Annotated in this window: 124 protein-coding genes, 1 tRNA gene, 1 pseudogene and 1 riboswitch (1 of these 127 only partly in view); of the genes and pseudogenes, 77 read left to right on the top strand and 49 right to left on the bottom strand. The window is 62.0% G+C overall.

Translation table 11 applies throughout. The features are described from left to right. From ASD64_RS16135 to ASD64_RS16095, 9 genes are all read left to right on the top strand, one after another. Window positions 1–968: the 3' portion of a sarcosine oxidase subunit beta gene (locus ASD64_RS16135; RefSeq protein WP_056106861.1), read on the top strand. The gene continues 292 nt to the left of window position 1, outside the view; only the last 968 of its 1260 coding nucleotides appear in the window; its start codon lies beyond the left edge, outside the window; its stop codon occupies window positions 966–968. A gap of 68 nt (window positions 969–1036) precedes the next feature. After that, entirely contained in the window at window positions 1037–1333 is a 297-nt protein-coding gene (locus tag ASD64_RS16130; RefSeq protein ID WP_056106859.1) for a sarcosine oxidase subunit delta, read from the top strand. Further along, complete coding sequence (locus tag ASD64_RS16125) at window positions 1330–4326, top strand: sarcosine oxidase subunit alpha family protein (protein ID WP_056106857.1); 2997 nt, start codon at window positions 1330–1332, stop codon at window positions 4324–4326. The genes ASD64_RS16130 and ASD64_RS16125 overlap by 4 nt, the downstream gene beginning before the upstream one ends. After that, the gene (gene soxG, locus ASD64_RS16120) at window positions 4319–4906 is read left to right on the top strand and encodes a sarcosine oxidase subunit gamma family protein (protein ID WP_056106855.1); all 588 of its coding nucleotides are present in this window, start codon (window positions 4319–4321) and stop codon (window positions 4904–4906) included. The genes ASD64_RS16125 and soxG overlap by 8 nt, the downstream gene beginning before the upstream one ends. Window positions 4907–5098: 192 nt before the next feature. After that, entirely contained in the window at window positions 5099–5641 is a 543-nt protein-coding gene (locus ASD64_RS16115) for a helix-turn-helix domain-containing protein (protein ID WP_056107154.1), read from the top strand. A 20-nt stretch (window positions 5642–5661) separates the two neighbouring features. Continuing rightward, window positions 5662–8115: a GcvT family protein gene (locus tag ASD64_RS16110; RefSeq protein WP_056106853.1), complete on the top strand. Its 2454-nt coding sequence runs from the start codon at window positions 5662–5664 to the stop codon at window positions 8113–8115. 3 nt (window positions 8116–8118) lie between these two features. Then, window positions 8119–9300: a pyridoxal phosphate-dependent aminotransferase gene (locus ASD64_RS16105; RefSeq protein ID WP_056106851.1), complete on the top strand. Its 1182-nt coding sequence runs from the start codon at window positions 8119–8121 to the stop codon at window positions 9298–9300. Continuing rightward, a complete protein-coding gene (locus tag ASD64_RS16100) occupies window positions 9297–11756 on the top strand; it encodes a GcvT family protein (protein WP_056106849.1) in 2460 nt (819 codons plus the stop codon). Before ASD64_RS16105 ends, ASD64_RS16100 begins: the two co-directional genes overlap by 4 nt. Before the next feature lie 73 nt (window positions 11757–11829). Next, window positions 11830–12633, top strand: a complete 804-nt coding sequence (locus ASD64_RS16095) for a creatininase family protein (RefSeq protein ID WP_056106847.1) — start codon at window positions 11830–11832, stop codon at window positions 12631–12633. Window positions 12634–12660: 27 nt separating this feature from the next. Here ASD64_RS16095 and ASD64_RS16090 read toward each other — a convergent pair whose 3' ends face one another. Together ASD64_RS16090 and cobD are read right to left on the bottom strand one after the other, a co-directional pair. Then, complete coding sequence (locus ASD64_RS16090) at window positions 12661–13170, bottom strand: tyrosine phosphatase family protein (protein WP_056106845.1); 510 nt, start codon at window positions 13168–13170, stop codon at window positions 12661–12663. Then, on the bottom strand, window positions 13167–14234 hold the full coding sequence (gene cobD / locus ASD64_RS16085; protein ID WP_244480817.1) for a threonine-phosphate decarboxylase CobD: 1068 nt from the start codon (window positions 14232–14234) through the stop codon (window positions 13167–13169). Before cobD ends, ASD64_RS16090 begins: the two co-directional genes overlap by 4 nt. Between cobD and cbiB the strand changes: the two genes are divergently transcribed. Beyond that, the gene (gene cbiB / locus ASD64_RS16080; protein ID WP_056106840.1) at window positions 14212–15177 is read left to right on the top strand and encodes an adenosylcobinamide-phosphate synthase CbiB; all 966 of its coding nucleotides are present in this window, start codon (window positions 14212–14214) and stop codon (window positions 15175–15177) included. The genes cobD and cbiB overlap by 23 nt on opposite strands. Before the next feature lie 21 nt (window positions 15178–15198). On the opposite strand, the gene cobO is transcribed toward cbiB, so the two are convergent. From cobO to ASD64_RS16065, 3 genes are all read right to left on the bottom strand, one after another. Continuing rightward, the gene (gene cobO, locus ASD64_RS16075) at window positions 15199–15828 is read right to left on the bottom strand and encodes a cob(I)yrinic acid a,c-diamide adenosyltransferase (protein ID WP_056106836.1); all 630 of its coding nucleotides are present in this window, start codon (window positions 15826–15828) and stop codon (window positions 15199–15201) included. A gap of 1 nt (window position 15829) precedes the next feature. Continuing rightward, the gene (gene cobU / locus ASD64_RS16070) at window positions 15830–16336 is read right to left on the bottom strand and encodes a bifunctional adenosylcobinamide kinase/adenosylcobinamide-phosphate guanylyltransferase (RefSeq protein WP_056106834.1); all 507 of its coding nucleotides are present in this window, start codon (window positions 16334–16336) and stop codon (window positions 15830–15832) included. Window positions 16337–16430: 94 nt separating this feature from the next. After that, window positions 16431–17630, bottom strand: coding sequence for an MFS transporter (locus ASD64_RS16065; RefSeq protein WP_056107150.1), 1200 nt, complete (start codon window positions 17628–17630; stop codon window positions 16431–16433). Between the two features lie 236 nt (window positions 17631–17866). Here ASD64_RS16065 and ASD64_RS16060 point away from each other — a divergent pair, with 236 nt between their 5' ends. Further along, window positions 17867–18865 (top strand): heparan-alpha-glucosaminide N-acetyltransferase, encoded by a 999-nt coding sequence (locus ASD64_RS16060; RefSeq protein WP_056107148.1) that lies wholly within the window; start codon window positions 17867–17869, stop codon window positions 18863–18865. Further along, window positions 18862–19335, top strand: a complete 474-nt coding sequence (locus ASD64_RS16055) for a methyltransferase family protein (RefSeq protein WP_056106832.1) — start codon at window positions 18862–18864, stop codon at window positions 19333–19335. Before ASD64_RS16060 ends, ASD64_RS16055 begins: the two co-directional genes overlap by 4 nt. Before the next feature lie 27 nt (window positions 19336–19362). Here the strand turns inward: ASD64_RS16055 and ASD64_RS16050 are convergent, their stop codons facing one another. Further along, on the bottom strand, window positions 19363–19749 hold the full coding sequence (locus ASD64_RS16050) for a MerR family transcriptional regulator (protein ID WP_056107145.1): 387 nt from the start codon (window positions 19747–19749) through the stop codon (window positions 19363–19365). Window positions 19750–19927: 178 nt separating this feature from the next. Next, window positions 19928–21346 carry a magnesium transporter gene (gene mgtE, locus ASD64_RS16045; protein ID WP_056106830.1) on the bottom strand — a complete coding sequence of 473 codons (1419 nt, stop codon included), beginning with the start codon at window positions 21344–21346 and terminating at the stop codon, window positions 19928–19930. 360 nt (window positions 21347–21706) lie between these two features. Here mgtE and ASD64_RS16040 point away from each other — a divergent pair. Both ASD64_RS16040 and ASD64_RS16035 read left to right on the top strand, forming a co-directional pair. Then, a tRNA-Leu gene (locus ASD64_RS16040) sits at window positions 21707–21791 on the top strand. A 147-nt stretch (window positions 21792–21938) separates the two neighbouring features. After that, window positions 21939–23300 (top strand): DUF6538 domain-containing protein, encoded by a 1362-nt coding sequence (locus ASD64_RS16035; protein ID WP_082550026.1) that lies wholly within the window; start codon window positions 21939–21941, stop codon window positions 23298–23300. Here ASD64_RS16035 and ASD64_RS16030 read toward each other — a convergent pair. From ASD64_RS16030 to ASD64_RS16000, 7 genes are all read right to left on the bottom strand, one after another. After that, on the bottom strand, window positions 23260–23508 hold the full coding sequence (locus ASD64_RS16030) for a hypothetical protein (protein ID WP_056106828.1): 249 nt from the start codon (window positions 23506–23508) through the stop codon (window positions 23260–23262). The two genes, ASD64_RS16035 and ASD64_RS16030, sit on opposite strands and share 41 nt — an antisense overlap. Next, on the bottom strand, window positions 23505–24203 hold the full coding sequence (locus ASD64_RS16025; RefSeq protein WP_056106825.1) for a hypothetical protein: 699 nt from the start codon (window positions 24201–24203) through the stop codon (window positions 23505–23507). The genes ASD64_RS16030 and ASD64_RS16025 overlap by 4 nt, the downstream gene beginning before the upstream one ends. Before the next feature lie 11 nt (window positions 24204–24214). Then, window positions 24215–24487 carry a hypothetical protein gene (locus ASD64_RS16020; protein WP_056106823.1) on the bottom strand — a complete coding sequence of 91 codons (273 nt, stop codon included), beginning with the start codon at window positions 24485–24487 and terminating at the stop codon, window positions 24215–24217. Next, on the bottom strand, window positions 24484–25710 hold the full coding sequence (locus ASD64_RS16015) for a DUF5131 family protein (RefSeq protein WP_056106821.1): 1227 nt from the start codon (window positions 25708–25710) through the stop codon (window positions 24484–24486). The genes ASD64_RS16020 and ASD64_RS16015 overlap by 4 nt, the downstream gene beginning before the upstream one ends. Continuing rightward, a complete protein-coding gene (locus tag ASD64_RS16010) occupies window positions 25703–26095 on the bottom strand; it encodes a hypothetical protein (protein WP_056106819.1) in 393 nt (130 codons plus the stop codon). Before ASD64_RS16010 ends, ASD64_RS16015 begins: the two co-directional genes overlap by 8 nt. Window positions 26096–26272: 177 nt before the next feature. After that, window positions 26273–26494, bottom strand: a complete 222-nt coding sequence (locus ASD64_RS21110) for a hypothetical protein (RefSeq protein WP_156460186.1) — start codon at window positions 26492–26494, stop codon at window positions 26273–26275. Window positions 26495–26572: 78 nt separating this feature from the next. After that, complete coding sequence (locus ASD64_RS16000) at window positions 26573–26833, bottom strand: hypothetical protein (RefSeq protein WP_056106815.1); 261 nt, start codon at window positions 26831–26833, stop codon at window positions 26573–26575. A 200-nt stretch (window positions 26834–27033) separates the two neighbouring features. Here ASD64_RS16000 and ASD64_RS15995 point away from each other — a divergent pair, with 200 nt between their 5' ends. Next, window positions 27034–27285, top strand: a complete 252-nt coding sequence (locus ASD64_RS15995) for a hypothetical protein (RefSeq protein ID WP_056107139.1) — start codon at window positions 27034–27036, stop codon at window positions 27283–27285. On the opposite strand, the gene ASD64_RS15990 is transcribed toward ASD64_RS15995, so the two are convergent. Beyond that, window positions 27282–28064 carry an XRE family transcriptional regulator gene (locus ASD64_RS15990; RefSeq protein ID WP_244480816.1) on the bottom strand — a complete coding sequence of 261 codons (783 nt, stop codon included), beginning with the start codon at window positions 28062–28064 and terminating at the stop codon, window positions 27282–27284. The genes ASD64_RS15995 and ASD64_RS15990 overlap by 4 nt on opposite strands. On the opposite strand from ASD64_RS15990, the gene ASD64_RS15985 reads away from it, so the two are divergent. From ASD64_RS15985 to ASD64_RS20725, 34 genes and pseudogenes are all read left to right on the top strand, one after another. After that, window positions 28054–28263, top strand: a complete 210-nt coding sequence (locus ASD64_RS15985; RefSeq protein WP_320410200.1) for a transcriptional regulator — start codon at window positions 28054–28056, stop codon at window positions 28261–28263. The two genes, ASD64_RS15990 and ASD64_RS15985, sit on opposite strands and share 11 nt — an antisense overlap. Next, a complete protein-coding gene (locus ASD64_RS15980; protein WP_056106808.1) occupies window positions 28260–28781 on the top strand; it encodes a hypothetical protein in 522 nt (173 codons plus the stop codon). Before ASD64_RS15985 ends, ASD64_RS15980 begins: the two co-directional genes overlap by 4 nt. A 130-nt stretch (window positions 28782–28911) precedes the next feature. Beyond that, on the top strand, window positions 28912–29403 hold the full coding sequence (locus ASD64_RS15975; RefSeq protein WP_056107137.1) for a phage regulatory CII family protein: 492 nt from the start codon (window positions 28912–28914) through the stop codon (window positions 29401–29403). Continuing rightward, window positions 29400–29846, top strand: a complete 447-nt coding sequence (locus ASD64_RS15970) for a hypothetical protein (RefSeq protein WP_056106807.1) — start codon at window positions 29400–29402, stop codon at window positions 29844–29846. The genes ASD64_RS15975 and ASD64_RS15970 overlap by 4 nt, the downstream gene beginning before the upstream one ends. Next, entirely contained in the window at window positions 29843–30055 is a 213-nt protein-coding gene (locus ASD64_RS15965) for a hypothetical protein (RefSeq protein WP_056106805.1), read from the top strand. The genes ASD64_RS15970 and ASD64_RS15965 overlap by 4 nt, the downstream gene beginning before the upstream one ends. After that, on the top strand, window positions 30052–30405 hold the full coding sequence (locus ASD64_RS15960) for a hypothetical protein (protein WP_056106803.1): 354 nt from the start codon (window positions 30052–30054) through the stop codon (window positions 30403–30405). Before ASD64_RS15965 ends, ASD64_RS15960 begins: the two co-directional genes overlap by 4 nt. Window positions 30406–30436: 31 nt before the next feature. Then, entirely contained in the window at window positions 30437–31360 is a 924-nt protein-coding gene (locus tag ASD64_RS15955; RefSeq protein ID WP_056106801.1) for a DUF2303 family protein, read from the top strand. Further along, window positions 31360–32550, top strand: a complete 1191-nt coding sequence (locus tag ASD64_RS15950; protein ID WP_056106800.1) for an MT-A70 family methyltransferase — start codon at window positions 31360–31362, stop codon at window positions 32548–32550. Before ASD64_RS15955 ends, ASD64_RS15950 begins: the two co-directional genes overlap by 1 nt. Window positions 32551–32591: 41 nt before the next feature. Next, window positions 32592–33371: a hypothetical protein gene (locus ASD64_RS15945; protein WP_200957841.1), complete on the top strand. Its 780-nt coding sequence runs from the start codon at window positions 32592–32594 to the stop codon at window positions 33369–33371. Then, the gene (locus tag ASD64_RS15940) at window positions 33368–33658 is read left to right on the top strand and encodes a hypothetical protein (protein WP_056106795.1); all 291 of its coding nucleotides are present in this window, start codon (window positions 33368–33370) and stop codon (window positions 33656–33658) included. Before ASD64_RS15945 ends, ASD64_RS15940 begins: the two co-directional genes overlap by 4 nt. Continuing rightward, window positions 33651–33944: a hypothetical protein gene (locus tag ASD64_RS15935; protein WP_156460185.1), complete on the top strand. Its 294-nt coding sequence runs from the start codon at window positions 33651–33653 to the stop codon at window positions 33942–33944. Before ASD64_RS15940 ends, ASD64_RS15935 begins: the two co-directional genes overlap by 8 nt. Next, on the top strand, window positions 33944–34366 hold the full coding sequence (locus ASD64_RS15930) for a hypothetical protein (RefSeq protein WP_056106792.1): 423 nt from the start codon (window positions 33944–33946) through the stop codon (window positions 34364–34366). The genes ASD64_RS15935 and ASD64_RS15930 overlap by 1 nt, the downstream gene beginning before the upstream one ends. Beyond that, window positions 34363–34659, top strand: a complete 297-nt coding sequence (locus ASD64_RS21295; protein WP_056106789.1) for a hypothetical protein — start codon at window positions 34363–34365, stop codon at window positions 34657–34659. The genes ASD64_RS15930 and ASD64_RS21295 overlap by 4 nt, the downstream gene beginning before the upstream one ends. Further along, a complete protein-coding gene (locus ASD64_RS15920; protein WP_056106788.1) occupies window positions 34652–35260 on the top strand; it encodes a helix-turn-helix domain-containing protein in 609 nt (202 codons plus the stop codon). The genes ASD64_RS21295 and ASD64_RS15920 overlap by 8 nt, the downstream gene beginning before the upstream one ends. A gap of 47 nt (window positions 35261–35307) precedes the next feature. Beyond that, window positions 35308–37509, top strand: a complete 2202-nt coding sequence (locus ASD64_RS15915; RefSeq protein WP_056107134.1) for a DNA cytosine methyltransferase — start codon at window positions 35308–35310, stop codon at window positions 37507–37509. Further along, window positions 37506–38033: a hypothetical protein gene (locus tag ASD64_RS15910; RefSeq protein WP_056106786.1), complete on the top strand. Its 528-nt coding sequence runs from the start codon at window positions 37506–37508 to the stop codon at window positions 38031–38033. Before ASD64_RS15915 ends, ASD64_RS15910 begins: the two co-directional genes overlap by 4 nt. After that, window positions 38030–38470 (top strand): GNAT family N-acetyltransferase, encoded by a 441-nt coding sequence (locus ASD64_RS20735; protein ID WP_162249083.1) that lies wholly within the window; start codon window positions 38030–38032, stop codon window positions 38468–38470. The genes ASD64_RS15910 and ASD64_RS20735 overlap by 4 nt, the downstream gene beginning before the upstream one ends. After that, window positions 38467–39564 (top strand): helix-turn-helix domain-containing protein, encoded by a 1098-nt coding sequence (locus ASD64_RS15900; RefSeq protein WP_244480815.1) that lies wholly within the window; start codon window positions 38467–38469, stop codon window positions 39562–39564. Before ASD64_RS20735 ends, ASD64_RS15900 begins: the two co-directional genes overlap by 4 nt. Window positions 39565–39677: 113 nt before the next feature. Then, the gene (nusG, locus tag ASD64_RS15895; protein ID WP_162249082.1) at window positions 39678–40184 is read left to right on the top strand and encodes a transcription termination/antitermination protein NusG; all 507 of its coding nucleotides are present in this window, start codon (window positions 39678–39680) and stop codon (window positions 40182–40184) included. Between the two features lie 118 nt (window positions 40185–40302). Continuing rightward, window positions 40303–40614: an HNH endonuclease gene (locus ASD64_RS15890; RefSeq protein WP_056106781.1), complete on the top strand. Its 312-nt coding sequence runs from the start codon at window positions 40303–40305 to the stop codon at window positions 40612–40614. A gap of 86 nt (window positions 40615–40700) precedes the next feature. Next, a complete protein-coding gene (locus ASD64_RS15885; RefSeq protein ID WP_056106779.1) occupies window positions 40701–41183 on the top strand; it encodes a hypothetical protein in 483 nt (160 codons plus the stop codon). Then, window positions 41170–42870, top strand: coding sequence for a terminase TerL endonuclease subunit (locus tag ASD64_RS15880; RefSeq protein WP_056106778.1), 1701 nt, complete (start codon window positions 41170–41172; stop codon window positions 42868–42870). Before ASD64_RS15885 ends, ASD64_RS15880 begins: the two co-directional genes overlap by 14 nt. 10 nt (window positions 42871–42880) lie before the next feature. Further along, complete coding sequence (locus ASD64_RS15875) at window positions 42881–44158, top strand: phage portal protein (RefSeq protein ID WP_056106776.1); 1278 nt, start codon at window positions 42881–42883, stop codon at window positions 44156–44158. Continuing rightward, the gene (locus ASD64_RS15870) at window positions 44136–44987 is read left to right on the top strand and encodes a head maturation protease, ClpP-related (RefSeq protein WP_056107125.1); all 852 of its coding nucleotides are present in this window, start codon (window positions 44136–44138) and stop codon (window positions 44985–44987) included. Before ASD64_RS15875 ends, ASD64_RS15870 begins: the two co-directional genes overlap by 23 nt. 14 nt (window positions 44988–45001) lie before the next feature. Further along, the gene (locus tag ASD64_RS15865; protein ID WP_200957840.1) at window positions 45002–46279 is read left to right on the top strand and encodes a phage major capsid protein; all 1278 of its coding nucleotides are present in this window, start codon (window positions 45002–45004) and stop codon (window positions 46277–46279) included. Between the two features lie 66 nt (window positions 46280–46345). Then, complete coding sequence (locus ASD64_RS15860; RefSeq protein ID WP_056106773.1) at window positions 46346–46735, top strand: hypothetical protein; 390 nt, start codon at window positions 46346–46348, stop codon at window positions 46733–46735. 51 nt (window positions 46736–46786) lie between these two features. Then, window positions 46787–47416: a head-tail connector protein gene (locus ASD64_RS15855; protein WP_056106771.1), complete on the top strand. Its 630-nt coding sequence runs from the start codon at window positions 46787–46789 to the stop codon at window positions 47414–47416. Continuing rightward, a complete protein-coding gene (locus ASD64_RS15850) occupies window positions 47416–47772 on the top strand; it encodes a phage head closure protein (protein ID WP_056106769.1) in 357 nt (118 codons plus the stop codon). Before ASD64_RS15855 ends, ASD64_RS15850 begins: the two co-directional genes overlap by 1 nt. Further along, window positions 47772–47987 carry a hypothetical protein gene (locus ASD64_RS15845; protein ID WP_056106767.1) on the top strand — a complete coding sequence of 72 codons (216 nt, stop codon included), beginning with the start codon at window positions 47772–47774 and terminating at the stop codon, window positions 47985–47987. The genes ASD64_RS15850 and ASD64_RS15845 overlap by 1 nt, the downstream gene beginning before the upstream one ends. Further along, complete coding sequence (locus tag ASD64_RS15840; protein ID WP_056106765.1) at window positions 47987–48478, top strand: HK97-gp10 family putative phage morphogenesis protein; 492 nt, start codon at window positions 47987–47989, stop codon at window positions 48476–48478. The genes ASD64_RS15845 and ASD64_RS15840 overlap by 1 nt, the downstream gene beginning before the upstream one ends. After that, complete coding sequence (locus tag ASD64_RS15835; RefSeq protein WP_056106763.1) at window positions 48479–48889, top strand: DUF3168 domain-containing protein; 411 nt, start codon at window positions 48479–48481, stop codon at window positions 48887–48889. Between the two features lie 24 nt (window positions 48890–48913). Further along, window positions 48914–49609, top strand: coding sequence for a phage tail tube protein (locus ASD64_RS21750; protein ID WP_082550014.1), 696 nt, complete (start codon window positions 48914–48916; stop codon window positions 49607–49609). Next, the gene (locus tag ASD64_RS15825; protein WP_056106762.1) at window positions 49609–49953 is read left to right on the top strand and encodes a hypothetical protein; all 345 of its coding nucleotides are present in this window, start codon (window positions 49609–49611) and stop codon (window positions 49951–49953) included. The genes ASD64_RS21750 and ASD64_RS15825 overlap by 1 nt, the downstream gene beginning before the upstream one ends. A 20-nt stretch (window positions 49954–49973) precedes the next feature. Next, a pseudogene (locus tag ASD64_RS20725) lies at window positions 49974–50150 on the top strand (phage tail assembly chaperone); the annotation flags it as partial. An 8-nt stretch (window positions 50151–50158) separates the two neighbouring features. Here ASD64_RS20725 and ASD64_RS15820 read toward each other — a convergent pair. Continuing rightward, window positions 50159–50419, bottom strand: coding sequence for a hypothetical protein (locus ASD64_RS15820; RefSeq protein ID WP_056106760.1), 261 nt, complete (start codon window positions 50417–50419; stop codon window positions 50159–50161). Window positions 50420–50439: 20 nt separating this feature from the next. Between ASD64_RS15820 and ASD64_RS15815 the strand changes: the two genes are divergently transcribed. The 7 genes from ASD64_RS15815 (at window position 50440) to ASD64_RS15785 (ending at window position 60272) form a co-directional block, all read left to right on the top strand. Next, complete coding sequence (locus ASD64_RS15815) at window positions 50440–52602, top strand: phage tail length tape measure family protein (RefSeq protein WP_056106758.1); 2163 nt, start codon at window positions 50440–50442, stop codon at window positions 52600–52602. Window positions 52603–52671: 69 nt separating this feature from the next. Further along, window positions 52672–53232 carry a hypothetical protein gene (locus ASD64_RS15810; RefSeq protein WP_244480813.1) on the top strand — a complete coding sequence of 187 codons (561 nt, stop codon included), beginning with the start codon at window positions 52672–52674 and terminating at the stop codon, window positions 53230–53232. Continuing rightward, the gene (locus ASD64_RS15805) at window positions 53229–53810 is read left to right on the top strand and encodes a DUF2163 domain-containing protein (RefSeq protein WP_056106754.1); all 582 of its coding nucleotides are present in this window, start codon (window positions 53229–53231) and stop codon (window positions 53808–53810) included. Before ASD64_RS15810 ends, ASD64_RS15805 begins: the two co-directional genes overlap by 4 nt. A 13-nt stretch (window positions 53811–53823) precedes the next feature. Next, a complete protein-coding gene (locus tag ASD64_RS15800) occupies window positions 53824–54231 on the top strand; it encodes a DUF6950 family protein (RefSeq protein ID WP_056106752.1) in 408 nt (135 codons plus the stop codon). 45 nt (window positions 54232–54276) lie between these two features. Further along, window positions 54277–57180, top strand: coding sequence for a phage tail protein (locus tag ASD64_RS15795; protein ID WP_056106750.1), 2904 nt, complete (start codon window positions 54277–54279; stop codon window positions 57178–57180). A gap of 31 nt (window positions 57181–57211) precedes the next feature. After that, window positions 57212–59050 (top strand): pyocin knob domain-containing protein, encoded by a 1839-nt coding sequence (locus tag ASD64_RS15790; protein ID WP_056106749.1) that lies wholly within the window; start codon window positions 57212–57214, stop codon window positions 59048–59050. Between the two features lie 712 nt (window positions 59051–59762). Beyond that, window positions 59763–60272 carry a hypothetical protein gene (locus ASD64_RS15785; protein ID WP_056106748.1) on the top strand — a complete coding sequence of 170 codons (510 nt, stop codon included), beginning with the start codon at window positions 59763–59765 and terminating at the stop codon, window positions 60270–60272. On the opposite strand, the gene ASD64_RS15780 is transcribed toward ASD64_RS15785, so the two are convergent. Continuing rightward, a complete protein-coding gene (locus ASD64_RS15780) occupies window positions 60269–61144 on the bottom strand; it encodes a methyltransferase domain-containing protein (protein ID WP_156460183.1) in 876 nt (291 codons plus the stop codon). The genes ASD64_RS15785 and ASD64_RS15780 overlap by 4 nt on opposite strands. Window positions 61145–61161: 17 nt before the next feature. Between ASD64_RS15780 and ASD64_RS15775 the strand changes: the two genes are divergently transcribed. The 4 genes from ASD64_RS15775 (at window position 61162) to ASD64_RS15760 (ending at window position 62809) form a co-directional block, all read left to right on the top strand. Then, window positions 61162–61890, top strand: a complete 729-nt coding sequence (locus ASD64_RS15775; RefSeq protein WP_082550011.1) for a hypothetical protein — start codon at window positions 61162–61164, stop codon at window positions 61888–61890. 1 nt (window position 61891) lies between these two features. Then, complete coding sequence (locus ASD64_RS15770) at window positions 61892–62083, top strand: hypothetical protein (protein WP_056106744.1); 192 nt, start codon at window positions 61892–61894, stop codon at window positions 62081–62083. After that, window positions 62080–62331, top strand: coding sequence for a hypothetical protein (locus ASD64_RS15765; protein ID WP_156460182.1), 252 nt, complete (start codon window positions 62080–62082; stop codon window positions 62329–62331). The genes ASD64_RS15770 and ASD64_RS15765 overlap by 4 nt, the downstream gene beginning before the upstream one ends. Window positions 62332–62464: 133 nt before the next feature. Further along, window positions 62465–62809: a DUF1515 family protein gene (locus ASD64_RS15760; RefSeq protein ID WP_056106740.1), complete on the top strand. Its 345-nt coding sequence runs from the start codon at window positions 62465–62467 to the stop codon at window positions 62807–62809. 144 nt (window positions 62810–62953) lie between these two features. On the opposite strand, the gene ASD64_RS15755 is transcribed toward ASD64_RS15760, so the two are convergent. The 7 genes from ASD64_RS15755 to ASD64_RS15730 form a co-directional block, all read right to left on the bottom strand. Beyond that, complete coding sequence (locus tag ASD64_RS15755; protein ID WP_056106739.1) at window positions 62954–63208, bottom strand: hypothetical protein; 255 nt, start codon at window positions 63206–63208, stop codon at window positions 62954–62956. Beyond that, entirely contained in the window at window positions 63201–63680 is a 480-nt protein-coding gene (locus ASD64_RS15750) for a hypothetical protein (protein ID WP_056106738.1), read from the bottom strand. The genes ASD64_RS15755 and ASD64_RS15750 overlap by 8 nt, the downstream gene beginning before the upstream one ends. Continuing rightward, on the bottom strand, window positions 63677–64579 hold the full coding sequence (locus ASD64_RS15745) for a DUF3072 domain-containing protein (RefSeq protein WP_056106736.1): 903 nt from the start codon (window positions 64577–64579) through the stop codon (window positions 63677–63679). Before ASD64_RS15745 ends, ASD64_RS15750 begins: the two co-directional genes overlap by 4 nt. 25 nt (window positions 64580–64604) lie before the next feature. Then, window positions 64605–64874, bottom strand: coding sequence for a hypothetical protein (locus tag ASD64_RS15740; RefSeq protein WP_056106734.1), 270 nt, complete (start codon window positions 64872–64874; stop codon window positions 64605–64607). 162 nt (window positions 64875–65036) lie between these two features. Further along, a complete protein-coding gene (locus ASD64_RS15735; RefSeq protein ID WP_056106732.1) occupies window positions 65037–65696 on the bottom strand; it encodes an SOS response-associated peptidase in 660 nt (219 codons plus the stop codon). A 21-nt stretch (window positions 65697–65717) separates the two neighbouring features. Then, the gene (locus ASD64_RS21100; RefSeq protein ID WP_156460181.1) at window positions 65718–65894 is read right to left on the bottom strand and encodes a hypothetical protein; all 177 of its coding nucleotides are present in this window, start codon (window positions 65892–65894) and stop codon (window positions 65718–65720) included. A gap of 3 nt (window positions 65895–65897) precedes the next feature. Further along, a complete protein-coding gene (locus tag ASD64_RS15730; RefSeq protein WP_056106730.1) occupies window positions 65898–66092 on the bottom strand; it encodes a hypothetical protein in 195 nt (64 codons plus the stop codon). A gap of 123 nt (window positions 66093–66215) precedes the next feature. On the opposite strand from ASD64_RS15730, the gene ASD64_RS15725 reads away from it, so the two are divergent. After that, complete coding sequence (locus ASD64_RS15725) at window positions 66216–66467, top strand: hypothetical protein (protein ID WP_056106729.1); 252 nt, start codon at window positions 66216–66218, stop codon at window positions 66465–66467. A gap of 498 nt (window positions 66468–66965) precedes the next feature. After that, window positions 66966–67700, top strand: coding sequence for a lipoyl(octanoyl) transferase LipB (gene lipB, locus ASD64_RS15720; protein ID WP_056106727.1), 735 nt, complete (start codon window positions 66966–66968; stop codon window positions 67698–67700). A gap of 378 nt (window positions 67701–68078) precedes the next feature. Here the strand turns inward: lipB and ASD64_RS15715 are convergent, their stop codons facing one another. The 23 genes from ASD64_RS15715 to ASD64_RS15605 form a co-directional block, all read right to left on the bottom strand. Continuing rightward, a complete protein-coding gene (locus tag ASD64_RS15715) occupies window positions 68079–68762 on the bottom strand; it encodes an ABC transporter ATP-binding protein (protein ID WP_200957839.1) in 684 nt (227 codons plus the stop codon). Next, window positions 68759–70042 carry a lipoprotein-releasing ABC transporter permease subunit gene (locus ASD64_RS15710; RefSeq protein WP_056106723.1) on the bottom strand — a complete coding sequence of 428 codons (1284 nt, stop codon included), beginning with the start codon at window positions 70040–70042 and terminating at the stop codon, window positions 68759–68761. The genes ASD64_RS15715 and ASD64_RS15710 overlap by 4 nt, the downstream gene beginning before the upstream one ends. Continuing rightward, window positions 70039–71367, bottom strand: a complete 1329-nt coding sequence (proS, locus tag ASD64_RS15705) for a proline--tRNA ligase (RefSeq protein WP_056106721.1) — start codon at window positions 71365–71367, stop codon at window positions 70039–70041. The genes ASD64_RS15710 and proS overlap by 4 nt, the downstream gene beginning before the upstream one ends. Before the next feature lie 464 nt (window positions 71368–71831). Beyond that, window positions 71832–72101: a DUF1467 family protein gene (locus ASD64_RS15700; RefSeq protein ID WP_056106719.1), complete on the bottom strand. Its 270-nt coding sequence runs from the start codon at window positions 72099–72101 to the stop codon at window positions 71832–71834. Next, complete coding sequence (gene mce, locus ASD64_RS15695) at window positions 72098–72502, bottom strand: methylmalonyl-CoA epimerase (protein ID WP_056106717.1); 405 nt, start codon at window positions 72500–72502, stop codon at window positions 72098–72100. The genes ASD64_RS15700 and mce overlap by 4 nt, the downstream gene beginning before the upstream one ends. 73 nt (window positions 72503–72575) lie before the next feature. Beyond that, window positions 72576–74246, bottom strand: a complete 1671-nt coding sequence (locus ASD64_RS15690) for a ribonuclease J (RefSeq protein ID WP_056106714.1) — start codon at window positions 74244–74246, stop codon at window positions 72576–72578. An 80-nt stretch (window positions 74247–74326) separates the two neighbouring features. Next, window positions 74327–75154 (bottom strand): biotin--[acetyl-CoA-carboxylase] ligase, encoded by an 828-nt coding sequence (locus ASD64_RS15685; RefSeq protein ID WP_056106712.1) that lies wholly within the window; start codon window positions 75152–75154, stop codon window positions 74327–74329. Then, window positions 75154–76590 (bottom strand): NADH-quinone oxidoreductase subunit NuoN, encoded by a 1437-nt coding sequence (gene nuoN, locus ASD64_RS15680; RefSeq protein ID WP_056106710.1) that lies wholly within the window; start codon window positions 76588–76590, stop codon window positions 75154–75156. Before nuoN ends, ASD64_RS15685 begins: the two co-directional genes overlap by 1 nt. 18 nt (window positions 76591–76608) lie before the next feature. Next, complete coding sequence (locus ASD64_RS15675; RefSeq protein ID WP_056106708.1) at window positions 76609–78114, bottom strand: NADH-quinone oxidoreductase subunit M; 1506 nt, start codon at window positions 78112–78114, stop codon at window positions 76609–76611. Next, window positions 78114–80099 carry an NADH-quinone oxidoreductase subunit L gene (gene nuoL / locus ASD64_RS15670; protein ID WP_056106706.1) on the bottom strand — a complete coding sequence of 662 codons (1986 nt, stop codon included), beginning with the start codon at window positions 80097–80099 and terminating at the stop codon, window positions 78114–78116. The genes ASD64_RS15675 and nuoL overlap by 1 nt, the downstream gene beginning before the upstream one ends. Before the next feature lie 11 nt (window positions 80100–80110). Then, on the bottom strand, window positions 80111–80419 hold the full coding sequence (gene nuoK / locus ASD64_RS15665; protein ID WP_056106704.1) for an NADH-quinone oxidoreductase subunit NuoK: 309 nt from the start codon (window positions 80417–80419) through the stop codon (window positions 80111–80113). Between the two features lies 1 nt (window position 80420). Then, the gene (locus tag ASD64_RS15660; RefSeq protein WP_056106700.1) at window positions 80421–81041 is read right to left on the bottom strand and encodes an NADH-quinone oxidoreductase subunit J; all 621 of its coding nucleotides are present in this window, start codon (window positions 81039–81041) and stop codon (window positions 80421–80423) included. A gap of 168 nt (window positions 81042–81209) precedes the next feature. Then, complete coding sequence (gene nuoI / locus ASD64_RS15655; protein ID WP_056106699.1) at window positions 81210–81701, bottom strand: NADH-quinone oxidoreductase subunit NuoI; 492 nt, start codon at window positions 81699–81701, stop codon at window positions 81210–81212. Further along, window positions 81701–82744, bottom strand: coding sequence for an NADH-quinone oxidoreductase subunit NuoH (gene nuoH / locus ASD64_RS15650; protein ID WP_056106698.1), 1044 nt, complete (start codon window positions 82742–82744; stop codon window positions 81701–81703). Before nuoH ends, nuoI begins: the two co-directional genes overlap by 1 nt. A 3-nt stretch (window positions 82745–82747) precedes the next feature. Next, window positions 82748–84829, bottom strand: a complete 2082-nt coding sequence (nuoG, locus tag ASD64_RS15645) for an NADH-quinone oxidoreductase subunit NuoG (protein WP_056106696.1) — start codon at window positions 84827–84829, stop codon at window positions 82748–82750. 70 nt (window positions 84830–84899) lie between these two features. Next, complete coding sequence (locus ASD64_RS15640; protein WP_056106695.1) at window positions 84900–85610, bottom strand: hypothetical protein; 711 nt, start codon at window positions 85608–85610, stop codon at window positions 84900–84902. Between the two features lie 81 nt (window positions 85611–85691). Continuing rightward, on the bottom strand, window positions 85692–86996 hold the full coding sequence (nuoF, locus tag ASD64_RS15635) for an NADH-quinone oxidoreductase subunit NuoF (protein WP_056106693.1): 1305 nt from the start codon (window positions 86994–86996) through the stop codon (window positions 85692–85694). A gap of 10 nt (window positions 86997–87006) precedes the next feature. After that, window positions 87007–88230, bottom strand: a complete 1224-nt coding sequence (locus ASD64_RS15630) for an NADH-quinone oxidoreductase subunit E (protein WP_056106691.1) — start codon at window positions 88228–88230, stop codon at window positions 87007–87009. A 20-nt stretch (window positions 88231–88250) separates the two neighbouring features. Further along, window positions 88251–89213, bottom strand: a complete 963-nt coding sequence (locus ASD64_RS15625; protein ID WP_082550009.1) for an FkbM family methyltransferase — start codon at window positions 89211–89213, stop codon at window positions 88251–88253. Beyond that, window positions 89210–90400 carry an NADH-quinone oxidoreductase subunit D gene (locus ASD64_RS15620; RefSeq protein ID WP_056106689.1) on the bottom strand — a complete coding sequence of 397 codons (1191 nt, stop codon included), beginning with the start codon at window positions 90398–90400 and terminating at the stop codon, window positions 89210–89212. Before ASD64_RS15620 ends, ASD64_RS15625 begins: the two co-directional genes overlap by 4 nt. 9 nt (window positions 90401–90409) lie before the next feature. After that, window positions 90410–91015 carry an NADH-quinone oxidoreductase subunit C gene (locus ASD64_RS15615; RefSeq protein WP_056107117.1) on the bottom strand — a complete coding sequence of 202 codons (606 nt, stop codon included), beginning with the start codon at window positions 91013–91015 and terminating at the stop codon, window positions 90410–90412. A 6-nt stretch (window positions 91016–91021) separates the two neighbouring features. Next, window positions 91022–91603 (bottom strand): NuoB/complex I 20 kDa subunit family protein, encoded by a 582-nt coding sequence (locus ASD64_RS15610; RefSeq protein WP_056106686.1) that lies wholly within the window; start codon window positions 91601–91603, stop codon window positions 91022–91024. After that, entirely contained in the window at window positions 91594–91959 is a 366-nt protein-coding gene (locus ASD64_RS15605; RefSeq protein WP_056106684.1) for an NADH-quinone oxidoreductase subunit A, read from the bottom strand. Before ASD64_RS15605 ends, ASD64_RS15610 begins: the two co-directional genes overlap by 10 nt. 327 nt (window positions 91960–92286) lie before the next feature. Here ASD64_RS15605 and ASD64_RS15600 point away from each other — a divergent pair, with 327 nt between their 5' ends. The 8 genes from ASD64_RS15600 to ASD64_RS15565 all read left to right on the top strand — a co-directional run bounded on the left by ASD64_RS15600 (window position 92287) and on the right by ASD64_RS15565 (window position 102128). Continuing rightward, window positions 92287–93486 carry a winged helix-turn-helix domain-containing protein gene (locus ASD64_RS15600; RefSeq protein WP_056107114.1) on the top strand — a complete coding sequence of 400 codons (1200 nt, stop codon included), beginning with the start codon at window positions 92287–92289 and terminating at the stop codon, window positions 93484–93486. Window positions 93487–93515: 29 nt separating this feature from the next. Next, window positions 93516–93720: riboswitch (cobalamin riboswitch) on the top strand. Window positions 93721–93756: 36 nt separating this feature from the next. After that, window positions 93757–94179 carry a DUF1636 family protein gene (locus tag ASD64_RS15595; RefSeq protein ID WP_056106683.1) on the top strand — a complete coding sequence of 141 codons (423 nt, stop codon included), beginning with the start codon at window positions 93757–93759 and terminating at the stop codon, window positions 94177–94179. After that, window positions 94176–95213: a cobalamin biosynthesis protein CobW gene (cobW, locus tag ASD64_RS15590; RefSeq protein ID WP_056106681.1), complete on the top strand. Its 1038-nt coding sequence runs from the start codon at window positions 94176–94178 to the stop codon at window positions 95211–95213. Before ASD64_RS15595 ends, cobW begins: the two co-directional genes overlap by 4 nt. Window positions 95214–95244: 31 nt before the next feature. Continuing rightward, window positions 95245–98637: a cobaltochelatase subunit CobN gene (gene cobN / locus ASD64_RS15585; RefSeq protein ID WP_056106679.1), complete on the top strand. Its 3393-nt coding sequence runs from the start codon at window positions 95245–95247 to the stop codon at window positions 98635–98637. Then, complete coding sequence (cobG, locus tag ASD64_RS15580; RefSeq protein WP_056106677.1) at window positions 98634–99974, top strand: precorrin-3B synthase; 1341 nt, start codon at window positions 98634–98636, stop codon at window positions 99972–99974. Before cobN ends, cobG begins: the two co-directional genes overlap by 4 nt. A 2-nt stretch (window positions 99975–99976) precedes the next feature. Next, window positions 99977–100609, top strand: a complete 633-nt coding sequence (locus tag ASD64_RS15575; protein ID WP_056106675.1) for a precorrin-8X methylmutase — start codon at window positions 99977–99979, stop codon at window positions 100607–100609. Continuing rightward, window positions 100606–101370: a precorrin-2 C(20)-methyltransferase gene (locus tag ASD64_RS15570; protein ID WP_156460180.1), complete on the top strand. Its 765-nt coding sequence runs from the start codon at window positions 100606–100608 to the stop codon at window positions 101368–101370. The genes ASD64_RS15575 and ASD64_RS15570 overlap by 4 nt, the downstream gene beginning before the upstream one ends. Further along, a complete protein-coding gene (locus ASD64_RS15565) occupies window positions 101367–102128 on the top strand; it encodes a precorrin-3B C(17)-methyltransferase (protein ID WP_056106671.1) in 762 nt (253 codons plus the stop codon). Before ASD64_RS15570 ends, ASD64_RS15565 begins: the two co-directional genes overlap by 4 nt. On the opposite strand, the gene ASD64_RS15560 is transcribed toward ASD64_RS15565, so the two are convergent. After that, window positions 102095–102862, bottom strand: a complete 768-nt coding sequence (locus tag ASD64_RS15560; protein WP_056106669.1) for a cobalt-precorrin-6A reductase — start codon at window positions 102860–102862, stop codon at window positions 102095–102097. The two genes, ASD64_RS15565 and ASD64_RS15560, sit on opposite strands and share 34 nt — an antisense overlap. A gap of 1 nt (window position 102863) precedes the next feature. On the opposite strand from ASD64_RS15560, the gene ASD64_RS15555 reads away from it, so the two are divergent. The 7 genes from ASD64_RS15555 to cobT are packed head-to-tail and all read left to right on the top strand — an operon-like array spanning window position 102864 to window position 109169. Beyond that, complete coding sequence (locus tag ASD64_RS15555; protein WP_056106667.1) at window positions 102864–104102, top strand: bifunctional cobalt-precorrin-7 (C(5))-methyltransferase/cobalt-precorrin-6B (C(15))-methyltransferase; 1239 nt, start codon at window positions 102864–102866, stop codon at window positions 104100–104102. Then, window positions 104099–104485 (top strand): cobalamin biosynthesis protein, encoded by a 387-nt coding sequence (locus tag ASD64_RS15550; RefSeq protein ID WP_056106665.1) that lies wholly within the window; start codon window positions 104099–104101, stop codon window positions 104483–104485. Before ASD64_RS15555 ends, ASD64_RS15550 begins: the two co-directional genes overlap by 4 nt. Then, window positions 104482–105246, top strand: coding sequence for a precorrin-4 C(11)-methyltransferase (gene cobM / locus ASD64_RS15545; protein WP_056106663.1), 765 nt, complete (start codon window positions 104482–104484; stop codon window positions 105244–105246). The genes ASD64_RS15550 and cobM overlap by 4 nt, the downstream gene beginning before the upstream one ends. Further along, entirely contained in the window at window positions 105243–106058 is an 816-nt protein-coding gene (gene cobA / locus ASD64_RS15540; RefSeq protein ID WP_056106661.1) for a uroporphyrinogen-III C-methyltransferase, read from the top strand. Before cobM ends, cobA begins: the two co-directional genes overlap by 4 nt. Continuing rightward, window positions 106055–107371 carry a cobyrinate a,c-diamide synthase gene (locus ASD64_RS15535; RefSeq protein ID WP_056106660.1) on the top strand — a complete coding sequence of 439 codons (1317 nt, stop codon included), beginning with the start codon at window positions 106055–106057 and terminating at the stop codon, window positions 107369–107371. The genes cobA and ASD64_RS15535 overlap by 4 nt, the downstream gene beginning before the upstream one ends. 4 nt (window positions 107372–107375) lie before the next feature. Beyond that, window positions 107376–108134 carry an adenosylcobinamide-GDP ribazoletransferase gene (gene cobS, locus ASD64_RS15530; RefSeq protein ID WP_056106658.1) on the top strand — a complete coding sequence of 253 codons (759 nt, stop codon included), beginning with the start codon at window positions 107376–107378 and terminating at the stop codon, window positions 108132–108134. Between the two features lie 24 nt (window positions 108135–108158). Continuing rightward, window positions 108159–109169, top strand: coding sequence for a nicotinate-nucleotide--dimethylbenzimidazole phosphoribosyltransferase (gene cobT / locus ASD64_RS15525; RefSeq protein ID WP_056106656.1), 1011 nt, complete (start codon window positions 108159–108161; stop codon window positions 109167–109169). A 19-nt stretch (window positions 109170–109188) separates the two neighbouring features. On the opposite strand, the gene ASD64_RS15520 is transcribed toward cobT, so the two are convergent. Continuing rightward, on the bottom strand, window positions 109189–109737 hold the full coding sequence (locus ASD64_RS15520) for a DUF2478 domain-containing protein (RefSeq protein WP_056106654.1): 549 nt from the start codon (window positions 109735–109737) through the stop codon (window positions 109189–109191). Between the last annotated feature and the right edge of the window lie 921 nt (window positions 109738–110658).

Here is a 110658-nt window from a genome sequence, read left to right as displayed (position 1 = left end):
AGCTGTGGGAAGGCCTGTCCCACGACCTCAACTACAACGTGATGTTTTCGCAGCGTGGCTGCCTCAACCTGGCCCACACGCCGGCCCAACTCGACGACTATGCCCGTCGCGGCAACGCCATGCGCCATCAGGGCGTTGATGCCGAACTGATGACACCGGCCGAAATCTCGCGTCTCATACCGGCTATGGACGTGTCGCGCGACGCGCGCTTTCCGGTGTATGGCGGGCTGATGCAGCCGCGCGCCGGCACCGCCCGCCACGATGCCGTTGCCTGGGGCTATGCCCGCGCCGCCGACCGCCGCGGCGTCGATATCGTCGAAAACTGCGAGGTAACGGGCTTCCTGCACGAGGGCAAACGCATCGTGGGCGTCACCACAACACGTGGCGACATCCGTGCCAAGAAAGTGGCAGTGACTGTCGCCGGCAGCACAGGGCGCGTCATGCAGATGGCCGGCATCGAGCGGTTGCCTATCGAAAGCCACGTGCTGCAGGCCTTCGTCACCGAATCGCTGAAGCCGTTCATCAATACGGTCGTGACGTTCGGCATGGGGCACTTCTATATGTCGCAGTCCGACAAGGGAGGCCTGATCTATGGCGGCGACCTCGACGGCTACAACAGCTATGCCCAGCGCGGCAATCTGCCAGTCGTGGAAGAAGTGATGGCCGAAATGCTGGCGCTGTTCCCGAGCCTCGCCCCGGCGCGCGTTCTGCGGTCCTGGGGTGGTGTCTGCGACATGACCATGGACGGCTCTCCGATCATCACCACCGGACCTTTACCCGGCATGTATCTCAACTGCGGCTGGTGTTACGGCGGCTTCAAGGCGACCCCCGCATCCGGCTGGTGCTTTGCCCACACCATCGCCAAGGACGAACCGCACGAACTCAACGCCGCCTTCACGCTCGACCGCTTCCACCGCGGCGCCCTCATTGACGAGAAGGGCCAGGGCGCTACGCCCCGGCTGCACTAGGCCATGATCCCGAAAAGTGGAACCCGGTTTTCGGATAAGATCATGGCCGAACAAAAAGACACAAGGCCATGCTGATCACCTGTCCCTATTGCGGGCCGCGCGACGTGTCCGAATTCACCTACCAGGGTGATGGCAACCGTCAACGTCCCGCGCCCGCGTCGCAGAACCTTGATGCATGGAATGAATATGTCTACGAACGGCTGAATCCCGCCGGTGACCATAATGAGGTGTGGCAGCACTCTGGCGGATGCCGGTCGCATCTCAGGGTCGTGCGCAACACGCTGACTCACGAGATCTCCAGCGTGGCATTCGCACGTGGACATGTCGCGCACCGATCGCCGGCCAAGCGGGGAACCAAGACATGAGCCCGCGTCGTGCAACTTCAGGTGGCCGCATCGACCGGCTGCGCACCATCCATTTCACCTTCGATGGCGCACCTTGCACCGGCCATGCCGGCGACACATTGGCCTCTGCCCTGCTCGCCAGCGGCGTCACCCTGTTCGGCCGCTCCTTCAAGTACCACCGGCCGCGTGGCGTGCTGACTGCAGGCATTGATGAACCAAATGCGTTGGTGACCGTATTGCGAGGCGACGTGCGCGAGCCGAACATTCCGGCAACCACGGTCGAGATTTACGACGGCCTCGTCGCCGAAAGCCAGAACCGTTTCCCTTCGCTTGCCTGGGATATCAGCGCGATCAACCAGCTTGCCGGCAAGCTGATCTCGGCTGGCTTCTACTACAAGACCTTCATGGGTCCCGCCATCGGCCCATTGAAGGGCACGCGCTTCTGGATGCTGTGCGAACGCTTCATCCGCCGCGCCGCCGGACTTGGCCGTGCCGGACGTGCCGCCGATCCCTCGCGCTACGAGCGCATGAATGCTTTTTGCGATGTGCTGATCGTCGGCTCCGGGCCAGCCGGACTGATGGCAGCCGCTTCAGCCGCCGACAACGGCGCGCGCGTGATCCTCGCAGAACTCGATGCACGGCTTGGCGGCTCCGCCAACTGGTCGGGGGAAATCATTGACGGCATGCCGGCCGCGGAGTGGGCGGCGGGTCTCGCCGAGGGGTTGAAGGCACACAACAACATCCGCGTCCTGCCCAGAACGACGGTGTGGGGGTTCTATGACGGCAACACCCTTGCCGCGCTCGAACGCGTAACCGACCACAAGGAACGGCTAGGCAAAGGAGAGCCGCGCCATCGTCATTGGGTCATCCGGGCAAAGAAAGTGGTGCTGGCAACCGGCGCGCTGGAACGCCCAATGGTGTTTCCCGGCAACGACCGCCCCGGCGTCATGCTGGCTGGTGCAGCAAGACGCTATGCCAACGAATTCGGCGTGCTGGCCGGCGGCAAGGTGGCGCTGTTCACCAACAACGATACCGCCTATCACGCCGCCACGGCTCTGCAGAAGGCAGGCGCCAGCGTCGCCGCGATCTTCGATGTGCGGGCAAATGTTTCCGACGCCATGCGCAATCTGGCCAGCGATGCGGGGGCGGAGGTCCATGCGGGCCACGCCGTCGTGGGAACTGAAGGCAGCAGGGCGCTTGCCGGCGTCAAGGTGCAGCGGTTTGACAGTACAAACGGCGCCCTGAGCGGCGAATCGCGCACCGTCGAGGCCGACTGCCTGTTGATGTCGGGTGGCTGGTCGCCGGCCATCCATCTGGCCAGCCAGGCGGGCGGGAAGGCCCAATGGGATGCCGAGTTGCAAGCCTTCCTGGCACCCCAAGCTGCAGGGAACTGGATCGGTGCCGGTGCCTTCAACGGCAGCTTTTCCACGGCAGAGGCCATCGCCGAGGGCCACGCAGCGGGACTTGCAGCGACGGGAAGCAAGGCGGCGGCGAACGACGACCTGCCTGTGGCGGACGCCGTTGCCGGCGATCCAGCACCCGCATCTGTTTTCGAGATCAGAGCCAACGGCAAAAGCTTTGTCGACTTCCAGCACGACGTCACGGCCGAAGACGTGCGTCTGGCCCATCGCGAAGGCTTTGTCTCGGTCGAGCACCTGAAGCGCTACACCACGCTTGGCATGGCGACCGACCAGGGCAAGACCTCGAACATACCCGGCCTTGCCATCATGGCAGAGGCGCTCGGCAAGCCTATACCCGAAGTCGGCACCACGCGTTTCCGCCCGCCCTTTGCACCTGTCTCCGTCGGCTCGCTTGCAGCCGAGCGCTATGGCGACATCCGGGCTGAACGGCTGACGCCGATGCATGACTGGCATCTCGAACATGGCGCGACCATGTATGCGGCAGGTCTCTGGCACCGTCCGATGGTCTACGGCGATCCCGGCGAAACGATCGAACAATCCTATGTGCGCGAAGCCAAGACCACCCGTGAAACCGCCGGCATCGTCGATGTCTCGACGCTGGGCAAGATCGCCGTGCAGGGACCGGATGCCGCCGAATTGCTCGACCGCGTATACACCAACATGTTCTCCACACTGGCCATCGGCAAGGCGCGCTATGGGCTGATGCTGCGCGAGGATGGTATCGCGCTTGACGACGGTACCACCTGGCGTCTGGGACAGAATGATTTCCTGATGACAACCACCACGGCCAATGCCGGTAAGGTGATGCAGCATCTGGAATATTTCCTCGACCTGATCTGGCCGGAACTCAAGGTCACCCTCACCTCGGTCACCGACCAGTGGGCGGGCGCTGCGATCGGCGGACCCCAAGCACGTGCCATTCTGGCAAACTGCGTCAAGGAAACGCCGGTCGATAACACTGCCCTGCCTTTCATGGGCATCGTCCACGGCAGGATCGCCGGCGTTCCGGTGATGATCTGCCGCTTGTCCTTCTCCGGCGAAATGGCGTTCGAAGTCTATTGCGGCGCGGATTACGGCACTCGCGTCTGGCAAGCGCTCATGGATGCGGGCAAACCGTTCGGGCTGGTTCCCTACGGGCTGGAAGCGCTCGGCACCATGCGCATCGAGAAGGGCCATGTGACAGGCGCGGAGCTCGATGGGCGGACGACGGCGCGCGACCTGCATCTCGACTGGATGCTGTCGAAAAAGAAGCCGTTCATCGGTTCAGCCATGATGGATCGCAACGGGCTTGCGACGCCCGATCGCCTTCAGCTCGTCGGCCTGGTTTCCCTCGATAGCCGCGCCTTGAGCGGCGGGGCTCATGTCGTGGAGGAACTGGACGAGCAAAATCCGCACGGTTCCATCGGCCACGTCACCGCGGCCTGCTATTCGCCGGCGCTCGGCAAGTATATCGCGCTTGCCTTGGTCAAAGGTGGCAAGGCGCGCCATGGCAGTCGCGCCTTCGTGTCCGATCCGCTGCGCAAGCGCTTCGGTCCGGTCGAGATTGTCAGCCATCATTTCTATGACGCTGAAGGGAGCCGCATGCATGGCTGAGCGCCTGTCACCGTTGGAACCAGTGCTGCGTCAGGGTTCGTACGGCCAATTCGAGAACGGCGTCGGCATCATTCTGTCGGAGACGGCACCCGGCTCAATTGTTCAACTGGCCGCGTGGCCAGGTCAGGAAAAGGCGATCATTGCCGCTATCAAGAAAGCCACCGGCCTCGCCTTGCCGGATGGCGCAGGCGGCGGTGTTGCCAGCAGCACGAAAGCTGCCTTCGGCTTCGCGCCCGCCAAATTCATGGTGGTCGATGAGGCCGAAGGCGTGGCCGAGGCCCTTGCCAAGGCTGTAGCGCCGGAAGGCGGAACGGTGACCGATCTTTCGCATGGCCGTACCGCAATCCGCATCAGCGGCCCCAAAGCGGAATGGGTGTTGGCCAAGTTCTTCGCCATCGACTTTTCGCTCGTTGCCTTTCCGGTCGGCGCGGGGCGTTCCACGATGCATCACGACATCTTCGCCCAGATCCAGCGCTCGGCAGCGGATCAGTACGATGTCTACGTATTTCGTTCCTTCGCCCGCAGTTTCTGGCACACACTTCGCCGTGGCTGCGAGGAAGTCGGCTACGAAGTAAGATAGACCGCCTCCCCCGCCAAATCCGCACCGGCAGACAGCAATCTGGCCCATGCAATTCCTCTTGATTCCTTCATGGGATTTTCGTCTCATGAAAACACAGGTGATTTTTTCATGAACTTCATGGGTTCTATCAAGGTAACGACTGTGCCAACGACAGCGATCCCGAACGAAGCGGAACATCCGGAAGGCGAACGCCTGCTTGCCAGCGACATTCGTGCGCTGCGCAAGGCCCGCGGCCTGACCCTTGCTGAGGTAGGGCTGAAACTTCGCCGTTCGATCGGCTGGCTGAGCCAGGTCGAACGCGGCCTGTCCATTCCCTCGCTCGGTGATCTGCGCGCCTTCGCCAACCTGTTCGAGGTTCCGGTCAGCCTTTTTTTCAGTCACGACGTTCCAGAGGAAAGCGAGCGCGGCGTGATCGTCCGCGCCAGTCGTCGGCGCGCGCTCGGCACGAGCGAAAGCGGCCTGATCGAGGAGCTTTTATCGCCTGACCTCGGCGGCAGTTTCGAAATGCTCCGCTCGGTTTTCGCTCCCGGAGCTGAACTGACGGAGCCGGCGCTGCGGCCAACGGAAGAAGCCGGCTATGTCGTTTCCGGCATTTTCGAGATCGAAATCGCGGGCGACTGGCACCGCCTGGAGGCGGGCGACAGCTTCCGCTTCGAGAAGAAGCCATTTCGCTGGCGCAATCCAGGCACCGAACCGGCGGTGGTGATCTGGACAGTTTCACCGCCAGTGTACTGAAACGGGCCTGGGAGGATTGTATGGCTGATTTTCCGAAGACGGCGCGGGTGGTGATTATCGGCGGCGGCGCCGTTGGCACATCGTCGCTCTATCATCTCGCCAAAGCCGGCTGGACCGACTGCGTGCTTCTGGAAAAGAACGAACTTACCTCCGGCTCGACCTGGCATGCGGCCGGAAACGTCCCGACCTTTTCCACCTCATGGTCGCTGATGAACATGCAGCGCTATTCGACCGAACTCTACCGGGACCTCGGCAAGGCAGTCGACTATCCGATGAACTACCACGTAACCGGCTCGCTCCGGCTTGCCCACAGCATTGAACGCATGCGCGAATTCCAGCGCGCCAAGGGCATGGGCCGCTACCAGGGCATGGATATCGAGGTCGTCGGTCCTGACGAGATCAAATCTCGTTATCCGTTCATCGACACGCACGACCTGCGGGGTGCCCTTTACGATCCGAGCGACGGCGACATCGATCCGGCTCAACTCACCCAGGCTTTGGCCAAGGGCGCGCGCGACATGGGCGCCAGGATCATCCGCTTCTGTCCCGTCTCCGGGGTGCGTCGCGACAAGGACGAATGGGTGGTGGAAACTCCGCAAGGCGAAATCCGCTGCGAAATCGTCGTCAATGCCGCCGGCTATCGGGCTGCGGAAGTCGGCAAGATGTTCGGTCGCAAGGTGCCGATGATGGTGATGAGCCATCAGTATATCCTGTTCGAGGAAATCCCCGAGCTTGCCGCATGGTCGAAGGAACAGGGCCGCAAGTTGCCGCTGCTGCGCGACGTCGATACCTCCTGGTATTTGCGGCAAGAGAAGAGCGGCATGAATCTCGGCCCCTATGAGCGCAACTGCCGCGCCCATTGGGCAAACGCCGACGATCCGATGCCTGAAGATTTCTCGTTCCAGCTTTTCCCGGACGACCTGGACCGGCTGGAGCATTACCTGGCCGATGCTGTCTCCCGCGTGCCGATCCTTGGAACTGCCGGCCTGTCGAAGGTTATCAATGGCCCCATCCCCTACGCACCGGATGGCAATCCGCTGATCGGGCCGATGCCCGGCGTGCCGAACGCCTTCGAGGCCTGCGTCTTCACCTTCGGTATCGCCCAAGCCGGCGGTGCAGGCAAAGTGCTGGCCGAATGGGTGACCGAAGGCCAGACGGAATGGGACATGTGGTCCTGCGATCCGCACCGCTTCACCGCCTTTGCCGCCGAGCCCGGCTACGCCGTCGCCAAGGGCAAGGAAATCTACGGCCACGAATACGCCATCCATTTCCCGCGCCACGCTTGGCCGGCGGCACGCGAACAAAAATTGTCGCCGATCCACGGCCGCATCAAGGCGCTTGGCGCCCAGTTTGGCACGGCGAATGGCTGGGAACGCGCCAATTGGTATGCGCAGCCCGGTGACGACATTTCCGAGCAGGCAACCCAGACCTTCCGCCGCGACGGCCCGTGGCAAAAGCGCATTCGCGAGGAATGCCTTGCCGTGCGCGATGCCGCCGGCATTCTCGACCTGCCCGGCTTTTCACGCTTCGAACTGGAAGGACCGGGTGCCGCCGAATGGCTAAGCCGCCAGATTACCGGCGCAGTGCCAAAACCAGGCCGTATCGGCCTTGCCTATTTCGCCGACGACAAGGGCCGCATCGTCACCGAAATGTCCGTGGTGCGCCAGTCCGAAGATGCCATGACGCTGATCACAGCCGCTGTCGCCCAACTGCACGATTTCGAGTGGCTGAAAACGCACATGCCCCCCGATGCGCCCTTCACGCTGACCGACACAACGCAAGATTACTCGACACAGATTCTTTCCGGCCCAAAATCCCGCGCGATCCTTGGCGAGGTCTGCGGCGCCAATCTGTCCCAGCAATGGCTGACACATCTGGAAACGACAATTTCCGGCCGCTGGGCGCGCCTGATCCGCGTCTCCTTTGCCGGCGAACTGGGCTGGGAAATCCACACCAAAGTCGCCGACACATCGGCGGTTTTCGACGCCGTGTGGATCGCTGGCCAGAAACACGGTCTCAAGCCCTTCGGCATGTTCGCGCTGGATTCGCTGCGGCTGGAGAAAGGCTACCGTGCCTGGAAACAGGACCTTTCCACCGACTACACCGTCATGCAGGGCGGGCTGGAGCGCTTTGTGCGCTGGCAAAAACCGGACTTCCGCGGCAAGGCCGCTCTTGCAAATGAGAAGCAGCAGGGCGTCGCCAAGCGCTTTGTCACGCTGCTCGTCGAAAATCCGGGCGAGTGCGATGCGCCTTACATGTCGACACTCTGGCACGACGGCAAGATTGTCGGCGAAACGCTGTCAGGAGGCTGGGGTCACCGGATAGACGAATCGATTGCGCTGGGCATGCTACGCGCAGACCTCACCGAACCGGGAAGCGCCGTGGAAATCGAAATCTTCGGCGAACGTTTCAAGGCTGTCGTCCAGAAGGACGAGCCGCTTTGGGATCCGGACAACGAAAGATTGAAAGCCTGAAAAATGCCAACACCATCTAATCGTATTTCCGGCATCGTTCCTTCCGGCAAGGACGGCTGGGAAGTCCATTTTACCGCGTGGTCGCGCAAGCAGGCCGGCGAAGACATCATCATGCTGTCGGTCGGCGATCATGATTTCCATACGCCGAGCGAGACGGTGGAAGCCTGCGTCAACGCAGTGCGGGCCGGCCACCATCATTATACCCAGCTTCCCGGCATACCGGCTCTGCGCGCCGCAATGGCCAAGCTATCCACCCGCTGCACCGGCGTTGAAACCGCGCCGGACGAGGTGATCGCAACGCCTGGCGGACAAGCGGCACTTTATGCGGCCGTGCAAGGCACCATCGACCATGGGGAGCACGCCATCGTGGTGGCGCCCTATTATGCCACCTACCCCGGCACCTTCCGCGCCGCCGGCGCCGATTTCACGGTGGTCGAAACGCGCGCCGAGCACGGCTTCCAGCCGGATGCGGCGGCGATCGAAAATGCCGTCACGCCAAAAACGCGCGCCATCCTCATCAACTCGCCAAACAATCCGACCGGCGCGGTCTACACCCGGAAATCGCTGGAAGCCATCGCCGACGTCTGCCGCCGCCACGACCTCTGGCTTTTGTCCGACGAAGTCTACTGGACTCTGGGCGGCGGCGAACACGTTTCCCCGCGCGCGCTGCCCGGCATGGCGGAACGCACGTTGGTCATCAATTCCATGTCGAAGAGCCACGGCATGACCGGCTGGCGCATCGGCTGGCTGACAGGCCCCCGGCCTTTCATCAGCCTGCTGATCAGTCTCAACCTCGTTTCCACCTACGGCATGCCGGACTTCATCTCTCGGGCTGCCGTAGAGGCATTGGAGAACGACTATGGCATTGCCGAGATTGCCGAGCGCTATGCCGCGCGCCGCACCATGTTCCTCGACGCCATTCGTGGCATGAACGACGTTGTCGTGCGCGGCTCCGAGGGCGGCATGTATGTCATGCTCGACATCAGCGCCATCGAACCGGACGACGAAAAATTCGCCTGGGCTTTCCTTGAGGCAGAGAAAGTCGGCGTCATGCCCGGATCGAGCTTCGGCGAAGCTGCCGCCGGCCACCTGCGCATCAGCATGTGCCAGCCAGAGTCCGTTCTTCTGGAGGCGGCGCGAAGGTTGCGCCATTTCATCTCCATGTATCGCCGCGAGGCGGCATGAATTCCCCATCCGCGAAGCCTTTGCCGTCCAAGGCGCGGGCCGTCATCATCGGCGGCGGCGTCTCCGGTTGTTCGGTGGCCTACCATCTGGCCAAGCTCGGTTGGACCGACATCGTGCTTCTGGAGCGCAAGCAACTGACCTGTGGCACCACCTGGCACGCGGCTGGCCTGATTGGCCAGTTGCGCGGTTCGCAGAACATGACGCGGCTGGCGAAATATTCAGCCGATCTCTACATCAAGCTCGAGGAGGAAACCGGTGTCGGCACCGGCATGCGTCAGGTCGGCTCGATCACCGTAGCGCTGACCGAGGAACGCAAGCACGAGATCTACCGGCAGGCGTCGCTCGCCCGCGCCTTCGATGTCGACGTGCGCGAGATTTCACCCGCCGAAGTCAAGGAAATGTACCCGCACCTCAACATCTCCGATGTCGTTGGAGCCGTGCATCTGCCGCTCGACGGCCAGTGCGACCCCGCCAACATCGCCATGGCATTGGCCAAAGGCGCGCGCCAACGCGGCGCAAGGGTGGTCGAAGGCGTGAAGGTCACCAAGGTCCACACCAGGAACGGCCGCGTCAATGGCGTATCGTGGGCTCAGGGCGACGAGCACGGAACGATCGAAACCGACATCGTCATCAACTGCGCCGGCATGTGGGCGCGGGAACTCGGCCAGCAGAACGGCGTCAACATTCCTCTCCACGCCTGCGAGCACTTTTACCTCGTCACCGAACCGATCCCAGGCCTGTCGCGCCTGCCGGTGTTGCGGGTGCCCGACGAGTGCGCCTATTACAAGGAAGATGCCGGCAAGATGATGCTCGGCGCCTTTGAACCGATCGCCAAGCCTTGGGGCATGAACGGCATCAGCGAAGATTTCTGCTTCGACCAGTTGCCGGAAGACATGGAGCATTTCTCGCCCATCCTCGAAATGGGCGTCAACCGCATGCCGATACTGGAAACCGCCGGCATCCATACCTTTTTTTGCGGACCTGAGAGCTTCACGCCGGACGACCGCTACTACCTTGGCGAAGCGCCGGAACTTGGCGGTTATTGGACTGCGGCAGGCTACAACTCCATCGGCATCGTCTCGTCCGGCGGTGCCGGCATGGCACTGGCGCAATGGATCAACGACGGCGAAGCGCCCTTCGATCTATGGGAAGTCGATATCCGCCGTGTTCAGCCATTTCAGAAAAACCGCCGCTATCTGAAGGAGCGCGTCACCGAAACGCTTGGCCTGCTCTATGCCGACCACTTCCCCTATCGCCAGGTGGCTACCGCACGCGGCGTGCGCCGCTCACCACTGCACGAACATTTGAAAGCACGCGGCGCAGTGTTCGGAGAGGTCGCCGGCTGGGAACGCGCCAACTGGTTCGCCCGCGAAGGTCAGGAGCGTGAATACCGCTATTCGTGGAAGCGGCAGAATTGGCTCGACAACCAGCGCGAGGAGCATCTGGCCGTCCGCAACAATATCGGCCTGTTCGACATGACCTCGTTCGGCAAGATCAGGGTCGAAGGCCGCGATGCTCTGCAGTTCCTGCAAAGGCTGTGCGCCAACGATATCGATGTCGAAGCTGGCCGGATCGTCTACACCCAGATGCTCAACCAACGCGGCGGCATCGAAAGCGACCTGACGGTAACCCGGCTTTCCGAAACCGCCTTTTTCCTCGTCGTGCCCGGCGCTACCCTCCAGCGGGATCTTGCCTGGCTGAGAAAGCATCTGCGCGACGAATTCGCGGTCATCACCGACGTCACTGCTGCCGAGAGCGTCTTGTGCCTGATGGGTCCGCGATCACGCGACTTGATTCAAAAGGTAAGCCCGAACGATTTCTCAAACGAAAACAATCCGTTCGGAACGTTTCAGGATATAGAAATCGGCCTTGGCATTGCCCGCGCCCATCGCATCACCTATGTCGGAGAACTTGGCTGGGAGCTTTACGTGCCAACCGACCAGGCCGCGCACGTCTTTGAAGAAATCGAGACGGCCGGCGCGGGTTTGGGACTGAAACTTTGCGGCCTCCACACGCTGGATTCCTGTCGGATCGAAAAAGCATTCCGCCATTTCGGCCACGACATCACCGACGAAGACCATGTTCTCGAAGCCGGCCTAGGCTTTGCCGTGAAGACCGCCAAAGGTGACTTCATTGGCCGTGACGCGGTTTTGCGCAAGAAGGGTGCCGACCTGTCACGCCGGTTGGTCCAGTTCCGCCTGATGGACGCCGAGCCGCTGCTGTTCCACAACGAGGCGATCGTCCGCGACGGCAAGATTGTGGGCACCATCACCAGCGGCAATTACGGCCACCATCTCGGCGGCGCGATCGGCCTGGGCTATGTACCCAGCGCCGGTGAAAGCGAAGCGGATACACTCGCCTCATCCTACGAGATCGAAATCGCCGGCGAGCGCTTCGCCGCCGATGCTTCGCTGAAACCGATGTACGATCCGAAATCCGAACGGGTGCGCCTGTAGCCTTTCCCCTCGCCCTGCCGGCTGGAAACGGGTAAAGCTCGCCCTAGAACGAACAACAGTGCCGGATTTCGATATGGGCGGGACAAGAAGGCGATCCTGGTGGGGCGACTACAAGGCGGCGGATTTCGCCCGCATCGATCCGGACGCGACCATCGCCGTGCTGCCGGTAGCCGCGATAGAACAGCATGGCCCGCATCTGCCGGTTTCCACCGACACGGCGATCATGGAAGGCATGCTCGAAGCGGTGGTTTCGCGCCTGCCCGATGATCTCGATGTACGCATCCTTCCGGTCCAAGCGGTTGGGAAATCAGATGAACACGTCTACGCGCCCGGAACGCTGACCCTTCCGCCCGCAACGCTGATCGATGCATGGACGGAACTTTGTGCTTCCATAGCCCGCGCCGGCGTAAAGAAACTCGTCGTCGTCAATTCGCACGGCGGCAATGAGGAAATCATCGGCATCGTCGCCCGCAACCTCCGGGTGCGCTTCGGCATGCTGGCGGTCAAGACAAGCTGGGAGCGGTTCGGACGGCCGCAGGACCTGTTCAGCGACATCGAAGTGCGCCAAGGCATCCATGGCGGCGATGTCGAGACATCGCTGATGCTGCATTTCCGGCCTGATCTGGTCGACATGGACAAGGCTGAAGACTTCGCCTCCAGTTCGGTAAAGGCCGAGCGTGAATTCGAACTGTTGAAGCCGCAAAGCCCGCATGCTTTTGCCTGGATCGCTACCGATCTCAATCCGCGCGGCGTGGTCGGCAACGCTGCAGCCGCAACTGCCGATAAGGGCCGACTGACCGCCGAGCACCAGGCAGCAGGGTTCGTCACCCTGCTGAAGGACATGCGCAAGGCCAAGCTCGCCGACTGGCTTTCCTGATCGGAACAACACCGCCTCGCGCGGTGACTATGCGTCCAGCGGCAATTCGAACGGTATGCCTTCGAAGGCATCGGCACCGCGCCCGATGCCCTTGATCGCCGCGATCATGCGCCCCTGACGCCCAAGCAGCGCATCGGCAACGGCGACCAGCCTAGGGTTCGGTGTAGCCGAAGGCGACAGCCAGCGCAAAGTCGCAGCCAATTCCCGCTCATCCCGTTCGGGCCTGAGTGCGGCAGCGATGATAAAGGCGGCCGCGGTCGAACGGCTGATGCCGGCATAGCAATGCACAACCAGCGGGCGTGCGCGATCCCAGCCATAGGCGAACTCGAGCAGGCTGCGTACATGACTTTCGCCGGGCAAGGTCATGCCGGTCTGGGCTTCCGCAATGTCGTTCATGGCAAGGTAGAGGTGATTTTCGCTGACGATAGAGGCCGGGCGCGTCATGGTAGTGCCGACGGCAAGCAGCGACACCAAACGCTGCGGTCCGACGCGAACGACGGTTTCCTCGAGTTGTGAGAGCGGACAAACGTGGATCACCGATGTGCTCCTGCGGCTTTCACTATAGACCATTGCGCCAAAGCGGCTTCAAGGCGTTGCCATTCCTCCGCGCCGCCCGGCAGACCGATACGCAACACGTTCGGGCGCCCCATAAAATGACGAAGCAGGATACCCCGCTCGCCCAGTACGGAAAACAGCGATCCGGCCTGATCGAAGGCAATATACCGAAACAGCTTCGTACCGCCCGCAACAGGCACACCATGGCGGCTCAACAGTCCGTCGAGGCGCGAGGTCTCCCCGGCCAACCTTGCCCGCATCGCATCCTGCCAGTTGGTGTCGCCGAGCGCCCGGATACCATATTCCAGCGCCGGCCCTGAAACCGCCCACGGCCCGAGTTGCGCCGCCAGCCGGCTCGCCGTCACGTCATCAGTCAGCACAAAGCCCAGCCGTACCCCTGCCAGCCCGAAGAACTTGCCGAAAGAACGCAGTACGACGACACCGCCTTGCTCCACATCTCCAGCTAGGCTCTGCTCGCGCGGACCGACATCCATGAAGGCTTCGTCGACCACCAGCAAACCGCCCTTGGCGCGCAACGACGCGGCAAGCGTCAACAATTGATCGCGCTCGACAACCCCGCCATCCGGATTGTTCGGATTGACCACAATGGCGAGATCGGCGCCATACAGCGCCTCGAATTCTGAAACTTCCTCGACCTTGTGGCCGGCAATGTCAGCCGCGCGCACATGCTCGGCATAGGTCGGTCCGAGCACGCGTGCCTTGCCCGGCGCAACCAGGGTCGCCACACGCGGCAGCAGAATCTGCGTTCCGGGTGCCGCCACCACATGCCTTGCCGAAGGCACTCCATAAACGTCAGCGGCAATTGCCGTCAGTTCATCGACGCGCCCCTGCTCCGGCAAGCGCGACAAGGCGGTGGCGGGCACCTCGAAAAGCGGATAGGAGTGCGGGTTGATCCCGGTCGAGAGATCGACGAACGGCTCCGGCGCCTGCGGAAACAGCGCCCTGGCCCGACCGATGCTTCCGCCATGATCGACCGCCGCAACTATCTCGTCCGGAATGTCCATGTCGGTCCTGATTGCCTTCATTTCGCTGGTCGTCGAACTACCGTTCGGATATCCGGACCGGCTCTACCGCGCCGTCGGCCATCCGATCACCTGGATCGGCAAGCTGATATCCTTTCTGGATGCGGCGCTCAACCGCGCCTCCCAAACCGACATCGCGCGTCGCCTGTGGGGGGTAGTGTCATTGGCCATCCTCATTCTGGTGCCAGCTTCTGCGGCTGCCGCAATCATCGCCATCCTCGGCCACAGCATGATTGGCCTACTGCTCACAGCCGTGATCGCCAGTTCCCTTCTTTCGCAGCGCAGCCTTGCCACGCACGTACAGGCGGTCGCCGACGCGCTTGAGTCAGGCGGGCTGGAAGCCGGTCGCAAGGCTGTTTCGATGATTGTCGGTCGCGATCCCGACAAGCTCGACGAGGCCGGCGTCAGCCGCGCGGCCATCGAGAGCCTTGCCGAGAATTTTTCCGACGGCATCGTCGCGCCGGCCTTCTGGCTCGGTGCCGGCGGGCTGGTCGGTGGTGTCGCCTACAAGGCGGTCAACACCGCAGATTCGATGATCGGTCACCGCACTCGGCGCCACGAAGCCTTCGGTTGGGCGGCGGCGCGCTTCGACGATCTCGTCAACCTGCCAGCCTCACGGCTGACCGCACTTCTCATCGTATTGTCTGCATATCTCGTCAAAGACGCTGATCCGCAACGCGCCTGGCGCGCAGTACGGCGCGATGCCGGCAAGCACCGCTCGCCCAATGCCGGCTGGCCGGAGGCTGCCATGGCCGGGGCGCTCGGCCTGGCACTGGCCGGCCCGCGTGCCTATGGCGGGGTCGTAGTCGAAGACGCTCTCATGGGCGAAGGCGGCAAGCGCGATGCAACCAGTGCAGACATAAGGCGCGCACTCAGCCTCTATCGTATGGCTGACGCGCTGCTGATTGCTCTATTCGCTATCCTGTCGGTGCTGATCCTGATGTAGCGCCGCCAATCGCGAAACCGGTCAGAACTCAATGCCTTGCTGGGCTTTCACGCCCGCCGCGAAATGATGCTTGGTAGACCCCATTTCGGTGACCAGATCTGCTGCCTCGATCAGAGCCGGCTTGGCATTGCGGCCGGTGATGACCACATGCAGCCCTTCGCGCCGGCCTTTCAAAGCCGCGATCACCTTTTCAAGGTCGAGGTATTCGTAGCGCAACGCGATGTTCATCTCGTCCAGCACCAGCAGGCTGATCGATGGATCGGCCATCAGTTCGAGCGCTTTGGCCCACGCCGCTTCAGCGGCGGCAATGTCGCGTTTCAGATCCTGCGTTTCCCAGGTAAAACCCTCGCCCATCGTGTGCCACGAAACACGGTCTCCGAACACCGCGAAGGCGTCTTTTTCGCCGGTGTGCCAGGCACCCTTGATGAATTGGACAACACCAACCCGCTTGCCGTAACCTAGTATGCGTAGCGCCAGGCCGAAGGCGGCCGTCGACTTGCCCTTGCCCGGGCCGGTGTTGACGATCAATAGGCCCTTCTCGACCGTCTTCTTTGCCACCTCAGCGTCCTGCACGGCCTTGCGCTTGGCCATCTTGGCCCGGTGCCGCTCGGCCTCCTTGTCGTCAACAATCTGGTCGTGCGTATTGGTCATGTCATTTCACCTTGAGCGGCAAGCCCGCCACCATGAGAAGCACCGTATCGGCGACAGCGGCGATCCTTTGATTCAAGCGCCCTGCCTCGTCGCGGAAGCGCCTTGCCAAGGCATTGTCGGGCACGATGCCTTGACCCACTTCATTGGAGACGACAAACCACGGCCCGCGCGGTTTGGCCAAAATGTCGGCGAGGCGCGCGCATTCGACCTCGAGGTCATGGTCAGCCAGCATATGATTGGTCAGCCACAGCGTCAGGCAGTCCACCAAAACTGGCCTGTCGCCCGGCAGCGCCTCGATTGCCCCCGCCAGGTCAAGTGGCGCATCGACAGTTAGCCAACCATCGCCTCGGCGGGAGCGGTGGGTGGCGATGCGTTCGCACATTTCATCGTCGTAGGCTTGCGCCGTCGCGATATAGATCCAGGGCCGAGGCAAGATTGCGACCAGTTCTTCACCATGTCTGCTCTTGCCGGAACGGGCGCCACCGATGATGAATGTCAGGCGGTTCATACCGATGATTGTTTCTCCAGATCAGCGCGTTTTCACTAGCCGACAAACGCCGAGACACCAAACCGAATTGCGCTACGGCTCACACCCGTCATTACTACATCGATTTCGGCAGGTACCGCCACGTGATGGCGCCACAGGCCACCATCAGGCAACCCAGCGTGACGAACACCGATCCGAGGCCGAAAAACATCAGCACCACGGAATAGATCAGCGGAGGCGTCAACTCGGAAAAATCCAGATAGGTGCGATATACCGCCGCCATCTGCGGCCGCTCGTAGGAATGAACCGAGCGCATGAAAACGGTCGAGCCGAGCGCGTCGAGCGCGATGGTGAAAAACGCGCCGCACAACAACAGGCCACCCGTCAGCAGCGGCGCCGAAGTACCGACCGCACCGGCAGCGAACAGCGCAATCGCCATGGCAAAGAAAGCCAGGGTCATCGTCGGGCGCGCACCGAAGCGCTTGCCCGCCTTGCCCCAGAAAATCGCCATGAACAGCAACGCATTGCCTGCGGATATCAGCAGGCCACCGGCAATCTCACCTTCACCGGCGATGACCATGAACAGCGGCCCGTAGACGAAAAACGTCGTCCAGAAGCACGATCTCCCGAAAGCGATCAGCCAGGCCAGCCGAAGGCGCGGCTGTGAAATGAAGCGGCCAATATTGGCGAGCGGATTGACGGCGCGGCTCTTGCCAGCCGCAATCAGCGGATTGTCGCTCAGCCGGTAGAACCAGAATAATGCAAGCAGGATCAAGGCAAAGACCGCGACCGCGCCATGCGCTGCGTAGATGCCGAAATGCGTGTAGAATAAAATGCCCATCGTCGGACCGCCGGTCCAGGCAATCATCGACCACGCCATGCGCAGGGATTCCGACCGCATGAAGTCGGTCTTGCGGATGTGGTCCATGATGTAGAGGTTGAGCGTAATCGAAAGCGCGCTCGCCCCCATCACCCTGCACAGCATGCCCAGCATCTGGCCCGCCAGTGTATGCGTGACGAAGAACAACGAACCGAAGGCGAGCAGGCATGCACCTGCCGTATAGACCCAACGCCGCGCAAAGCGCCTTATCAGCACCGGCATGAACAGCGTGACCGTCAGTCCCAGCAGCGAAACCACCGTATAGAGGATCGACACGGTCTGCTCGTTTTGCAGAATCTCGTACGCCTGGATCGGGATGACGCTCGACACGGTGGCGCGGGCAAACGACTCCGTCGCATAGAGCGACGCGAACGTGCGCGCCCCGGCGGGACGCACCGCCGGAAGCCACATCGGATGCCGCACGTGGGTACCCATCAGTTCCTCCGAGGCCGAATCCCTTGGAAGGATTCGCCGTTCAAATCTGCAATCGCCAGTGCCGTGCCAGTAGCAGGAAACCGACGCCCCGAAGCCGAAAAACGAAGCCGACCAAAGGCTTTCTGCCACTGGACCAACCGAATGCCTGCTCCATTTCTGCTGCAGTGGCTTGAACAGCCGTGTTAGAGATCGCCGGGGCCGGCCAGTTCGTAGTGACGAATTGAAACAGGATGCGCATGACCACCGACGCAATCGCAGAGACCGTCAAAGTGCCGAGAAAACGCATCGTGGCCATCGATGCCGCGCGTGGAGCCGCGCTGTTGGCCATGGCGAGCTACCACTTCACCTGGGATCTGGAATTCTTCGGCTATGCCCCGGCGGGGTTGACGGAATTCGGCGGATGGAAGCTTTATGCCCGCGGCATCGCGTCATCGTTCCTGTTTCTGGTCGGCGTCAGTCTCGTTCTGGCCCACGCGCATGGAATCCGTTGGAAAGGCTTCTGGAAACGCATGGCCATGGTCGTGGCCGCGGCACTGGCAATTACCGTTGCGACCTACTTCGCCACACCCAGCGCATTCATCTTCTTCGGCATCCTGCATCAGATCGCGCTGGCCAGCCTGCTCGGCCTTGCATTCCTGCGCCTGCCGGGATGGGCAACGCTGGCTGTCGCCGCACTCGTCATCGCCGCTCACCACTATCTGCGTTCACCGTTCTTCGATCATCCTTCCCTATGGTGGGTTGGTCTCTCTACCATCCCTCCCCGGTCGAACGACTACGTACCTCTTTTCCCCTGGTTCGGCGCCGTGCTGGCCGGCATGGCCGCCACGAAGCTTGCGACCTCCGCGGGCTTGCTGGCGTGGCTGGCCGATCGTTCGCTTTTGCCCGCAGCGCGCCCTCTCGAGTTGGCCGGCCGCCATAGCCTCGCTTTCTACCTTGTCCACCAGCCAGTGCTGATCGCCTGCGTGTGGTTGGCCGCGCAAGTTTGGCCGGCACAGGTCGCAAGCCTCGAGACCGGATTCACGAATTCCTGCGAGGCTTCATGCCTGGAGTTGCGTGATGTCGATTTCTGCTCCCGCTACTGCGTTTGCATGCTCGATGCGCTGCATGGCGACGGCGGCCTCGACAAGTTGTCCAAAGCCGACCAGACTGCCGATTTCAAGCGCCATGTCGGCGATCTCGCGGCTCAATGCACAGCAAGTACCGACAGGGGCATCTCTGGGGGGACAGTGCAATGACGGCAGCAGCAAGATCGAGCGGGATTCCCTGGCCGCCGCTGATTTACATTGCTGCAATCGTAGGCGCGGTCGCGTTGGGGCTGCTCTTCCCGCTGCCGTGGATTGCGGGACCGCTCAGCGACATTCTATTCGCCGTCGGCGGGTTGGCCATTCTGGCGGTGGTGGCGCTATGGGTCACGGCGGTCCGCACCATGGCGCGCGCCAAGACGACACTGAACCCCACCGGCGAACCCAGTCATCTGGTCACCAACGGCCCCTTCGCTGTTACGCGCAATCCGCTCTATCTTGCCAATACGCTTCTGATGATCGGCGTTGGTCTCGTGTCAGGCATCGCATGGTTCATCCTGCTGGCATTTATCGCCGCGTTCGCCACGCAGAAACTGGCCATCGAATTCGAGGAGAAGATGCTTTCAACGAAATTCGGCAAGAAATACAAGGATTATGCAAAGAGAGTGCGGCGCTGGATTTAGAGCATGTGCCGGCAATCGGGCCTGTACTCAGGTGTTGACACCCAGTTCCACCAGCCGCTCGACGCAGGATTCCTCGGCTTGGTCGAGTTCGGCCAACGTATCTTCGAGGTCGCGGCGCTTCTGGCGTAGTTCCTCGCGTTTTTCTTCGATGCGCTTGATCATCAGATTGAGTTGCCCGACCTCTCCGGGAGGTTCCCTGTATATCTGAATGATTTCGCGGATTTCGCTGATAGCGAAGCCGAGCCGCTTGCCGCGCAGGATCTGCCGGATCAGGTGTCTGTCGGACGGCCGAAACAGACGAGTGCGACCGCGCCGAACCGGCTGAACCAGTCCCTCATCCTCGTAGAAGCGCAGCGTCCGCGTCGAGATGCCGAACTCGCGGGTCAGTTCGGTAATCGAATAATATTCCCGCATCGTCACCCCGCGTGTCGAGGCATGTTCGCGTTGAGTATCAACCATGCGCTGCCCCTTTCCGACCACCCCTCGCGTGGTGCAAAGGAATCGCTGCTGTCGCTGCGAGGGCGAAACTTCGCACGTCGCTTACGTAAAAGTCAATTGATGTGCTCAACCTCGGAGTTGATTTGCGCAACCGTCAATTGACCCCGAACCACCATGTCGCCAGTCCGAGAAAGGCGAAAAAACCAACGACATCTGTGACGGCGGTGACGAAAACTGCGGATGCGACCGCGGGATCCGCGCCCAAACGGTCGAGCAACAGCGGGATCAGGATTCCGCCGACTGCGGCGACGAACATGTTGATGATCATCGCCGCGGCAATGATTCCGCCCAGATTGGAATCGCCGAACCAGGTTGCCGAGACAATACCGATCAGGATCGCGAAAATTACGCCATTGATGAAGCCAACGCCCATCTCGCGGCGAATGATGCGCCAAGCATTGTAGATATCCAAATCCTTGGTTGCCAGGGCCCGCACAGTCACCGTCATCGTCTGCGAAGCAGCGTTGCCCCCCATACCGGCAACGATGGGCATCAGCACCGCAAGAGCCACGATCCGCTCGATCGTTTGATCAAACAACCCGATCACCGACGCAGCCAGGAAAGCGGTGAAGAGATTGACCAGCAGCCACGGCACCCGCGAGCGCGATGTCGTCAGGATGGTATCGGACAGTTCCTCGTCGCCGACACCGCCCATGCGCAGCAAGTCCTCCTCGGCCTCCTGCTGGATGACATCGACCACGTCGTCGATAGTCAGGATACCGACCAGACGCTCGTTTTCATCGACCACGGCCGCGGACAGAAGGTCGTACTGCTCGAACTCACGCGCGGCCTCTTCCTGGTCAATCGTGGCCGGGATGGCATGGCGCGTTTCATGCATGATCTCCTCGACCTTTATGGTCCGCTTTGTGCGCAGGATCTGGTCGAGGTCGATCGCGCCAAGCAGCTTGAAGGTAGGGTCGATGACGAAAATCTGGCTGAAACGCTCAGGCAGGTCGTTGTCTTCTCGCAGGTAGTCGATCGTCTGGCCAATGGTCCAGAACGGAGGCACAGCAACAAATTCGGTCTGCATGCGCCGACCGGCCGACTCTTCCGGATAGTCGAGCGACCTCCTGAGCCTGACGCGCTCGGTAAAAGGAAGCTGCGACAGGATCTCATCCTGGTCTTCCTGGTCGAGGTCTTCCAGAATGTAGACGGCATCGTCGGAATCGAGTTCCTGCACGGCCTGCGCGATCTGCTCGTTCGGCAGATTATCGACGATCTCGAGGCGGATTGCCTCGTCCACTTCGGTCAGCGAGGAAAAGTCGAAATCAGCGCCAAGCAATTCGACGAGCGTCCGTCGCTGGTCCGGTTGCAAGGCCTCCAGCAAATCGCCCAGTTCCGACTGGTGAAGGGCGCCGACATCCTGCTTCAACGTCAGGGTGTCTCTGTCGGCAATGGCCGCGCCGATATGCGCCAGGAACGAGCTTAGGATAACGCCATCTTCGCCATAGATGTCGTCACGGGCCGCCTTGGCGGCCGGAGCGCCGGTCGCTGGTTCGTCCTGGCCTTCCAAACATGCCTCGTGGTTGCTTTCGGGGAAGAATTCCCCGTAGGTCTAGAGCAAGTCGGGTCGAAATATCAAACGAAATGACAGTTGGTTATCGAGTAGCTTGTATCTGAAAGCAGCTTCTGACGTCGCCTGAGATTGCCGCATAAGTCTCAGCACGGCCACGATAAAAAACGGCAGGAATGAAAGGCATGTGAGGGCCTGAGTTGCGTTTGCGCTCGTAGCGCCGTTGTCAGGGGCCGGACTCAGCGCCGGCAACCACGCAAAGCGCTTCTGATATTCCGCGAATATTACGACGCATGCCCTTGTTTCGATGGGAGTGATTTGCTACACGCCGCGTGCCGGACCTGTCCGGACCTACCACGTGCGGTCGTGGCGGAATTGGTAGACGCGCAGCGTTGAGGTCGCTGTGGGGCAACCCGTGGAAGTTCGAGTCTTCTCGACCGCACCAAAACTTCCTTCCTTAAATCCTCATATCTAACTGTTATCATTGTGTTTTCTGGCGCATGCAAAAGTTCATCTTGCGCTTCCGGTGGTTTTTGTGCCACTTTTTGTGCCACAGCTTACGCCACAATGGGCGTTGTAACGGGTGCGGCGCGTGACCACAAGCCAGGACGAAAAAGGACCGGATCGGCATCTGGCGAAGCGCGCCGGAAACTACCACTACAAGCGCCGCGTGCCATCGATCGTCGCCCATCTCGACAAGCGCGCACCCGTCGTGCGCCTGTCCCTCAAGACCTCCGATCTGACGCTGGCGCGGCGCAAGCGCGACCTGCTCGAACAGGCCGACGATTCGCTGTGGGCCTCGCTGATCGTCGATGGCGATACCGACCCTGCCCGCCGCCGCTATGAAGCCGCACGCAAGCGCGTCGAAGCTTTCGGCTTCACTTTCCACACCGCCGACGACCTGCGCATGATCCACAATCTCGACGATCTGCGCCGCCGGCTGATGGCCGTCGAGGCCGCCGTGCGGCCGCAAGACGTCGGCATGCCTCTTCTCGGCGCCGTCGACGTGCCACAAACCACAATCAGCAAGGCTTTCGACGTCTACTGCGACGAGATCGTCGCCGACGAACTCGTCAACAAAAGCAAGGTCCAGAAGGATCAGTGGAAGAAGGTCAAGCGGCGAGCGGTCAACAATTTCATCCTGCTGATCAGCGACAAGCCCATGGTCGACATCACCGTCGACGACGCGCAGAAGATCTACCAGCATTGGCTGCACCGCATCGCGCCCAAGAATGGCAAGGCGACGGCCGGCCCCTCGTCGGGCAATCGCGATCTTGGCAATCTGCGCGTCCTCTACAGCGCCTATTTCAAATACCAGGGCGATGCCCAGCGCAAGAACCCCTTCGACGGCTTCGGTTTCTCGATGAAGCAGAAGCGCCCTCGCCCGCCAATTCCGACCGAATGGATCCGCGACAGGATCATGAAGCGCGGTGCCCTCGCCGGTCTCAACGAAGAGGCGCGCGGCATCCTGTTGATCATGATCGAAACCGGGGCGCGGCCCAGCGAAATCGCCAATCTCGAGGAATCGGCCCTCCGCCTGTCGCACAAGGTCCCTTACCTTGCGATCGAGCCGCGCGAGGATCCCGACGATCCGCGCGAGATCAAGACGGAATCGTCGCGGCGCATGGTGCCCCTGATCGGCGTTGCCCTGGCGGCGGCGCAGCGCCACAACAAGGGCTTTCCGAAATATCGCAACCGGGAGAACGAACTGTCGTCAGCGCTCAACAAGTTCCTGCGGACAAACCATCTGTTTCCCAGCCGGGAGCACAAGGTCTATTCGATCCGGCATTCGTTCGAGGACCGGATGAAGGAAGGCGGTTTGGAGGATGAGCTGCGCAGGATCCTGATGGGCCACACCATAGACCGGCCGCGCTACGGCTCTGGCGGATCGCTGGAATGGCGCCGCAAGCAGCTTATGCAGATTGTGTTGCCGTTCGATCCTGAGATCGTATGAGCCTGGCGCGCGCCGCGGCCATCATGGCGTCGGCGTCTTTCTGCTTTTGCAACTCTTCTTCGAGCCACTGCCAGATCGGCAGGAACAGGTGCGCCTTGCGGCCGGCCTTGTCCATGAGCATGGCGACGAGATCGAGGTGACGCTCGATCTCGTCGACCGTGACGGGCGGAAGTTTCCGCGTTGCCCAGGATTGTTGGGATCGTCTCATTTCGTTTCGACCGGCTTGCCGTCCCGCAGCGTGTAAAACGTGTCCGGCTTGATGCCATCGCGTCCTGCGATTCCAGCCCACACATGCACGATGTCGCCGCCCTCGCCTCTTTCCACCAGGAACAAGGCACAGCCATCCTTGCCGCGCGCCTTACCGGCATACCCGGTTGCGGTGGCAGCGCCCCCGGTGCCCGATGCGGTGGCAGCGCCCCAGTAGCCTGATGCGGTGGCAGCGCCCCGGTYGCCCGATGCGGTGGCAGCGCCTCCTTGCTTGCTGGATTTCACCGCCGTTTGCGCTTCAGACGTGTAGTCGCCATCGACGGGCTTTGCGCGATCATTGACCCACTTGACCGCATCGAGGATGAGCTGCGTGAGGCCGATCTCCTTTCCGACAGACAGGATCTCGGCGGCGGTCTTTTCGCCATTGTCGTCAGTGTCCGTCTGGCCGGATATTTCGACCTGGCAGATGCGCGTGCCGGCCGGCGCGTAGTATTGGAAAAGCGCCAGAGGATGGCCGGTGATGACGTGGAAGCCGCTCTTGCAGGCCTTCACCTTCCCTTCGTGGCGATAGGTCTTGCCGACCTCGAACTGGAAAGGCTCGCCATCCGGACAGCAGGTCAAGTCTTCGCGAAAGCCCTTGTAGGCAATGGTGGTTGCGGCGACGGTTTCGGCGGCAGCATTCTTGGCGCGAGCCATGATTGAACCTTTCAAAAGAGGGAATCGGTGGCCGGCCTTGCGCAGGCCGGGCAAGTGTGGGTGTAGCGCTGGGGTTTGGAGGTGCCGGCAAGGCGCGGCCTGGCGCCGAAAAGATCGGACGTGTCCTTCCGGTCAGCGTCCGGCTTCGCCTGGCGGATCAGCCAGCCGGCCGTCTTGGCGTCCGACACCATCACCGCGAAATCCTCGTCGGCGTAAGTGTTCGGGTAGCTGGCGGGGCACGTGTCGCAGCAGATCTGGTTGCGGTTGTCGGCGCGCTCGATCATTGGAACGGCACCTCGCGTCGCTGGGGCATGCCGTTGTGTTCGCGGTCATCAAGCTTCCGTCCGGCGGCAGACTTGCCGATCGGATACATCGTCATGGGCTTGGCATGCCTCAGAAAGGCGTTAGGCGCGAGAGCGTCGTGCCGGCTACCATCCACATGCAAGACATGAGAGGTCTTGATTTCGAAGCGCCCATAAATGTCATTGAGGGTATGCTGATCCTCGCCCGCGCGCGCCACGCGGACCGGCTTAAAGCACCCGTCGACTTGTTCTTCCGACATCGCGCATATCGGTGCCCATGATCCCCATTGCTTGAAAAAGAACGGGACACCGGCGGCGGCGCACTGGTCGCGTATCGAGCGTGCCCAGTCGGGATGCATGGGCCGGGCATCCCGACCGCTCTCGCCGCCGACGATGATCCAGTCAAGGCCAGATCGACCTTTCTCCCAATCACCCTTGCCGCGCTGGCAATTGTGCAAGGCTGGATAGCCTTTGTCACACCACGCGCAGTCGCCCCAGCACTCGCTGTCCAGTGCATTTTCACCATACCAGGCTTGTTCAAAGTCGATCGCGCCTAGCAACGGTTCTGCCGAAACGAAACGCACGGCAGACGGCGTGGCGAGCAGCGCTGGAATGCGCTCGTTTGCGCGCTGCTGATCCTCGGCTGAAACGCCGAGCCAGACATTGGGGAGCGGCCATTGATCAAGATGGACGCGAGGCCACGACGGCATCAAGCCAGGATCCGCAATGCCCGGCGCGATTAAAACGACATTCGCAACGCCGGTGACAGCCCAATCGCAAGCGAGTTCATAGATGCGCCGCTTTGTGTCGTCGGAGGCAAGATAAGCGCGCATCCTGGCCGCGCGCTTGGTCAGCACCTGGAAGGTGTGCTGGGGCGCCAGCGCCATGACGGCAAAGACACGATCAATCCATTCGTCCGGCACGCTCTCGTGAAACAGGTCACCATGGGCGCAGACGAAGATCATGCGCGGTGATTTCCAGCGCAGTGGCTGGTCGAGCCATTGCTCGTTGAAGCGGACTTCGCCGGTCCACACCGGCCCGGCCTTGCTGTCGCGCGTGAGGCCTTCGCGGCTCGGATGATGCTGCAGCCGGGTGCCGGCGAGCTTCATGGCGTAGCAGTTGGTGCAGCCGGGCGAGACGACGGAACAGCCGGTGACCGGGTTCCACGTGGCGTCGGTCCATTCGATGTGGGAATGGTCAGCCATTGTTTGCAGCCTCCGGAATGCCTTCGGTGAGGCCCTGCATGGCGCGGTCGTAACCGTGCTTCAGCGCCACAAGCATCTCGTGGCGGACCTTGCGTTTGCCGGCGGCGGTGAATGCCTGTGCATTGACCGTGGCCAAGGCCGACCCGATCGCGGACCACAATTCGAAAACTGTTTCGACCGGCGGCAATTCCTGCTCGGTTTCAGCCGTGTTCAGCCCTTCGATCATGGCCACGGAAACCAGTTCGAACAGGCGCGCCCATACCTTCTGGTTCGGGGTCAGTTCCGATAGGTGGCGGGTGTTGTCGATCAGTTCCCTGAATTGCTCGTAGCCGTCGGCAAAGCCGGGTTCGATCAGTGATGCGAGGGTGCGGGGGCGCTCAGCCATTGTCGTCATCCCCATAGCGATATGTTGGGATCGGACCGTCTACCGGCTCGCCGGTTTCGAGGTCTACGGTCGGGGATCCTTCCAGACAGGCGGCATGGCAGATGCCAAGATCGATGTCGCTGGCGCAAAAGTCGTCAGCCTTGAATGGTTTGAGGCAGATGGGGCAGAGGTGAGCCATCATCGCGCTCCGAACCAGAGCGCGGCGATGCCGATCAGGGCGATGGCGCACAGGCCTGCGACCTCGATCCGCCGGAACAATGGCGGCTCCGTGATGCCGGCCGGCGCATGGTCGAGCGGCGCCCCTGCCCTCGGATTGATGGCGGGGCAGTCGATGCTGACCATATCCGCCGGGCAACCGCAGTACGGGTGGTAGGGGCAGGACGTGCGCAGGTCGCTCATGCCAGCACCGGCAGCCAAAGCGCCACGGCGCACAGGAATGTGCCCATGGCAAGGAAGCTGAAAAGGTCGCGGGCCATGTCAGCCGATCCTGCGCTCGGCCAGCCGGTTGGCGCGGTCACGCGCGGCGGCGACGTTGTCTTCCGTCAGCTCGGCGCGGGTGAAGCCGCAAAGCGCGAGCGCCTGGGCGTCGACGATCCTGTTGGCGCCGGTGATTTCCAGCATGGCGTCGGCCAGGCGTTCGGTGAGCGGGCGGCGGGCGGAAAGCTTCGTTGCGCGCTCATCGGCAATGGCGGCGTGAGCGGCGGCGGCGGTCTCGGGCCGGGTTTCGAACTGCAGCATGACATTTCTCCATCGCGGAATTGCGATGGTCGAAAAGGTAGGTGATACTTACCTACAATGTCAACTATAAATAGTAGGCAATTCCTACGATACGATTGTCGCGGCAAGGCGTGGCGTGAAGATGCCCGAATCATTTGTGCTTGTTTTGTTCTTATTATCGAGTCATGGTCTGGGTGAAGCTGCAGTGCCTGGGGGTTTTCATGCTTACGTATTTTGTCGTGCAATCCTTCGACCGCACGAGGTTGGGGTTTTTGGTTCCAGATATTCCCGTGCAAGCGCAGGATCGAGCTCATGCGTTGCGCTTGGCTGATCGTCTCGCAGGAATGAAATCCGGGGTGATTGCCTTCAGCAGGACTGGCGATCCATCAATTGGCGAATTTGAGGATGCAGTGGTGATTGCCAGCTACGGTGAGGTTCCAGCGCTTGAAGGTGAATTGGCAATCGCGTCCTAGCGTGCGTTGTACTTTCCGACTACCCGGTGGCAGACAGGCCAGTCAATTCTGCTTTCTGAAAATTCATTGGAAGGCTTGTATTGTTCGAGCCTCCACTCACGATCATTTATACCAATGAGCCGCTTGATGATTGCCTGTGCTTCGCCGCGTTCCTTGGGTGGCGTGTGATAAAGGACAACATCAGTGTCTCGGTGCGCCGGAAGATTGGGATTCACCAATGCGGTGTCACCTGGCCAGTAGGCGGGGATCATCGAATCCCCGGAGACAAGGATGCCGTAGCCGCCTTTGACGCTCTGTAGGGCTGCCGGCCGCTTTACATAATCGATCGCCTCGAAGGAGATCAGCATATGTCCATCTCCGCCCATCGCTGCGGCATAAACCGGCATGTCCCGGGCTCCAATGAGCTCGTTGCCGGGGATTGCGCGAGATCGAGGATCTCCAGGAAGTGATTTGACCTCCACCGCGATTGGAGGTGCGCCCTTACGCTCAATGAGAAAATCTACGGACGTATCCAAGAATCCAGCAAGGTCGCCGATCTTGGAGACTTCCGGTTTCGTCTTATCGCTTTCCCATTGGGTTACCGACACGCGAGATATCCCGAAGTGAGCCGCAACTTCGCTCTGTGTGCGCTTGGCAGCCTTGCGAGCGTATTTGATACGCGCTCCAAGCGTTTCGATGTCGTCAGATGTCATGCTACAATTGTAATTGTTGCTTACTTTTTTTGCACCTACCTTTTGGCTTGACAATGTAGGTAGGTATAACTTACCCATGTCACCCATGATCGACCTCGTTCAAAAGGGTGCGGAAATTGTAGGCGGGCTGGGAAAGCTCGCCGATGGTTTGGGCATCAAACATCAAGCGTTCTATTCCTGGAAAAAAAAGGTTCCTGCGGAACGGGTCCTCGATTTCGAGAGACTTACGGGAATACCTCGTCACGACATTCGCCCCGATCTGTATCCGAAGGAGGCCGTTGAATGAGAGCGGCAACCTTCGACCGTGTGCTTGCCGATCGCGGCCTCGCCGCCGTGCGCCAGATGAGCGCGCAAGGCTTGCCCATCCTGCCGCCACCGCCATTTGCTTCCGCGCAGGGCCCCCAAGACCCTGACCGCGTGGGCGCCGCCGAGGTCGTGGGTGCCTCGGCGGCATTCCATCACTTCACCGAATCCGGCCCTGCACAGCCGGATACGACCGCGCCGGTTTGCCCCCCAAGCCCTTCCGCCGGCGCGGTCACGCTTTCCGACCATGCCATGATCCTTTTGCGCGCGATCTCCGCTTACGAGCAGATCGACGATGCGACGGCGCTGACCATGGCATTGGCAACCCATGCCGCGAAGATCGGCGCCGGGCCGCTTGCCCGCGCCTGCCTCGATCAGATCGAGCGGCATGGCGGTTCCCGCGAATACTCTGGCGAGCGAGTGGACGGCGGGGCCGGCGGCGTTGATGCCGGCTCCGCACGCTTGCTGCCGAAGGCCGATACCAGGAGCGGCGGACCATGAGAACATTTGCTTGCGGGCCTCCATGACCATCTGACCCCCGCACACTGAATCTTTCTGACCATTCCCGCCACGGGAAACGACGCTGGGATTTCCCGGCGTGGGAAGCTTTTTGCCTTTCGAGGAGGCTGACATGGTGCCCAATGCCAACGCCCGACATTTCCTGCTCAAGGCCAAACAACGCGATCTGATCGCCGCTGTCGGCGGCATCGAGCGCGCCGCGGCGATCTGTTCTTTCGGCAAATCCACGGTCGGGCGCTGGGCCAATGCCGAAAGCCCCGAACTGATGCCGCTGGAGGCGGTGTTCGCGCTGGAGGAAGAGTGCTGCCGCTTCGACATGAGCGAAGCAATAGCCGGCGCACGTGGGCGGCGCTTTGCCGAAACCGAAGTTTCGGCCTCCGACAATGTGTCTGTCATGGCCAGCCACGCCGAAGCCGTGGTGCAGATGGGCGAATTGATGACGGCCGGCGCGTTGGCCTTTGCCGATGGCAAGCTGACGCCGGCCGAGGCAAACCAGATCGACAAGGCGTTGGCGTCTGTCGAGCGCTCGCTTGCCGACTACCGCAAGGTGGTGGCCAGCGTGCGCGGCCACGGTGGACTTTCGATCATCGGGGGCGCGGCGTGAGATTCGGGCTTGCTTCTTCCGCACTCGGTTTCGACGAGCGCTGCTTCCGCTTTTCGGTGCGCTGCGACCGCGACATGAGCACGCGCATAGAGGCGGCGGCACGCAAGGCCGGCGTTTCGCCGACGACCTTCGTCCAGCAGCATTTCGATACGATCTTCGACGATCCCGCCGACGAGACGGGCTTCGTTCCCCAGAAATTCGCGCGCCACCACAATGTCAGCGTGCAGGCGGCGCGCCTGTGGCAGGCCATGGCCACGCAAGCTTCTGCCGATCGCACCATCACCGGCGCCGCCCGCGAGTTCTGTGCGGCCGCGAAAGTCAGCCAAGGCCGCGCCAGCGAGCATCTGGCCGAACTGGTGACCGCCGGACTGGTCACCGTGCTGCGCAAGCCGGTGAGCGCGCAGGCCGGGCGGTATCGGATCGAGCGCGGAGGGGCGAAGTGATCCACTCCGAAACCGAAGCTCTCAAATGGCTTGCCGATCACGGCGGTGACGGTGTCTTCGCCGGCCGTGACCATCAGGCGCTGCTCGCTCGTGGCGAAACCGCGCCGTTCATGCGCTCGACCTGGAACGCACTCGCCAGTCAAGGCCTTGTCGAATTCTACGGCAAGCGCCGCTGCCGCCTCCCTCAACCTGAAAGGAACCCGTCATGAGCCGCGTCCTGCGCTCCTTCCGTGAAATGCTCGGCCTTCTGTCGCGTGGCGACTTCTCGCGCCATTGCGACACGCTCCTCAACGAAGCCATCGACGCGCTGGAGGCCTGCCCGGCCGACAAGTGCAAGGCGGAAATCACCGTCAAGATCACGCTCGATTTCGAGCTTGGCCGCGTCGACATCAAGGCGGACGCTAAGTCCAAGCTGCCCGACACCGTGAAATTCATGAAGACGCCCTTCTGGGCAATCGACGGGCTGCTTTCAGTCGAGCATCCGAACCAGATCGACATGTTCCAGGCGCCGCGTTCCGCGCCCCGCGAGGATGTCGGCGACGAGGCCGAGACGGCCTGACCCTCCACCCCAGCCCTGAAAGGAAACGGCCATGGCCGATCAACAGAAAGTTCCGCTCGATGCGCACGGCATCGAACTCATCACCGCTCTGGCAACCGAAGGCGTTGCGCCCGCCACGGTCAACATCACCACCGGCGGGCTTGGCGAGGGCCTGCCTTCGTCTGTTCCTGTCGCTTTCGACCGCAAGGCGCAGGCCTTCCGTTCGCTTCGGCCCCTGATCGAAGAATTCCGGACGGACCCGGCGCGGCGCAAAGGTACGGCCGAGGTCGACACGCTGCAAAGCTTCATCAGCCTCATCAACCGGCACAAGGATGAGCGCAGCGCCCTGTTCGGCAAGACCTCGTGGCCCGAGCCGAAGCTGACCGCCGTGCTGAACTACGATTCAGCGGAAGGGGCGGCACGCTCGCGTGACCATCGCATCGTCTACGCTTTCCCGCTGACGGAAGAATTCAAGGCGTGGGTGGGCATGAACGCCAAGCCCATGGAACAGGAAATTTTCGCTGCCTTTCTCGAAGAACATGCCGCCGAACTGGCAGCGCCGACGGATGGGGAACGCTCCGAATACGAACGGCTTTTCAATGAGAAGATGGCTACTCCTTCGGAGGTCGTCGCACTCTCGCGCCATCTTGAAGTGTTCGTTGCCGCCCGTGCCAAGCAGGGCATCCGCCTGCAGACCGGCGAGCGCGTGGTCGAGTTTTCCGAGGAACACCAGAACGCCAAGGGCGAGACCGTCATTATTCCCGGCATCTTCATGGTGTCGGTGCCTGCCTTCATCGACGGCGATGCCGTGCGCATTCCGGCGCGGCTGCGCTATCGCATTGCGGGAGGCGACATCAAGTGGTTCTACCAGCTCTATCGCTGGGAGTACTATCTTCGCGAACAGGTTGGCTATGACCTGAAAACGGCAGCGGACGAAACCAAGCTGCCGGCCTTCGAAGGCGCCCCGGAAGCCTGATGTCCGGCGCGCTCGCCATAGCCGACGATACCCTGCCGTCTCTTGTGAAAGAGGCGGCGGCGGTGCTTGCCGGCGCGGCAAGCGCTGCGGAAGTGTTGTCCGCGCATGACATGGCGACGACGATCTACGACGCCGCCAAACGCGCCGCCCGCCTTCAGAAAGCGAAGCGGGCTCATGATGAGCTGATCAACGCCACCTATCGTGTCCAGGCGGATTCGCTGGAGATTGAAAGTCTCGCGAAAAGTCGCCTGGCAATGGAATTTGACGCGGCGCGGCCGGCGAGCGCCGCGAAAGGCGGGCGTCCGAAAACCGTTCCGGACGAGAACGGTTTTACCGCCGAGGAAGCAGGGCTTACCCGAAAGCAGGTCCACGAAGCGCGCCAGATGCGCGATGCCATCGCTTCCAACCCGACTGCCGTGCGCGATGCGCTGGACGATATACTCGCCAATGGCGACGAGCCAACGCGCGCTGCTCTGAAGCGGGCGATCCAGCCGGCGGTGAACTCCATTCGCGCCGAGGTGCAAGCCGAGAAGAAGGAACGCCGACAGGCTCGTGAGATAGAGCTTGGCACGCGCCAAGTCGCACTGCCCGAAAAGAAATACGGCATCATCGTTGCCGACCCCGAATGGCGGTTCGAACCCTATTCGACGGAAACCGGCATGGACCGGTCAGCTGACAATCACTATCCGACCTCGGACGTTCTCACCATCATGCGCCGCGACGTCGGCGCCATCGCTGACAAGGATTGCGTTCTCTTCCTGTGGGCAACGGCTCCGATGCTGGTCGAAGCGATCTGCGTGCTCGACGCATGGGGCTTCGCATGGATCGAGCGGGATGCCGCAACCGGGTTCCTTTCGCCGAACAAGGCGCATGCGCGCTACGTCACCAACTTCTGCTGGGTCAAGCAAAAGATGGCTGGCGGCTACTGGAACCGGGGCAAGCATGAGCTGCTGCTCGTCGCGACGCGCGGCAAACCGATCGCCCCGGCGCAGGGCGATCAGCTCAAGAGCGATTTCGACGGTGCCGCGCATGCTGCTGACGCCACCGGCCATTCGGCCAAGCCGGAAGATTTCATGGCGTGGATCGACGCCAACTGGCCGAACACGCCGAAGATCGAACTCAACGCCCGCCGCGCCCGAAAGGGTTGGGATGCGTGGGGGCTGGAAGCGCCCGAAGCGGTGCCGGCATGAACGCACCGCTTGCCATGCGCGAACCTTCCGGCATCCGCGAATTGCTGGACGTCAATCCCGTCGCCGGGGCTATCCGTTGTGGAACGCGCCGGTTCTGGACGGGTCGTGAAGAAAAGCTGTTGCGGCAGCATTACCCTTCCGGCGGTGTCTCGGCATGCCTCGCTGTCCTGCCCGGACGCACAGCCTCGTCGATCTACAACCGCGTCGGCATTCTCGGCCTGCGGATGCCGGGGAACGATGGCAAAGTGCATGAACGGCAGCACTGGCAAACCACCGACCAGATCGACGCCATCATCATTCGCACTTACCAGACCAAACCCGACAAGCGCGCCGTGCAGCATTGCGCCCAAGTTGTTGGTCGACCTCGCTGGTGGGTTTCGAAACGGGCGCTAAAGCTCGGCCTTGTCGCGCCGCGATTCAAAGAACCGGTATGGAGCGAAGCAGAAATCGGGGTCGTCACCGACCAGGCACACAAGAATCCGAGAACGATCCAGAAAGCTTTGAAGCGTGCGGGCTATGCGCGCACCGAAACGGCCATTGTCGTCAAACTGAAACGGCTTGGCGCCGATCGCGCTGATCCCGACCATCTGAACGCCAATCAATTAGCCTCCGTGATGGGCGTCGACCGCAAGACGGTCGGCAGCTGGATCGCCAAAGGGTGGCTCAAAGCCAAGCGGCGTGAGGCGACATCGCTGGACGATTTCTGGTGGATCCACCGGAAGGATGTTCGCCGCTTCGTCATCGATAATGTCGCGGCGGTCGATCTGCGCAAGGTCGAGAAATTCTGGTTCGTTGACCTGTTGGCAGGGAGGGACGGATGACGGCGCGGCCCGACTTCTCGCCTGCCATGCTGTCGTTCTTCCTGCGCGCCCGCGCAGTGCACGCGCATTGCAGCCGCCCGCCACGTTCGCGCCTTATGCAAGCGACGGTGACGCGCGAAAAGGCTGGCTGGCGCAAGCTGGCCAAGCTCACCAACACGCAAATCGACCTTGCCTGGATGGGGGGGCTGAACCGGGCTGCGCCTCGCGCCGCACTTTGGGCTGTGTTGGGGCGGTTCCCATCCGACCACGGCATCGTTCTCACCGACGATGGAGGGCAGCATGGCTGAGGTGTGCTTCGCCGACTTCGCCACCGCCTTGCGTCGGCGTCTCGATGTGTTGGGTTATTCCCTGCGCCATGCCGAGGAAAAGTGGCCCGCTACCGACCGTGCCATGCTGTCGCGCGCGGTGAACGCCAAGCCGCTTTCAGCCGGCAACTATCTGCTGCTTTGCGAGATGGCCGGTTTCGATCCCTACCAGTTCATGGAGCGCGGGAAACGCAAGCGCGTGACCATGAAAACCATTGCAAATCATATGGTTACACTGCCTGTTCAACGTGAAACGGAGGGCATTTAATGGCTCGTATCTATCTCGCCTCGTCTTGGCGAAACCCTCATCAACCTTGGATAGTCGATCTCCTCCGGCAGGCCGGACATCATGTTTATGACTTTCGAAACCCGCCCCATTCGACGGGCTTCAAATGGGATGACATAGGGCTTCAGGTTCCCTGCACAGCGGAGGAATATCGTTCCGCCTTGCTTTCCCATCCGAGGGCCGCGCAAGGTTTCAACGCCGACTTCAGCGCTATGCGTTGGGCTGACACTGGACTGCTTGTTCTTCCGTCTGGTCGGTCTGCTCATCTGGAGCTTGGCTGGATGGCTGGTGCTGGCAAGCGCACCCTCATTCTGACGCAGGACAATGAAGAGCCGGAATTGATGGCGCTGCTTGCAGATCAAATCTGCATCAGCCCGGAAGAAGTGCTGGCTGCGCTGGCATGACCGATTCCATGATCCCCATCATCCGACAACTGCATGACGCGGACGGTGATCAAGCGCGGGCGCGCGTGCTGTTGGCAATGCCCGACGCCATCCTGTTCAAATATGCCGGCACGCTAGGTGATGCCTGCCAACGCGCACAGTTCGCTGCTGGCGCGGAATTCGTGCATCGCCGTATCGTCATCATGAAAGCCGTGCGCGGCCCGGATGGACTTCTGCCTGAGCCGATCCGCGATGATTTCGAAGAGTATCGGGCGGCATTGGCTTCCTTCGCGCAGGGAGGCAGTCATGGCTGACCCCGCCCTGCGCCAACTCGACCGCGACCTGCCGCGCATCGACATGCGTTCTCCCCAACTGCGGGCAAAGCAGCGCGCGCACCATCTGGCGAACGCGCCGACAGACCAGCAGATCGAGCGCAGCAATGCCGAGAAATATGCCCGCGCGCTGATCCGCGCAGCGCGTGAAGAACGCGCCAGGCTGGTTACTGCTGCGCGCGCAGAGGCTTCCGGCCTGATCGAAGCCGCGCGCGCCGACGCCGGCCGGCTGGTCGAGGATGCCAGGACCGAAGTGGGCAAGCTGGTTTTCGACGCCCGCACCGAAGCCAATCTGCTTGTTGCCAGTGCCGAACGCGGCATTGCCGACTTGCCGCCGCTGCCTTCGGTTGCCGCCATCATCCGCGACACGGCGGAACGCACCGGCGTGCATGTCAGCGACATTCTCGGGCACCGCATGGCGCGGGGCATCGTTGCGGCGCGGCGCGAGGCGATGGCGGCCGCCTACCAGCAGCGGCCCGACCTTTCCCTGCCGCAACTCGCCAAGCTTTTCGGCGGGCGCGACCACACCACGATCCTGCACGCGGTGCGCCGTGCCGGTGTCTATCGCGGGAGGGTGAAGTGAGCCTGCTCAACTTCGAACCGAAACTGGCGCAACCCGACCTGCCGCCGATGATCATCGACAGCTTCGCCGGTGGCGGCGGGGCCTCGACCGGCATCGAAATGGCGTTGGGCCGTTCGCCCGACATTGCCATCAACCACAATCCGGCGGCCCTTGCCCTGCATGCGGCCAACCATCCCGACACGCTGCACGTCTCGGAAAACGTCTATCATGTCGACCCGCTCGACTATCTCGCCGGCCGGCATGTCGGGCTGGCGTGGTTTTCGCCCGACTGCAAGCATTTCTCCAAGGCCAAGGGCGGCAAGCCGGTCGAGCGCAATATCCGCGACCTCGCCTGGATCATTCCCGGCTGGATCGAGCGCATCCAGAAGAGCGGCGGGCGCGTCGACGTCGTCATCCTCGAAAACGTCGAGGAATTCCGGACATGGGGGCCGCTGGTCGAAACCGATCGCGGCCTGATGCCCGATCCGGAGACGCGCGGGCATACGTTCGAAAAATGGTGCAAGCAGCTGCGCCGGCTCGGCTTCAAGGTCGAGTGGCGCGAGTTGCGGGCCTGCGACTTCGGCGCGCCGACGATCCGCAAGCGCCTGTTCCTGATTGCCCGCAGCGACGGCCAGAAGATCGTGTGGCCGAAGCCTACGCATGCTCCGTCGAGCGTCAGCGAGGATGGTATCGTCACCGCTTGGGCCAAGGGTCATGGACTGACCCTCAAGGACCTTCAAGGCATCAGCCCCTATCGCACCGCGGCTGAAATCATCGACTGGTCGCAGGTGTGCCCGTCGATCTTCGACACGTCGGACGAGATCATGACCAAGCACGGCCTGCGCGCCGTTCGCCCGCTGGCCAGCGCCACCATGAGCCGGGTGGCGCGCGGCGTGAAGCGCTACGTGCTGGACGCCAAGCGGCCGTTCCTTGTCGACGTGGCGCATGGCGAGGTTTCGCCGTCCGGCGTCAAGCGTTGGGGCAAGGGCTTCCGCTCGGTCGACGATCCGCTTTCCGTAGTGACGGCGGGCGGCATCAACCATGCCGTGGTCGCGCCGTCCGTCATCCGCTTCAACACCGGGGCAACGGGCCACGATGCGCGCGAGCCGTTGGCGACGGTGACCGCCAACAGCTTCAAGAAGCGGCCTGGCGGGGCTGCGCCTCTCGGCATAGTCGCGCCAGTGCTGTCCTATGCCCAGCAAGGTGGCGCGAACCGTTCGGTCGAGGATCCCGTCCACACCATCACCGCCAGCAAGAAAGACCAGAACGCGGTCATCGCGCCGACGCTGATCCAGATGGGTTATGGCGAGCGTGAAGGACAGGCGCCGCGCGTTCTGGATGTGGAAGCTCCGCTCGGCACGGTCGTTGCTGGCGGCATCAAGCACGCCATCGCGGTGTCGACGCTCGTCGGTTGCGGCGGCAGGGCTGGCCAGAGCCGACCGCGCGGAGGCAATGAGCCGACCGCGACCATCACCTCTAAGGCCGATGTGTGTGTCGCCGCGGCATTCCTCGCCCAGCACAACAACGACGGCCGGCGCGATGGCGGCGTCAATCCCGGCCGTCCGGCCGACGAGCCTCTGTCGACCATCACCGGCACGCCGCAGCAGGGCGTGATCGCCGCCTTCGTCTCTCGCCAGTTCGGCACTTCGACCGGCCACGGGCTCGACGAGCCGACGCACACGGCGACCGCCGACGTCAACAAGTCGATGCTGATCGCGCCGCACCTGATGACGATGCGCAATGCCGGCAAGCCATTCAATGGGGCAGACGAGCCGACCCACACCATCACCGCAGGCGGCGCGGGATTGAGCCTCGTCGCCCCGTTCATGCAAAAATACTACGGGACCGGCGACGGTGCGCGCCTCGACGAGCCTGCCCATACCGTGACGGTGAAAGACCGTTTCGGCTATGTCGAGGGCGAGTTGCAGCCCGAACTGCTGACCGAGGCGCAGATCACCCGCGCCCACCAGGTGGCCGACTTCATGCGCGCGCACGGCTTCTGGGACGAGCGCGAGTTCGTCGAGGTCGAGATAGACGGCGTGACCTTCATTGTCGTCGATATCGGCATGCGCATGCTGACGCCGCGCGAGCTGTTCTCGGCGCAAGGCTTTCCGCCCGGCTACATCATCGACCTCGATTTCGAGGGCAAGCCGCTGCCGAAATCGGTGCAGATATCCTGCTGCGGCAACTCCGTGTCGCCGCCGATGGCGGCAGCGCTGGTCGCCGCCAATTGCGGCTACCTGGCGCGCTTCAGGGAGGCGGCGGAATGAACGACACCGCCCGCCTTGCCATGATCCGCGCCCGGCTTGCCGCCATCGCGCCGGGGCAATGGTCGCGCGTCCATGACGGCGACGGCTGCTTCGTCGAGGCGCGCGGGCCGATGGGCGAATTGTCGCCGGTGCTGCGATTCAATCCCGGCGCATCCGACGACGAGATCATGCTCGTGGTCGATCTGCCGGAAACGCTGGTCTTCCTGCTCGGCTTGGTCGACAGGGCCATTGCCAGGCTCAAGCCGCCGGTTCGGCAAGATGTACAGCGCGGCGAGGCGCAGGCGCGCGACCCGAAAAACTTCGCCGCCGAGTGCGGCATGAAGTGCCAGGACCCTTCGTTCAAGGTCTTCCTCGAGGAACGGCACGGGCTGGAGCGCCCGCTGACCGACGAGCGCGTGGCGCAGAAGGTGCGCGGCCTGATGGGCGTGACGTCGCGCCGGGAACTCAATGACGGCGGCAGGGCAAGCGAAGCGTGGCGGCAGCTGCGCGGCGAATTCGACGCATGGTTGAGGGCGGGACGATGAGCTTCAAACTCGTAGAAGCCGACTTGAGTGACCCAGTGGTTCTGAACGTCGCGAATCTCTTTGTCTTATGGGGACAGGATGAAGGCACCATTCCTGCCGATCGTTGCCCAATAGACGAAAACGAAGAAGCGATCTTCGCTTGCGTCGACGCACCCGTTGAAAACGGCATTGTCGGTGGTGCGATATTCTATCAGCCGGAGGGACACGACATGCTGTTCCTCGACATTCTGTATGTCTCGCCCGTCGACCGTCGAAAGGGCATTGGTGGCGCGCTTGTACGCCGGATATGTGCCATTGCGGCTGAACGTGGCCTTGCGAAAGTGGAGTTCGGAACGCTGGTGACAAACCAGCGAATGCAGGCGCTTGGTCATGCGCTTGGATTTGCCGACTATGCGCTGATGATGAATTGCCGGCTCGACACGAAGGGCGCGTCATGAGCGGGCCGCGTCTCTCCATCATTCCGGCGCGCGCCGCCACGGATCCTGCGCTCAAGCCGCGTGATCTACAGGTGCTTTGCGTGCTGGGGCGTCATACCGACGATCTCGGCTGGTGCCGCAAGAGCCAGGTGAAGATGTCCGAGGAAATGGGCTGCGCGCGCTCCACCGTGTTCGAGGCGGTCGAGCGGCTGGTGAAGGCCGGCTATCTGGAGCGTTATGTCCAGGAGGAGCAGAGCGGCCGTGACAGCCCGCATGTCTACCGCGTCATCCTCGACCCGAAACATGCCGATCCGGGTTCGGTTCTCGATGCCGATTCCGACGCGCTGGACCCCTGCCGACAGGTCGGCACCCCTGCCGGTATATCGGCACCCCCTGCCGGTCCAGAACCGGCACCCCCTGCCGGTCCAGAACCGGCACCTAAGAACGACCCTTTCAGAACGACCGATTCAGAACGGGGAGAAAAAGCGCGGACGCGCGACGAGGATCAGAAAGCAGTCGAGCGGTGGGTGAAGCGGACACATCCCGCCTGGCCGAGCTACGTTTCCGACAGCGTGCCAAAGGCGGTCGCGTCGGCAATGGCGCTGACGCCGGATGAACGCGAGACGGCCGCCGAACGCATGGCCGACTATCTGGCCAGCGCCAAGGTGGGCGGTCGCACAGTGATCTGCACCTTTGCGGTCTATCTGGCCGAAAAGCGCTGGGAGAAGCTGCCGCCGCCGGTGGCCAGGCCACAGGCTCCGGATGACTATGCCCCGCCATTCGGGCCGGTGTGGGGCGCGTTCGTGGTCGAACGGCTGCTCGGAGGCGCACATACCGATCACGTCGATCAGCTTTACCGGTTGGCGCGTCTCGGTCGGGGATATCGCTTCGGCGAGCGGTTTCAGACCCTCAAGCCGCTGATGGAGGCGGTGCCGGTCGGATCGGCTGTGTTCGAGGGATGGCGCGTCGAGTTCGAGCGCCGCGCATGGCCATGGATACCGGATCCCGGAGATCAGCGCGTTGTGTACTTCCCGGCCGGCGGACCGGAAGCGTTGGATGCGTTCGAGGCGGCGGTGCAGTCACCTGGTAGTCAGGTCCACGAGGCGGCGGAATGATGGTGGTGAGGCCGGATATCAGCGAGCGCGAGGCAGCGGCCCTCCTGAGGGCGCGCCGTAAGGCCGAATTGGTGCAATGGCTGCGAAGGGAAGCGGCCTCATGCGACGGCGTCATGGCCTGGTATGTGGCGCGCACTCGCTGGCGTGCTGATTCGGTCGCGGTCGATCTGCGCGATGCCGGAATCGATGCGGTCTGCCCGATCGAGCGACGGTGGAAGAGGTATCCGCGCTCGAACCGCCGCTATTCTGTGGAAATTCCGTTGCTCGGAAATCATGTGTTCGTGCGGCTGCTGAAGGCTGAAAGCGCATGGGTCGGCGTGATGTCATTCGAGGGTATAGACTGCCTGCTCGGGACGGGCGAAACGCCGGTGCCGGTCACCGATAAGGAGATGGCTAAGGTCTTCGCATTGCTTACGATTTCGCCTGACGACAAGGTTGAGCGCGCGACTGGTCTGGCGATAGGTGACACGGTGCTGCATCCGGTCGGATTGATGGCTGACTTGCGTGCTACGGTCGTTGAGATCGACGCTGAGAAACGGGAGGCGCTGATCTCCACGATGCTGTTCGGGCGCGAGATTGCCACGCGATGCGGTATTGACGATCTCGAAAAGCTGGCATAGCGATTCACACCATCGAACTGCCCGGAGACAGGCTGCACCGCTGAGAGCGCCCTCCACCTCTGATCCGTGACAAGGCAAGAGCCAGCCGCCCGGATCGCAGTGCGGAAGCATACCCACAATGAACGAACAGCAGCGGTCGCAGCAGCGCGACGCAACACAGCCTTGGCGTGCCTGGTACAAGACCAGCCGATGGCAGAAGCTCAGATGGTCCGTGTTGGTGCGTGACCTGTTCACCTGTCAGATGGCAGGATGCGGACGGATCGAACCGAACACATCGCTGCTGGTCGCTGACCACAAGCAGCCGCACCGTGGCAACGAACAGCTGTTCTGGGATGAGGCCAACTTGCAGTGCATCTGCAAGGCCTGCCACGACAGGTTGAAGCAGCGCGAAGAGCGCGACAGCATGCAGACGCGCGGCGTCTGGCACTGACCCATCCGCCCTGACGGGGGGGGTCGAAAGTCTGCAACCCCTTCGGGCCTAGACCTGCGTCCCCCTCATGTGGAGATTTTTTTTCAGTGGAACCGAATTTTGACCTGTTCGGTCATCCGGTTCGGGATGGCTTGGGGAAACGGGGACGGCCGTCATATGAGCCAACCGACAAGGATCGCAACAAAATCAAACTGTTGCTGGCGCTCGGCTGGGCGAACCAGCGTATCGCCAACGGCGTCGGCATCTCGTCGGCGACCTTGAAGCGGTATTTTAGAGCCGAGCTCAAGGTGCGGGATTCAATGCGCGACAGGTTGGAAGCGCGGCGCTTCGAGATAGCCATGGAGCAGGCGAACGCCGGCAACGTGACAGCGCTGAGGGAACTCGGCGCCATGATCGAGAAAAACGACCGCATGGAGATCGAGCGCACCATGGGATCGACGTCGCGCGGCGATGAAAGGGCCTCCGAACGGCCTGGCAAGAAGGCGATCGACGAGTTGCGCGCCGCTGCTGCCGACGAGGACCTGACGGCAGAGCTGGAGAAGGAAGCGGCGCAGAATGCAACGCACTGAAGCCTTGCCGCGCTTCGCGTGCCCCAACTGGTGGGAGCGCATCCAGGCCGGCCAGATGCCAATGGCCGACGTGCCGGTGAACGCGGAGAAGGCGGCCAAAGCCGTCGCATTCTTCAACCGGCTGCGCCTGCCAGACGTTCCCGGTACGCCGGCACTCGAGGAAGCTTGCGGCGACTGGTTCCGTGAGATTCTTTGCGCATTCCTCGCCAGTGAGGATCCAGTCACAAAGCAGCGCCTGGTGTGGGAGCTGCTTTGCATGGTGCCGAAGAAAAACTCGAAGACGACCTACGTTGCCGCGCTGGGCCTGACGGCGCTGTTCATGGAGGACGCTCCAAACCGGCAGATGCTGATCGTCGCGCCCAGCCAGAACATCTCGGAACGGTGTTTCGACCAGGCGCAAGGCATGATCCGGCTCGACGAACGGCTGAAGTCGATCTTTCTCGTGCAGGACCACCTGAAATCCATCACGCGCCGCAAGACCGGCACCCAGTTGGACGTCAAGAGTTTCGACACCTCGATCGTTACCGGCGAAATTCCGGTCCTGACCATCATCGACGAGGTCCACGAGCTTGGGAAGAAGGCCAAGGCGGCGGCTGTCATGCAACAGATTCGCGGCGGCGGAATCACCAAACAGGGCGGCCAGGTGCTGATGATCACGACGCAGTCGGATGAAGCGCCGGCCGGCATCTGGCGGACGGAGCTGATCAAGGCCCGCAAGATCAGAGACGGACAGGGTGGCGCCTCGCCGATCATGCTGCCGGTTCTCTACGAATTCCCGCAGGACCTGCAGAAAGACCAGGACTTCTGGCGCGACCAGAGCAGGTGGCCGATGCTGCTTCCGAATATCGGCCGCTCGATCGACGAGGCGCGACTGGTCGCCGATTACGAAAACAATGGCCGGGCCACAGCGCAGGCCGAACAGATTTGGGCCAGCCAGCATCTCAACATCGAGATTGGTATCGGCATCGGCGACGACGCATGGCGGGGCGCCGACTTCTGGGACCTGCGCGCCGACAAGTCGTTGACGCTGGAATCTCTGATCGAGCGTTCGGAGGTCGCGGTGGTGGGCGCCGATGGCGGCGGCCTCGATGATCTGTTCGGCGTTTGCGTCATCGGCCGGGAGAAGATCACCCGGCGCTGGCTCGTCTGGTGTCATGCATTCGCGCACCCGAAGGTGCTGGAAATCCGCAAGGAGATCGCGCCGCGGCTGCTGGACTTCCAGAAAGAGGAAGCCCTGACCCTCTGCGAAGTGTCCGAATACGTCGAACGGATCGCGAAGATTGCCGCCCAGGTGCGGGATGCTGGCCTGTTGCCGGAAAAGAATGCGGTCGGCTTCGACCCCAACAACATTGCCGCCTTCGTCGATGCACTTGCCCTGCAGCAGATCGACGGACTGATGCTGCATCGCCTTCGTCAGGGTCCGGCGCTATCGCCTGCGTTGTGGGGGCTGGAGCACAAGCTGAGCGACAACACGATCAGCCATGACGGATCCGCGATGATGTCCTGGTCGGTCGGCAACGTGAAGATCGAGGTCAAGGGCAATGGCAACATGGCCACGAAACAAGCCGCCGGCCGTGCCAAGATCGATCCGGTCATTGCCATGCTGTGTGCGGCAATCCTGATGAGCTGGAATCCGGAAGCAAGCGGCAATTCCATCTATCGCGAACGCGGCCTGCTCGTCGCCTGAAGGATATCGAATGAGCCTTTGGACACGCATATTCGGTGGCGGAACGCTGCCCACCTCGCACCCACGCGCGTCCTTTCAGGATGTTGGCGGCGGCGTAGTCGTCAACACGCCGCAGCAGCTTGAGGAAGCCTTGCGGGCCGGCAGCTTGACAGCATCAGGCGCGACTGTGACGCCCTATTCTGCGATGCGCGTGGCGGCGGTCTATGCCTGTGTCCGGATCAGGTCAGGCGTCGTTGCCAACATGCCGCTCCATATCAAAAAGCGGGTCGATGCCCGCACACGTGAGGATGCATCGGATCATCCTTTGTGGTCGATCTTCCGCCGCCGGCCGAATAGCTGGCAAACGCCATCGCAGTTCAAACGCATGCTAACCGCCCATCTGCTTTTGCGCGGCAATGCCTACGCGATGATCGTGCGATCTCGTGGCCTGGTCAAAGCTTTGATCCCGCTTCACCCGGATCGCGTCGAGTGCAGGCAGAATGACGATCTGACGCTGACCTACATCTACACGCGAAAGAAGGGAGGGCGCGTCGAGCTCAAACAGGATGAAGTTTTCCATCTCGTTGGCCTGACGCTCGATGGCGTGCACGGCGTTTCCGTTATCACATATGCCCGCGAAACCATCGGCCTTTCATTGGCGATGGAAAACCATGGCGCGACGGTGTTCAAAAACGGTGCGCGCGTATCGAGCGTGCTTTCGCACCCGGGCAAGCTTGGGAAAGAAGGATTGGAATTCCTCAGGGCCAGCCTCGACGCTTACAGGGCAGGTGGCGAGAGCGAAGGGAAAGCGCTGATCCTCGAAGAGGATATGAAAGTCGAAAAGCTGGCGATGACGGCCGAGGATGCGCAGTGGATCGAGGGCCGCAAGTTCTCTCGCTCGGACATTGCGATGTTCTTTGGTGTCCCGCCGCACATGATCGGCGACACGGAGAAGTCAACTAGCTGGGGGACTGGCATCGATTCCCAAACGCAGGGCTTCGTGACCTTCAGTGCCGAAGACGATCTCACCACGTGGGAAGAAACGATCAACCGTGATCTTGTTGCCGACAATGACAACGATATTTACGCACGGTTCAACCGCTCCTCTCTGGTGAAGGGTGACATCAAGGTTCGCTGGGAAGCGCACGTGAAAGCGCTCCAATGGGGTGTCATGAGCCCGAACGAAGTCCGGGCCTTGGAAGACCTCAACCCGCGCGACGCGGGCGACATTTTCTATCCGCCACCGAACACGGCCGGCAAATCCGAACCAGAGAAAGGTGATGGCGATGAGCCTGCGCAAGCTGCCTGAGGCAAAGACGTTTCAGCGTCCGCAGAATTTCCAGTGGGATGCGCCGTCTGACGTGCTGGCGAAGTGGGCCGAAACGCCGCTCGCCGCCGGCGAAAGCGACGACGGCACCATCACCATGTTCGATGTGATCGGTGAGGACTGGTGGACTGGCGGTGGCGTCACCGCCAAGCGCATTTCGGCGGCGTTGCGGTCGATCGGCAACAAGGACGTGACGGTCAAGATCAATTCGCCCGGCGGCGACATGTTCGAAGGCATCGCGATCTACAACCTATTGCGCAGCCATCCGGCCAAGGTGACCGTCGAGGTGCTGGGCTGGGCGGCCTCAGCGGCTTCAATCATTGCCATGGCCGGCGATGAAATCCGCATGGGCCTCGGCTCATTCATGATGATCCACAATGCATGGGGCGTAGTGATCGGCAATCGGCATGACATGCGCGCCAGCGCCGATCTGTTCGACGGCTTCGACAGCGCCATTGTCGATATCTACGAAGCGCGAACCGGCATGAAGCGTACCGAGATCGAAACACTCATGGATGCCGAAACCTTCATGGGGCCGTCCGAGGCCGTGAAGAACGGTTTCGCCGATGTCGTTGACGACGGCATCGAGGCGAACACCGCCGATGCGAAGAATATGGATCGCGGGCTTATGGCCCGCCGACAGACGGAAGCCGCGCTGGCAAAGGCCGGCTTCTCCCGAGACAAGCGCTCCGAACTCCTGATGGAGATGGGCGTTTCAGCGGCCCAGCGTGATGCAAGCCGCAAACCAGCCGCGCGCGATGCAGGCTTCGAGGCTGCCGCAAGGCAGTTCATTTCCATCCTGAAATCCTGACAAGGAGAACGACAATGCAGCATGTCATGCTGAATGCCCGCGCTCGCGGGCTTGTCGCCGTGCGCGCCGATGCTGGCACCCCGACGGCGATCCTCAACGAACTGAAGCAGACGTTCGAAGCCTTCAAGGTAGAGAACGACAAGGCTCTTGCCGACCTGAAGAAGGGGCAAGAAGATGTGGTGCAGACCGAAAAGGTCGACCGCATCAACGCCACGATCACCGAACTCCAGAAGGCGATCGACGAAACCAACGTCGCGCTCGCTGCAGTCAAGGTTGGCGGTGCTGGCAACGTGGAAGACCCCGACAAGGCGGAACACGCGCAGGCGTTCAACCGTTTCTTCCGTCGCGGCGTCGATGCTGGTCTGCGTGACCTCGAGGTCAAGGCCAAACTGACGACGCAGTCGGACCCTGACGGCGGCTATCTGGTGCCGGAAGAAATGGAGGCGGGCATTGACCGCGTTCTTGGCACGGTTTCCACGATCCGCTCGCTGGCTCGCACGATGTCCATCTCGACCAACACCTACAAGAAGCTGGTCAACATGGGCGGCGCGACGTCGGGTTGGGTCGGCGAGGAAGATGCACGTTCCGGCACTGCAACGCCAACGCTGCGCGAGATCGCCATCAATACCGGCGAAATCTACGCCATGCCGGGCGCCACGCAAACCTCGCTCGACGATGCGCGCATCGATCTGGCGGCATGGCTGGCCGACGAGGTGTCGATCGAGTTCGCCGAGCAGGAAGGGGCTGCCTTCGCCAATGGCGACGGCATCAACAAGCCGCGCGGCATTCTTGCCTATGACAAGGTGGCAAACGCCTCCTATGCATGGGGCAAGATCGGCTTCGTTGCTTCCGGCAAGGCGGACGGCTTCCTTGCCGCCACGGCCACCGTCAGCCCTGCCGATGCGCTGCTCGACCTCTACTATGCGCTGAAGTCTGGCTACCGGAACGGTGCGTCATGGCTGATGTCGGATGCGTCCATGAACACGGTTCGCAAGTTCAAGGATGCGGAAGGCGCATACATTTGGGCGCCGCCTTCGGGCGCTGCCGAAGTGGCTACCATCCTCGGCAAGCCGGTTCACAACGACGACAACATGCCTGCCGTTGGTGCGAACGCGTTCCCGGTCGCCTTCGGTGATTTCAGCCGGTCTTACCTGATCGTGGATCGCATCGGCATCCGCGTCCTGCGCGACCCGTTCACCTCCAAGCCGAACGTGTTGTTCTACACGACCAAGCGTGTCGGTGGCGGCATGGTGAACTTCGAAGCCATGAAGCTCCTGAAGATCAGCACCTGATCCGTCTGACGGGCGGCTTCGGTCGGCCGTCATCTCGCCATCCCCATTCATCGAAAGGACAGTCCAATGAAGGACACCTATTCCTCTTTCGGTCTTGTGGCTGCGCTTTTGCCGCAGGTCCTGGCCGCAACCGATACCGGCGCAACGCCGATCGATCTTCAGGGCTTCAATTCGGCCCTGGTCATCATCAATACCGGTGCGGTTGCCGGTGCCGGCGACTACACCGCCAAGCTCCAGCATTCCGACACCACGACCGGCGGCGATTTTGTCGACGTGACGGCGGCTGACCTTCTGGGTTCGTTTCCGGCCACGCTGGAGCAGAACAGCGTCTACAAGGTCGGCTACAAGGGCTCGAAGCGCTATCTCCGCACTGTAGTGACGAAAAACAGCGGCACATCGATTGCCGCTGGCATCGTCATCGCGCGCGGCCATCCCTACGACGCGCCCGTCGCCTGACCCTGACAGGGGCGGCGTCCGCGCCGCTCCATCCTCCTTTTCGAGGTTTCCATGCTCGCACCCGTCCGCACCGTAGCGCCGGCCACAACGCCCGTCTCGCTTGTCGAGGCCAAGGCGCATCTGCGCGTCGATCATGAGGATGACGATACGCTGATCGAGGGTTTTATCGCGGCTGCCACGGATCACCTTGACGGCTGGACGGGCATTCTCGGGCGCTGCTTGGTCGAGCAAGAATGGCGGCAGGATTTCGATGCATTCGCGCGGGGCCTCTGCCTGCCGCTCGGCTCGGTGATCAGCGTCACGACGGTTACGTGGCGAAATACGGCCGGCCAGGTCAGCACGGTGGAAGGCATTTGGTACTCTCTGCAAATTGATGCCGGCGGCCGCTACTTTGTCCGCTTCCGCGACGACTACGCGTTCCCGGGAGATTTATACGAACGTGGGGCTGTGTCGGTGGCGTATAAGGCTGGCTATGCGACCGTGCCCGAAGTTCCCGCCAATGGCGACGATCCTGCTATCCCTGCCAAATCGACAGTCCCGGCCGCGCTCAAAGTGGCGATCTTGCTCCTTGTCGGCAATTGGTACGCCAATCGCGAAACCATGGTTGTCGGCGCGACGGTTGAAAGCCTGCCGTTCGCGGTTGACGCGCTGATCGCGCCATTCCGAAGGGTGGGTGTCTGATGGCCAAGCAACTCGGTGCCGGCGATCTCTATTACCGTGTCGATTGCCAGAAGGAGGTGCCCGGCACCGACGAACTCGGCAATCCGGTTCCCGGTGCTGGCGGATGGGTCACGCAAGTCTCGGTTCGCGCCGCCTATCGTCACCTGCGTGGCGGCGAAGATGTCATGGCTGGCCGCCTACAGGGCCAGCATACTCAGATCATCACAGTGCGTGCATCGTCGCAGACGCGGCAGATCACGGCGGGATGGCGACTGATCGACGCCCGCGACGGTACGGTGTTCAACGTGCGCGACGTAACGGCCGAAACAGATCGCCAGTGGGTTTCATTGCTGTGCGAGCGCGGAGTGGCAGCCTGATGGTAAAAGAACGCGGCGGTTTCGTTACGGTGCATCTGACCGTTCGGATTGCATGGTGGGTTGCACCCTACACGCTGGCGGTCAAAGCGTTTCTCTGGTCTGTTGCGCCGTTTTTCGATGAGGATGACGACAGACTTGATACGTTTATCACCCGGCAGGCCGAATTCGTCAGCAACCATGGCGTGCGCTTCTACTGCAACGGAAAGCGCGTCTGATGGCCATCAAGGCGAAGATGCTCGGTCGTGGGGCGGTGATGCGCAAGCTGAACCAGCTTGTGCCGGAAGCGGAAAAACAGCTTGCCGAGGCGCAGCTTGAGGCGGCGAAGGAACTGGCCGGCGATATTGCCGCCCGCGCTCCCGTCGAAACCGGGGAATACAAGGCGAGCATTGAGGGCGCACGTCTGGCAGACAGGCCGGCGAGCAATGCCGTCGTCGGTGGCAGCGCGACCAAAGACAAGAACGCGACCGGCGTGTTCGCAGCCTGGTACTGGCGTTTCGTCGAATTTGGGACCAGCCCGCACAAGATCAAAGCCAAGCCGGGGAAGATGCTGCATCTGCACGGCAACGTCTTTGCAAGCGAGGTCGATCATCCCGGCGCGAGGGCACAACCGCATATTTTCCCGACGTTCCGCGCCGCTCGCCCCCGCATCCGCCGTAAGATGGCAAACGCGGTCAACAAGGCCACTCGCAAGGTTATGGGCAAATAGATGGCCGCACCGTCGAGAGAATTGGTCCTGTGCGCCCGCGACAGGCTGCTGAAGGCTGCGAACGTCACGGCACTGGTCGCGGATCGCATCTGGTATCGCGCACCGGAAAATCAGACGTTTCCGAACATTGCCGGCTTCGACACTTTCGGCATTCGGGACGATGCAACATGCATCACAGGCGAGGAAATCACGCTCAACGTCCATGTCTGGACGCGCGATGGGATGGACCCGCTACAGGACGCCCGCAGCATCGCCTACGAGGTCGGGCGCGCCCTGCATGGCTACCCTCTGCCACTGCCTAGCAACCAACTTGTGACACTCGATCATCGCGGCGAGCGGGTGTTTTACGACCAGGATGGTTTGACCGGCCATGCTGTCGTCGAGTTTCGCGCGGTCGTTCAGTCCAACTAATCTCCCTCACGAAAGGAAACTGCCATGCCCCAGGAATTGGGACGCCTTCTGCTGATCAAAATCGGGGACGCTGCTTCGCCCGAGGTCTTCGACAATCTGTGCGGTATCAAGACCCGCAGTTTCAATCTGTCGGCCAACGAAGTCGATACGACGATCCCTGACTGCAACAACCCGGGCGGAGCGGTCCAGAAAACCGGTGAGCCAGGCATTGTGACCCGCACATTCAACGGCTCAGGAGCGTTCGTAAGCGGTGCTACGCAGGCGATCCTCATGGGCCACGTTCGCGGCGGCACCAAATTCAACGCCAAGGTCATTGTTCCTGGCGAAGGCGCTTATGCCGGCTCATGGATGGTGTCGGATTTTGAGTTCAGCGGCGAAATGGAAGGGAACATGGAGTTCTCGGCCACATTCACGGCTGCGGGCGCGCTGACCTTCACCGCCGAAGCGGTTACGCCGGTCAATTCGCTCTTGCCGTCCATCGCCGGCATCGCTCAGGAAGGTGTCGAACTCAAAGCCTTCCCCGGTGTCTGGAGTGGCAATCCTGTCTTCACGTTCCAGTGGAAGAAGGACGGGACCAACATTTCCGGGGCCACGACCGACGCCTACACGCCCGTCACCGGCGATATCGGCTCGACCATCACGGTTGCTGTTACAGCCACGAACTCGACCGGCAGCGCTTCGGCAACTTCGGGCGGTACGGCTGACGTGGTGGCCGCGTAATGAGCAACCTTCCTGTAAACGGAGCGCGGGGCGAAGTCGCCCTGCGCGTTGGCGGCGTCGATCTGGTCATTGCGGCTGAGATGGGCAGGCTAGCGGCGGTGTCAACGGCGCTGGAATGCAAGTCCCTGTCTGATCTGTTTACCCGGCTCTCTGCCGTCGAGCCGGCGGCGGTGATGGCCGCGCTCCCTCTTCTGACGATCAACGGGGACGCTGCCAAAGCCGTGGGAGCGCTGAAGCTCAAAGACTTTGCGGCCTGCGCGACCGCCTTCAATAAGGCCTTGGCGCATCACTTCCAGGCCGACGAGGGAAACGTGGAAGCCGCCGAAAACGGGGCGGCGAACTAGAAAAGCCGTTTCCTTGGGATGACTGGATGAAGGGTGCTTTCGGCGCCCTTCAATGGAAGCCTAAGGCCTTCTGGCGCTCGACGCTCACTGAATATGTGACGGCTATTGCGGCGTTCAACATGATGCACGGCGGCGAAAAGAAGCCGGAAGCGCCGACCGACGATGAGATGGCGGGACTGCTGGCGAAGTATGGGTAAAATCGCCGTCAGTTCACGCCATGTCGATCTAGGCACTGTTGATACAGCGCCTTCAGATTTTCGGTTGACTGGGATGGAAAGCGCGTTTTGCAGTCGGCAATGAGAGCGTCTTCTGCGGATTTCAATTCCGCTTCCATTTCGGCCCTCGCCCGCTGATCGGCAAGGGCTTGTGCGGCCCTCGCGTGCTCAGCCTCGCGATACTCTCCGAAAAAATAGTACCCGACCGCCGCCAGCACGGCGATGCACGTCGCTGCAATCAATACCTTCATTCTAGCCCCACGGTGCCCTGATGGCTTCTGACGAAGAACAGCTAGTTCTATCGATCTCTGCCGATACGCGTCAAATCATGAACGCGATTAAGCGACTGGAGAAGTCTGTCGGCGCATCTGCCGGGTCGATTGAGAAGTCGTTTTCCGGCATCGGCAAGGGCATCGACAAATCGATCAACACGACTGTCCAGAAGCGCATCAACGAGATTACAGGCGTTGGTGTGCAGGCGACGAAGGAATGGACAGGTGCGCTGGCCGATCAAGGCGCTGAACTTCAGCGGATGCGGTCCAAGTTTAACCCGATCTTCGGTGTCGTGTCTCGCTACAAGGCCAGCGTGACGGAAATCCAGACGGCGCATCGTCTCGGGGCCATTTCCGCTGACGAGATGACCAATGCCATCCAACGCGAGCGGCAGGCCACGCTCTCCAGCATCGCGGCGCTGAAGCAGCGCAACGCGGCGCTTGCTGATCGTCCGAATATGGGCGGCGGCAGCTTCAACACGGCCAACATCGCTGCGCAGTTCCAGGACATTGGGGTCACCGCCGCAATGGGTATGTCGCCGCTACAAATCGCGTTGCAGCAAGGCACGCAGCTTTCTGCCGTGTTCGAGCAGATGAAGGCGAGCGGCCAAGGTGCGGGCGCGGGTTTGCTGGCAGCGTTTCGCAGCGTCATCAGCCCCATGTCGCTTGTCACAATCGGCGTTGTCGGCCTGACTGCGGCAGCGATCCAGTATTTCTCGACATTTATGGAGGGATCGGAGGACAGCGAAGAAACGCTAAAGGCTCAGGCCGACCTTATTCAGCAGGTAGCGCAGAAATGGGGTGATGCGCTCCCGTCGATCAAAGCTTATGCGGATGAGCAGGAGCGAATAGCGCAAAAGAAGCAGGTCCAAGATGCGACCGCCGATGTCGTTGCCAAGGCTTGGCAGGATGCCAGAGCGGCAATTGCTGACACGAAGGCGGCTGCCGATGATCTGGTCCAGCAGATCACCAACATGCCAGAGTTTACGAATGCTGCCGTTGATGTGCAGCACGCGTTCGTCGCTCTGTCCGACAAGGTGGCTGACGGGACGGCAAAGACAGAGGATTTGCAGCGGGTAACTGACTCTCTATCAACCCTCTACAATCAGACGACATTCCCGATTGTGAAGGATCTGGCAGACCAGTTCGCCGACTTGGCAGATCAGATACTGAAAGCCGATCACGCTGCGACGTTGGCAAAAGCCGACGCCGCATTGAAGGACCTTAAGGCCAATCTGTCTCCACTCGGCACCGTGGGGCCTGTATTCAGTTCTGGTGGCAAATTTATCGACGAAGCAGGGCTGCAGGACGTTCGGGCAAACGCCGCGAAGTCGCAATTCCAGATAGAGGCAGAGCGCGCGGCGCGTGCAGCGCGAAAGGGTAGCATTTCCGACGCCGAGAAGCAGAAGAAGGCTATTGATGACGTAATCGCCAGCCTGCAATTCGAACAGGCCCAGCTTGGCCGGACGACGGTTGAGCAACGCGTATACAATGAGTTGAAGCGCGCCGGCGTCGATCTCAACAGCAAGGCTGGGCAGCAGATCGCCAGCATGGTTTCGCAGATTGAGACTGAGCGTGCGGCCATCGAAGCAAATACCAAGGCCCGAGAGGCACAGGCTGCGGCAATCACCAATCTATTCGAGATGGGCGCTGACGCTCTTGTCTCGATGGTAGATGGCTCCACCAAAGCCGAAGACGCGATAAAACGCCTTGCAGTCCAACTTGCCCTTGCTGCGGCTCAGGCTGCATTGCTCGGGACTGGGCCATTGGCGGGTCTTTTCGGTGGTTCCTTCGGTATGTTCCCCGGAGGGTTCGGCTTTGCGGATGCCGGTGGATTTGCCGCGATGCTTGGCCTACCCGGTCGCGCCTCTGGCGGCCCAGTCAGGGCGGGTCAGCCCTATATCGTCGGTGAGAAGCGCCCGGAACTGTTTATCCCGGACGCGAACGGCACGATTGTCCCCCGTGTCCCTAGCGTGCGCTCGCCGGCAAACCAGAACGGAGGTGGCATCAGTGTCACCTACGCTCCGACTATTGACGCGCGCGGTGCGGATGCGGGTGCTGTAGCTCGACTGGAACGCAGCCTTCAACAGGACAAGGCCACGTTCAAAGGCCGTGTTGTTGAAGCTGTGGCCGACGCGCGCCGCCACAATATCAACGTATAGCGGGGCGCAATGGCCATCACCTTCCCACGCGAATTGCCTTCTGGCATTCGGTTCCGCCACGCTCGCTTCATGCTTGAAGACAACGTGGCGGCGTCACCATCCAACGGCATGGTGAACTACACGCAATTTGCCGATCCGGTGTGGCGCATCGACTTTACGACCGTGCCGCTGCGCGAAAGCGAGTTTCCGATCATCGACGCGTGGTGGAAGTCGCTGCGCGGCGGCCTGAAAGCGGCGCTGGTGACGCAGAACGTGACGTGCCGGCCACTTGCCCATGCGGCAACGGCAGACGCCGCCCCTGCGCAGGATACGGGTGTCCTGGACAGCATAACCAACGGCAACGTGCTGGCGGTCAGTAGCGTCGACGCCGGCCTGGTGCTTGCTCCCGGCGACCTGATCGGACTGGAGAAAACAGGCAAGCGCTCGCTAGGCCGTATCACCGAGGTTTCCGGCACTGGCACCAGCCGCACAATCACAATTGAGCCGCCGCCGCGCAGCTACACCGATGCCGGGTCGGCGGTGCGGTTTGAAAAGCCCATGCTCGTCATGCGCCCGATCCCGAAAAGCTGGAATGTCACGGACGGCCCGCTCCCGGTTGTGTCGTTTTCATTGGTGGAGACGCCCGCTTGATTACTTTCGACAGCGATGTCCTCGACCTGCTGGACGAGGGCCGTACGAATGTGCGCGGCCTGATCAGGTTCGACTTCGGGACCGGCACCTACGGCTTCGTCAAGGCTCTATCGCCGTTTGATTATGCCGGAGTGACCTATCAGCCGGGCGGCATCATTCAGGTGTCGGACCTGTCCGGCGCGAGCGGGCTTTCGGCACAGCAATTCACGATCACGCTGGCGGCCTCGCCCGATGATGGCCTGACACCCGCCGTCCTCCAGACCATCGAGGCCGAAGACTACCGCGACAGGCCCGTCACCATCCTTGATGCGCATTTCCACCCCGACACCGGGGCGCTCATCACCGTGCAGCCGATGCGGCGCGGCTATGTCGATGTGATCGACCATGAGGACGATCCAGAAGGCGGCTACAAGCTCGTAGCCCAATGCGAGACTCGGGCGCTGGATTACACACGCATGAACGGTCGCAAGCGCTCCGACACCGACCAGCAACGCCGCTCTACCGGCGACAAGTGGTTTGAACACGCATCGAAACGCGGACGCGAGGAAGTGTTCTGGGGCAAGGTGAAGGCGAAATGACCGGGGCGCAGACATGACCCGCGTTGTCGATTGGGAGCGCAGGTTGAAAGCCGCAATCCAGAAGCATCAAGGCTTGCCGTCTCAATATGGCGTATCCGATTGCTATCTGATCGCAGACGATGCCGTTGAGGCGGTGACCGGCAAGACGATGTTCGGATTGGCGGCGCGGCGCTACAGTACTCCGGTTGGTGCGGCCAAGCAGTTACGTAAACGCGGCTTTGAGACGGTTGAAGACGCGTTTGCGGCTCGTTTTGCTGCCATACCGCCTACACTGGCGCAGCGCGGCGACATTGGCGTGATCGAGCGCAATGGTGAGATTTGCGGCGGCGTGTTTACCGCAATTGGATTCGCCATTCGAGACGACAAGCGCGTGCTGTTCCTGCCCGTCTCCGCGGTCAAAGCGGCCTTCCGGGTCGAGTAGCGCTCAAGCGCGAAACTAACCCCGGCGCGAAACTAGGATTTAGCAATGCCATTTCTTGCACCGCTGATCGGCGCCGTCGTTGGCGCTGTCGGCTCCATTGGCTCGTTCATCACCGGGCTTGGCTTCTTCGGAAAGCTGATAATCGGCATTGGCCTCAATGTCGCGTCAGCTTTGATCCAGAAGGCGCTTGCCAAGAAGCAGAAAGCCCCTCCGGGCGGCGTCCAGTTCGAACGCCAATATGGTGCGGACGTGCCGCGTCAGGTTGCGTGCGGCCTCGTCGGGATTGCCGGCCACGACTGCTACGTCAACACCTATGGGGCTTCGAACAAGTTCCTCCAGCAGATCTACACGCTGTCGGATTACCCTTCTGACGGCCTGTCGCGCGTTTCGATCAATGGCGAGTGGGCAACGCTCGGCTCAACGGCTGACACAGACAAAGGCTACCCGGTCACATCGGGTGAGTTCGCCAATCTCATCTGGATCAAGTTTCTGGACGGCAGCCAGACGACGGCCAATGCGTATCTGGTCGACAACGCCAATCCTTCGGCAAGGTGGACCTCTGCCCATATCGGCGTCGGGCTGACCGCCATCTTGGTGTCGATGACGTTCGACCAGAGCAAGAACAGCCAGTTCCCCGACTTCTTCTTCGAGGTGCGCGCCGCCAAACTTTACGACTGGCGCAAGGATTCCAGTGTCGGCGGCTCCGGCTCGCATCGCTGGAATGACCCGGCAACGCATGAATTTTCCGAAAACCCCATCGTCATCGAGTACAATTACCGGCGAGGCTTTTCCGTCAACGGCGATCTGTTTTGCGGCATGGATATGCCGGCCGGTGACTTGCCGCTCGACAAGTGGACCGCTGCGGCGAACATCTGCGACGAGACGGTTGACGACGAGAAGCGCTATCGCTGCTCGATTCTGCTCGACTGCATGTCGACGCATGGCGACAACATCGAGAGCATCGCGCTTTCGTGCGGGGCCATGTCGGTCGATGGTGTTGAAGGATCGTGGCCGATTGTCGGCTCCGATCAGCCCACGGTCATCACCTTTACCGACGATGACCTGATCACCACGGCTCCGGTACGGTATCGCGCCAAGCGGTCTCAAAGCGAATTGGTCAATTCGGTGTCGGGCAACTTCCCCGATCCCGACAATCTCTGGTCAATGGTGGGCTACGAGCCGCAGATATCGGCCGCCCATGTCACGCTCGACCGTCGCACGCGCGATCTTGCCATTGATTTCCCGCAAGTCCGCTCGCAGCGTCAGGCGGCGCAACTGGCATCGATCTACCTCTACGAAAACCGCTATGAGGCGACCGCAACTGTCACGTTGCGTCCACGCTTCCAGGTTCTGGAGCCGGGCGATTGGGTGCAGTGGAATTCGACCCGGTACGGCAACAAGACCTACATCGTCACCGAAACGCAGTTGATGTCGTTGGACAGCGACGGGCCGCGTAATATCCAAGTGTCGTTGCAGGAGCGTGACGGCGCGATCTACGGCGCCGTGTCGCCACCGGCAATCATCGTTCCGACGCCTCCGGGCACTCCGACCTATCTGAATGAGGTGCAGGACTTTACCCTTGTCGCGGTGAGCATCAGCGGCGCGGACGGCAGGCTTGCGCCAGCAATCCGGGCCTCATGGTCAGCGCCGCAGGACGCCACCGTTACGGCGGTTGAGGTCCAGTACTACCCGACCGCGCAGCCGACTTCGATCATCTACAAGACGGTTCCGGTCGGCACGACGGTAACGCTGCTGGCCGAAGGCGTCATTGCCGGGACGGAATACACGGTCAAGACCAAGCTGGTGACGGACCCGCTGCGCGTTACGGCATGGTCTGCGGGCGCGACCGTCACAACCGATCTGGTTCCCAGCGACGTCGATGTCTATCTGGCCAACGTGAAGGGCGATGCCTACGAGACGCTGCAGCGCATCCAATCGGAAATGGACGAGTTGTCCGCCCGCATGGATGTCATCGCCGCAGGCTCTGCAGATGCGACCGGCGCCAGCATTGATCTGCATAGCGTAGCGCGGCGGTTTCAGAATGCGACCGCGGTTGCAATGACGGAAATGTCGGCGTCGATCGAGCAGACCGAAGATGGTCTTGCCGCGCAGGCTGCAATCCTGGACGCGGTGCAAGCCATCATTGGCGACGTTGAGGCCGGTGTCCTGTGGCGGATGACGGCAGAGGCGGGCGCTGGTGACGTCGTCGCCCGCGTTGTGCTTCAGGTCCGCGCAACGGTCGGTGATGATTGGATATCAGCGGGCACCCTGTGGGAAGCTGGTTTCACCGGCGGCAATCCAGCGCTGCCGTTCAGCCGCGTGATGATCAATGCGGGTCAGTTTGTTATCACTGACGGCACCAACTCCGGTACGCCCTTTGTCTATACCGGCAGCGTCCTTTGGCTCAACGGCGTCAAGGTCGATTGGGCAGATATCGCCAATGCCGTGATCGGATGGGCCGAGATAGGCGATGCAGTCGTCAACAACTTCGTGGCCGGCACGGCAAACATTGGCAACCTGGTAGTTGGGACGAGCAACCTCGATTTTGGGGCTGTCACCGACAGCGCCGAGTTGCATGCTGTCGCGACTAACTTAAACGGCAACGGCGTCTGGCACGATGTCGAGACGCTGACGATCGACAACCCCAGCGACATTCCCGTTTTCATGGAGATATCCGGCACCGTTACCGTAAGTGGCGTAGCTGGCGCATCGGGCAATACAAAGGCCAGGTTGATCAACGTGTCGGATGGCAACTCCGTGGTCTACGAAACCGCCACCGCCACCATTACCAACGGTGGGTCGTCCACCGTCACACTCAGCAACCTTTTCCGACTGTCGTTCGAGACGGTCCAGGGCAGCAATCAGTACAAATTCCAACAGTTTACGTCCGCTGCGGCGGGCAAGGGCTCATGCGATGTGACTGTTGGAATGCTTTGGTGGAAGCGGTAGCGGCCCACATGCGCGACGATAAGGAACCCAAATGACATCGCTGATCTACAACACCGGCACGGTCACCGTGACGAACGGCTCCACTACGGTTACGGGCGCCTTGACCGGCTGGGCCGTGGCGCTGGTAACGGGTGGCATCCTTTCCGTCGATGGGCTTGCCGTGCCCATCGCATCGGTCGAGAGCGACACCAGTTTGACGCTGGCCTATGGATGGCCCGGCACGGGCGGCAGCGGCAAGGCTTATGCCATCGCGCGCGACACCAGCGAGGCAGTGCGCGCCGCATGGACCAATGACAGGCTGGCAACCATTATCCAACGTTTATCGCTGGTCGGCATCCACCCTGACGGCAGCGGCACGCTGACTGAGCGGGATGCTTTGTCGCCTACGCCTGCCACCGGCTTTATCTGGCTGTACGCTGAGGCTGGCAACGATCTGGCGATCTATCGCAAGTCGGCGTCGGGTTGGGATGGGCCGTATCAGGTTGCTGGCGACACTGGCGCGCAGGGGCCAGCGGGAGCACAGGGTGCGGCGGGTGACGGATTTACCCCGGCCGGCGCGTGGGCAATCGGTACGACTTACGACAAGAACGACATGGTGTCGTTTGACGGGCGCACATTCGTTTCGTTCGCCGATGCCAATGTAGGTCACCAGCCTCCCTCGTCTGACAGCGACGACACCTATTGGCAGTTCGTACCCGCAGCTGTTGGTCCGCAGGGGCCACAAGGCGATCAGGGGCCGCAAGGCGTCAAGGGCGATACGGGCGATACCGGGGCGACTGGTCCGGCGAACAGCCTGTCCATTGGCACCGTCGCGGAAGGCGCAGCGGCCGCCACCATCACTGGAACCGCACCGGCACAGACGCTTAACCTGACGATCCCGAAGGGCGATACGGGCGACCAAGGCATTCAGGGCATTCAGGGGCCGCCCGGATCTGGATCGGTCGATAGCGTCAACGGCGATCCGGGGCCGGATATTGTGCTGACGTTTGATGATATTGGTGACGGTGCGATCAACAAAGCCTTCACGGCCACTGAGAAGACGAAACTTTCAGGCATAGCAGACGGGGCTACGGCCAACACAGGAACAGTCACCTCCGTTGCGCTTGCCGTGCCTACTGGCCTTTCGGTATCGGGATCGCCGATCTCAACGAGCGGCACGTTCACGGTCACCTACGCCACCGGGTATCAGGGCTATACGACCGCCGAGGCGGACAAACTGGCCGGGATCGAGGCGGGCGCAACGGCATTGCCGACTCGACTTGGCGCCGTCGCCAAGTCGGTCACCGATTGGGATGATGCTACCGAAAACGGCTGGTTCATGGGGATTGACGCTGCAAACGCGCCCACGGCAACGGTCTGGTACATCGGATATGTGGAAGCGCACCTCCCAACGTACTGCACGCAGACGGTCCACTCCTTCGTGGGCGATAGCGCTGCCGACACAAAGGCCTATCGTCGGGACTGCAATGGCGGAGCGTGGGGCACCTGGTATCCGCTTCAACTTAGCCAAGCGGAACAGGATGCCCGCTACATTCGCCCCGACGCGACCGACCTCCTGACGGCAGGCTACACGGCAACATCTGAGAACAACGGAACCAAATCGAGTGGAACGTATACGCCTACGGCGGTTGGTGGGAACCTCAAGAGGCTCGTCAACGGTGGGGCTTTCACACTGGCCGCCCCAACAGCAGCGGGCGATTACACGATCATCATCCAGATCACCAACAACGCGTCGGCCGGGGCGATCACACTGTCGGGTTTCTCGAAGACCAGCGGAGATGCCTTCACCACGACGAACGGCCACGACTTCTTCGTCTTCGTCACGAAGATCAACGGCTTCACCCACGCAGCAATTCAGGCGCTTCAATAATGTTCCCATTTCCGACCTTTTTGCCGGTAGGCGCGACCCTCACCCGCTCTTTCTCAATCTCTCCAGCCGTATCTGGCAAGACGACGTGGGATTTAGACGCAGACGGTCCGCTAACTCTCAACGCGGCAGGGACATGGACGATTACACCTGAAGCGGGATTTTCAGCGACAGTCGATCTGAATGGTGGTGGTGGTGGGTCCGGGTCGGCAAAAAGCGGCGGCTCTGGCACAAACAGCGCATCCAATGGAGCAGCATCAACCTTCGCAGGGATGTCTGCGGGCGGGGGCGCACGGTCATTAAGCATAATTGACGGCAACAGTGCGGGCGGTGCGGGTGGTACGTCGAGCGGCGGGGATACGAACTCAACGGGATCAGCAGGAACAGCCGGCGTCACGGGGCAGGGCGGAAATGGAGGCGCGTCGCCGAATGGTGGCGCAACGAACGTAAAAGCAGTGGGGTACACAGTCGGCACTGTAGGAAACCCGCCTGGCGGTGGCGCGACTGGAGCAGCTATTGCCGACGAGGCTGCTACGGGCGGTGGTGGCGGTGGTGGGAGATGCGTCAGAGCTTTTGCTGTTGGCGATTTGGCGGTCGGTTCGCCGTTTTCATTGATCGTCGGTGACGGCGGCTCCGGGGCAGCAGGTGGGACCGTTCAAACAGCCGGGGCAGCTGGCGCGCCCGGACGAGCCGTCATCACGTAAGAGGATCAACCATGCTCGCACTCATCCACAACGACACCATCGTCTCTCAAACCGTACCGGGCGGCTGGTTCAACCTTCCGAACGGCGACCGTGCCTCGCCCGCCCACGATGGTTGGTCGGATGGCGAGTACAGCCTTGCAACGATTCAGCCGGCTGATGTGGTGCCAGAGGGCAAGCAGGTTCTCTCCACCACCGTCGAGATGGTCGACGGCCTACCGAAGTATGTGCATGTGCTGGACGATATTCCGTCACCCACAGTCGGTGATTTCCAGCGGGCCATCCAAGCCCATGTTGATACTGTCGCGGTGGCAAAACTCTACAATGACGGCAATGCACTTGCCGGCTACGTCAACAGCACCGTGCCGCAATGGGCGGCCGAGGCGCAAGCGTTCGTGGCTTGGCGGGATGCTGTGTGGGTCTACGCCTATACCGAACTCGACAAGGTTCAGAGCGGCCAACGGCCTGCGCCAACCATCGAAGCATTCATAGCGGAACTACCTGATATCGAGTGGCCCTCCTAGTTGTGGATGGCTTTCGGCTTCCTGATCTTGCGATGGATAGCCTTGGACAATGTCATAGGGAAAGTTTTCTGCATTTCCTCCCGATAGGCGGTTATCCATTTCCCCGGCTCCAAAGGCGCTCGCTGAAGGGGCATGTTCTCCTTTTTAAACAACCCAACCAGTTCATCGAGCCGCTTGTGGAATGTGGTTAGTTGAGAGCCCTTTAGCTGTGGCTTGCGGGTGATGACGGCGCTATCGCGCCACCCGCCGCCTGTGACGGTCGCCGCCATATCGTCCGTTTCAAAATAGCTCTCGACCAGTTCCATTCCGGTCACGGCACAAAGTGCGGCCCATGAATCGGGATAGAAGCGCCAGCAATCAACAGGGTAGCGGTGAACCGGCCCGCCACCTGGCGCTACAATCAAGGCCATGCCGCCCGGAGTGAGAACGCGAGCGATCTCGGCGAACGTGATCCAGAAATAGGGGTTGTGTTCGAAGGTCTGCCCTGAAACGCAAATATCGAAGCTGTTGTTTTTGATTTCGTTCCAAATGAACGGATTTGCCGGAACGATATCGACATTGTTGCCCGCCTCGATGTCCAAGCCTGAGTAGGAGTAGGCTGGTGAAGGGAACAGCCCGCGATAGGTATCTTGATCATGGTAGGATTTGGAGCCGACTTCCAAGACCTTAATGGGACGATCTGCCGGCATTTCGGATTTGTATTGCTCAAGAAAAATTCGAGCTTTTGCAAAAGATGAACCGTGCATTTTTCCCAGCCGATTGATTGCGTCTTCAAATACTGCCTTAGGGCAACCTGCACGATAGTTCCACTCCCTGTTTTTCGCTTGGGCTGCACCCTGCCGCCCATGAAGGCTGCTGACACCTACCGACACGAAAAGAGGAACAAATCATGGACCGCGCGAAATTCTTCGCGGGGTTGCGTTCGCGCGACTCCGGGGTGTTCGGCACGTCCCTGTCTCAAAAGCAGGTGACCGGCACCGAAGCCATACTCGATGAAGCTCAAAGGCGAGGAACACGGCTACCGTGCCTCGCCTACATCCTGGCCACCGCCTATCACGAGACGGCCCACACCATGCAGCCGATAGAGGAATACGGCAGGGGCAAGGGCCGCAAGTACGGCGTCCCGGCAGGTCCATACGGCAAGGTCTACTATGGCCGGGGCTTCGTGCAACTGACCTGGCTGGCGAACTACCAGAAGGCTGGGGAGAAGCTTTCCGTCAATTTAGTCAAGTTCCCCGAACGGGCACTGGAACTCGGCATTGCGACCGAGATCCTTTTCAGCGGCATGTCGGAGGGATGGTTTACCGGCAAGAAGCTGGATGACTACCTGTCGGCGCTCCGAACAGACTATGCCGGCGCGCGCCGGATCATCAACGGAACCGATCGGGCAAACATGATCGGCGGCTATGCGCTCACATTCGAGAAGGCGCTGACTGCAGCGGGCTATTCCAGCCTGAAGCCGCGCCCTTTGCCGCAAGCGAAGCCTGTCCCGGCACCACACCCCGTCCAGACCAAACCCGCTCCAGCGCCCACCCCTGTGGCGCGCAAGAACACCCTCCTTGCGCTGCTCATCGACGCCATCGTGGCAATCGTTCGCTTCTTCAAGAAAGGCAACTGACATGGCATCTGTCATCATTCGTATCGGCCTGCGCTATGGCGCGGCCTATCTCGTCGCTCGCGGCCTGCTCTCGCCAGATGACGGCGCAACCCTCGCCACGGATCATGATGTGCAGATGCTGCTCGGCACGGCCATGGGCGCGGTCGCCGAGGGTTGGTATTACCTCGCTCGCCGCTTTGGGTGGTCGAAGTGAGCGCGCTTCTCTCGGCCCTCGTCTCCGATGCCGGCGGCTATCTGCTCGGCTTCGGGGCAATCCTCATCGCCTTTCTGGCGACATACCTCAAAGGCCGTCTCTCGGGCGCAAAGCTGGAACGGACCAAACAGAAGGCCAAGGAGGCCGATAGCTATGAGAAGTCGCTCAAGGAACTGGCTGACGCTGCCATTGCTCGCAACTCTGTTGATGGCCGGATGCCAGACAGCGACCGTTACCAGCGCGACTGATCGGGCCGTCTGCTCGATCTTCCCGCCGATCACCTATTCCAAGGCCGATACGGCGGAAACCATCATCCAGATTCGCCGGCACAACGCCGGATACGAATCCTATTGCAAATAGCAGTGCAGGATCCTGACTGGCATGGCGACGAATGCAAGTGTTGAGCGCACGCTCGGATTGGTGCTGGGTAAACTCGAAGCGATCGACGATCGCCTGGAGCGCGCGGACGAAAGCCGTTCCGGCCTGCATCGCCGCATGGATGACCTGGTTATGCGCACCGGCCACCTCGAGGCGAATGTGGGGTCGATCGCCAAGAAGGTCGAAGACATGGAAAAGGTGACGGTCGAGGTCACTACGTTACGCACCAAGGCGCAGGGTGCCGGCACGCTCGGCAAATGGCTGATCAGGCTGGGTATCGGCGTCGTGATGGCCGCGGGCTGGATGATGAGCGTCTACACCTGGCTGACCGGCCGCCCGCCACCCTGACCATATTCCCGACGCCGGGAAAATGATCGCCCGCTCGGTTCCGGCCGGGCGGGCATTTTTGTTTAGATCAACAGCCAGCCACAGCTTGCGAGGATGCCTGCGACGACAATTGCCGCCAGCGCAATCCGGCCGGCCGGGCCGATGTCAGGTTCGTAGCGAGGATCTGGCATTGGCGCGCCTCTCGGCCTCGATCATGGCAAGACGCAGCGGCCTCTCCCATGGCGTGATGTAGCTTTCCTTGTGCAGGGCCGCGTAGGTGCCGGCACTGCCTATGCCAAGCGCCGCCTGGCCCGCTTCGCGCGAGCCTTTGGCCGCGCCGCCGTTTAAGCGACGGTTGAAGTCCTTAAGACACTCAGCCAGGGAGCGGGGATCGGCCAGCCAGTCGTGTGGATCAGCCATTCTTGCCTTTTCCTTCGATCCACGCCCATGCAAGCAGGCGCTCATAGTCGCCCAACCATGTCGCCGCGCGCAAATCTTGCTCGATGCCGGCCTCGAAGCGGGCCGCGCACCACGGCGCCGGCGGTATGCTGTCCGGATCGTAAGGGATATCGTCGCGGCCGTCATGCAGCGCCCGCCATATTTCAGCTGCGCCTCTCGATTTCGGCGCGACCGCCATGGTGACGAGAGGCACGTCCTGCTTGCCGATATCCCGCAGGATCGTCGCCAGAAGGACCGGGCCGCTATTGCTGGCCTTGAGCCGATAGACCGGGATGGTGCCGGCTTCCGCGCCGAGTCGTATTTCCGCCACGCCGTCGCGCAGCGCTCGGCGCAACTCCAAATCGACCGCATCGATAGCGATCTGGCTTGCCTCGGGGCGATAGGACTGGCGGCGATGCCCGGTGTCCAGCGTTACGTGCCAAAGATAGGTCATGCTTGATCTCCCCGGCCAAGCAGGCGGTCTATCCATGCCGCCGCCTCATCATAGGTCAGGTTTGACGATATCTTCGGGTTGTCCAGTTTTGCCGTCAGGCTCAGCCCGACGATATAGGTGATCTGGTTTTGCGTGGCGCGGCGTGACGGATCCTTGCGCGGCCGCACATTGCCGCGCAGCTGGTCGATCCGGTCGCTGGCCTGCGACATGGTGAGATCGTCCGGGACGGTATTGTCCTCGCCCGCATCGCGCAGCAGGCGGCCGAGATAACCGCGCTGCATCACCGTTGCCCGTTTCGGCCCCCGCTGAAGGGATGGCCTCTCGGTCGATTTGCCAAGCCTTATGGTTACGCTGTGACCTGCAACAAGCGTCGGGACGCGCACGGGCGGCAGCTCTTCGTCGCGGCCCAAGGTCCAGCGGTTGAGGCTGGCATCCTTTTTTGCGTGCGCCTTGGCGCGCAGTTCGGGGCCGCGCAGCATCGGGCGCCAATACCAGGTGACGTAGCCCTGGTCGCGGACGAGATCGGCAACCTCGGACGCGATCGGCGGCAGCTTGCCTGCAAAACCCTTGGCGAGACACACACGCTGGATATCCCAGGCACCGTGCGCCCACGCCGCGGCGATTGCCATCGATCCGATGTCGGTCAATTGCGGGAGTTTGCGGACGGTGTCCGGCACGCGGCCGTTGACCGACACTCCGATGCCTTCCGGCAGATCGGTGGTGTCGATCATGAGGAGTCCGCCGTCCTCGCTCACGGCATAGTCGCTAAAGTGCGACCAACTGATCGACATCATCGTGGGGCCCGAAACGAGCGGCGCAATCACCGTGACGCCGCACACCGGCCAATCGGTTGCGGCCGCCTCTGTGGCGACCGCTGCGAGAATGGGATTGTTGATCATGCCGGTAGCCTGGAGTGTTATGCGATTATATGAGGCTGTAACCGCTTGCGATGGCGCGCGAGCGAACATCTTCCAAGCTATCGCGGTAGCCGCCCATCATCGTATTATTGTACGTGTAAGAGCCGTCATTCTGGAGGCGGACGACTTGCCAGCCGTGGCCATTGCCGTCAACTTCCGAATAACCTTTGTCCGGCGCGGCCCATACGGCGATGCACCAGTTGAGATCGTTGTCCGACGTGGTGATGATCTGTGCTTCGCGGCTCTGGAAGGTGTCGCTGTTGGTGATGGTGGTCATTTTCTAGTCTCCCGCCTAACTGGTTGGCCCCGAGGCGCGGGCATCAGCTCGTTTGCTGATATGGTCATAATAGGCATATTATACCCATTATGCAAGAGGAAAAATGACTGTTTTTCGTTTAGCTTTGTTGGTTGCGGGGCGGGTCGATCATCGCAGTTGCTCCTAAAGGTCCAGGGTTGCCTGCGCCGTCTCGACCGGCAGCAAGATCAGCCCGTCATTGGGGAGCGGGCGTTGGAGCGCTTTGGCCTCGGACCATGGCGCGCGCATCCATGTCTCGATCTCATCCCTTTCGGTGAGGATGACGGGCATCGCCTTGTTGTGTATCGGCTCGACCACGTCGTTAGGCTGGCAGGTCAGGAAGCCGAACAGTTCGTGCGTGCCCGGCCGAGGGGTCTTCGATGATCCCCGTTCACCCTCCCATGCAGTCCAGAAACCGGCAAAAAAGGCCAGTGGTCGGGCGTCGTTGATCGCAAACCAGCGCTTTGTCTTCTTGGGCCTGGTGTCTTCCCATTCGCAAAACGTTGTCCATGGGACGAGGCATCGATTTTCGACGCCCTGCCACTGTCGCCAATGCGGCAGCCATGTCTTGCGAATGTTGGTGACGCCGCTGTCCGGCTTGCCATTGATGTATTCTTCAGGCGTCGGCATGCCCCATGTCAGGCGCGCCAGTTCGCGCCCGGTCGGTGTGTTTCTGACCACCGGTGCGAGGCGGTCCGGAAAGATGTCCAGTTCCGGCTCCAGATTGCCGACATCGCCGCGGACGGCGCCGGCAAGGTCCATGATGAGCGACTGGTTGGACTTGATGTTGTAGAGATTGCACATTGTCGCAGGGTGGCTTTGCACCTAGTGCCTGTCAATATAGCCCGAAAGCGACAGCACTTCCGGGCTTTCGGCGCCGGCGATGATGGCATGCATCTCTCGCTTCGCCGCGACGGCGGCAAGCAGGTAGTTTGGCCAATAGGCATCGCAGCCGTGTCTGGCGATCGATATGGCTCTCGCAAGGCGTTCCGTGGGCTGCATCGTCTACTCCTCGGAAATCTCGAAGATGCCGGGGTGTGCCTTGTCCACCGCTCGGATCGTGGTTTCTAGGTCGCCGACATGGAGCATCACGGCTTTCAGCGCTTCCATGGCGTCGCCGCCATATTCCTTGACTAATTGTTCTGCCTGGGCTTGCAGGCGCGCCTCGTTTTCGGGGCTTAGTTTTTCGCGGGCACGCATCTCGTCACCTCATGTTTTGATTGACGCAGCCGATTATGTTCATATTTTGTTCTTATGCCAGAACCTTATCGGCCAAAACGAAAGGGAGCTTTCCTGCTGTCCGACTCTCATCGGCTCGGGCAGTTGCTGCGCATCCAGTGTCGCTATTGCAAAGTCGCCCGCAACTATCTGCCAGACGATCTTCGCCATGTGCTGGGAGACATCGAGGTCGACGATGTGACCGATGCCATGCGGTGCCAGAAATGCGGGCAAAAGCATACGCTGATAACAGAGGCAGTTTTTCCGGGCGCGGCCGAGCGGCAGGGAATGACGATCCGCAAACTTGAAAAGGTCTATTATGTCAAGCGGGTGATCTGGCGCGACGAGCCTGCTTAGGGGGTTAACCGGGCGGGATTTTGCATTTCAAGACTGGCTCACGCAATGTAGTGGCAGTAGTTCGAAATGCGCCGCACCTTTTGTGCCATGTTTTGTGACACTACATGTGCCACATATTTTGCGGTCAGGTTGAATTGTTGTGTATTTTCAATAGGCCGCAAAAGGTGCGGTGCATCTCGACCGCACCATATAAAGCGCTCCGCTGAAATCGTTAAAAGTTCTCCGATTTTTCATGCATCGTTGTTCAATACTTGAGGCGTTCCTAGGCCGCTTCATCGTCCAAAGCGAATCGCGCTCAAGCCGCTCCCTTCTACGCGCTTCTGGTCTTACGAATTGTAGTCCCGAAACCAATTCCCGCTTTCTGTCGGCATGCTCCAAGCTGAAAATTCATCCGGCATAGCCAGTACCGCTGGCATCCTTGATTGCCACTCCAAAACCTGAGCAACTGGACGTCCGCCCGATTTGCCTCCATATGAGGGGCTGAAATTCGGAACTGCCATGACAGAACGCAACCAGATCGCCACGTCGTTCCTGCCCTCTCTCGGTTCGGCACCGGTCGAGTGGCGCATCGAAGGCGGCCTCACCCTCTACCCGGACGCACTTGCCTTCATGGAAGCGCGCGCGGAAGCTGTTCGGGCCGGCACTGCTCCCGAACTTGTCTGGCTTGTCGAGCACCCGCCACTTTATACGGCAGGCACCAGCGCCCACGCCGAGGACCTGATCGAGCCGGATCGATTTCCCGTCTTCGCGGCCGGCCGTGGTGGCGAATACACCTACCACGGGCCGGGTCAGCGCGTGGCCTATGTCATGCTCGACCTCAAGCGCCGACGCGAGGACGTACGCGCCTTTGTCGCCGCACTGGAGGAATGGATCATTCGCACGCTTGCCGCTTTCAACGTGCGCGGCGAGCGGCGCGAGGATCGCGTCGGCGTTTGGGTCGTGAGGCCCGGTCGACCGCCTTCCCCCGATGGCTCACCAGCGGAAGACAAAATCGCCGCAATCGGCATCCGCTTGCGCAAATGGGTCAGCTTCCACGGTATCGCCATCAACGTCGAGCCCGATCTCTCGCATTTCGGCGGCATCGTGCCATGCGGCGTACAGGATCATGGCGTCACCAGCCTTGTCGATCTTGGCCTGCCCGCAACCATGGCAGACCTCGACCTTGCCTTGAAAACTGCCTTTGAGGATGTCTTCGGCCCCGCGAAACAATCAGCGGTAGACAAGGCCGCCTGACCTCCGCTGCACGCAGATCAGTTCGATACGCTTACAAAAAATTACCTCTCACAGCGCGCCGATCCAGATCGCCATGGAAACAAGAAACGTACTCATGCATACGAGCGACACAACATCCTGAACAAGATCAGTCATTACCATCTCCTGTTTTGCATATGTTCGTATTTTGTTCTAATTTTGTTCGAATGTCAACGACCGAGCGCACGCGCTGCCGAAGTTAAGCGGCGCGAAGCGGACTACAGTTAAGGAAACGTTGCGGGGTCGCATACGGCGTTAACGTCGCGATCAGCGCCAGTTATCGATCAAACAACGTGATGATCACGTCGGGTACGAAAAAACCGCAGGCCCGGCTTCGCCCAGGCATACACCGGCCCAGGATCAGAGCGGCACCACCTTGCCGTCCGCAAGCGTCACGCGGCGATCCATTCGCTCCGCCAGCCCATGATTGTGGGTCGCGATCAAGGCAGCAAGCCCCGACTGCCGCACCAAGGCCTCCAGCGCCTCGAAAACATAAGATGCTGTCGCCGGGTCGAGATTCCCGGTCGGCTCGTCGGCCAGCAGCACCAGGGGAGCATTGGCAACGGCGCGAGCGATGGCGACGCGCTGCTGCTCGCCGCCAGACAATTCGGATGGCCTGTGCTGCGCGCGCTGGCCGATCTGCATGTAGTCCAGCAACTGGGCGGCGCGGTCCGCCGCTTCCTTGCGCCCCAGCCCCTTGATCAGCTGCGGCATCATGATGTTTTCGAGCGCCGAAAACTCCGGCAAGAGGTGATGGAACTGATAGACGAAACCGACATCGTTGCGGCGGATCGCGGTGCGTTCGTCGTCTGAGAGCCTGCCGCAAGCCCGGCCGGCAAGGATCACATCGCCCGCATCCGGACGCTCAAGCAGACCCGCCGTGTGCAGCAGCGTCGACTTGCCTGTACCGGACGGCGCCACCAGCGCCACCATCTCGCCGCGCTTCAGCGAAAAATCCGCACCGCTCAGGATCGTGAGCTTGCGCTCCGCCTGCACGTAATGGCGCTCGACCGCCTTCAGTTCGATAATGGCCTCAGCCATCATTCGTACCTCAGCGCTTCGACCGGATCGAGCCTCGCCGCCCGCCATGCCGGAAACAGCGTTGCCAGGAACGACAGCACAAGCGCCATCAGGACAACCGAAATCGTTTCGCCGGCGTCCATCTTGGCCGGCAATTGACTCAGGAAATAAAGCTCGGGGTTGAACAGCACCGTGCCTGAAATCCACGAGAAGAACTCGCGGATGCGCTCGACATTGAGGCAGATGACGATACCCAAGGCGACGCCAGCCAACGTGCCGACCACGCCGATCGCCGCTCCCGTCATCAGGAAGATGCGCAGGATCGCGCCCCGCGTCGCCCCCATCGTGCGCAGGATCGCGATGTCGTGGCCCTTGTCCTTCACCAGCATGACCAGGCCGGAGATGATGTTGAGCGCCGCCACCAGGACGATCAGCGTCAAGATCATGAACATCACGTTGCGCTCGACCTGCAGCGCCGAAAAGAAGGTCTGATTGCGCTGGCGCCAGTCGGTCAGGTAAACCTGCCTCTGTGCCGCCTCCTCGACCTTGGGTCTTAGCGCATCGACATCGTCGGGATTGTCGACATAGACTTCGATGAGTTGCGCCCTGCCCTCCATATTGAAATAGAGCTGCGCTTCCGAAAACGGCATATAGACGATGGAACTGTCATACTCCGACATGCCCACTTCGAAGATTGCGGCGATCGGATAGCCTTTCAGGCGAGGCATCGTTCCAAGCGGCGTGACGTCACCGTCCGGCGAAACCAGCGTGATCGTGTCCCCCAGCACCAGGCCCAGGTTTTCGGCCATGCGGCTGCCGATAGCGACCCCCTCACCGGTGTCGAAGCCGACGATCGAACCTTGCTTGATGTTGTTGGCGACGATCGACACCTTGCCGAGATCCTCGCCCCTTATGCCGCGCACCAAGGCGCCGGCGCCCGAGCCGACATTGCCTTGCGCCAGCACCTGGCCATCGATCAGCGGCAGCGCGTACTTCACCCCCGCCACACCGTTAATGCGGCTGGCGATCTCTGAGTAGTCTTCCAGCGGCATGTCCACCGGCGTTACGATGAGATGACCGTTGACGCCGAGGATGCGGGTCAAAAGCTCGGCACGAAAGCCGTTCATCACCGCCATCACCACGATCAGTGTGGCAACGCCCAGCATGATGCCGAGGAACGAGATCGAGGCAATGACCGAGATCACCGTTTCCTTGCGGCGCGAGCGCAGGTAGCGCCACGCAACCATGCGCTCGAAACCGGAAAACGGCCCAGCGCCGGCCGGCTTTGCCGCGGCCTGGTTCATGCGGCGGCACCAAGCCGCTTGGCGACAGCCGCAACCGGCAGCGTTTCGCGCTCGCCGGTCCTGCGGTTCTTCAACTCGATCTCACCTGCCGCGACACCACGCGGTCCGACGATAAGCTGCCAAGGCAAGCCGATCAGGTCGGCCGTAGCGAACTTGCCGCCCGGGCGCTGATCCGTATCGTCGTAGAGCACGTCCTTGCCGGCAGCCGTCAGCGCCGCATACAGGTCGTCGCACACCCGGTCGCATTGCGCGTCGCCTGCCTTCATGTTGATGAGGCCGATGTCGAAAGGCGCTACCGATTCCGGCCAGATGATGCCGTTGTCGTCATGGCTTGCCTCGATGATCGCCGCGATCAGGCGCGTCGGCCCGATGCCGTAAGAGCCCATGGAGACAAAGTGCTCCTTGCCGTCGGGCCCCTGCACCTTGGCGTTCATCGGCTTGGAATATTTCTCGCCGAAATGGAAGATATGTCCGACCTCGATGCCGCGCGCGGAAAGCCGGTCCCCTTCGGCTATCTGGCCCCACGCCGCCTCGTCATGCATTTCGTCGGTCGCGGCATAAGGCGTCGTCCAGTGCGTCACGATGTCGGCAATCTCACTGTCATTGCCGAAATCGACATTCTCCCCGGGCACCGTCAGGTCGAGGAAATCCTTGTGACAGAACACCTGGCTCTCACCGGTCTCGGCCAAGATGATGAATTCATGCGAAAGGTCGCCGCCGATCGGGCCGGTATCGGCGCGCATCGGGATCGCCTTCAGTCCCATGCGCGTGAAGGTGCGCAGATAGGACACGAACATACGGTAATAGGCGGCTTTGGCGCCTTCGTAGTTCAAATCGAACGAATAAGCATCCTTCATCAGGAATTCGCGGCCACGCATCACGCCGAAGCGCGGCCGCACCTCGTCGCGGAATTTCCACTGGATGTGGTAGAGATTTAGCGGCAGGTCCTTGTAGGACTTGACGTAGGAGCGGAAGATTTCCGTCACCATCTCCTCGTTGGTCGGGCCGTAGAGCAGTTCGCGCTCCTGTCGGTCCTTGATCCGCAGCATCTCCTTGCCATAGGCGTCGTAACGGCCGCTTTCGCGCCACAACTCGGCCGACTGAATGGTCGGCATCAGGATTTCCAGCGCGCCAGCCCGGTCCTGCTCCTCGCGGATGATGCGGCAGACCTTGTCGAGCACCCTTTTGCCGAGCGGCAGCATCGTAAAGGAGCCCTGCCCCTGTTGGCGGATCATGCCCGCGCGCAGCATGAGCCTGTGAGAGATGATCTCGGCCTCACGTGGATTTTCCTTGAGAATGGGCAAAAAATAGCGCGACAAACGCATGAGCTGTTCCGTGAGAGAAAATGGCGCCACCGGAATCGGTGCGCCGCAGGCTTGTTTGCTTCGGCTTCATAGCCATTTCATGGCCGAATGGAAACCCGCGCTTGTGACTTGATGGATCGGCAATGATGCCGCAGTCTCAGGCTGACTACTTGTCAGGCACCGACCGCAATTTTATTGTGCAATGCAGCACATTAAAGTCGGTTTCGGCGCAAAATTTGTAGTGACTTTCTTGCAGACGTTGGTCTAGTGTGCCTCGATAATCGAGAGGGCGGAGCAAAATCTGCCCTCCTACGCGGTCAAAGTCTTGGGAGGATGCGATCTAGGCGCGATGACTCGCTGCCGCCGGACAACGGAACACGGATCGGACGCGTTTATTGCAAGGCCTAGTGCCTTGCATTTTTTTTGTGCAATCAAAAGACGAAAGCCGCTGTGCCGCGCTCAAGGCAGTCACCTGAGTGACACGGTTACCTGAACTCGGGGATGACCCTGGGAATATCGTCGAAGCCGAGTTCCAAGCCTCGGGTCACACCGTAGAATGCCCCCATGATGACGACCGTGACCAATGTGGTCCACAGCACGGCGCGCAGCATATGCGGTCCCCGCGGCGCGCTGGGAACGGTACCCAACGTGACATTATCGTCCTCATCCTGCGTCTTCACCCCAAAGGGCAGGATCGCAAAAAGGACCAGCCACCACGCCACGAAGAAAATCGCGGTAAAAGAGACCCAGCTCATGCCTGCTCCAGTTCGATCAGCGTGCCGAAGAAGTCCTTGGGGTGCAGGAACAAGACCGGCTTGCCATGGGCCCCGGCTTTAGGATTGCCATCTCCCAGCACCCGCGCACCGCCTGCCTTGAGGCGATCGCGCGCTCCCAGGATATCGTCCACCTCGTAGCAGACATGATGCATGCCGCCGGACGGATTCTTGTCCAGGAAGGCAGCGATGGGCGACCCCTGCCCCAGCGGCTCCAGAAGCTCGATCTTGGTATTGCCGACATCGATGAACACCACCGTTACGCCATGTTCCGGCAGGGCCTGCGGCTCCGTTACGCACGCACCCAGCGTCTCTCGGTAAGTGGCGACGGCTGCAGCCAGATCGGGCACGACAATGGCGACATGGTTCAGGCGTCCGAGCATTTTTCAAATCCTGAGCGAACAAGGGACGGAGAGGAAAGGCGCGCTAAATACCTATTCGCTACTCCCTATTCACTCACCTTGTTACGAACACCGTCACCAGAGGCTTCTTCCCCCAGGCTTCGTTGGCGGACGCCCTGACGGCACGGCGCACGGATTCCTGGACGAGGTCGAGGTCTTTTCGGCGCTGCCGGGGGATTGAGTCCACCGCGCCGATTGCCGCATCGAGCATAAGGTCCTCCAGCGTCTCCCCGCTCGCGTCCGTTTCGGCAACGCCAATGGCGACGATATCTGGATCGCCGGCCAGTTCGTACTTGTCGTCCAGCACGACATTGACGGCGACATGGCCCGCGAACGACAGCTTGCGCCGGTCGCGAATGCCCATCGCCTCGTCGCTGCCAACCAGCTTGCCATCCTTGTAGACGCGCCCGAACGGCACCTGATCGACGATGGTCGCGGCGCCGGGATAGAGCCGTAGCATGTCGCCATCGCGAATTTGCGCGACCTGGGCAATGCCGGACATCGCCATCAGCGAGCCTTGCGCCACCAGATGCGCTGCCTCACCATGCACCGGTACGCCGATCTGCGGCCGCACCCACTCGTACATCCGCTTCAATTCACTACGCCGTGGATGGCCCGAAACGTGGACGAGCGCGTCGCCGTCCTCGATGATCTTCATGCCGAGATCGATGAGGCGGTTCTTGATCTCGAGGATCGCCTTCTCGTTGCCGGGAATGGTGCGCGAGGAGAAGATCACCGTGTCTCCCGCCGTGAGTGAAACGGTCTTCATCTCGTCGCGCGACAGCTTGGCAAGGGCGGCCAGCGGCTCGCCCTGGCTGCCGGTGCAGATGATCACCAGGTTCTTGCGGTCGATGAAGCCGTAGTCCTCCTCGGCCACGAATTCCGGCAGACCGTCCATATATCCCAGTTCGTCGGAGACATCGATGACCCGTTTCAAGGAACGGCCAAGCACAAGGCATTTGCGCCCTGCGTCACGCGCTGCGCGCGCAATGGAAATGATGCGGCCGACATTCGAAGAAAAGGTCGTGATGGCGACACGGCCCTTTGCTTGCTCGATCAAGACCTTCAGGCTGGCGCCGACCTCCTGCTCCGATGGGGAATCGCCTTCCCTCAACGCATTGGTGGAATCGCAGACCAGCGCCAGCACGCCTTTGTCGCCATAGGCGCGGAAACGGGTCTCATCGGTCTTGGGGCCAAGTGTGGGCGCAGGATCGATCTTCCAGTCGCCTGTGTGGATCACCGTTCCTGCCGGTGTGGTGATGGCCAGGGACATCGGCTCAGGAATGGAATGGGCCACGGGAATGGCTTCGATCTCGAACGGGCCGACGGTGAATTTTTCCCCGGCCCGGTACACCGTTACCGGGATTTTCGGAGCGCCATGCTCACCTTGCCTTTTGGCTTCCAGCAGTCCGGCCGAGAACGGCGTCATCCACACCGGCGCCTTCAGGCGCGGCCAGATGTCGTGCAAGGCGCCGTAGTGATCCTCGTGCGCATGAGTGATGACGATGCCGCGCAGATTGGCGATATTTTCCTCGATGAAGCGGGTATCGGGCAGGATCAGGTCGACACCGGGATGCGACGGATCTGGAAACGTTACGCCGACGTCGACGATGATCCACTCGCGCGCATTGGCCGGACCATAGCCGTAGAGGGCGAAATTCATGCCGATCTCGCCGACGCCGCCAAGCGGCACGAAAACCAGTTCGGCATTTTCCGCTCGTGCCATGATTATACCTTTCTCAGTGAGAGCCCGATCAAACGTCAGGGCCACCTTGTCTTGTCGTCAATTCCAGCCCGAGCGTTGTCTCAAACGGCTGCGGCCGAAGCAACGGCACCGAAATGAACATCGCCCGCCGCGATCGTCAGGGCTGATCCGTTCTGGTCGCGGATCACGAAACGGCAGTCTTCGTCAATGGTTTCGAACGTGCCGCGCACCACATTCCCGTCAATTCTGACAGCAACCTCGCTGCCGATGCCCGCTGCGCGCTCCAGCCATCGCCGGCGTATTGCTGCAAGACCATGTCCGTCGCTCCACAAGCGCGCATTCTCGTTCCAGGCGTCGGACAGGGCCAGGAACACCGTTTCGGCATCGCAATTGGCACCCAGCGCCTTCAGGGAGATAGCCGGATATGGCAAATCCTGAGGATACGCCACGACATTGGCACCGATGCCCACCGCCACGGCGAAACGTCCGTTTTCGAGCAGCGACGACTCTAGCAGAATGCCCGCCAGCTTGGCCCCGGAGGCCAGCACATCATTGGGCCACTTCAATTCGAAGCGGTTGCGCCCCTCGCCGCTGCCGCCGTCGACGCCAATCGAAATACGCCCCTTTGGCACGACTGCATCGAGCGCGTCAGCCAGCGCCAGCCCGGCAACGAAGCCGAGTGTGGCAGCCAGTCTCAGTTCAAAGTCGGCAACCACCAGCAAGGTCGCGGCGAGATTGCCTGGCGGCGACAGCCAGGCCCGCCCACGGCGGCCTCGGCCACTTTGCTGGTCGTTCGAAACCACCCACAGTTTGCCTGGATCGCCGGCGCGGGCGCTTTCCAGGGCCTGCGCATTGGTCGAGCCGATCGTGTCGTACGCGTCGAGGCGATATCCTTCGGATGCCGCTGTCGGCGCGAGCGCGAACACCATCAGAAGAACGTCTTGGCGGCAGCCTGCGCATAGGTGCCGATCGGTCCGCCGATCAGCACGTAGAACAGCACGAAGGCCCCGGAGGCGCCAAGGATCACCCGCAACTCACCCGGCATCGGCTCGAAGCCGCCGACCGGTTCGTCAAACCACATGATCTTGATGATCCTGAGATAGTAGAACGCGGCCACGACCGAAGTCAGCACGCCGATGACCGCCAATGCGTATAGTTCGGCATTGATGGCTGCGAGGAACACGTACCATTTCGCCCAGAATCCGGCCAGCGGCGGAATGCCGGCCAGCGAGAACAGAAGAATGGTGAGGATGGTCGCCATCACCGGGTTGGTGTTGGACAGTCCGGCGAGATCGCCGATCGTCTCGACCTGCCCTTCCTTGCGCCGCATGGCGATGATGAAGGCAAAGGTACCAAGCGTCATCGCCACATAGATCAGCATGTAGATGATCACGCCCCGCACACCGGACTCGCTGTTGGCGGCAAGACCGACCAGCGCGAAGCCCATATGGCCGATCGAGGAATAGGCCATGAGGCGCTTGAAGTTGCGCTGACCGATGGCCGCGAACGAGCCAATCGCCATCGAGGCGATGGACACAAACACGATGATCTGTTGCCAATCCGCCGCCGACGGCTCGAACGCCTCCATGACGAGGCGAAGGATGAGCGCCATCGTCGCGACCTTGGGGGCTACCGCGAAGAACGCAGTCACGGGGGTTGGCGCGCCTTCATAGACGTCGGGAGTCCACATGTGGAAAGGGGCTGCCGAAATCTTGAACACCAAACCGGCGAGGATAAAGACAAGGCCGAACAGCACCCCAACCTGACGTTCCGCGCCGCTCAGCGCCGAAGCGATAACGTTGAAGTCGATGGACCCGGTGTAGCCGTACACCAGCGAGATACCGKAGAGCATCATGCCGGTACCGAGCGCACCGAGGATAAAGTACTTCAGGCCCGCCTCGCTCGAGCGCAGGCTGTCGCGGTTGATTGCCGCAACGATATAGAGCGCAAGCGATTGCAGTTCGAAGCTGAGATAGAGCGCGATCATGTCGTTGGCCGAGGCCATCAACAGCATGCCGATCGACGACAGCATGACCAGGACCGGATATTCGAAACTGTCGAACTTCTCTGCCTTGGCGAAGCCGACCGACATCACCAGCGTCACCGCCGACCCGACAAGCGTCAGTACTTTCATGAAGCGCGCGAACGGGTCGACGACGAACGAGTTGCCGAACGCCTTGCCCTCGCCAACCGAGAAAAGCAGCCATGCGCCCGCGGCCACCATCACGAGCACGGCAAGCGTGGTGACAAGCGTGCTCGAGCGGCTGTTGGAATAGACACCGATCATCAGAAGCACCATGGCCCCAACGGCCATGATGAGTTCCGGCGTTAGAAGTCCGAGACTGGCGGAGAGTTCCGGCGTCATGGTTCGCTAAGTCTCCAGTCAGTTTGCAGCCGCGGTCTGCGCGGCGTTGATGGATGCGGTGACGTTGGTCACCAGCGCCTTGACCGACTGCGCCGTTGCATCGAATACCGGCGCCGGATAGACGCCGAAGAAGATCGTCAGCACCACCAGCGGATAAAGGATAGCCTTTTCGCGCCCGGACAGGTCGAGCATGCTCTTCACGCTGTCCTTGGTCAGTGTGCCGAATACGACGCGGCGATAGAGCCACAGTGCATAGGCCGCCGACAGGATCACGCCCGTCGTGGCGAAGAACGCCACCCATGTGTTGGCCTTGAAGGCGCCGAGAAGCGTCAGGAACTCGCCGACGAAACCGCTGGTTCCTGGCAGGCCGACATTGGCCATGGTGAAGATCAGGAATGCCACCGCGTATTTCGGCATGTTGTTGACCAGACCGCCATAGGCGTCGATCTCGCGCGTGTGCAGCCGATCATAGATGACGCCGACGCACAGGAAGAGCGCGCTGGAGACAAGGCCATGCGACAGCATCTGAAAGATGGCGCCCTGGATGCCTTCCGCGTTCATGGCGAAGATGCCCATCGTCACGTAACCCATATGCGCCACGGACGAGTAGGCAATCAGCTTCTTCATGTCCTCCTGCATCAGCGCGACCAGCGAGGTGTAGATGATGGCTACAACCGATAGAGCGAACACCATCGGTGCAAACATTTCCGACGCGATCGGGAACATCGGCAGCGAAAAGCGCAGGAAACCGTAACCGCCCATCTTCAACAGAATGCCGGCCAGAATGACCGAACCCGCTGTCGGAGCCTCGACGTGCGCGTCCGGCAGCCAGGTATGAACCGGCCACATCGGCATCTTCACCGCGAAAGAAGCGAAGAAAGCCAGCCATAGCCAGGTCTGCATCGAAGCCGGGAACGCATGCGTCAGCAGCGTCGGGATATCGGTGGTACCGGATTGCCAGAACATCGCCATGATGGCCAGCAGCATCAGCACCGAGCCGAGCAGCGTATAGAGGAAGAACTTGAACGAGGCATAGACGCGCCGCTTGCCGCCCCACACGCCGATGATGATGAACATCGGGATCAGGCCAGCCTCGAAGAACACGTAGAACAAGACGATGTCCAGCGCGCAGAACACGCCGATCATCAGCGTTTCCAGAAGCAGGAAGGAGACCATATAGGCCTTCACGCTCTTCTGGATCGATACCCACGAGGCAAGAATGCACAGCGGCATCAAGAACGTCGTCAGGATGACGAACAGCATCGAAATGCCGTCGACGCCCATATGATAGGAAATGCCCGAGTCCAGCCACCCGTGCTTTTCGATCATCTGGAACCCGGCCTGCGAGTTGTCGAAGCCGATCCACACGAACAGCGACACCACGAAGGTGACCACGGTCGTCAAAAGCGTGATCGAGCGGATGTTGCGCCGGCCGTTTTCGTTGTCGTCGCCGATCAACAATATGAGCAGCACGCCGACCAGCGGCAGGAACGTGACCGTCGATAGAATTGGCCAGTCGGTCATCAGAGCATCATCCAGGTGACGAGTGCGGCAACGCCGATCAGCATGGCGAAGGCATAATGGTAGAGGTAGCCGGACTGCAGCTTGACGACACGGTTGGTGACGTCGACCACGCGGGCCGACACGCCGTCAGGGCCAAGCCCGTCGATGATCCTGCCGTCGCCCGTCTTCCACAGGAAGTGGCCAAGGCGCTTGGCGGCGCGCACGAACAGGAAGTCGAAGAGTTCGTCGAAATACCACTTGTTGAGCAGGAACGCGTATAGGCCGCGATGGTGGGCGGCAAGTTGCTTCGGCGTCTCGGGCGAGCGGATGTAGAACTGCCAGGCGACGAGCAGGCCGATCAGCATCGCCACGAAAGGCGACAGCTTCACCCAAAGCGGCACGCCGTGCATATCATGCAGGATGTGGTTGTCGGGCAGCGTGAACAGCGATGCCTTCCAGAACTCGGCATAACCTTCGCCGATGAAATAGTTGGCGAACAACACACCGGCAAACAGCGAGCCGGCGGCCAGGATGAACAATGGCACCAGCATCACCGGCGGCGATTCGTGCACGTGGTGCATGACCTCGTGGCTGGCGCGCGGCTCGCCATGGAAGGTCATGAAAATCAGCCGCCAGGAATAGAAGCTGGTGAAGCAGGCTGCCACCACCAAAGCTACGAAGGCAAAGCCCGCAACCGCATTGTGGCCGACAAACGCGCTTTCGATGATCGCATCCTTGGAGAAAAAGCCGGCCGTACCGATAACGGTTGCCGGAATGCCGACGCCGGTCAGCGCCAGCGTGCCGATGATCATCGTCCAGTAGGTGGACGGGATCAGTTTGCGCAGGCCGCCCATCTTGCGCATGTCCTGTTCGTCCGAAACGGCATGGATCACCGAGCCGGAGCCGAGGAACAGAAGCGCCTTGAAGAAGGCGTGCGTGAACAGGTGGAAAATGGCGACCCCATAGGCGCCGACGCCCAACGCCACAAACATGTAGCCGAGCTGCGAACAGGTCGAATAGGCGATGACGCGCTTGATGTCGTTCTGCACCAGGCCGACCGTTGCCGCAAAGAAGGCGGTGAACGCGCCGATAAAGGTCACGACGAGAAGTGCGGTGTGCGACAGTTCGAACAGCGGCGACAGGCGCGCGAGCATGAACACACCCGCCGTCACCATGGTCGCGGCATGGATCAGCGCCGAAACAGGCGTCGGGCCTTCCATGGCGTCCGGCAGCCAGGTGTGCAGCGGCACCTGTGCCGACTTGCCCATGGCGCCCATGAACAGCAGAAGGCACACCACGGTAAGGGCCGCCTGCTTGTCGAGCGCATAGCCGAGGAAATTAAGCACGGCCTCGCCGCCTGAGGCAGCTTCCGCACCATGTTCGGCCGGAATGAAGGAAGCCGCATTGGCGAAAATGGTGCCGAGATTGACCGAGCCGAACAGGACGAATACGCCGAAAATGCCGAGCGCAAAGCCGAAGTCGCCGATACGGTTGACGACGAAGGCCTTGATGGCCGCCGCATTCGCGGACGGCTTCTTGTACCAGAAACCGATCAGCAGATAGGAGGCGAGGCCCACGCCTTCCCAGCCGAAGAACATCTGGATCAGGTTGTCGGAGGTCACCAGCATCAGCATGGCAAAGGTGAACAGCGACAGATAGGCAAAGAAGCGCGGCCGGTTCGGATCGTGGTGCATGTAGCCGATCGAGTAGATGTGCACCAGCGCCGACACGGTGTTGACGACGACCAGCATGACCACCGTCAACGTGTCGATCCTGAGCGCCCATGCCGCATCGATGCCGCCGGACTGTATCCAGCGCAGCACCGGCACCGTGAACACTTCCGTTTCGGAAAACCCGATCGAAAAGAACGCGACCCACGACAGTACAGCCGAAATCACCAGCAGGCCGGAGGTGATGTATTCCGAGGCCTTGGCGCCGAGCGACGTGCCGAACAAGCCGACGATCAGGAAGCCGATGAGGGGAAGGAAGACGATGGCTTGATACATGACTGGTCCCATCAACCCTTCATCATATTCACGTCTTCCACCGCGATGGAGCCGCGGTTGCGGAAGAAAACCACAAGAATGGCAAGGCCGATGGCCGCCTCTGCGGCCGCGACCGTCAGCACAAACAGCACGAAGACCTGTCCGACGAGATCGTTGAGCAGCGAGGAGAAGGCGACCAGGTTGATATTGGCCGCAAGCAACAGCAACTCGATGGACATCATGATGACGATGACGTTCTTGCGGTTCAGGAAGATGCCGAACACGCCGATTGTGAACAGGATCGCCGAGAGTGTCAGGTAGTGTCCGATGCCGACGCTCATATCAGATGCCCTTCCCCGTCTCGACCTTGCGGACCTCGATGGCCTCTTCAAGCGTACGCGCGTTCTGGCGCGCGATATTCTGGCGCTTGACACCTTGCTTGTGGCGCAGCGTCAACACGATCGCACCGACCATGGCAACCAGAAGCACGATCCCGGCCATCTGGAAGAAGTGGATGTAGTCCGTGTAGAGAATATCGCCCAAGGCGGCCGTATTGCTGCGCGTGGCAAGATCGGGCACCGGCTGCGCCGCACCCGAGCCCAGTTGCGGCGACAGCACGTAGCCACCGGTGACGACAACCAGTTCGGCGGCCAGGATCAGTCCGACAAGCGCCCCGATCGGGGCGTACTGCAAGGCACCGCTCTTGAATTCGGCGAAATCAACGTCGAGCATCATGATGACAAACAAAAACAGCACCATCACCGCTCCGACATAGACGATGAGCAGGATCATCGCCAGGAACTCGGCACCGGCGAGCAGGAACAGGCCTGCCGCGTTGAAGAACGTCAGGATGAGGAACAGAACCGAATGAACGGGATTGCGTGACGAGATGACCATGAAGGCCGCCCCGACCGCGACAAAGGCGAAGAGGTAGAAAAAGACCGCCTCTAGTCCGTTAAGCATGGGTTCCCCCGGGTTTCCTTGTCCGGACGGAGGATAGGCCTCCGCCGGCTTTCTTTGCCTCGGTCCGCCTCCGGTCCCGAAGCCGCGTGTTCCTTAGACGAGGCATCCTGCCCCGTCCATCCGTCATTGCGCTTGCCCTCGCCGACGCGGCGATGAGCGAAGCACCCCTCATCGATACGGCGCATCCATTTCCATGTTGCGCGCGATCTCGCGCTCCCAGCGGTCGCCGTTCGCCAGAAGCTTGTCCTTATCGTAGTAAAGTTCCTCGCGTGTCTCGGTCGCGAACTCGAAGTTCGGTCCCTCGACGATGGCGTCCACCGGGCAAGCCTCCTGGCAGAAACCGCAATAGATGCACTTCACCATGTCGATGTCGTAGCGCACCGTGCGGCGTGTGCCGTCATTGCGGCGCGGGCCGGCTTCGATGGTGATCGCCTGTGCGGGGCAAATCGCTTCGCACAGCTTGCACGCGATGCAGCGTTCCTCGCCATTCGGATAACGGCGCAGCGCATGCTCGCCGCGGAAGCGCGGGCTGATCGGTCCCTTCTCGTGCGGATAGTTGATCGTCTCCTTGGGCGCGAAGAATTGCCGAAGCCCCAGGATGTAACCGGCGACGATATCTTTCAGGAGCAGCGACTTCGCCGCTTGGCCGAGCGCGGACATCAGGCAAATCCCGTAAGCTTGAGGAAAGCGGCCGTTGCCACGACCATGAACAGCGAGATCGGCAGGAACACCTTCCAGCCCAGTCGCATCAACTGGTCGTAGCGATAGCGCGGCAGGACCGCCTTGGCCATCGAGAAGATGAAGAACACGAAGCACACCTTGAGCACGAACCAGATGACGCCCGGAACCCAAGTGAAAGGTGCAATGTCCAGCGGCGGTAGCCAGCCGCCAAGGAACAGGATGGTGGTTAGCGCGCACATCAGCACCACGGCGACATATTCGCCGAGGAAGAACAGCAGGAACGCCGTCGACGAATATTCGACCATGTGGCCGGCCACCAATTCCGATTCCGCCTCGACCAGATCGAAGGGAGGACGGTTGGTTTCGGCCATCGCCGAAATGGTGAAAATGATGAACATCGGGAACAGGCCAAGCCAGTGCCAGTCGAGTAACGAGTTCGTCAAGCCAAGCCGCGTCCCCAGGCCGTCCTGCTGCGAAAGCACGATGTCGGTCAGGTTCAGCGATCCCACGCACAAAAGCACGGTGACGATGACGAAGCCGATCGAGACTTCATATGACACCATCTGCGCAGCCGAACGCAGCGCGCCAAGGAACGGGTACTTCGAGTTCGAAGCCCAGCCGCCCATGATCACGCCATAGACTTCGAGCGAAGAGATGGCCAGCACATAGAGGATGCCGACATTGATGTTGGCAACCGCCCAGCCTTCATTGACGGGGATTACCGCCCAGGCCGTGATTGCCAGAACGGCGGAAACCAGCGGCGCCAGCAGGAATACGCCCTTGTTGGCGCCCGATGGAATGATCGGTTCCTTGAACACGAACTTGAACAGGTCCGCGAAGGCCTGGAACAGGCCCCATGGCCCGACCACGTTGGGGCCGCGGCGCAACTGCACAGCCGCCCAGATCTTGCGGTCAGCGTAAAGGACATAGGCCACGAAGATCAGCAGAACGACGATCAGCACGACCGACTTCAAGAGGATTATCAGTGCCGGCAGCACGTAGAAGGAGAAGAAAGTGTCCATGTCCTATTCCGCCGCCTGCTTGAAGCCGCCCTTGGCGAGCGCCGAGCATTCGGCCATCACCGCCGAGGCGCGTGCAATCGGATTGGTCAGGTAAAAATCGCGCACCGGCGACACAAAACCTGCCTTGTTGAGCCGCCCGCCGACCTTCGCCAGCTTGGCGACGTCATCCACATCGCCTTCCTCGATCCGGTCGATGCGCGCAAGGTGCGCATGATCCGCATAGAGCCTGGCACGCAATTGAGCCAGTGAATCGAACGGCAGCTTCTTGCCAAGCACATCCGACAGAGCCCGCACGATCGCCCAGTCCTCGCGCGCTTCACCCGGCGCGAAGCCGGCGCGGTTGGTCTGCTGCACGCGCCCTTCCGTGTTGACGTAGGTGCCCGACTTCTCGGTGTAGGTTGCAGCCGGCAGGATCACGTCGGCACGATGCGCGCCCGCGTCGCCGTGGGTGCCGACATAGACGACAAAGCTGCTGGCAACCTTGCTCATGTCGAGTTCGTCGGCGCCGAGCAGGAATAGTATATCCGTTCCGGCCAGCATGCCGGCAACGTCCTTGCCGCCTTCGCCCGGCACGAAACCGATGTCGAGGCCGCCCACCCTTGCGGCGGCGTTATGCAGCACAGCAAAGCCGTTCCAATCCGGCCGAACGGCATTGACCGCCTTGGCAAGTCTGGCTGTCTGTCCGAGCACCGCCGCACCGTCCGTGCGTGCCAGCGCGCCCTGGCCGACAATGATCAGCGGCTTTTGCGCCTTCTTCAGCGCCTGGAAGAACTTGCCGTTGCCATCAGCCACATCCTTGAGGCTTTCAGGCCCTGCCCCTAGCGCTTCATAATCGTAACGCAGGTCACCGAAATCGCCGATAACGCCGATCGGCAGCGGGCTGGCGCGGAACCGCTTGCGGATGCGCGCATTGAGCACCGACGCTTCGAAGCGCGGATTGGAGCCAACGATCAGGATGGCATCCGCATCCTCGATGGCTTCGATGGTCGGATTGAAGATATAACTACCGCGGCCGTGCGCCGGGTCGAGCGCGGCACCGTCCTGGCGGCAATCGATGTTGCTGGAGCCGAGTGAGGCCATCAGTTGTTTCAGCGCATACATTTCCTCGACCGCAGCAAGATCGCCGGCAATCGCGCCGATCCTGTCCGGTGCCGCCTTCGAAAGGGCATCCTTGATCGCACCAAAGGCGTCGGCCCAACTCGCCGCCACGAGCTTGCCGTCACGGCGTACATAAGGCCGGTCAAGGCGCTGCGTGCGCAATCCGTCCCAGATGAAGCGGGTCTTGTCCGAAATCCATTCCTCGTTCACCTGCTCGTTGATGCGCGGCAGGATGCGCATGACTTCCCGGCCGCGGGAATCGACGCGGATGGCCGAGCCGACAGCGTCCATTATGTCGATGGATTCGGTTTTGGTCAGTTCCCATGGCCGCGCCTGGAAGGCGTAAGGCCGCGCAGTCAGGGCGCCGACCGGGCAAAGGTCGATGACGTTGCCCTGCAGTTCCGAGGTCATCGCCTGTTCGAGATAGGTGGTGATCTCGGCATCCTCGCCACGGCCGATCAGGCCAAGCTCGGAGATGCCGGCCACCTCGGTGGTGAAGCGCACGCAGCGCGTGCAATGGATGCAGCGCGTCATGATCGTCTTGACCAACGGCCCGATATACTTGTCCTCGACCGCGCGCTTGTTCTCATGAAACCGCGAGGAATCCATGCCGAAGGCCATGGCCTGATCCTGCAGGTCGCACTCACCGCCCTGGTCGCAAATCGGGCAATCGAGCGGGTGGTTGATGAGCAGGAACTCCATCACCCCTTCACGGGCCTTCTTCACCATCGGCGTGTTGGTGAAGAGTTCCGGCAGTTCGCCGTTCGGGCCAGGCCTGAGATCGCGCACGCCCATGGCGCACGACGCCTGCGGCTTCGGCGGCCCGCCCTTCACTTCAACCAGGCACATGCGGCAGTTGCCGGCAATCGACAACCGTTCATGGAAGCAGAAGCGCGGCACTTCCGCACCCGCCTCTTCCGCCGCCTGCAGCAGCGTATAGTGGTCGGGTACTGTTATTTCTTTCCCGTCGACCTTCAGCTTTGCCATGTCGCCTCGAACCCTGTCGGCCTCTGCCGCAATTCCTGTTGCGGGCGCGGCAATCGCGCCCGGCTTCACTTCAATGTTTCGCTTGCCCGCCAGAAAGCGCCGCAGCCTGCTTTGTCCAGCCGTCGCGGTCGATGCGGCCCTTGAAGCCGAGCGTGTCGTCCACCCAGGCAATCTCTTGCGCATTCCACGCGGCGATCTGCCCAAAAGTCCAGATGCCGAGGCCATTCAACACCGTCTCGAGCTTCGGCCCGATGCCCGAAATCGCCTTCAAGTCGTCAGGCATCGCCGGCTTTCCCATGCCTGTCGGCTGCCGGAAATCTTCCGGCATGAGTTCGCTTCCAATCGGTGCTTCAACGGCAGCTACAGTTTTCGCGTCTCGCGCGACGGTAGCCGCTGCCTTTGTCTCGGTTTCGTTGATTTCGTTGGCAAAAGATTGCGCCTCCGCCATCAGCGTCTTGGCAGTTGCGCGCGCCTTGGTCGCCGGCGCCTTGCTCGCCGGGGCAGAAAACCTGTCGCCTACGCCCCCATCATCCGTCAAAGGTTGCATCAACCGTTGTGAAGCCTCGGCGGCACCGGTCAGCGCGCCAAGCCACATGCCGAACGCCTGGCTGGCCAAGCCGACGCCAAGCGCCGACATGGCTGCAGCACCAGCCGCAGGGTGCACGAACAGGTTGATGGCGCTGGCCATCTCCTTCGGCATCGCATTGGTCAGGTTTTCGTTCATCTTCTCAACGTCGTTCAAATCGCTCTGCAAATAGTCAGGTCCGGGAAACATCGACATTTCAGCTCTCCTGTGTCGTTCCGTTCCGTCTACCCTCGTTGCGTTTCCTTGTTTTCGGACTTTTACCCGCACTTTCGAATCTTATTCGGCTGCCGCAAGCACCGGCTGAACCTGATGCGCATTTCGGGTGAACTCATCGATGCGCCGCTCGATCTCCGGACGGAAATTGCGGATCAGGCCCTGCACCGGCCACGCCGCCGCATCGCCCAGCGCGCAGATGGTGTGGCCCTCGATCTGCTTGGTCACGTCGAGCAGCATGTCGATCTCGCTTTTCTGCGCTTGGCCGCGCACCAAGCGTTCCATCACGCGCCACATCCAGCCGGTGCCCTCGCGGCATGGCGTGCACTGGCCGCAACTCTCATGCTTGAAGAAGTACGATAGCCGCGCGATCGCCTTCACGATGTCCGTCGACTTGTCCATGACGATCACGGCAGCCGTGCCAAAAGACGACTTCTTTTCGCGCAGGCCGTCGAAATCCATCGGGCAGTCGATGATGTCTTCGGCCTTCACCACCGGGCACGATGCGCCGCCGGGGATCACAGCCAGCAGATTGTCCCAGCCGCCGCGAATGCCGCCGCCATGCGTCTCGACCAGTTCGCGGAAGCTGATGCCCATGGTCTCCTCGACCGTGCAGGGTGTGTTGACATGGCCGACCAGCATGAACAGCTTGGTGCCGACATTGTTCGGCCGTCCGAAGGAGGAGAACCATGCTGCCCCGCGCCGCAGGATCGTCGGCGCAACCGCAATCGATTCGACATTGTTGACCGTCGTCGGACAACCATAGAGGCCGACATTGGCCGGGAACGGCGGCTTCAGCCTTGGCTGACCCTTCTTGCCTTCGAGGCTTTCCAGCAGCGCCGTCTCCTCGCCGCAGATATAGGCGCCGGCGCCGTGGTGCACATAGATGTCGAAGTCGTAGCCGTTCTTGTTGTTCTTGCCGATCAGCTTGGCGTCATAGGCCTCATCGATGGCCCGTTGCAGCGCCTCGCGCTCACGGATGAACTCGCCGCGCACATAGATGTAAGCGGCGATCGCGCCCATGGCGAAACCGGCAAGCAAAGCGCCCTCGACCAGCGTGTGCGGATCATGGCGCAGAATATCGCGATCCTTGCAGGTTCCCGGTTCGGATTCGTCCGCGTTGATGACGAGATAACTCGGGCGCCCGTCGCTCTGCTTGGGCATGAACGACCACTTCAATCCGGTCGGGAAGCCGGCGCCACCGCGTCCGCGCAGACCGGACGCCTTCATCTCGTTGATGATCCAGTCGCGGCCCTTGTCGATGATCGACTTGGTGCCGTCCCACGCGCCGCGCGCCATCGCGCCCTGCAGCGAGCGGTCGAACCGGCCGTATATGTTGGTGAATATGCGGTCCTTGTCCTGAAGCATCGTTCGTCCCTCAGACCGGCTTCTTGCCGAAAACGCGGATGTATTCGGCGACGCCACCCTTGGCGAGCGCCTTGGCCTGCTTTACCCAATCCTCGCGCTCGACGCGCCCATGGAAATTGAGATAGCCGTCGACCCAGTCGCGCTCCGCCTTCTTCCACGAAGCGACCTGTGCAAACGTGAAGATACCCAGTTCGTGCAGGATCCTCTCGTTCTTCGGCCCGACGCCGGAAATCAGCTTGAGATCGTCAACCGCTGCCGGCTTGGTGATCCCTGCCGGACGGTTCTTGTCCTCGAGCGAAGGCTTGGCGGCTGCCTTGGCCTCAGGCGCCTTGAATGCGGCAACAGGCTCGGCCTTAACCTTCGGTCCGCTGCGCTGCTTGACGGCACCCTCGATCTTGCTGGTCGCCTTGTTGGCATTGGCGGCGGAGTGCGCCGGGGCGGAAACGCTCGCGGCTTTCTCGGCAGCCGGCACGACTTTCGCCTTCGATGGCGTCTTCAACGCCGGGCTGGTTTCGGGCGCATCGGTCTTCGGCTTGGCGGCATTGGAGGGCGCAACGGCAGCCTCATTTCCGGCTCTAGCGGCAGCCTTGATCTCGCGGTCGCGGGTCGTCTTCAGTACGGCCTTCTCGTCGCGAAGCGACGTGAACCCGCCGATCGGCGCGGAATAGACACGGTCGGTCTGCGGGCCCGTCTTGACGTCGGCCCCCTTGCCGGCCTCGAACGCGTCGATGATCTCGGCGAGCCTTTCGGGCGTCAAATCCTCGTAGCTGTCCTTGAAGATCATCACCATCGGCGCATTCACGCAGGCGCCCTGGCACTCCACCTCTTCCCACGACAAGGTGCCGTCCCGGTTGGGTTGAAGCGGCTCGGGATGAATCTTCGACCGGCACACGTCCATCAGTTCGCCTGCGCCCATGATCATGCAGGGCGTGGTGCCGCAAACCTGGATATGGGCGCGCGTGCCGACCGGCTTCAACTGAAACTGGGTGTAGAAAGTCGCGACCTCGAGGCCACGGATATAAGGCATGTCGAGCATGTCGCAGACCGCCTCGATGGCCGCCTTGGTCACCCAGCCGTCCTGTTCCTGCGCCAGCATCAAAAGCGGAATGATCGCCGATTGCTGGCGGCCCTTCGGATACTTCTTGATCCATTGCTTGGCCGACGCCGCGTTCGCCCTGTTGAAGGCAAAACTCGCTGGCTGGACTTCTGCGGCGGCTAGTCTGCGAACTGTCATCTTCTGATCCTGGCTCCGCGTCAGTGCAACAGCGTTGCCGCTTCGAGGCGCTGCAACCAAAACGGGCTTCTGCTTGCGATCATGTCGTAGCCTGTGCGGCGGGACTTTTTGATCCGGTTCAATTCGTCGGCGGATTTCAATTCCCTGGCCCTGTCTCCGCCCAGCCAGAACACCCGCAATTTCATCTGGTCGAGAACATGACGCGTCGTCTCATGCTTCGGGTCCGATCCGTGTTCTTCATAGATGAACACCGTGTCGCCCGCTAAAAGCCGCTCTCCACCCTCCAGCGCAGGCACCTCCACGCCTTCGACGTCGAGCTTGACCATGAACTTGTCCAGCCCCTCGAAGACCGGCATGGCAGCAAGGTCGTCCAGCGAGACCGTCTCGTTCTCGAATAGCACGGTCGCATCACCCTCAGGCGCAACCGTCGAGCGGGCCTCGTGCTTGCGGCCGTAAATCTTGACCGCGTCGCCGGTCACCCTGCCGATGGCCCGGTTGAGGACGACGAAGCGCTCGCCGTTGAGTTGCCAATTGTCCTCAAGCCGGCTGTAGGTGTCGGGTGCAAGCTCTATCGCAACCGTCTTCCTGGCCCCGGCGCGCAGCCCCGATGCCAGGATCGACCAGTAGCCGTGGTTGGCCCCACCGTCGATAAAGCCGAACTCCACGTCGCGCGACAGATCGACGAGCGCATGCAGCGCCCGCTCGTAAGGATAGTTCCGGCGCAGCAGGACCGACCAGTAAGTGTCGCAATACGCAACGCGCATGCGGCAGTCGGGGTCGAGCACGAACACCATGGAACGCCTGCTGGGCAAGACCGACCGTACGGCGCGGGCGATGTAGGAAATGCCGAAACTGTCGAACGGGCGCAGGACGGTAAGAGCAGCACGCAGCGCGGCAATAGCCGTCCGCTCGACGGCATTCGCATTGTCGATACGCCCGCTTCGGGCATCGATCACGATATCGTCCGCCGTAGCTGCCATCATCTGTCGACCTCGCCGAACACGATGTCGAGCGAGCCGAGAATGGCGGTCACGTCGGCGAGCATGTGGCCGCGGCACAGGAAATCCATGGCCTGCAGATGCGCAAACCCCGGCGCGCGCAGCTTGCAGCGATAGGGCTTGTTGGTGCCGTCCGAAACCAGATAGACGCCGAACTCGCCCTTGGGCGCTTCCACCGCTGCATAGACCTCACCCGCCGGCACCTTGTAACCCTCGGTATAGAGCTTGAAGTGGTGGATCAGCGCTTCCATGGAGCGCTTCATCTCGCCTCGCTTGGGCGGCACCACCTTGCCGTCAAGGTTGGAAACCGGACCGGTGCTCTCCTTGCCAAGCAGCAGGTCGACGCACTGGCGCATGATCCTGGCCGACTGGCGCATCTCTTCCATGCGGACCAGGTAACGGTCGTAGCAGTCGCCGTTCTTGCCGATCGGAATGTCGAATTCGAGTTCCGAATAGCACTCATAGGGCTGCGATTTGCGCAAATCCCAGGCAGCGCCCGAGCCGCGCACCATCACCCCCGAAAAGCCCCACGCCCAGGCATCCTCCAGCGACACCACGCCGACGTCGGCATTGCGCTGCTTGAAGATGCGATTCGGCGTCAACAGCACGTCGAGGTCGTCGACCGACTTGAGGAACGGATCGATCCACTTGCCGATATCTTCGATCAACTGCCGCGGCAGGTCCTGATGCACACCGCCCGGACGGAAATAGGCCGCATGCATGCGCGAACCGCTGGCGCGTTCGTAGAACACCATCAGCTTTTCGCGTTCGACAAAGCCCCACAGCGGTGGCGTCAGCGCGCCGACGTCCATCGCCTGCGTCGTCACATTGAGAATGTGCGACATGATGCGGCCCATTTCGGAATAGAGCACGCGGATCAACTGGCCGCGCTTCGGCACTTCGATGCCCAGCAACCGTTCGGCAGCAAGCGCGAAGGCATGCTCCTGGTTCATCGGCGCGCAATAGTCGAGCCGGTCGAGATAGGGCACCGCCTGCAGATAGGTCTTGTGCTCGATCAACTTCTCTGTACCGCGATGCAGAAGCCCGATATGCGGATCGACGCGGTCCACCACCTCGCCGTCCAGTTCCAGCACAAGGCGCAAGACGCCGTGTGCGGCCGGATGCTGCGGGCCGAAGTTGATATTGAAATTACGTACCGAGGTTTCAGCCATGCCCGTGCCTCAGTTCGTCTTCGCTTTCTCATCACCCGGCAGCACGTAGTCCGTGCCTTCCCAAGGCGAGAGAAAATCGAAATTGCGGAATTCCTGCTTCAGTTCGACGGGCTCGTAGATGACGCGCTTGGCCTCGTCGTCGTAGCGGACCTCGACAAAGCCGGTCAGCGGGAAATCCTTGCGTAGCGGATGGCCCTCGAAGCCATAGTCGGTCAGCAGCCGCCGCAGATCCGGATGGCCGGAAAACAGCACGCCATAAAGATCGTAGGTCTCGCGCTCGAACCAGTCGGCGCCCGGATAGACGCCAGTGATCGACGGCACCAGCGTGTCCTCGCCCGCCTCTACCTTGACGCGAATACGCAGGTTCTGCTTCGGCGACAAAAGATGGTAGACGACATCGAAGCGCTTGGCTCGGGCAGGATAGTCGGCTCCGCAGACATCGATGATCGATATGAAACGGCACTTCGCATCGTCGCGCAGGAAACGCACGACATCGACGATATCCGCCGCCTTCACCGTAAGGGTCAGTTCGCCATAGGCGATGACGCTTTCAAGGATGTCGGCGTCGAGCTCGTCCTTGATATGCTCGGCAAGGGTGTTGAGTGCTTCGCTCATCATCGCTCACCGCTCGATCGTGCCGGTACGGCGAATCTTCTTCTGCAGCAGAAGAAGGCCGTACATCAACGCTTCCGCACTGGGCGGGCAGCCGGGCACATAGATGTCCACAGGCACGATGCGGTCGCAACCGCGCACCACCGAATAGGAATAATGGTAATAGCCGCCGCCATTGGCGCAGGAGCCCATCGAGATGACGTAGCGCGGCTCCGGCATCTGGTCGTAGACCTTGCGCAGCGCGGGCGCCATCTTGTTGGTCAGCGTGCCCGCCACGATCATCACGTCGGACTGGCGTGGAGACGCGCGCGGCGCGATGCCGAAGCGCTCGCTGTCGTAGCGCGGCATGGCAGAGTGGATCATTTCCACGGCGCAGCAGGCCAACCCGAAGGTCATGTACATCAGCGAGCCCGTGCGCGCCCATGTAATCAGCGCCTCGGTCGAGGTAACGAGGAAGCCCTTGTCGGCAAGTTCGTCATTGATGCCGACAAAGAACGGATCGTCGGACCCGACAGGTTTTCCCGTGCTTGGATCGAGAATGCCTTTGGGCCGCGGAGCTACCAGCGTGCCGGAACCGTCGCTCAATCCCATTCGAGCGCCCCCTTCTTCCACTCATAGGCAAAGCCGATGGTCAGCACGCCAAGGAATACCATCATCGACCAGAAGCCGAGCATGCCGATTTCACCGAAGGAAACCGCCCATGGAAACAGGAAGGCCACCTCGAGGTCGAAGATGATGAACAGGATCGACACCAGGTAAAACCGCACGTCGAACTTCATGCGTGCATCGTCGAACGAATTGAAACCGCATTCATAGGCGGACAGTTTTTCCGGATCGGGATTGCGATATGCCACCAGAAAAGGTGCGACGATCAGGGCCAGTCCCACGACCAGCGCCACGCCGATGAAAATCACGATCGGCAGATACGAACTCAGCAATGCGTTCATGCTGCGACTTTCCGTTAGCGGCTATCCGCCTGAAGCTATAACAGCAGGCCCTGATACGGAAGCGCGACAGTTAATCGCTGAACCGCCCACCGGTCCCATGCTGCAACGCGGCGAGGGTTAGCGCAGGCGACTGCCCGAAGCAAGTCAAACCTTGGCCGCAGAATGGCGTCGAGCCGCGGATGCGGCAAAACGGGTCAATCCGGCTCTCGTTTGGTTTCCTTCACTTTTTACTCCACTTTTACTCCTGACATCATCGCAGCGGTTTCGCTGCTAGGATGAGCGGAATCAATGCTTCTCATCAATTGCCAGCATCGCCGATCAAAGCCCATGAAAGAAACCTTTTCGCCCTCACAGGCCCGCCGCATCGCACTTGCGGCGCAAGGCTTTGCCCTACCCCGTCCTGCTGGCACAATCGACCGCAGGCACCTGACACGAACACTGTCCCGCACCGGCCTGTTGCAGATCGATTCCGTCAGCGCCGTGGTGCGCGCCCACTATATGCCCCTTTACTCAAGGTTAGGCCCGTATCCGCTTTCCCTGCTCGATGGCGCCGCTCAGTCGCGCAAACGGCTGCTGTTCGAATATTGGGCCCACGAGGCTTCGCTGTTGCCCGTCGAAACCTATCCATTGATGCGCTGGCGCATGCAGCGCGCCGAACGCGGCGAGGAGATGTATGGTGGCCTGGCGAAATTCGGGCGGGAACGGGCCGACTATATAGAAGGGATCTATCGTCAGGTCGTATCCCGCGGCCCGATCGCCGCATCCGACCTCGACGGGCAGAAAGGTTCCGGCGGCTGGTGGGGCTGGAGCGATGCCAAGCACGCCTTCGAGTGGCTGTTTTGGGCAGGCCGCATCACGACCGCCTATCGGCGCGGTTTCGAACGTCTGTACGACCTGCCTGAACGTGTATTGCCGCCGGCAATCCTGAAACTGCCGACCCCCTCTCCTGCCGATGCGCACCGCGAACTGTTGCGCATCTCGGCGCGCGCGCATGGCATCGCCACAGTCGGTTGCCTGCGCGACTACTTCCGGCTTTCGCCCGCCGATATCAAAGGGCGCATCGAGGAATTGGTGGAAGAGGGCGAACTGATCCCGGTCCGCATCGATGGCTGGGCAAGGCCTGCCTATCTGCACAAGGATGCCCGCCTGCCGCGCCGGATCGGAGCACGCGCCTTGCTTGCACCGTTCGATCCATTGGTGTTCGAACGCACCCGCGCCGAAAACCTGTTCGGTTTCCGCTACCGCATCGAAATCTACACGCCGGCTGCCAAGCGCCAGTACGGCTACTATGTGCTGCCCTTCCTGCTTGGCGACAGGATCGTCGCCCGCGTCGATCTGAAAGCCGACCGCCCCGCCGGCGTCCTGCGCGTCCACGCAGCCTATGCCGAACCGCACGCGCCACCCGGCACAGCCCCCGAACTGTTCGCGGAACTGCAACTCATGCAGGGCTGGCTCGGCCTGGAGCGGATCGAGGTTACGCCCGCGGGCGATCTTGGCCCGTCGCTCGCCGCCATCAAACCGTCGTAACCACGCGTTGACACGCCCGCCCTCTCAAGCCTAAATCCCGCAAAGACGGTCTCCTCTCCAAAAGAGGGGAGCTAAGAGGGAATGCGGTGCGGGATCTTGCGATCTCAAATCCGCGGCTGTCCCCGCAACTGTAAGCGATGAGCCGAGCCGAACACCACTGGGCAATGCCCGGGAAGGCGGCAGCAAGGCAACGACCCGCGAGCCAGGAGACCTGCCGTCTGCATGTAAGAATCCGACCGCCTGGCGGGTGTCCCGGGCAAGGAGCGCGTATTGGATTTCGACGGTGATTCTCCTGACGGAAAAAATGGCTGCCGCTCCGGCGGGGCTGCCGTCACGGTTGTCGTGTGCACCACCTGCCGCGACGAAACCGGCTCGGATACGCAACCCCGCGCCGGCGAATTGTTGGCGGAAAGCGCGCGGCAGGCAGCCGCCGGCAGTGCCGTCGATGTTCGAACCGTCGAATGCCTTGGTAACTGCAAGCGCCGCCTGAGCGCTTCTGTCCTGCGCGACGGCAGTTGGAGCTACGTCTTCGGCGACCTCGCACCGACGAACGGTGCCGACCTCATTGCAGGTGCGGAACTGTTCGCCGCCAGCCCGGATGGGCTCATGCCCTGGCGGGGCCGGCCCGATTGCCTCAAGCGCGGCCTTGTCGCCCGCATTCCCCCTCTCGATTTGTTGAAGGATCGATCATGACCGCCACAGCAACGCGCGTGCCCTGCACTGTCGTCACCGGTTTCCTCGGGGCAGGCAAGACGACGCTGATCCGCCACCTGCTCGAGAACGCCAGGGGCAAGCGCCTCGCCCTCATCGTCAACGAATTCGGCGACATCGGCGTTGACGGAGAAATCCTCAAGGGCTGCGGCATCGATACCTGCCCGGAAGAAAACATCGTCGAACTGGCCAATGGCTGCATCTGCTGCACCGTGGCCGACGATTTCGTGCCCGCGCTCGACCAGATTCTGTCGCGCACGCCAAAGGTCGATCACATCCTCATCGAAACCTCCGGCCTTGCCTTGCCGAAACCGCTTGTGCAGGCCTTCCAGTGGCCGACGGTCAAGAGCCGCGTCACCGTGGATGGCGTCATCGCCGTGGTCGACGGCCCGGCTCTTGCCGCTGGCAGGGTCGCGTCCGACATGGAAGCTCTCGCCGCCCAGCGCGCCAATGACGGTTCCCTCGACCATGACGATCCAGTCGAAGAGGTCTTCGAAGATCAGGTCGCCTGTGCCGATCTCATCATCCTGTCGAAGGGCGACCTGATGGATGCGGACGGCTCGGCCCGCGCCAACGCCATCATCAACGAACACATCACCCACGCCGTAAAGATCGTTCCCTCGGTTCATGGCAAGGTCGATCCATCGGTTTTGCTCGGCCTCGGCCTTGCAGCCGAAGACGATATCGAGAACCGCAAGTCGCATCACGACGGCATGGGCGATCATGAGCATGACGACTTCGATACCTTCATCGTCGACGTCCCCTCTGTCTCCGACCCGGAAGACCTGGCCAGGCGCGTCGCGACGGCAGCGGAAAAAGAAAACGTCCTGCGCGTCAAGGGTTTCGTCGAAGTCAGCGGCAAACCGATGCGCCTGCTCGTCCAGGCTGTCGGACCGCGCGTCAACCACTATTACGACCGTGCCTGGACACCGGGAGACCAGCGTCGCTCGCAGCTCGTCGTCATCGGCCTGAAGGGACTCGACCGCCCGGCCATCGAAAGGATACTGGTGGGATAAAGATGTACCGCTCAGCAGTCGGGATGTAGCAATGCATATCCTGACCACCACTTCCGCCTCGCTCGACGCAATCGCCGAGCCGGTCGATCTGCGGCAGACGCCGGCGGATGTGGTTGCCTTGTCATTCACCGACAGTGACCTGGCTGGTCTGGCATCCGCCTGGACGGCTGAGGCAGGCAGTCTGCCATCCATGCGCCTTGCGGCGCTGCGCGATCTTCGTCACCCGATGTCCGTCGATCTGTGGATCGACAGCGCAGCCCAGCACGCCAAGGTCATTTTGGTGCGTATCCTCGGCGGCTACGACTGGTGGCGCTATGGCTGCGACCAGCTTGCATCCCGCGCGCGCGCCAGGGGCATCAAGCTCGCCCTTCTTCCCGGCGAATGCCGCGATGAGGATTTGCGCCTGATTGAAGCCTCGACGTTGCCGCGCGAAGAACTCAATCGCCTGCTCGATTATTTCCGCGAGGGCGGCCCCGCCAACATGCAGGCACTGGTGCATCGCCTCGCCTGGCTTTCCGGCCAGGCGGCGCAGCCTGCCGATCCGGTGGAAGTTCCCAAGGCCGGCTACTACGAACCGGGGCTCGGCGTCGTCCCCACCTCCCCCTTGCGGGGAGGTCGGACCAGAGGCCCGGGTGGGGGTAGATCGCCAAGTGCCGACCACCCTGCACCCGTCGTCCCCATCCTGTTCTACCGCTCGATGCTGTTGGCGGCCGACATCGCGCCTATCGACGCGCTGACGGCTGAACTAAGACAAAGCGGGATCGCAGCCTTACCGATCTTCGTCTCCAGTCTTAAGGATCGTGCCTCGCTCGCCTTCGTGGAAGCAGCCTTTGCAGCGCACGCGCCAACCGCCATCGTCACAGCCACGGCATTCGCATCGGGCGCGGAACCGGGGGCCGAAACGCTGTTCGACCGCGCCGGCGTGCCCGTCTTCCAGGTTATCGTTGCAACGACCAGGCGCGACGCATGGCAGACTAACCAGCGCGGCCTTGCCCCGGCGGACCTCGCCATGCACGTCGTGCTGCCCGAACTCGACGGCCGCATCCTTGCTGGCGCAATCTCGTTCAAGGCCGAAAGCGAATCCGATCCGGCACTGGGCTTTCGCGCCTATGCCAATCGCCCTGAGGCGGATCGCGTCGCGCAGGTCGCGCGGCGCATCTCCAATTTCGTCGGTCTGCAAAACACGCCGCCAGCCGAGCGCCGCATCGCGATCCTTATTCCCGACTATCCAAGCGCGCCGGGACGCACCGGATACGCGGTTGGCCTAGACGTGCCCTCCAGCGTTATCGCCATGCTGCATGATCTCAAGGAAGCGGGCTATACGGTTGATGGGATTCCACAATCGCCACGCGCCTTGCTGGAATTGGCCGAGCGCAATGAAGCCTCCCTGGATAGAGGCACTTACAATGAATTGTTCGGCACGCTCCCCGCCTCTGCACGTGAAGCGGTCCAGGCCGCCTGGGGACAGCCGGACAATGTCGCGAAGGAAACGGCTCCGAATTTCGCCTTCCGAGCGGCGACCTTCGGCAACGTCACCGTTGCCCTCGCACCCGATCGCGGGAGATCGGCTGACCGCCGCTCGGATTATCACGATCCAACGCTGCCGCCGCGCCATGCCCTCATCGCATTCGGTCTTTGGTTGCAAAAATCGGTCGACGTTCATGCCATCGTCCATGTCGGCGCACATGGAACGCTGGAATGGCTGCCGGGTAAGACGGTTGCACTCAGCGAAGCCTGCTTTCCCGAGATCGTTACAGGCTCCCTGCCGGTCGTCTATCCCTTCATCGTCTCCAATCCCGGCGAGGCTGCCCAGGCCAAGCGGCGCATCGCAGCCGTGACGCTCGGCCACCTGCCGCCGCCTCTTGCCGAAGCCAGTCTCGACGAAAACCAGCAGCGGCTTGAACGGCTTGTAGACGAATACGCCCAGGCCGACGGGCTGGACCGCCGCCGCCGCGACCGCCTCGCCAAGCTTATCGTCGAGACGGCAAGCCAAACCGGTCTTTCCGTCGAGGCCGGCGTCGCCAGCTCCGACGCGCCCGATGAAGCGCTGCGCCGCATCGATGCCTGGCTTTGCGACCTCAAGGACTTCGCCATCAAGGACGGCCTCCACATCTACGGCCGCGCCGCGGAAGGCGAAGCGGACCCGCTCCGCCGGCAAAGCGCCACCTGCGAGAAAGCCGCCCTCCTTGCCGCACTCGACGGTCGCCATATTCCCGCCGGCCCTTCCGGCGCACCTGCGCGCAGCCGCGCCGACGTGCTGCCCACCGGTCGCAACCTGTTCACCGCCGACCCGCGCACCATGCCGACCCCGACCGCCTTCGACCTCGGCAAGGCGGCAAGCGAGGAAGTGGTAACGACTTACCTCCAGACCCATGGCGACTGGCCACGCTCGCTGGTCATCGACCTTTGGGGCTCGGCCTCGCTGCGCACCGGCGGCGAGGAGATCGCCCAGGGCCTCGCCCTCATGGGCTGCCGCCCGCAATGGGACGCCGCGACGGGCCGCGTCACCGGCATCGAAGTGCTGCCTCCTGCCGTTATTGGCCGCCCACGCATCGATGTCACGTGGCGCATATCGGGCCTTTTCCGAGACATGTTCCCGACCCAGATCGCCCTGATCGACGCCGCCGCCACTGCAGTCGCAAGCCGGGACGAGGACGATGCCGAAAATCCGCTCGCTGCGCGCACGCGCGCCGATGGCAAGGTCAGCCCTCGCATCTACGGCTCGTCGCCCGGCACTTATGGCGCCGGGCTCGAAGAAATGCTTGCCAGCGGCGACTGGCAGGCGCGCGAAGAACTCGGCCGCGCCTATCTGGAATCGGCCTCGCATGCCTATGGCGGAGCCGAGGGGGAAGGCGTATCCGCACCCGGTGCCTTCGCCCACCGTTTGGCGGATGCCGATCTGCTCGTCCATACCGGCGACGATCCGGGCCGCGACATCCTTGAAGGTTCCGCCGATGTCGCCTTCATCGGCGGCTTCACCGCAGCCTTGGCAGCGCTTGGGCGCAACGCCGATGTCGTCGTTCTGGACACGACCGACCCGCAAAAGCCGAAGCCGCGCTCCATCGCTCAGGCGGTTGGCCGCGTGGTGAGGGCGCGGGCCGTCAACCCTCGATTCATCGCCGGCCAGATGCGGCACGGTCCGCGCGGTGCCTCCGAATTCGCTGAAACCGTCGATCGCCTTGTCGGTTTCGCCGAAACCACCCATGCCATTCCAGGTAATCTGATCGAGGCCGTGCATGACGCCTATGTCGGCGACCCCGCCGTGCGCGCCTTCCTGCTGCGCGAGAATCCTGCCGCGGCGAAGGTGATCGCCGAACGCTTCCTGTCCGCACGCCGGCGTGGGCTGTGGCATCCACTGCGCAATTCGATCGACGACGATCTCGCGTCCCTTATCGCCGAAGCACAGCGAGGAATGGCAGCATGAACGCCATGTCCCGACGCGGCGCCTGCCCGACCCTTTCCGCACCGATGCAGACCGGCGACGGCCTGCTGGCGCGGCTCAATCCGGTCGCTGGAGGACTTTCCCCCAAGGCCTTGATCGGACTCTGCGAATCCGCCCAGCGCCACGGCAGCGGCATCGTCGAAGTGACTGCGCGCGGCAGCCTGCAAATCCGTGGCCTGACACCGTCATCGGCCAACCGGCTCGCCCGCGAAGTCGATGAACTCGGCATCGCCGTACGTTCCGGCGTTCCCGTCGAGACCGGGCCTTTGGCAGGCATCGACCCCTCCGAGGTCGTCGATCCGAGCCCGCTTGGCGATCGCATCCGTGCCGACATAACGGCTGTTGGCCTAGCTGAACGGCTTGGTCCAAAAGTGTCGGTCGTGGTCGATGGCGGCGGTCGTCTCGCGCTTGATGCCTTCATCGCCGACGTGCGGCTGGTGGCTCAGCGCCATAGCGACGAAACGGTCTGGCAACTTGCAACCGGTGGAGACGCTGCAACCGCCATGCAGCACGGATTTGTGTCCGGAGACGCCGCCTGCGATGCGGTGATCGCCATTTTGCAAGCCATTGGAGAACTCGGAAAGGAAGCCCGCGCCCGAGATTTGGACGCCACCCGGATTTCCGAAACCATTGCACATCTAGATGGTCGGGAGCACCAGCCAAACCGCATCACGCGTGTAATTCACCAGAGTCCACTAAGTGCCATCCCCCTCTCCAACGGCACACTTGCTCTCGCCATCGCCTTGCCATTCGGTTCGACGCCGGCCGGCGCACTGATTGATCTTGCCCGTGCCGCACTTGCGGAAGGCGTGACGGACATAAGACCGGCCCCAGCGCGCGCGCTGTTGTTCCCCGGCTTGGGCCATGACGCTTTTCACCGCCTTCGGGAAGCGGCCGTCACTCTCGGATTTGTCACTGATGCCAGCGATCCGCGCCTCTACATTGCGGCCTGCCCCGGCGCTCCAGCCTGCGCATCGGGGAAGGTCGAAACGCGCGCCATCGCCGAACATATCGCCGCCACGCAGGCCGATTTGCTCGACGGCACCTTCACGTTGCATGTTTCCGGCTGCTCCAAGGGATGCGCCCACCCTGCCCCCGCCGCGCTTGCCGTGGTTGGCTGCGACTGGGGTGCCGGGCTTGTCGTCAACGAAAAGGCATCAGCGCTGACGCCCGACAGCGCGTCTTGCAACGATGCCCGGCGCGGCCTTGCCCATATCGCTGATCTCGTTCAAACCTCGCGACGCCCAACCGAGACCGCCGCCGCCTCTCTCGCCCGGCTCGGCTCGATCGCCATTGAAACAGCTTACCGGCAGGAATGAGCATGCCCGCTTATGACTACATCCACGACGGCACGGCGATCTACGAGCGCTCGTTCGCCATCATTCGCGCTGAGGCGGACCTTTCGCGCTTCACCGAAGCTGAAGCCGATGTCGCGATCCGCATGATCCACGCTTGCGGTCAGGTCGAAGCCGCCGGGAGCTTTGTCTTCTCCACCGATTTCGTAGCCGCCGCCCGCGCCGCCCTGCGAGCCGGCGCACCGATCTTCTGTGACGCCCAGATGGTGGTCCACGGCGTCACCCGTGCCCGCCTGCCAGCCGGCAACGAGGTAATCTGCACGTTGCGCGACCCGCGCACCGCCACCCGCGCCGCCGAAATCGGCAATACCCGCTCCGCCGCCGCCCTCGACCTGTGGGACGATCGCATGACGGGCAGCATCGTCGCCATCGGTAACGCGCCGACGGCACTGTTCTATCTGCTGGAAAAGCTACGCGACGGCGCGCCGAAACCAGCGGCAATCATCGGCATGCCGGTCGGCTTCGTCGGTGCAGCCGAATCCAAGGACGCGCTTGCGGAAAATTCCTACGGCGTACCCTACGCTATCGTGCGCGGCAGGCTTGGCGGCAGCGCCATGACCGCCGCTGCCCTCAACGCATTGGCGAGGCCAGGCCTGTGACCCAGACCACGCTCGGCAGATTGATCGGCGTCGGCACCGGCCCCGGCGATCCCGAACTGATGACACTGAAGGCGGTTCGCGCCTTGGCCGAGGCGGACGTGGTGGTGCACTTCGCCAAACGCAACGCAACCGGCAATGCCCGCACCATCGTCGAAGGCCACATGAAGCCCGGCGTCATCGAGTTGCCCCTCTACTATCCGGTCACCGTCGAGATCGACAAGGATCACCCCGACTACAAAGCCCAGATCCTCGCCTTCTACGAACAATCGGCCGGCGCCGTGGCGCAACACCTTTCCGCCGGCCGCACCGTGGCCGTGCTTTCGGAGGGCGATCCGCTGTTCTACGGGTCCTACATGCACCTGCACGTCAGGCTCGCGCATCGCTTTCCCACCGAAGTCATACCAGGCGTCACCGCCATGTCCGGCTGCTGGTCCACGACCGGCCAGCCCATCGTACAGGGCGACGATGTGTTGACCGTGCTTCCCGGCACCATGAAAGAGGCCGAACTCACCCGCCGCCTCAACGATACCGACGCCGCCGTCATCATGAAGGTCGGCCGCAATCTGCCAAAGATCCGCCGCGCGCTGACGGCTGCCGGCAAGCTGGAAAAGGCAATCTATGTCGAGCGCGGCACTATGGCCAACGGCGCATCGATGCGGCTTGCCGACAAGGCCGACGACAAGGCGCCCTACTTCAGCATCATTCTCGTCGCCGGCTGGGCGGGCCGGCCTGGCGAACTCGCTTCTGGAGTGATCCTTTGACAGGCCGTCTCACCGTCATCGGCCTCGGGCCGGGCAATGAACATCAGGTGACGCCGGAGGCAAGTCAGGCCGTTGCCGATGCCGCGTTCTTTTTCGGCTACAAGCCCTACCTCGACCGTCTCGAACTCAGGAACGATCAGGTGCGCGTCGCCTCCGACAACCGCGAGGAATTGGCGCGGGCCACGGAAGCGTTGGAAAAGGCGGTGGCAGGCCATAGCGTCGCTATCGTTTCAGGTGGCGATCCGGGTGTCTTCGCCATGGCCGCCGCCGTCTGCGAAGCCATCGAGGCCGGCCCCGCCGAATGGCGCGATATCGACATTGCCATCGTACCCGGCGTCACTGCGATGCTGGCCGTCGCTGCCCGCATCGGCGCGCCGCTCGGCCATGATTTCTGCGCCATATCGCTGTCCGACAATTTGAAGCCGTGGGACCTGATCGAACTTCGCCTGCTGGCGGCAGCGGGCGCCGGCTTCGTCATCGCGCTCTATAACCCGATCAGCAAGGCCCGCCCCTGGCAACTCGGCCTCGCTTTCGAATGCCTCACCGCAGTACTTCCCGGCACGACCCCCGTCATCTTCGGTCGAGCCGCCGGTCGACCAGACGAGCGCATAAACGTTTGCCTGCTCGCCGATGCTTCCCCAGAAATGGCCGACATGGCGACCTGCATCATCGTTGGCTCTCCCGAAACGCGCATCATCAAGCGCGGCGAGCAGCCCGCCCTTGTCTACACCCCGCGTTCCGCCACCGGCCCAAGATGATGCGCGATCATCCGCAGAAGCTCGTCCACAGTTGCGGCACTCGGCGCTTGCGGCAGCATGGGCCGGCGGATCATGATCACTTCGATGTCCAGCGCCCGTGCTGCCGCGATCTTGCCGTAGGTCGCAGCGCCACCGCTGTTCTTCGACACCACCGCGTCAATGCCATGCGCGGCCAGCAGGGCCTTTTCATCGGCTTCGGCGAATGGCCCACGCGCCAAAATATAAGCCGCCTCCGGCACACCGAGCGGCGGCTCGACCGGATCGACACTACGGATGAGATAGTCATGCTGCGGCGCGGCCTCGAATGCCGCAACCTCCTGCCGGCCAAGCGCGAGGAAAACACGGCGCCGTGCCTTGCCCAGTGCGGCAACCGCATCCGCCACCGTATCGACAATGGTCCATCTGTCGCCTTCGCCCGGATCCCAGCCGGGGCGTCGCAGCGCAAGGAACTGCGTGCCGGTGCTTTTCGCCGCAGTGGCTGCATTGGCGGAAATGCGCGCAGCATAGGGATGCGTCACATCAATCAGCAAATCGATTCTCTGCTCGCTGAGGTAACGCGCCAGTCCCTCAGCCCCGCCGAAACCACCAACACGCGTCGGCACCGGCTGGGAAACGGGATTTTCCGTACGCCCGGCAAGCGACAGCGTGACCTCGGCGTCGCTGCGCACCATGAGCCTGCCGGCAAGTTGCCGCGCTTCGGTCGTGCCGCCAAGGATCAGGATACGGTAGGTCATCATGCCTGCTGAGCAAACGCCGCTTGCCGCCCGCAACGCATGGCTCACCGTCGTCGGTATCGGCGAAGATGGTGTAGCGGGTCTGGGCGACGAGGCCAAGCGCACCATAGGAGCTGCCGAGTTCGTCTTCGGCGGCAAGCGCCACCTCGAACTCGCCCACTCCCTTGTCAGGGGAAAAGCCCGTCCCTGGCCCACGCCCTTCGACGCTGGCATGGCCGAAGTCGTCGCCCTCGCTGGCCGCACTGTCTGCGTGCTCGCCTCTGGCGATCCCTTCCTTTACGGCGTCGGCGTGACGCTGGCCAAAAAGCTGCCCATCGCAGAAATGCGCATCATCCCGGCGCCATCTTCCTTCTCGCTGGCTGCGTCCCGGCTCGGCTGGGCCCTGCAGGATGTCGAGACTGTTTCGCTGCATGGCCGCCCGCTGGATCTTGTGCGGCCCTTGCTGCACCATGGTACGCGCATCCTTGCCCTCACCTCCGATGCGGAATCTCCTGCCGCCATTGCCGGGCTGCTCACGGATATCGGCTTCGGGCCGAGCCGATTGACCGTGCTGGAGGCGCTCGGCGGTCCGAACGAGGCCGCGCGCACCGCCCGCGCAAACACCTTCGACATCGAAAACATCAATCCGCTCAATATTTTGGCAATCGAGGTTGAATCAAGTTCACAGGCGCGCGTCCTGCCTTTGTCGGTTGGGCTGGCCGACGACCTGTTCGAGCATGACGGCCAGATCACCAAGCGCGAGGTCCGCGCGCTTACCCTTTCCGCCCTAGCCCCCCGGCGCGGCGAATTGCTGTGGGACATCGGCGCCGGCTCCGGCTCCATCGGCATTGAATGGATGTTGTCGCACCCGTCGCTGCGCGCGATTGCCATCGAGGCAGACGCCGAACGTGGCGCTCGTATCCGACGCAACGCCGCCGCCTTCGGCGTACCCGGCCTCTCCGTGGTCCAGGGCACTGCGCCGCAAGTTCTGACCGGGCTCGAAACGCCAGACGCCATCTTCATCGGCGGCGGCGGCAGCGATCCAGGTGTGCTTGACGCTGCCGTGAGCGCCCTGCTTCCCTGCGGACGGCTTGTCGCCAATGCCGTGACGCTCGAAATGGAGGCGCTGCTCATTGCCCGCCATGCCGCGCTCGGTGGCGATCTCACCCGCATTGCCGTTTCGCGCGCTGCCCCCATCGGCTCGATGCAAGGTTGGCGCGCAGCCATGCCGATCACCCACTGGAACTGGGTGAAGCCATGATTGTTGCCGGTATAGGCTGCCGAAAGGGCGTCAGCACTGAGCAGATCCTGGCCGCCGTCGAAGCTGCCTTGCAATCGCATGGATTGTCGTCGGCCTCGTTGTCCGGCCTGGCCACCGCCAAGCTGAAGGCGCATGAAGATGCGATCTTCTCTGCCGGACATGAATTGCGCCTGCCCGTTTTCCTTGTCGATGGACCCGCCTTGCAGATCGTTTCGCTACGCGGCCTTACACGGTCGGGGCGCTCGCTGGCCGCTGCGGGCACGCCATCAGTGTCCGAAACGGCAGCTCTTGCCGCCGCCGGCCACCGCGCCCGCCTCTTGGGACCACGCACCGTGCTTGGCCCTGTCACCTGCGCCATCGCCGTTGCCGGAGACACCAAATGACCGTCCATTTCATTGGCGCAGGCCCCGGCGCTGCCGACCTCATCACCGTGCGTGGCGCAAGGCTGCTTGGCTCCTGCCCCGTCTGCCTCTATGCCGGCTCCATCCTCGCGCCCGAACTCCTCGACCACTGCACGCCCGGCACGAAGCTGATCGACACCGCCCCCATGTCGCTGGACGAGATCGAGGCCGCCTATCTCGCTGCCCACCAGGCGGGCCACGATGTCGCCCGGCTACATTCCGGCGACCTTTCGGTGTGGAGCGCCGTCGCCGAGCAGATCCGCCGGCTACAACGGCATGGCATCTCCTATACGCTTACCCCCGGCGTGCCTTCTTTTGCCGCCGCCGCCGCCTCCCTTGGTCGCGAACTCACCATTCCAGAGATCGCCCAAAGCCTTGTTCTCACCCGCGTGTCGGGCCGAGCATCCAAGATGCCGCCCGGCGAGACGCTAGCCGGATTCGGCCGCACCGGCGCGACGCTTGCCATCCACCTTGCAATCCACTCCCTCGACCGTGTGGTTGTTGAACTCACCCCGCTCTACGGTGCGGACTGCCCGGTCGCTATCGTCTTTCGCGCCTCCTGGCCGGATGAGCGTATCGTCACCGGCACATTGGCCACCATCGAAGCTCAGTTAAAGGCCGACCCCATTGAGCGCACGGCGATCATCTTCGTCGGCCACTCGCTGGCCGCGACCGACTTCACCGAAAGCTCCCTCTATGACGCTTACTACCAACGGCGCTTTCGCGGGCGGGACGGACTATGAGCGATAATAAAAACGGCAGCGCCAACACGGCGATCGAGCAGGCGCTGAACCGCCTGGACGTCAAGCTGCGCGTCCTTGAGCCCGGTCATGTCTGGCTGGCAGGAGCCGGGCCGGGCGATCCCGGCCTGTTGACCCTCGATGTCGTGAGCGCGCTCGGTCAGGCCGACGCATTGGTGCATGACGCGCTGGTGTCGCCCGAAATCATCGCCGTGGCCGAGCAGGCGGAAAAATTCTTTGTCGGCAAGCGCGGCGGCCGTCTGTCCATCCCGCAAAAAGACATCAACACGCTGCTTGTCGGCCTTGCGCGGCAAGGCCGCAAGGTGGTGCGACTCAAAGGCGGCCATCCTTATGTGTTCGGGCGCGGCGGCGAGGAAGTGCAGGCGCTGGTTGAAAGCGCCATCCCCTACCGCGTGCTGCCCGGCGTCACCTCCGCCTTCGGCGGTCTGACCTCGGCTGGTATCCCCGCCACCATGCGGGGCATCAACGGCGCCATCATTCTGGCCACCGGCTTCGCCGCCGTTTCCGACGATCGTCCCGACTGGACAGCCCTTGCCCGCACCGGCCAGCCCATCGTCATCTATATGGGACTGACGCATATGGCCGCGACGGTCGCGGACCTGTTTGCCGGCGGCCTGTCACCCGACACACCAGCAGCGCTGATCGAAAACGCCACCTTGCCGCAAGAGCGCACCGTCGTCGCCACGCTAGGCACGCTTGTCGAAGCGGCGAACCGCGAAAACGTCGTCTCCCCCGCGCTGATCGTGGTGGGCGGCATCGTTGCGCTGCGCGCCAAGCTGGCCGGTGCGTCATGAGCGCTCGCGCCATCATCATCGGCGCACCGCGCTCCGGCTCGGGCAAGACCAGCGTCACCATCGGCATCCTGCGGGCGCTGGCCCGGCGCGGCATCCGCGTGCGAGGAGCCAAGTCAGGCCCTGATTATATCGACCCCGGCTTCCACGAAGCCGCCACCGGCCTTTCCGGCGTCAATCTCGACAGTTGGGCGATGGCTCCGGCCCTTCTCAACGCGCTTGCCGGCGAAGCCGCTGAAAATGCCGATTTCATCGTGCTCGAAAGCGCCATGGGCTTGTTCGACGGCATCCCCGGCACGCCCGGCCGCTCCGGCGCGGCGTCCGACCTCGCCGCCTTGTACGGCATTCCCACACTCCTCGTCCTCGACGTCTCCGGTCAATCGACCACTGTTGCCGCCGTCGCCAAGGGTTTTGCCGCCTACCGGCCCGATGTGCGCATCGCCGGCGTCGTCCTCAACCGCCTGGGCAGCGAACGCCACCGCAAGCTTTGCACCGAGGCCGTCGAAGCGCTTGGCCTGCCGGTGGTCGGTGCCATCATGCGCGACCCGACGCTGACCATGCCCGAGCGGCATCTGGGACTTGTACAGGCCGGTGAGCACGATGACCTGATCGCCTTCATCGACCGCATGGCCGACATGGTCGAACGCTCGCTCGACCTCGACGCCGTCATGCAGCTGGCCGCACCGCTCCTGCCGTCAGCCGGCGATTTTACCTGCGCCCTGCCGCCGCCCGGACAACGCATCGCTTTGGCGCAGGACAACGCCTTCACCTTCATCTACCCGCACGTCGCGAACCATTGGCGCAAAGCCGGTGCCGAACTCGTGCCCTTCTCGCCGCTGGCCGATGAAGCGCCCGATCCGAGCTGCAATGTCTGCTGGCTACCCGGCGGCTATCCCGAATTGCATGCCGGCAAGCTTGCCGCAGCCGCGAATTTCCGTCGCGGCATGGTTGAGTTCGCGCGCGCAAAGCCAGTGCATGGCGAGTGCGGCGGCTTCATGGTGCTGGGAAAGGCGTTGCAGGACGCCGGCGGCACCATCCACCGCATGCTTGGCCTGCTTGGCCACACCACCAGCTTTGCCAAGCGCAAAATGCATCTCGGCTATCGTCAGGCCCGCCTTCTGTCCGACTGCTCGCTTGGCCCCCAAGGCACGGTCGTGCGCGGTCACGAATTCCATTACGCGCAGACCATCAATGAGGGCAACGATCAGCCATTGACCGACCTTGCCGATGGTCAGGGCGCGCCGCTCGGACCGTCCGGTTACAGGCGCGGATCGGTCAGCGGCACCTTCTTCCACGCCATTGCGAGAGGTGACTGACCGCATGCCCTCTCTCCGCCAGATGTTCGACGACGCTGCGCTTTGCCTCGTCTTCTTCACCCGCTTGCCTTTGCCCGCCTTCGATTTCCGGGGCCGTACGCTTGCCGCGGCGATCTGGGCCGCACCGGTCGCGGGCTTGGCCGTCGCACTCCTGGCCACACTCATTTATGCCATCGCGACCACGCTCGGTCTTTCGTCCGCCACGGCGGCGGCGCTCACCCTCGCCGCAACGATGCTCGCCACCGGATGCCTGCATGAAGACGGTCTTTCGGACGTCGCCGATGGCTTCGGCGGCGGCAAGTCGCGCGAAAGAAAGCTGGAAATCATGCGTGACAGCCGCATCGGCGCCTATGGCGCATCCGCACTCGCGCTGTCGATACTGATCCGCTGGACCGCCTTGAACGAACTTGCCAGCCCCGCAGGCGTGTTTGCCGCGCTTGTTGCGTCGCACATGGCTTCACGCGGCCTGCTGGGCGCCTTCATGCACGCACTGCCGCCCGCCCGCAGCGACGGCCTGTCGGCCGGCGCCGGCACAGTTTCAAGCGAAACGGCCATCGTCGGCGCAGCCATCGGCATCGCTGCCCTTTTGCTGCTGGGTCCAGCCAGTGCCGTCAGCGCGGCCATCCTGCTTGCCGTGATTTTCGTTGGCCTGCGCGCGCTTTGCCTGCGCCAAATCGGTGGCCACACAGGCGATACGATCGGCGCGCTGCAACAGTTCGCCGAGATCGCCGTGCTTCTCGTCGCTTCCGTCGTTCTTTCCTGATTCTTTTTCGGAGATTTTTCTGCCATGCCCTTCAAATCGCTCGATGACCTGCGTTCGGCTTGCATCAACCTGCCAGCCGGCAGCGACGCCGCAGCGGCCGCGGTTGCCCGCAGGCAGGACACGCTGACCAAGCCGCAAGGCAGCCTCGGCCGGCTGGAATCCATCGCCGCATGGCTGGCCCGTTGGCAAAGCCGCGACATGCCGAAGCTTGACCGGGTCAAGGTCTTCGTCTTCGCCGGCAACCATGGCGTCACCGCGCAAGGCGTCTCCGCCTTCCCCTCGGAAGTGACCGTGCAGATGGTGGCGAATTTCGCCGGCGGCGGCGCGGCCATCAACCAGCTTGCCCGCGTCGCAGGCGCCGACCTTGCGGTCATCCCGCTCGACCTCGACCATCCGGCCAGTGACTTCACGCAAGAGGCGGCAATGGACGAGGCCGCATTCCTCACTGCCGTCTCGGCCGGCTACGACGCCGTCACGAAGGATCTCGACCTCGTCTGCTTCGGCGAAATGGGCATCGGTAACACCACGCCCGCTGCTGCCATTTCCGCGGCCCTGTTTGGCGGCGGGGCCGAGAAATGGACCGGGCGCGGCACCGGCGTCGACGATTCAGGCCTGGCGCGCAAGATCAAGGCCATCGATGCTGGCCTCGCCCGCCACGCCGAAACACTGTCCGATCCGCTCAAGATTGCTGCAAATCTGGGCGGGCGCGAGCTTGCTGCCATCCTCGGCGCCACGCTCGCTGCCCGCCATCACGGCATTCCTGTCCTGCTGGACGGCTTCGTCTGCACGGCTGCTGCGGCCCCTTTGGCCAGCCTACACCCGACCGGCCTTGCCCACACACTGGCCGCCCACGTTTCAGCCGAAGCCGGCCACCGCAATCTGCTCGAAGCCCTCAGCCTGCAGCCATTGCTCGACCTCGGCATGCGGCTTGGCGAAGGCTCAGGCGCTTGTCTTGCCGTCAACATCGTGCGTTCGGCGCTGGAATGCCATGCGCGCATGGCAAGCTTTGCCGAAGCGGGTGTCTCGGAGAAATAGGCTGCCGGCGATGTCAGCGTCAGGAGTGCGCCACGGCCTGTATCGATGAACTTTGCGGAGAACAGTGCAAGACACCGCTCAGCCATTGCTCCAGCAAGGCCCGCTCTGGGCGAATGAACACGGCATCCGGTGCAAACCTTTGCCAGGCATAGAGGTGTTTCGGCGCGACCGAGGTCAGGATCGGCTTGCCCTGCGCGATGGCGCTCACGAACGCCTCGAACAAGCCGCTGCCGACCGCCTCGACCTTACCGAACTTGCTCAGCACGACGACGTCGCTTGCCGCGATCTGGTTGGACAGACTTGCGCATGCATCCACGATGCCGTTCTCGTCAAGGTGGCACGACGTATGGGCGGGCGGATCCTTGAGATACATGGCAAAGCGCGCGCCGGTCTCGATATTACGCAAGAAGCCGGCGCTGCACGTGCGATCCGCAATGCGATCCGATTCGGCCAGGGCGCCGCAGACCTTCAGCCCGCTGGCGCGCCAATCAGTCGCCGCTCGCTCCAGCAGTTCCTCAATGACGGCGCCTTCGGCACCTGCGATCGCTGCGATTGCATTTCCCATCATCGATCAAACCTGCTTCGTCTGCTCGGCTACTGTGATCCCGACACAGCCAAGGATCAAGGCTTCATAACCATGACAAACCGCCGCGCGGTCTAGCCTAACCGCTACGTCGATTGAAGGCGCTTTTACGGCAACTGGAAGGAACGGCACCAGCCGCCATCCAAAACCCTGCAAAAACAAGGGAGTGGAACTATCCGTCGATTCTGTTTCTGTTGTTTCGACCCACGCCTGAGCGCGCCTCATTCGCAGCACGGATGAGTTCGGAGATGTTTCGACCCACGCCTCCGTGCGAGAGGCGACAGGCACAGGCACCCCGTTGGCGTCCTTGAAGCGGTTTCGACCCACGCCCCCGTGCGAGAGGCGACTCAATGGCGGTGAGCGCTTCGAAAGCTTCTTTCGTTTCGACCCACGCCTCCGTGCGAGAGGCGACCGGTCGCGCTAAGCGCTCCTGATTCGTCATTGATCGTTTCGATCCACGCCTCCGTGCGAGAGGCGACCTGCTTGGCCGACGCGGCATCGATCGCTGGATTGTTTCGATCCACGCCTCCGTGCGAGAGGCGACGAACATCTTCGGGCAGATCGCGATGGCGTACGTAGTTTCGACCCACGCCTCCGTGCGAGAGGCGACAGATCGAGGATCGCGACGACCTGGAGGAACTGAGTTTCGACCCACGCCTCCGTGCGAGAGGCGACGGCACGGCGCTCGACATGGCGGCGGCTGGCCAAGTTTCGACCCACGCCTCCGTGCGAGAGGCGACGGCTGGGACCCTTCATAGCGTTGGTCATTACCCCGTTTCGACCCACGCCTCCGTGCGAGAGGCGACGATGTTGGTTTCCACGCGGAACTGAGCCGGTTAGGCGCATAATTTCCATTGAGAATTGAGCCATGTGAACCTTCCCCCAACGCGGTGAGTGGCGGGGGCA

Source organism: Mesorhizobium sp. Root157 (genome assembly GCF_001427385.1).
Classification (GTDB): domain Bacteria; phylum Pseudomonadota; class Alphaproteobacteria; order Rhizobiales; family Rhizobiaceae; genus Mesorhizobium.
Note: the sequence above shows the minus strand (reverse complement) of the source record. Positions and strands in the feature narration are given on the sequence as shown.

Excerpts from the sequence above, each read along its gene's own strand:
- ASD64_RS15700 (WP_056106719.1), bottom strand. The coding sequence starts at position 72,101 with ATGAGCTGGGTCTCTTTTACCGCGATTTTCTTCGTGGCGTGGTGGCTG.
- ASD64_RS15875 (WP_056106776.1), top strand. The coding sequence starts at position 42,881 with ATGAGCCTTTGGACACGCATATTCGGTGGCGGAACGCTGCCCACCTCG.
- ASD64_RS15980 (WP_056106808.1), top strand. The coding sequence starts at position 28,260 with ATGAGAGCGGCAACCTTCGACCGTGTGCTTGCCGATCGCGGCCTCGCC.
- ASD64_RS16125 (WP_056106857.1), top strand. The coding sequence starts at position 1,330 with ATGAGCCCGCGTCGTGCAACTTCAGGTGGCCGCATCGACCGGCTGCGC.
- ASD64_RS15985 (WP_320410200.1), top strand. The coding sequence starts at position 28,054 with ATGTCACCCATGATCGACCTCGTTCAAAAGGGTGCGGAAATTGTAGGC.
- ASD64_RS15880 (WP_056106778.1), top strand. The coding sequence starts at position 41,170 with ATGCAACGCACTGAAGCCTTGCCGCGCTTCGCGTGCCCCAACTGGTGG.
- ASD64_RS15550 (WP_056106665.1), top strand. The coding sequence starts at position 104,099 with ATGATTGTTGCCGGTATAGGCTGCCGAAAGGGCGTCAGCACTGAGCAG.
- ASD64_RS15710 (WP_056106723.1), bottom strand. The coding sequence starts at position 70,042 with ATGAACCAGGCCGCGGCAAAGCCGGCCGGCGCTGGGCCGTTTTCCGGT.
- cobM (WP_056106663.1), top strand. The coding sequence starts at position 104,482 with ATGACCGTCCATTTCATTGGCGCAGGCCCCGGCGCTGCCGACCTCATC.
- cbiB (WP_056106840.1), top strand. The coding sequence starts at position 14,212 with ATGTCGGTCCTGATTGCCTTCATTTCGCTGGTCGTCGAACTACCGTTC.
- ASD64_RS15940 (WP_056106795.1), top strand. The coding sequence starts at position 33,368 with ATGACGGCGCGGCCCGACTTCTCGCCTGCCATGCTGTCGTTCTTCCTG.
- ASD64_RS15790 (WP_056106749.1), top strand. The coding sequence starts at position 57,212 with ATGACATCGCTGATCTACAACACCGGCACGGTCACCGTGACGAACGGC.
- ASD64_RS15675 (WP_056106708.1), bottom strand. The coding sequence starts at position 78,114 with ATGACCGACTGGCCAATTCTATCGACGGTCACGTTCCTGCCGCTGGTC.
- nuoF (WP_056106693.1), bottom strand. The coding sequence starts at position 86,996 with ATGCTTCAGGACAAGGACCGCATATTCACCAACATATACGGCCGGTTC.
- ASD64_RS15775 (WP_082550011.1), top strand. The coding sequence starts at position 61,162 with ATGGACCGCGCGAAATTCTTCGCGGGGTTGCGTTCGCGCGACTCCGGG.
- ASD64_RS15600 (WP_056107114.1), top strand. The coding sequence starts at position 92,287 with ATGAAAGAAACCTTTTCGCCCTCACAGGCCCGCCGCATCGCACTTGCG.
- ASD64_RS15730 (WP_056106730.1), bottom strand. The coding sequence starts at position 66,092 with ATGCGTGCCCGCGAAAAACTAAGCCCCGAAAACGAGGCGCGCCTGCAA.
- ASD64_RS16110 (WP_056106853.1), top strand. The coding sequence starts at position 5,662 with ATGGCTGATTTTCCGAAGACGGCGCGGGTGGTGATTATCGGCGGCGGC.
- nuoG (WP_056106696.1), bottom strand. The coding sequence starts at position 84,829 with ATGGCAAAGCTGAAGGTCGACGGGAAAGAAATAACAGTACCCGACCAC.
- nuoL (WP_056106706.1), bottom strand. The coding sequence starts at position 80,099 with ATGTATCAAGCCATCGTCTTCCTTCCCCTCATCGGCTTCCTGATCGTC.
- ASD64_RS15930 (WP_056106792.1), top strand. The coding sequence starts at position 33,944 with ATGGCTCGTATCTATCTCGCCTCGTCTTGGCGAAACCCTCATCAACCT.
- ASD64_RS15890 (WP_056106781.1), top strand. The coding sequence starts at position 40,303 with ATGAACGAACAGCAGCGGTCGCAGCAGCGCGACGCAACACAGCCTTGG.
- ASD64_RS15975 (WP_056107137.1), top strand. The coding sequence starts at position 28,912 with ATGGTGCCCAATGCCAACGCCCGACATTTCCTGCTCAAGGCCAAACAA.
- cobG (WP_056106677.1), top strand. The coding sequence starts at position 98,634 with ATGAACGCCATGTCCCGACGCGGCGCCTGCCCGACCCTTTCCGCACCG.
- ASD64_RS15575 (WP_056106675.1), top strand. The coding sequence starts at position 99,977 with ATGCCCGCTTATGACTACATCCACGACGGCACGGCGATCTACGAGCGC.
- ASD64_RS15960 (WP_056106803.1), top strand. The coding sequence starts at position 30,052 with ATGAGCCGCGTCCTGCGCTCCTTCCGTGAAATGCTCGGCCTTCTGTCG.
- ASD64_RS15860 (WP_056106773.1), top strand. The coding sequence starts at position 46,346 with ATGAAGGACACCTATTCCTCTTTCGGTCTTGTGGCTGCGCTTTTGCCG.
- ASD64_RS15640 (WP_056106695.1), bottom strand. The coding sequence starts at position 85,610 with ATGTCGATGTTTCCCGGACCTGACTATTTGCAGAGCGATTTGAACGAC.
- ASD64_RS15865 (WP_200957840.1), top strand. The coding sequence starts at position 45,002 with ATGCAGCATGTCATGCTGAATGCCCGCGCTCGCGGGCTTGTCGCCGTG.
- ASD64_RS15760 (WP_056106740.1), top strand. The coding sequence starts at position 62,465 with ATGGCGACGAATGCAAGTGTTGAGCGCACGCTCGGATTGGTGCTGGGT.
- ASD64_RS15915 (WP_056107134.1), top strand. The coding sequence starts at position 35,308 with ATGATCATCGACAGCTTCGCCGGTGGCGGCGGGGCCTCGACCGGCATC.
- ASD64_RS15620 (WP_056106689.1), bottom strand. The coding sequence starts at position 90,400 with ATGGCTGAAACCTCGGTACGTAATTTCAATATCAACTTCGGCCCGCAG.
- ASD64_RS16020 (WP_056106823.1), bottom strand. The coding sequence starts at position 24,487 with ATGATCGAGCGCGCCGACAACCGCAACCAGATCTGCTGCGACACGTGC.
- ASD64_RS15605 (WP_056106684.1), bottom strand. The coding sequence starts at position 91,959 with ATGAACGCATTGCTGAGTTCGTATCTGCCGATCGTGATTTTCATCGGC.
- ASD64_RS15735 (WP_056106732.1), bottom strand. The coding sequence starts at position 65,696 with ATGTGCAATCTCTACAACATCAAGTCCAACCAGTCGCTCATCATGGAC.
- ASD64_RS15820 (WP_056106760.1), bottom strand. The coding sequence starts at position 50,419 with ATGAAGGTATTGATTGCAGCGACGTGCATCGCCGTGCTGGCGGCGGTC.
- cobN (WP_056106679.1), top strand. The coding sequence starts at position 95,245 with ATGCATATCCTGACCACCACTTCCGCCTCGCTCGACGCAATCGCCGAG.
- ASD64_RS16030 (WP_056106828.1), bottom strand. The coding sequence starts at position 23,508 with ATGAGACGATCCCAACAATCCTGGGCAACGCGGAAACTTCCGCCCGTC.
- ASD64_RS15815 (WP_056106758.1), top strand. The coding sequence starts at position 50,440 with ATGGCTTCTGACGAAGAACAGCTAGTTCTATCGATCTCTGCCGATACG.
- nuoI (WP_056106699.1), bottom strand. The coding sequence starts at position 81,701 with ATGTCCGCGCTCGGCCAAGCGGCGAAGTCGCTGCTCCTGAAAGATATC.
- ASD64_RS15555 (WP_056106667.1), top strand. The coding sequence starts at position 102,864 with ATGCCTGCTGAGCAAACGCCGCTTGCCGCCCGCAACGCATGGCTCACC.
- soxG (WP_056106855.1), top strand. The coding sequence starts at position 4,319 with ATGGCTGAGCGCCTGTCACCGTTGGAACCAGTGCTGCGTCAGGGTTCG.
- ASD64_RS15950 (WP_056106800.1), top strand. The coding sequence starts at position 31,360 with ATGTCCGGCGCGCTCGCCATAGCCGACGATACCCTGCCGTCTCTTGTG.
- ASD64_RS15995 (WP_056107139.1), top strand. The coding sequence starts at position 27,034 with ATGCTTACGTATTTTGTCGTGCAATCCTTCGACCGCACGAGGTTGGGG.
- cobA (WP_056106661.1), top strand. The coding sequence starts at position 105,243 with ATGAGCGATAATAAAAACGGCAGCGCCAACACGGCGATCGAGCAGGCG.
- nuoK (WP_056106704.1), bottom strand. The coding sequence starts at position 80,419 with ATGAGCGTCGGCATCGGACACTACCTGACACTCTCGGCGATCCTGTTC.
- ASD64_RS15715 (WP_200957839.1), bottom strand. The coding sequence starts at position 68,762 with ATGATGGCTGAGGCCATTATCGAACTGAAGGCGGTCGAGCGCCATTAC.
- ASD64_RS15825 (WP_056106762.1), top strand. The coding sequence starts at position 49,609 with ATGAGCAACCTTCCTGTAAACGGAGCGCGGGGCGAAGTCGCCCTGCGC.
- ASD64_RS16060 (WP_056107148.1), top strand. The coding sequence starts at position 17,867 with ATGACCACCGACGCAATCGCAGAGACCGTCAAAGTGCCGAGAAAACGC.
- ASD64_RS15745 (WP_056106736.1), bottom strand. The coding sequence starts at position 64,579 with ATGATCAACAATCCCATTCTCGCAGCGGTCGCCACAGAGGCGGCCGCA.
- ASD64_RS15920 (WP_056106788.1), top strand. The coding sequence starts at position 34,652 with ATGGCTGACCCCGCCCTGCGCCAACTCGACCGCGACCTGCCGCGCATC.
- ASD64_RS15840 (WP_056106765.1), top strand. The coding sequence starts at position 47,987 with ATGGCCATCAAGGCGAAGATGCTCGGTCGTGGGGCGGTGATGCGCAAG.
- ASD64_RS21750 (WP_082550014.1), top strand. The coding sequence starts at position 48,914 with ATGCCCCAGGAATTGGGACGCCTTCTGCTGATCAAAATCGGGGACGCT.
- ASD64_RS15685 (WP_056106712.1), bottom strand. The coding sequence starts at position 75,154 with ATGGTGTTCGCGCTCGCGCCGACAGCGGCATCCGAAGGATATCGCCTC.
- ASD64_RS16015 (WP_056106821.1), bottom strand. The coding sequence starts at position 25,710 with ATGGCTGACCATTCCCACATCGAATGGACCGACGCCACGTGGAACCCG.
- ASD64_RS16130 (WP_056106859.1), top strand. The coding sequence starts at position 1,037 with ATGCTGATCACCTGTCCCTATTGCGGGCCGCGCGACGTGTCCGAATTC.
- ASD64_RS15660 (WP_056106700.1), bottom strand. The coding sequence starts at position 81,041 with ATGCTTAACGGACTAGAGGCGGTCTTTTTCTACCTCTTCGCCTTTGTC.
- ASD64_RS15785 (WP_056106748.1), top strand. The coding sequence starts at position 59,763 with ATGCTCGCACTCATCCACAACGACACCATCGTCTCTCAAACCGTACCG.
- ASD64_RS15630 (WP_056106691.1), bottom strand. The coding sequence starts at position 88,230 with ATGACAGTTCGCAGACTAGCCGCCGCAGAAGTCCAGCCAGCGAGTTTT.
- ASD64_RS20735 (WP_162249083.1), top strand. The coding sequence starts at position 38,030 with ATGAGCTTCAAACTCGTAGAAGCCGACTTGAGTGACCCAGTGGTTCTG.
- ASD64_RS16105 (WP_056106851.1), top strand. The coding sequence starts at position 8,119 with ATGCCAACACCATCTAATCGTATTTCCGGCATCGTTCCTTCCGGCAAG.
- cobS (WP_056106658.1), top strand. The coding sequence starts at position 107,376 with ATGCCCTCTCTCCGCCAGATGTTCGACGACGCTGCGCTTTGCCTCGTC.
- ASD64_RS15795 (WP_056106750.1), top strand. The coding sequence starts at position 54,277 with ATGCCATTTCTTGCACCGCTGATCGGCGCCGTCGTTGGCGCTGTCGGC.
- cobW (WP_056106681.1), top strand. The coding sequence starts at position 94,176 with ATGACCGCCACAGCAACGCGCGTGCCCTGCACTGTCGTCACCGGTTTC.
- ASD64_RS15750 (WP_056106738.1), bottom strand. The coding sequence starts at position 63,680 with ATGACCTATCTTTGGCACGTAACGCTGGACACCGGGCATCGCCGCCAG.
- ASD64_RS21100 (WP_156460181.1), bottom strand. The coding sequence starts at position 65,894 with ATGCAGCCCACGGAACGCCTTGCGAGAGCCATATCGATCGCCAGACAC.
- proS (WP_056106721.1), bottom strand. The coding sequence starts at position 71,367 with ATGCGTTTGTCGCGCTATTTTTTGCCCATTCTCAAGGAAAATCCACGT.
- cobD (WP_244480817.1), bottom strand. The coding sequence starts at position 14,234 with ATGAAGGCAATCAGGACCGACATGGACATTCCGGACGAGATAGTTGCG.
- ASD64_RS15800 (WP_056106752.1), top strand. The coding sequence starts at position 53,824 with ATGACCCGCGTTGTCGATTGGGAGCGCAGGTTGAAAGCCGCAATCCAG.
- ASD64_RS15835 (WP_056106763.1), top strand. The coding sequence starts at position 48,479 with ATGGCCGCACCGTCGAGAGAATTGGTCCTGTGCGCCCGCGACAGGCTG.
- ASD64_RS16095 (WP_056106847.1), top strand. The coding sequence starts at position 11,830 with ATGGGCGGGACAAGAAGGCGATCCTGGTGGGGCGACTACAAGGCGGCG.
- ASD64_RS15755 (WP_056106739.1), bottom strand. The coding sequence starts at position 63,208 with ATGGCTGATCCACACGACTGGCTGGCCGATCCCCGCTCCCTGGCTGAG.
- ASD64_RS15810 (WP_244480813.1), top strand. The coding sequence starts at position 52,672 with ATGCTTGAAGACAACGTGGCGGCGTCACCATCCAACGGCATGGTGAAC.
- ASD64_RS15560 (WP_056106669.1), bottom strand. The coding sequence starts at position 102,862 with ATGACCTACCGTATCCTGATCCTTGGCGGCACGACCGAAGCGCGGCAA.
- ASD64_RS15900 (WP_244480815.1), top strand. The coding sequence starts at position 38,467 with ATGAGCGGGCCGCGTCTCTCCATCATTCCGGCGCGCGCCGCCACGGAT.
- ASD64_RS15625 (WP_082550009.1), bottom strand. The coding sequence starts at position 89,213 with ATGATGGCAGCTACGGCGGACGATATCGTGATCGATGCCCGAAGCGGG.
- ASD64_RS16055 (WP_056106832.1), top strand. The coding sequence starts at position 18,862 with ATGACGGCAGCAGCAAGATCGAGCGGGATTCCCTGGCCGCCGCTGATT.
- nuoH (WP_056106698.1), bottom strand. The coding sequence starts at position 82,744 with ATGGACACTTTCTTCTCCTTCTACGTGCTGCCGGCACTGATAATCCTC.
- ASD64_RS15520 (WP_056106654.1), bottom strand. The coding sequence starts at position 109,737 with ATGATGGGAAATGCAATCGCAGCGATCGCAGGTGCCGAAGGCGCCGTC.
- ASD64_RS15535 (WP_056106660.1), top strand. The coding sequence starts at position 106,055 with ATGAGCGCTCGCGCCATCATCATCGGCGCACCGCGCTCCGGCTCGGGC.
- mce (WP_056106717.1), bottom strand. The coding sequence starts at position 72,502 with ATGCTCGGACGCCTGAACCATGTCGCCATTGTCGTGCCCGATCTGGCT.
- ASD64_RS21295 (WP_056106789.1), top strand. The coding sequence starts at position 34,363 with ATGACCGATTCCATGATCCCCATCATCCGACAACTGCATGACGCGGAC.
- ASD64_RS15990 (WP_244480816.1), bottom strand. The coding sequence starts at position 28,064 with ATGGGTGACATGGGTAAGTTATACCTACCTACATTGTCAAGCCAAAAG.
- ASD64_RS16065 (WP_056107150.1), bottom strand. The coding sequence starts at position 17,630 with ATGGGTACCCACGTGCGGCATCCGATGTGGCTTCCGGCGGTGCGTCCC.
- ASD64_RS15850 (WP_056106769.1), top strand. The coding sequence starts at position 47,416 with ATGGCCAAGCAACTCGGTGCCGGCGATCTCTATTACCGTGTCGATTGC.
- ASD64_RS16100 (WP_056106849.1), top strand. The coding sequence starts at position 9,297 with ATGAATTCCCCATCCGCGAAGCCTTTGCCGTCCAAGGCGCGGGCCGTC.
- ASD64_RS16000 (WP_056106815.1), bottom strand. The coding sequence starts at position 26,833 with ATGCTGCAGTTCGAAACCCGGCCCGAGACCGCCGCCGCCGCTCACGCC.
- ASD64_RS15935 (WP_156460185.1), top strand. The coding sequence starts at position 33,651 with ATGGCTGAGGTGTGCTTCGCCGACTTCGCCACCGCCTTGCGTCGGCGT.
- cobU (WP_056106834.1), bottom strand. The coding sequence starts at position 16,336 with ATGAACCGCCTGACATTCATCATCGGTGGCGCCCGTTCCGGCAAGAGC.
- ASD64_RS16010 (WP_056106819.1), bottom strand. The coding sequence starts at position 26,095 with ATGGCTGAGCGCCCCCGCACCCTCGCATCACTGATCGAACCCGGCTTT.
- lipB (WP_056106727.1), top strand. The coding sequence starts at position 66,966 with ATGACAGAACGCAACCAGATCGCCACGTCGTTCCTGCCCTCTCTCGGT.
- ASD64_RS15955 (WP_056106801.1), top strand. The coding sequence starts at position 30,437 with ATGGCCGATCAACAGAAAGTTCCGCTCGATGCGCACGGCATCGAACTC.
- cobO (WP_056106836.1), bottom strand. The coding sequence starts at position 15,828 with ATGACCAATACGCACGACCAGATTGTTGACGACAAGGAGGCCGAGCGG.
- ASD64_RS15855 (WP_056106771.1), top strand. The coding sequence starts at position 46,787 with ATGCTCGCACCCGTCCGCACCGTAGCGCCGGCCACAACGCCCGTCTCG.
- ASD64_RS16050 (WP_056107145.1), bottom strand. The coding sequence starts at position 19,749 with ATGCGGGAATATTATTCGATTACCGAACTGACCCGCGAGTTCGGCATC.
- ASD64_RS21110 (WP_156460186.1), bottom strand. The coding sequence starts at position 26,494 with ATGAGCGACCTGCGCACGTCCTGCCCCTACCACCCGTACTGCGGTTGC.
- ASD64_RS15910 (WP_056106786.1), top strand. The coding sequence starts at position 37,506 with ATGAACGACACCGCCCGCCTTGCCATGATCCGCGCCCGGCTTGCCGCC.
- nusG (WP_162249082.1), top strand. The coding sequence starts at position 39,678 with ATGGCCTGGTATGTGGCGCGCACTCGCTGGCGTGCTGATTCGGTCGCG.
- ASD64_RS15690 (WP_056106714.1), bottom strand. The coding sequence starts at position 74,246 with ATGGCACGAGCGGAAAATGCCGAACTGGTTTTCGTGCCGCTTGGCGGC.
- ASD64_RS15615 (WP_056107117.1), bottom strand. The coding sequence starts at position 91,015 with ATGAGCGAAGCACTCAACACCCTTGCCGAGCATATCAAGGACGAGCTC.
- cobT (WP_056106656.1), top strand. The coding sequence starts at position 108,159 with ATGCCCTTCAAATCGCTCGATGACCTGCGTTCGGCTTGCATCAACCTG.
- ASD64_RS15740 (WP_056106734.1), bottom strand. The coding sequence starts at position 64,874 with ATGACCACCATCACCAACAGCGACACCTTCCAGAGCCGCGAAGCACAG.
- ASD64_RS15770 (WP_056106744.1), top strand. The coding sequence starts at position 61,892 with ATGGCATCTGTCATCATTCGTATCGGCCTGCGCTATGGCGCGGCCTAT.
- ASD64_RS15870 (WP_056107125.1), top strand. The coding sequence starts at position 44,136 with ATGAGCCTGCGCAAGCTGCCTGAGGCAAAGACGTTTCAGCGTCCGCAG.
- ASD64_RS15610 (WP_056106686.1), bottom strand. The coding sequence starts at position 91,603 with ATGGGATTGAGCGACGGTTCCGGCACGCTGGTAGCTCCGCGGCCCAAA.
- ASD64_RS15845 (WP_056106767.1), top strand. The coding sequence starts at position 47,772 with ATGGTAAAAGAACGCGGCGGTTTCGTTACGGTGCATCTGACCGTTCGG.